This window comes from Mesorhizobium sp. LNHC229A00 (assembly GCF_000502415.1).
In the GTDB taxonomy this organism is placed as follows: Bacteria; Pseudomonadota; Alphaproteobacteria; order Rhizobiales; family Rhizobiaceae; genus Mesorhizobium.
Genome location: NZ_AYWQ01000002.1, coordinates 342,069 through 457,411 on the forward strand (window position 1 = coordinate 342,069; position 115,343 = coordinate 457,411).

Sequence of the window (115,343 nt, forward strand, 5' to 3'; positions counted from 1 at the left end):
CTTTGCCGCGTCGGCCGGCGAGATCGTCTTCAGCGTCGCGATCCGCTCACCCGTCACCGGGCTGCGCACGACCAGGTCGCCGCCGTCAAGCGCCTCCTTGGCCACGCCCAGTTTCGCCAGAAGCTCGGCCGTTTCCTTCGCTATCGTCATTTCTGTCCCTTTCAGAATCCCGCCGCTCGTAGGGCGCGGCTCAACGCCTTGCCATGCCTTCCGGCGCCGTCACGGCTGGAAGGGGCTGTCATGGCGTGCCATTACCTGTTTCAGGGGGAAATCGCCACCCCGCCATGGTCCAAGCCCGGGCTGCACGATTGAGCCAGGCGACGCTTGAGCAGAACGGGCGTAGGGGCTCAGTTTGCCTTTTTCGCCGGCGTGCGTACGGCGCCGTCCTTGATCAGACGGTCGATATGCATACGGATATGGGCTGCTTCCGCCGCCGTGTTGGCGAGCGCGATGGCGCGGTCGAAGGCAATGCGTGCCTCCTCGCCCCGGTCGAGTTGCATCAACAGCCCGCCCTTGAGGCCGAAGAAATGGAAATAGCCCGAAAGCCTCTGCTCGAGCGGCTCGATCATCGCCAGGGCCGCTTCCGGTCCGCGCACCTTGGCGACCGCGACCGCACGGTTGAGCGTGATGACCGGCGACGGCTGCATCTGCTCGAGCAGGCCGTAGAGCAGGTCGATCTCCACCCAGTCGGTGTCCTCGGCTTTCTCGGCCCGCGCATGGAGCGCTGCGATCGCCGCCTGGACTTGATAGGGACCTGGCTTGCGATGGCGCAGCGCCTTGTCGACGAGCGCCAGCCCTTCGTCGATCATCTTGCGGCTCCACAGGCTTCGATCCTGGTCCTCGAGCAGCACGATCTCGCCGTCATTGTCAAAACGTGCCGGTGCGCGTGCGTGCTGCAGCAGAAGCAGCGCCGTCAGCCCCATGATCTCCGGCTCGGTTTGGAACAGCCGCAGCAGCAGCCGGGCAAGCCGGATCGCTTCCTCGCACAATGGCGCGCGAGCCGGCGCCTCGCCGCTGTTGGTCGAATAGCCCTCGTTGAAGATAAGGTAGACCATGGACGCGACCGCCGCGAGCCGCTCGGAGCGCTCGATCGCGCCCGGCGTCTCGAACGGGACGCCGGCGTCCGCGATGCGCGCCTTGGCGCGGGTGATGCGCTGCTCCATCGCGCTCTCGCCGACCAGGAAGGCGCGCGCGATCTGCTTGACGGTGAGGCCGGAGACGACGCGCAGCGCCACCGCGATCTGCTGCGTCGCGGGTAAATCAGGGTGACAGCAGATGAACAGCAGCCGCAATATGTCGTCGCGATAATGCGCTCCGTCCAGCCGCTCGGCGATGTCGCTTTCGGCGTCCTCCAGATCGGAAACTTGGTCCTCTTCCGGCATCGGCGCCTGCTTGGCACGCTTGCGCACCGCGTCGATGCCGCTGTTGCGGCCGACGAATATCAACCAGGCCGCCGGATCGCGAGGCGGCCCGTTCTGCGGCCAGTTCTTCAGCGCCTTGAGGCAGGCATCCTGGAAAGCTTCCTCCGCCGTGTCGAGATCGCGGAAATAGCGCAGCAGCGCGCCCATCGCCTGTGGGCGGGCAGCGCTGATCGCGGAGCTTATCCAGGCGAGTTCGGTCATGCCGGAACCCTGGTCGGATTGAACACCGATACCGGGCGGATTTCGTAGGAACCGCCGCTTGGGTTGACCTCGGAGAGTTCGCGGGCGAATTCGACGGCCTCGTCGAGGTCGGCGCAATCGAGCGTGTAGAAACCGAGGAACTGTTCCTTGGTCTCGGCGAACGGCCCGTCGATGACCAGCGATTCACCTTTCACTTTCCGCAGCGTCGTTGCCGCCGTCGTCGGCAAAAGCCGCGCCACGGGCCCAAGCCGGCCGGCGTTGGCATACTTCTCCTGAACGCCGAGCAGGTCGGCCATGACCTTGTCGTCCTGTTCCTTGCTCCAGGAACAGACGACGTCTTCGCAGGCGTAGCAGAGGATGGCATAGAGCATGGGCGGTCCTTTCTGTATCAAAGGACGAAACAGTAGGGCCGATCCCGACATGGCGTCGATAAAAAAATCGAGACGTCGCGGATTCAGCGGCCGCTGATTGCCGCCGATCGGTCCTCCTGCGTTTTCAACCACCTCAACACGAGCGCTTCCTCTTCATCAAGGCCTTCGATGGACCGCTTGCGCTTGTTGGCTTCCGCCATTTCGGCAAGCAGTCGTCCTTCGCTCCATGCCTCGAAGACCCGCGGATGGATATAGCATTTGCGGCAGACCGCGCGCGTATTGCCCAGCCGTTCGGCCACCTTGTCGATGAGGTTGTTCATCACCCGTTTTTGCTGTGCCTGGCTCTCAGGCAGTTCCGTCTGCGCAAACAGGGACGCGGCGTGGATGGTGCCGCCCCATGTGCGGAAGTGCTTCGAACTGAACGCGTCGCCGACCGCTTGGCGGATATAGTGGTTCACGTCATCGGAGCGGACAGGGCGTCTGTTACCGTCCTCGTCGAGATACTGGAACAGTTTTTGGCCGGGCAGGTCCTGCGCGCTCCGAACAATCCCCGCGATCCGGCGGTCAACCAGCTTCAATCTCCATTCCTTGCCGGACTTGCCCTTGAAGGCGAAGCGCAGGCTCGATCCCTTGATGTCGACATGCCGGTCCCGCAATGTCGTCAGGCCGAAGCTCTTGTTGTCGCGAGCATAGGCTGCATTGCCGACGCGGATCATCGTGTTGTCGAGCAGCCAGACCACCGCGGCGGCGACGCGTTCGAGCGGCAGGCCGTGACGGCGCAGGTCGCTGTCGATCCTGCGCCGAAGGTCCGGCAGGCTTTCGGCGAAAGCCACCAAGCTCGAATATTTGGCGCCGTCGCGCTCCTCGGCCCATTGCGGATGATAGCGATACTGCTTGCGCCCCCGCTGATCCCTTCCGGTCGCCTGGATATGCCCGTTCGGATCGGGCGAAATCCAGACATCGGTCCAGGCCGGCGGAATGACGATCGCCGCGATGCGCGCTCTGTCGGCACCGGAGACCGCTTTCCCGTCCGCTAGCTTGTAAGCGAATCCCTTGCCTGCCTTCAGCCGACGGATGCCGGGCTCGGCATCGCTGACATAGGTCAGCGCGGCACCCCTGGCGGAAATCTGTGCTCCATTCTTGGCTACGCTATCAGCATCGGCCAATCGGCTGCGCGACGATCCGGTTCTCTGCAGCATGTAAGCTCCACACGAAATATGCGTAGATAAGCTGCGGGTTGACCGCCGGTTCCACACCCGTCTGGAAAGAAGGCAATCCCCGTGGCAGCGGTCAGGCCTACAATGCGCGCTGCATCTGTGTCGGCGGAAGGGATAGCCGGCGGCGCGCCGCGAGCTTGAATTTGTAGCGCAGGCATCGCCAAGCTTCCGAGCGCCGCTTCGGCGCCGCCGAGGCTATTGCGAGAAAGCGCGCGGCCATGTCCAGGTCGCCCCGCGCATAATGGACACGGGCGATCTTGAGCGCGACGAGGCCCTCCCTGGCTTTCAGTGCCGAAATCGGGATGCCGCAATCGGTGAGCGTACGCAGCTCCCGGCGCCAGTCCAGGAAGCGCCGCACCGGGTCGACCGTGAAGCGATCGTCCGAGCGCTCCGCTGAAACTTCGTAGATCATGACGGGGCGGTGAACCATGACCAGCGACGCCTTGCTCATCAGCCGCGCCCAGAACAGCGTGTCCTCATCGAAGGCGAGCCCGACGGGGAACCGGGTCTCGCCGATGAGACGCCGGGAAGCCAGCACGCTGCCCACCGCCACCGAGCGTATATCCCCTTTCACGTAGGCCGAGGCGTTGGTGAGGCAGGCCGCGGTATAGCCGTTTGGCACCTTGATCTGCCGGTCCTGGCCGTTCACCCTGCGCCGGAAGGCGCCGACGATCATGTCGGCCTTGGGCTGGGTTTCCGCCTGCGACAGCAAGGAGCTTAAGCCGCCCTGCAGGTGCAGGTCGTCGGCGTCGATCAGGTAGACCCACGGATGGGCTGCCTCGTCGAGCGCCAGGTTGCGGGCGCCGCCGGCGTCGCGGCAACTGGCGGGCAGCACGCGCAAAGGCAGGGATGATTGCGCCGCGGCCTGCCGCGCCGCATCGGCCGTGCCATCGGTCGATTGGTCGTCGACCAGCAGGACCTCGCCGATAAACCCGGCCTCTCCGCCAAGCGACGCCAGCGTTTTAGCGATCGTTGCCGCCGCATTGTAGGCGGGTATGACGACGCTGACGGTTTTCAATGACAAACCTCATGCCTGTGCGGCAGCCTAGACTATTCTCCGTTAAGACGAATACAGACTAAGGACTTACAGGAAAAGTGTGAAACGGCTTTTCCCGCCGGAATTGCGCGCAATCAAAGACTTGGATCGGCTCGCCTTTTCCGTGAACCGGTGAACTGCTCTACTGGCCGTATCGATCTTTGAGAAGTCTGCCCCATCCTTGTGGGAACTCGCAGCGCCGGGCAAGTTAATGCGCCCCGTTTCACGCTTTTTCGAGCACGACCGGGATGACGTCGACAGCCTGGTCGCCGACCTGTCCGCCAGTCGTCTTCAGCACGCCGACGATGGGCGCCACATCCGAATAGTCGCGCCCGCAACCAACGGTGATATGGTCGTTGGAGGCCCGCATGCCATTGGTCGGATCGAACTCCTGCCAGCCGGCATCACGCCCGCACCAGACCTTGACCCAGGCATGCATGGCATCCGCGCCTTCGAGCCGGGGCTTGCCTTTGGGCGGAATGGTGCGCAGGAAGCCGCTGACATAGCCGGCCGGAATGCCGAGCCCGCGTAAGCCGGCGATCATGATGTGCGAGAAATCCTGACAGACGCCCCGCTTCAGCTGGAAGGCGTCGCTGGCCCGGGTCCGCACCGTGGTCGCCTCGTCATCGTATGTGAAATCGCGATGGATGCGATTGCACAGGTTCATCGCCGTCCCCGCGGCCGAGATTCCGATGCTGTCTTGCGCGAATGCGGTGATCGCCGCATCGATGCCCGCATGGCTGCTGGCGGCCAGGAAATGGTGCGGCGAGGCAGGCGCAAGCGACCGCACGGCGGCCAGATCCTGTCGAAGGCGGCCGAGATCCGGCGACACGTCGAGCCCCGGCTCGGGCCGCGCCACCGACACACGCGCGCTCATCCTGATGTCGAGCGTGTCATGGGCGTCGCGAAAAGCGATCGAAGTGACATTGTTGCCGAAGAAATCGGAAAAATCCGACCTTTCGTTGGGTGCGGGTGAAAAAGAAAGCGAAGCGGCGATGACACGCTGCACACCGTCAATGGTCGACGGCAGCACGCGCACCTGATGGCGTCCGCCACCAGCCGCGGCAGCATAGTCGTAGTGGAGCAGAAGCCTGATGTCGTACAGCATGGCCATCTCTTTCTAGCCGAAATAGGCTTTGGCGAGGCTGCTGTAGAGCCCGCCTATTTCGCCCGCGAGATCGTTCAACGCCTTCACCGTCATGTCTGCCGGCTCCTTGATGGCGATGGACGTGTTGAGCTGCAGGATTTCCTTGGCTGCCGCCGACATGTGCCCCTCGCCGCCGGTCGCCGGCAATAGCCCTATCTCGGCTTTCAGCCGTTCCAATTGGAACAGGATGGAGCGTGGATTGAGTGGATCGAGCGCCAGGAGGTCGATCACCGTGCGCCGGCCGGCCTGCACCGGATATTGCCGTCGATGGGTCATGACGCTGTCGCCGATCTCCAGCATCATGTCCAGCGCCCCGTCCGGCGCCTTGCTGCTGGTCAGTCGGGCCAGCGTGCTGGCGATCTGGATGCCGCGCTCCAGCCGCCGGCCGATCTCGAGGAACCGCCAGCCAGCGAAGCGGTACATGTTCTCATGCAAAAGGCCTGAGAATCCGGCCAGCTTGCGCAGGATCACGGTCATCGCCCGCGTCGCATCGTCGCCGGGCGCCACGGTGGTGGCGAACTGATGGATCGTTTTTGACAAATCCTTGAGCGCCAGCCAGCCATCCGGCGAGAAACGATCGCGGATCTGGCCGGCGCTGTAGACCGCGCTGTCGAGCGTGCCGATCAGCCCTGGCGGGATTGCCGTTTCGACATCGATGCCGAACGGTTCGAGATAATCCCTGATATCGGCCAGCAGCGGCATGTCCGGATCGGACGTTTCGGCGAGCCGCACGTGATAGGCGCGCAGGATACGCACCGTGTCTTCCGAGCGTTCGATGTAGCGGCCGAGCCAGGTCAGGTTTTCCGCCGCGCGGCTGGGCAGGCTGCCGGGCATGGTACGGTTGAAGCTGTCGCTCTCCTGCGGCAGCAGCGTCTCGCGCTCCACGGGTCTGTCGCTGACCACCCAGACATCAGCCGCCTGGCCGCCGCGCTGCATGGCGATCGCCGTTGGGTCGAGCGACAGGCCAACGCGCGCAAACCCGCCCGGCATCACCGTCCAGCCCTCGGGCGTACGCGCCAGGTAGACGCGAAGGCTCGCCGGCCGCGGTTCCAGCCAGCCGCCGACATAGACCGGCGTCGTCGAAAGCGTCACCGCCTCCTGGCCGACGAAGGCCTTGCCGTCGCGTTCGATGCGCGCCACCAGTTCCGCCCGCTCACCGACCGAGAGAGCCGAGCCGAGCTTCGTCTGTCCGTCATCTTCGAAGGCAAGTCTTGTCGACAGCGCCGGGCCGACCACCATGCGGTCGATATTGGCGAGCACGTGGGCGCGCTCCGTCTCCTGTCCGCACCACCATGTCGCCACACTGGGCAAAAGCAGCTCCTCGCCCCACAATTCGCGCGCGATCTTGGGCAGAAAGGCGAGCAGCGCGCGCGTCTCCATCAGGCCCGAGCCCAGCGCATTGACGGTGGACACCGTGCCTTGGCGGATCGCCTCGACCAGGCCCGGCGTACCGATCTGCGAATCCGGGCGCAGCTCGAGCGGATCGGCGAACGCGGCATCGAGCCGCCGCCACAGCACGCTGATCGGCATCAGACCGGACACCGTCCGCACCATCAGCTTGCCGCCGGAAACGGTCAGGTCCTCGCCTTCGAGCAGCATGATGCCGAGGTAGCGGGCGATATAGGCGTGTTCGTAATAGGTCTCGTTGAGTGGCCCCGGGGTCAGGATGGCGACGCGCCCGTCGCTCTCCTTTGCCATGCCGATCAGCGCATCGCGAAAGCGTCGGAAGAAGCCGGCGAGCCGGTGCACATGCATCTCGCCATAGATGTCGGACAAAGCGCGCGTGGTGGCGACCCGGTTTTCCAGCGCGAAGCCGGCGCCCGAAGGCGCCTGGGTGCGGTCGCCCAGCACCCACCAGCGGCCGTCCGGACCGCGGCCGAGTTCGAAGGCGCAGAAGTGCAGGAAATGCCCTCCGGCCGGCCTGGTGCCGACCAGGGGCCGCAAATATTCAGGGCTCGCCGCGATCAGTCCTGCTGGCAGGATGCCTTTTTCGACCAGCCGGTTCGGCCCGTGGATATCGGCAACAATTTCCTCGAACAGTTCGGCGCGCTGCACCAAGCCGGCGCTGACCGCCTGCCACTCGCTGTCCTCGATGAGCACGGGGATATGCGCCAGCGGCCATTCCCGCTCGTTGGCGCCCGCCTTGTCGTAGACGCGGTAGTAGACACCCGCATCGCGCAGATACTGGTCGGCGCGGGCGAAGCGCTGGCCGAGCTTCTCGGCCCCGAGTTCGTCCAGCGCTTCGACAAAATGCTTCCAGACCGGACGGGGATTACCTGACGCGTCGACCATCTCGTCGACGACGCCGTCGATCGGCTGGTAGTGCTCCAGCAGGCTACGGGCCTGCGGCTTGCCGCGCACCCTTTTGTGATTCCCCTTTGCCATGTCAGATCACAGTCTTGGTGGACGCCTGAGGTCAAGGGTCATCGGGAAATCTTCCGCCGGCTGTTCCTCGCGCAACACATAGCCGGAGGGTGTGTGGCCGCGCGGTTCGAAGCGGGCGAGCCGCCGTGCCTCCGCCTCGTTGCCGTTGACCGGGAAAGTGTCGTAGCTGCGCCCCCCGGGATGCGCGACATGGTAGACGCAGCCGCCGACCGCCCGGCCGGACCAGCGGTCATAGATATCGAACACCAGCGGCGTGTTGACCGGAAGGGCCGGATGCAGGCCCGAGGCCGGCTGCCAGGCCTTGAAGCGCACGCCAGCCACCGCGACCTCTCTGTTGTCGGTAACCCTCATCGGCACGATACGACCGTTGCAGACGATCGCATGGCGCTCCGGATTGAGGCCTTCGGTCCTGACCTGCAGCCGTTCGACCGAGGAATCGACGAAGCGCACGGTGCCGCCGATCGCGCCCTGCTCGCCCATCACGTGCCACGGTTCCAGTGCCTGCCGCAGTTCCAGTTTGATGCCGGCATGCTGCACCTCGCCGCAGAAGGGAAAGCGGAACTCGAGCTGGGCATCGAACCATTCGGGCCGGAATTCGAACCCATTGAGCTTGAGGTCGTCGAGCACGTCGAGAAAGTCCGCCCAGACATAATGCGGCAGCATGAAGCGGTCATGGAGCGAGGTGCCCCAACGCGCGAAGCGCCCGTCGAGCGGAGTTTTCCACGCGCGGGCAATGATGGCCCGCACCAGCAATTGCTGCGCCAGGGACATGCGCGCATTGGGCGGCATCTCGAATCCGCGGAATTCGACAAGGCCAAGCCGGCCGGTTGGACCATCCGGGGAAAACAGCTTGTCGATGCAGATTTCCGAGCGATGCGTATTGCCGGTGACATCGGTCAACAGGTTGCGGAACAACCGGTCGACCAGCCACGGCAAGGGTGCGGCACCTTGTTCGGGATGCGGCACCTGCGCCATCGCGATTTCGAGCTCGTAGAGCGAATCGTGCCGCGCCTCGTCGAAGCGCGGCGCCTGGCTGGTCGGGCCGATGAACAGGCCGGAGAACAGATAGGACAGCGAGGGATGCCGCTGCCATTGCAGCACCAGGCTCTTCAGCAGGTCGGGCCGGCGCAGGAACGGGCTGTCATTGGGCGTCGCGCCGCCGACGACGACATGGTTGCCGCCTCCGGTACCGGTGTGGCGGCCGTCGATCATGAACTTGTCGGCGCCAAGCCGCGTCTGCCGCGCTTCCTCGTAGATTGCCGTTGTGGTGGCCACGCAATCTCGCCAGTTGGAAGCTGGGTGGATGTTGACCTCGATGACGCCGGGATCGGGTGCCACGCGGATGACGTTGAGGCGCGGGTCATGCGGCGGACCGTAGCCCTCGATGTGCACGGGAACGCCAATCGCCTTTGCCGCGTTCTCGGCGGCGGCGACGAGTTCGAGATAATCCTCGAGCGCCTCGACCGGCGGCATGAACACGCACAGCCGCCCGTCGCGCGGTTCGACCGAAAGTGCCGTGCGCACCGCGCCACCAATCTCGGTGATCTCCTGCTCGACGCGATCCTGCTGGCCGCTCGTCGCCGTGAACGAAGCTGCGTGCTGGCGGCGGGCCATTTCGTCGGCGCCTTCGAGTTCCGCCGGAGCGGCCGCTGGCAAGATCGCTTCGCGCACGGGCAGCGGGTCACGCGGCAGTGACGGATCGACGGGCACGATGTAGGGGAACTGCGCCGGCGGCACATAGGGCAGCGTGCCCAGCGGCAGGCGATAGCCGACCGGTGAATCGCCGGGCACCAGGAACAGACGGCCGCGCCGCGTCGTCCATTTTTCCGAACGCCAGCGCGGATCCGACGCCTGGCTGTTCCAGCGCTGCACCGGCAGCACATAGCCGGACGGCTTGGTCAGCCCGCGCTCGAACACTCTCGCCATGCGGCTGCGTTCCTCCGGATCTTCGAGCTTCGAATTGGCCGGGTCGACATTCTCGGGCAGCTTGCCTTCCTTGAGCAGCCATTCGGCTGGATCCTCATAGGCTTCGCTGACCATGGACGTGTCGATGCCGAGTTCGCCGGCGATCGCCGTCAGCAGGCTTTCGGCTTGTTTCGGCCCGATATCAGCCGAACTATCTTCCCGCGCGATCAGCGACGGGTCGCTCCACACCGGCTCTCCGTCGGCGCGCCAAAAGAGCGAAAACGTCCAGCGTGGCAGGCTTTCACCGGGATACCATTTGCCTTGGCCGTAGTGGAGGAAACCACCTGGCGCGAAACGTTCGCNTTCCCGCGCGATCAGCGACGGGTCGCTCCACACCGGCTCTCCGTCGGCGCGCCAAAAGAGCGAAAACGTCCAGCGCGGCAGGCTTTCACCGGGATACCATTTGCCTTGGCCGTAGTGGAGGAAACCACCTGGCGCGAAACGTTCGCGCAGTTTTCTGATCAGCGCGTCGGCCTTTTCGCGCTTGGTTGGCCCAACGGCGGCGGTGTTCCATTCGGCGGCCTCGAAATCGTCTATCGAGACGAAGGTCGGCTCGCCCCCCATGGTCAGCCGCACATCCCCGGCCGCGAGCGCGGCATCGACCTTGTTGCCGAGCGCGTCGAGCGCCTGCCAGCTCTCGTCGGAGAAAGGCTTGGTGATGCGCGGATGCTCGGCGATGCGGTCGACCCGCATCTCGAAGCCGAACTCGACATTGGCGAAGCTCCCCATGCCGGAAATAGGTGCGGCATTGCGGAAATGCGGTGTGGCGGCCAGCGGCACATGGCTTTCGCCGGTGAGCAGGCCCGAGGTCGGGTCGAAGCCGATCCAGCCGGCACCAGGAAGATAGACCTCGCACCAGGCATGCAGGTCGGTGAAATCGACCGCTGTGCCGGCCGGCCCATCCAGCGCGACAAGGTCGGGCCTGAGCTGGATCAGATAGCCCGAGACGAAGCGCGCGGCGATGCCGAGATTGCGCAGGATCTGCACCAAGAGCCAGCTCGAATCGCGGCACGAGCCCTTGGCGGCCGCCAGCGTTTCCTCCGGCGAGAACACGCCGGTCTCCATGCGCACGATATAGGCGATCTCGCGCTGCAAGCGCGCATTGAGATCGACGAGGAAATTGACCGTGTTGGGCGCGCTGCGGTCGACGGTTTTCAGAAACGCCTGGAGCAGCGGCCCGGCCGGCTCCGGCGTCCGGTAGATAGTGAGATCGTCGCGGATCTCCTCGGGATAGTCGAACGGGAACGCCTCGGCCGACGGTTCGACAAAGAAGTCGAACGGATTGTAGACGGTCATGTCGGCGACGAGGTCGACCTCGATCTTCAGCTCCGTCACCGGCTCGGGAAAGACGAAACGGGCGAGGAAGTTGCCGTAAGGATCCTGCTGCAGATTGACGAAGTGGTTCGCCGGCTCCACCTTCAGCGAATGGCTCAACACCTTGGTGCGGGAATGCGGTGCAGGCTGCAGCCTGATGATTTGGGGGCCGAGAACCACCGGCCGGTCGTATTTATAGTGGGTCAGGTGGTAGACGGCTGCCAGAATTGCCATGGGGCCCCGGAGTTCGGCGTTTCATCAGCCGAACCCTGACACATCTGGCCGCCATTCTCCAAGCGGATGTTGCGGTGCACCTAAATTAAAGAACCCTTTGCCGCCTTAAAGTCACTCAAAAGAACGCCTGTATTCCGGTCTGCGCCCGCCCCAGGATCAGCGCGTGTACGTCATGCGTGCCTTCGTAGGTGTTGACGGTCTCCAGATTCTGCGCGTGGCGCATGACGTGATAGCCAATCTGGATGCCGTTGCCGCCATGCATGTCGCGGGCCTGGCGGGCGATGTCGAGCGCCTTGCCGCAATTGTTGCGCTTGACGATCGAGATCATTTCCGGCGCCATCTTGCCTTCATCGAGCAGGCGCCCGACGCGCAACGAAGCCTGTAACCCCAGAGCGATCTCGGTCTGCATGTCGGCGAGCTTCTTCTGGTAGAGCTGGGTGCCGGCCAGCGGCTTGCCGAACTGCTTGCGGTCAAGGCCATACTGTCGAGCGCGATGCCAGCAGTCTTCCGCTGCTCCCATGGAACCCCAGGAGATGCCGTAGCGGGCTCGGTTGAGGCAACCGAACGGTCCGCCGAGGCCCTTGGCGTTGGGCAACAGCGCGTCCTCGCCGACCTCGACGCCTTCCATCACCACCTCGCCGGTGATCGACGCCCGCAGCGACAGCTTGCCGCCGATCTTCGGCGCCGACAGCCCTCTCATGCCTTTCTCCAGCACGAAACCGCGGATCTCGTCCTTGCCGTTCTCGCCCTTCAACTTCGCCCATACGACGAACACGTCGGCGACCGGCGCATTGGAAATCCACATCTTGGAGCCGGAGAGCTTGTAGCCGCTGGCGGTCTTTTCGGCGCGGGTCTTCATGCCGCCGGGGTCGGAGCCGGCATCCGGCTCGGTCAGCCCGAAGCAGCCGATCCACTCGCCGCTGGCGAGCTTGGGCAGATACTTCCTGCGCTGTTCGTCCGAGCCATAGGCGTAGATCGGGTACATCACCAGCGACGACTGCACCGACATCATCGAGCGATAGCCGGAATCGACGCGTTCGACTTCCCGCGCCACCAGCCCGTAGGTGACATAGCTGGCGGCGAGGCCACCGAACTCCTCCGGAATGTTGATCCCGAGCAGGCCGGCCTCGCCCATCTCGCGGAAGATCGCCGTGTCGAAGGTCTCGTTGAGATAGGCTTCCTCGATACGCGGCGCGAGCTTGTCGGCGGCAAAGGCGGCAGCGCCATCGCGCACCATGCGCTCGTCCTGCGAAAGCTGGTCCTCGATCAGGAACGGGTCTTCCCACACGAATGCATTCTTGTCGGCCATGGCTTCTCGATCCTTGAGACAGGTGAAGCCCGGCTTATCGGCTCGTGGCCTGAAAAAATCAAACGAAATTGCTTCACCGATCAATGAGCGTTAGGAATGGATCATGAGTGTCCAGCGCCGCCTTTTGCCCAACATCAGCGCCCTTGCCGCCTTCGAGGCCGTGGCGCGACTTGGCTCCTTCACCGCCGCCGCCCGGGAATTGGACCTGACCCAAGGTGCGGTCAGCCGCCAGATCAGGCTTTTGGAAGATCAGTTCGACCGGCCGCTGTTCGAACGCGACAGTCGCAATGTAAGGCTCTCCACGGCAGGTGAAATCTACGCCGAAGCGGTACGCTCGGCGCTTGGCCAGTTGCGTGACGCAGCTCTTGGATTGATGAGCAACCGGCATAGTGGCATCCTGAATCTTGCCATTCTGCCGACTTTCGGCACACGTTGGCTGATGCCGATGATCCCCGATTTCGTCGAGAACAATCCCGACATCACCATCAATTTCGTCACCCGCGTCGGGCGCTTCGACTTCGCCCGCGAACGGTTGGATGCCGCCATCCACTACGGCCTGCCGGACTGGCCGGACGCCGACTCGACACTTCTGGTGCACGAGACGGTGGCGCCGGTGGTGTCACCCGACTTCCTCGCCGGCCGCACCATCGCCACGCCGGCCGATATCGGCCGTTTGCCGCTGCTGCACATGACGACGCGCCCAGGCGCCTGGAGCGAATGGTTCGAGCATCAAGGCCTGAGCGCGCCGACCGGGCCTGGCATGCAGTTCGAGCATTTCGGCACCGCCGCCCAGGCTTGCATGACCGGGCTCGGCGTGGCGCTCTTGCCGCAGATCCTCATCGAGGGCGAACTGCAGCGCGGCCAGCTTGTGCTCGCGCCCGGCCAGCCGATGCAGAGCCGCAGCGCCTATTACCTCGTTATTCCCCACGACAAGCGCGGCTATCCGCCGGTTGCCAGTTTCCGGGACTGGCTGCTAGGCCAGCGTGAGAAGGAGCCAGCTGTTCTGGCTTGGTAGCTACTTTCGCTTCAGCGCGTCCGCCAGCGCTGCGCCGAACGCACCTTGCTGTGCCGGCCGCTCCGGCTGGCGTTGCGGTGTAGGCCCGCGTGGCGCCGGCCTACCGCCGCCATTGTCGCGCGGCCCGCCCTTCGATGCGCCGCCTTCGCCACCGTCCCTGCGCATGGAGAGCGCGATGCGCTTGCGCTTGATGTCGACATCGACGACGCGCACCTTGACCACGTCGCCGGCCTTGACCACCTCATGCGCGTCCTTGATGAAGCGGTCGGCGAGCTGTGAGACATGCACCAGCCCGTCCTGGTGCACGCCTATATCGACGAAGGCGCCGAAAGCGGCGACATTGGTGACGGTGCCTTCCAGCAGCATGCCTGGCTTCAAATCCTTGATCTCGTCGATGCCATCGGCGAAGGTCGCCGTCTTGAAGCCGGGACGCGGGTCGCGGCCGGGCTTCTCCAGCTCCGCCAGAATGTCGCGCACCGTCGGCAAGCCGAAACGCTCGTCGACGAAGACGCGCGGGTCGAGCGCCTTGAGCGCGGCACTGTCGCCCAAAAGCGAACGCACGTCGCGGCCGCAGGCGGCGACGATCTTCTTGGCCACGCCATAGGCCTCCGGATGCACCGACGAGGCATCGAGCGGCTCGCTGCCATTGGCGATGCGCAGGAAACCGGCGGACTGCTCGAACGCGCGCGGTCCAAGCCGTGCCACCTTCAGCAGGTCCTTGCGGCTGGCGAACGGGCCGGTCGAATCGCGATGGGCGACGATGGCGTCGGCGAGCGACGCGCCGAGGCCTGAAACCCGCGCCAGCAGCGGCGCCGAGGCGGTGTTGAGGTCGACGCCGACCGCGTTGACGGCGTCCTCCACGACAGCCTCCAGTGAGCGACCAAGCCGATACTGATCGACATCGTGCTGATATTGTCCGACGCCAATGGATTTCGGTTCGATCTTGACCAGTTCGGCCAGCGGATCCTGCAGCCGTCGCGCGATGGACACCGCGCCGCGCAGCGACACGTCGAGGCCGGGAAACTCGGCGGCAGCCGTTGCCGAGGCCGAATAGACCGACGCTCCCGCCTCGCTGACGATCACCTTGAGCGGCTTCGGGCCGCCGTCCGAAGGCATGTCGGACAGCATGTCGGCGACCAGCTTCTCCGTCTCGCGGCTCCCGGTGCCGTTGCCGATCGAGATCAGCTCGACCTTGTGCTGGCGAATAAGCGCCGCAAGTTCGGCCTGCGTGCCACGCACATCGTTCCTCGGCGGAAACGGATAGACCGTCGTCGTCGCCAGCAGCTTGCCGGTGCCATCGACCACCGCCACCTTGACGCCGGTGCGGATGCCGGGATCGAGCCCCATCGTCGGCCGCGAGCCGGCGGGAGCCGCCAGCAGCAAATCCTTGAGGTTACGGGCAAAGACATGGATCGCTTCTTCCTCGGCCCGCTCGCGCAGGTCGCGCATCAGGTCGAGCGTCAGGTGCAGCGACAGTTTGATGCGCCAGGTCCAGCCTGCCACTTCCATCAGGCAGCGGTCACCGGGCAGGCTGGCAGCGATGGCGTAGGCGTTGGCGATCATCCGCTCGACCGGCTTCACCGACGATGTGTCGTCGGCATCCACCTCGATGTCGAGCGACAGCACCTCCTCGTTGCGGCCGCGCAGCATGGCGAGCGCCCGGTGGCTCGGCACGGTCGCCCAACGTTCGACATGGTCGAAATAGTCGGAGAATTTCGCGCCGGCTTCCTGCTTGCCCTCGACCACCCTGGCGCGCAGGAAGGCGCGCTCCTTCATGTAGCTGCGCAGCTTGCCGACCAGGTCGGCGTTCTCGGCGAATTGCTCCGACAGGATGTCGCGCGCGCCCTCGAGCGCCGCCTTCGCATCGCCTACCTCTGCGGTAACATAGGCGAGCGCGACGTCCGCGGGCACCAGCGAACGGTTGTTGAGAATGGCTTCGGCCAGCGGCCCCAATCCACGCTCGCGGGCGATCTCGGCCTTGGTACGGCGCTTCGGCTTGTAGGGCAGGTATATGTCCTCGAGTTCCGCCTTGGTCGCGGCGCCCGCGATCTTGGTTTCAAGCTCTTCGGTCAGTTTGCCCTGCTCGCGGATCGAGCCCAGGATGGTGTCGCGGCGCGCGTCGAGTTCGCGCAGATACACAAGACGCTCGGCAAGGTCGCGCAATTGCGTATCATCCAGCCCGCCGGTCACTTCCTTGCGGTAGCGTGCCACGAACGGCACCGTCGCACCCTCATCGAGCAGTCCGATCGCCGCGGCCGCCTGTTCCGGCCGCGCCTTGATTTCGGCCGCGATAATGGTTGCGATGCGCTTGATGTCGGATGCCATGTCGTTCCCACTCTCGTCGAAAAGAGCGGCGACCATAAGCGCAGACATCAGGTCCGCCAACCGCCGCGTTTTCAACGGCGGCGGAGGTCCACAGGAAAGCGCCTCGATTTGGGCGCTCAGGCACGGCGCAAGGTGTGTTGAGATTCAGGTCAGGCCAAGCTGAGAACGATGGCTTTCGGGGTCGCTCTCTTGCGACGAGCGCAGCGGACATTCCGTCCTTGAGCGCCGGAAGCGCGGAAAGTCGCCGTTCGCAGGCCGGCATCACCTGAATATCAGCACGCCTTAGACCATCCGGCTCAGCGCCTCGAGGAACGCAACGATCTCGATATCCAGCGGATCGTCGACCGGTTCCGGCTGCGACGACATCTTGGCGATCACCACTTCGGTGCTAGGATCGACATAAAGCCACTGGCCATGGATGCCGATGCCGCAATAGGCGCCGTTCTCGTGTCCTGTCTGGTACCATTTGTTGCGGTAGCGCCCGTTGGGAAACAGCGAAACCATCGTGCCCCGCCGCCAGGCCTCATTACTGCCGCCGGTGCTGGTGGTGTCGCGCACCCAGGCCTCGGGCACGATGCGGTGGCCATTGGCCGTGCCGCCCTGCCGCAGCATCTCGCCGATGCGAGCCAGGTCACGCGGCGTCACCGAAATGCCGCCGGCGGCGCGCGCCGTACCTTCCATGTCGACCCCGACAGAGGCCTCGCTGACGGCGCCAAGCGGCAACCATAGCTTCTCGCGCATGAGGTCGGTGAAGCGCTGGCCCGAGGCGCGCTCGAGCAGCAGCCCGAGCAGGTCGGAATTGGGCGAACGGTAGCGGAAGGTCTGGCCATGCGGCTCGGCAAGCCGCTGCAGGGTCAGGATGAATTCACGCAGGCTTTCGGTGCCGCCGCCGGGATTCCACAGCGTCGCGCGGCGATATCGGGCGAAGGCGCTTTCCGGATCGAGATAGGCCTCCTCGAAGTCGAGGCTGACGCTCATGTCGAGCACATGCCGAACGCTTGCATCGCCATAGGCCGAGCCGGCTGCTTCAGGGATATAGTCCGTCACCGGCGCTTCCGGATCGAACACCCCCTCGCCTTCCAGTATGCCGGCGATGATCGCGGTCACCGATTTGCTGATCGAGAAGATGATGTGGCGCGCGCCAAACTCCATATGCGGCGCGAACCAGTCGCCAGTGATCTTGCCGCCCTTCATCACCGTCACTGCGTCGGTACTGGAACGCAGGAGGAATTCAGCCACCGTCTCCGGTGCGGTCGCGACCGTGACCTTTTCCCCGAGCAAGCCGTCCATGTCCCGCTGACGGGCTTCCGCGGCGCCGGGCGCTGCCGCCACACGGGCGGTCGGCACCAGTTCGCCGAGATTCTGGAACGACCACCGATTGAACGGGCTCACACGCCAATTGCTAAGCAGCACCTCGTTGCGGCGGAATCCGTATCGGGTCTCGAACGCGGTCTTGCCGGTCATGGCGTTTCCTCCCAGTCCATTGGTCTTGAAGCTCAGGCAAGCGCCGCGGCGATGGCGTGCACGGCCTTCAGCGTTGCCCTGGAATAGGCCATGTTGCTGAAATCCGGCCAGGTCGACAGCTTCACCACGACCATTCCTGTGTTCCAGTCGATGTGGATCAACTGTCCGAACACGCCACGGCACATCAGTGCCCGCGAGCTGGGATTCTCGATCCAGAACTGGTTGCGATAGCTGCCCTCGGGCAGGCTGGCGGAGAAATCCGGACCATGCTTGCCGGTACGCGTCGCCTCGATCCAGTCCGCCGGCACGATGCCGCCGCCATTGTCGAGGATCAGCTGGCCAAAGCGGGCGTAGTCGCGCAGCGTCGCGTTGAAGCCGCCATCGGCTAGCGCATAGCCGGCGCTGTCGACGGTGAAGCAGGCGCTTTCGTCGGCCCCGAGCTTTTGCCAGAGTTCCTCCGAAACCAGCTGCGCCAGCCGCTTGCCCGTCACCCGTTCCATGATGAAGGCGAGCACGTCCGTCTCGATCGATCGATATTCGAACGCGGCTCCATGGGGGCGAACCGTGTCCTTCAAGCCCAGGATCAGTTCGAACATGTGCGATGGCCAGCGGAAATCCGGATCGCTGCCCGGTGGCACCGGCTTCCAGCCGGTGGCGACATCGACCTGGCCGATGTCGGAATAGCGGTCGGTGTATTCCTCCGAGAACCGCACGCCGGTGGTCATATCAAGCACATGCTGGACGCTGGCGCCGGCCCAGCCGGTCGCGCTCAGTTCCGGCAGGTAGTCTGTCACCGGCTTCACCGGATCAATCAGGCCGCGCCCGGCCAATATGCCGAACACCGAGCCGGTGACCGACTTGGCCATCGACTGCGACAGATGCAGCGTGCGCTCGTCCATGCCGTTGAACTAGCGCTCATAGACTATCCTGCCGTCCTTGAGCACCAGGAAGCCGTCCGTATAGGTCTCGTCGAGCAGACCGGCGAGTGTCGAAGGCCTGCCCTCGCTGTCCTCGACCGCCAGCCCGTCGAGATCGACCTCGGCGCGTTCGAGACGGTGGCGATGGCCAGCGCCGCGCCAGACTTCGGCGGTCGGCAGAATTTCCCGTATGTGCTGGAAAGCCCAGCGGTTCCAAGGCGGCCTGTCCCAGTCGAGCCTCGGCGGCAGCATGGCGGGCGGCGAGCCTTGCATGATCGGCGGCCGCGGATCGCTGTTGCGATAGGACGTCATGGAACCCTCCCCGTAGGCGCAAAGAAGGGAGGCCGAAGCCTCCCTTCCGCTGGAGTTTAGACCGAACCTATTTGCGCAAATTGGTCCAGATCTTGTTGTAAATTTCCACCACATCTGGCGGACAGGGCGGAACGAATTCCGCTGCCGGCGCGCCTGCCGGCGGATTTAGTTCCGGCGAATTGGCGAAATCCGGCTGCAGGAACTTGTGGCTGCCGGCAATGCCGTTGTCGTAACCGGCGAATTCCGAGATCAGCGCGGCGTTTTCCGGAGCCATGATAAAGTCCTGGAACAGCTTGGCATTGTCGAGGTTCTTGGCGCCCTTCAGCACCGCGACATTGTCCATCCAGCCCTCGATGCCTTCCTTGGGATAGGCGTATTTGATGGCCGGGATTTTCTGCCGCGAGCGATAGGTCGCGCCATTCCACTGCTCCGTCACGATCACGTCGCCGGAGGTGATCTTTGTGATGGTGTCGTAGCTGAAGGTCTTCCATGACGGCTTGGCGGCCGTCAGGATGTCGTTGACCTTCTTCAGATTAGCCTTGTCGGCACCGCAGCGCGGCACGCCGGCATAACGCTCGGCCGCATGCATGACGGTGTTGACATCGTCGAGCATATTGATCTGGCCCTTCAGTTCCGCCGGCGGGTCGAAGAGGATGGCCAGCGTGTCGATGTTGCCCTTGAACTTGTCTGTGTTGACCGCGAACGCCGTGGTGCCAAACTGCCAAGGCGCGGTGTAGTGGCGGCCGCTGTCCCAATAGATGTCGAGAAAACGCGGATCGATGTTCTTGCCGTTCGGCATCGCGTTGGGCTCTGTCTTTTCGAGCAGGCCTTCGTCGACCATGATCTTCACCGTGTAATCAGACGGCACCACGATGTCGTAACCGGAATTGCCGGCGCGCACCTTCGACAGCATGGTTTCGTTGGAATCATAGTCGTCCAGCGTAACCTTGATGTTGTACTGCTTCTCGAACTTTTCGATCAGCTTGGGATTGGTGTAGTCACCCCAGTTGTAGATATGCAGCTCGCCGTCGGCGAGCGCGGGCACCGCCCACAACAGCACGGCCGTCGAAACGGCAGCCATCAGTTTCCTAGACATTTTTTGTTCTCCTTTGCCTTCCCATTGATTCACTTGGCGCGTCGGCGCGCGATCAGGAACGATACCGAGACGAACAGGATCGAGACCAGCAGCAGGATGGTGGAGATGGCATTGATCTCCGGCGTCATCGGCCGCCTGATCTGGTTCCAGATGTAGAGAGGCAGGGTCGTCTGGCCGGGGCCGGCGACGAGCTGCGTGATGGTGAAATCGTCGAAGGAGACGATGAACGCGAGTGCCGCACCCGACATGATGCCGGGAACAAGCAACGGCAGCGTTATGCGCCGGAACGCGTGCCACGGCGTGGCGTAGAGATCGGCGGCGGCGTATTCGAGCGTCAGATCCATGTCCTCGAGACGCGCCCGGATCGGCATGTAGGCGAAGGGAATGCAGAACACACTATGGGCGAGGATCAGATTGCCGATGCCGAAATTCAGACCGAAGGCCCCGGCGATCAAGGCGAAGAAGGACAAGGTCGCCACTGCCGTGATGATCTCGGGAACCATCAGCGGCAGGTTGATGACCATGAAGGCGGCCGGCAGGCCACGCCACGGCTTCACCCGGGTCATGCCGATCGCCGCCAGCGTGGCGCAGATCGTCGAAACGATCGTTGCGCTCACCGAGATGATCAGCGTGTTCTCGGCGGCGTTGTGGAATTCCTCATTGAGCAGTGCGGTGCCGTACCAGCTCAGGCCGACGCCCTCCCAATGGGTGACGAGCGAACCCGTGTTGAACGAAAAAATCATCAGGATCAGGATCGGGACGTAAAGCACGGCAACGCAGATGATGGCGATCGTGCGGAACCCGGGCTGGTCCTTGATATCGACGTTGCGGGGATCAGCCATGCTGGATCTTCCCCGACGTGGTGCGAACATAGAAGTAGAGGGCGACCAGCACCGCGGCCATCAGGATCAGCGCTTGGGCGCAGCCGAGCGGCCAGTTGCGCCCGGAACCGAATTGCTGCGCGATGAGATCGCCGATCATCAGATGGATGCCGCCGCCAAGGATAAGCGGCGTCACATAGGCCCCGAGCGCGGGGATGAAGACGAGCAGACAGCCGGCGATGATGCCGGGCAGCGACAGCGGAATAATCACCCGCCAAAGAACTTGCCGGCGCGTCGCGTAGAGGTCATTGGCCGCCTCGACCAGCCGGAAATCCAGTTTTTCCAAGCTGGCATAGAGCGGCAGGATCATGAACGGCAGGAACGAGTAGAGCAGGCCGAGCTGGATAGCGAAGTTGGTGTAAAGCATGGTGATCGGCTTATCGATCACGCCAAGCCCGATCAGCAGGTTGTTGATGAGACCTTCGTCGCGGATGATGAACATGATGGCCAGCGTGCGCACCAGAAGGTTCGACCAGAACGGGATAGTGATCAGCAGCACCCACCAGTTGCGCTGCGCCGGCGTGCGCGTGGCCATGAAGTAGGCGGTCGGAAAACCCAGCAGCAGGCAGATGACCGTCGTCACCACGGCGAACAGAAACGAGCGCAGATAGATGATCAGGAAATCCGGCGTGAACTGCAGCGTGTCGTCGAAAATATCCTGCTGAAACAAGAAGTTAAGATAGGCGTCCGTCGAAAACTTCCATTGCACGCCGCCATAGGGCGCGGCCTGGAGAAACGAATAGACAAGGATGATCAGCAGCGGCAGCACGCCGAAAATCCCGATTACGATCAGCGCCGGCAAGGAAAGCAGGCGGTTGCGCCTGGCGCTTGCCTTCTCGGCCTTGGCCTCGAACAACGCGGCTTGGGAAAGCGCCATCGTCATCAATCCCTTAGTATCCGCGCGCCGTCGTCCTCGAACACGATGCCTACCTTGGCGCCCGTCTCGAATGTCACTGCGCCGGACCGGCTGTTCTGGTAACGCACGATGAAGTTGTCACCGCCATCGAGCTTGACGTGGTAGTGCGTGTCGGTTCCGAAATAGACGACATTCGCCAAGGTTCCTGAGACCGTGCTCTTGGACACATCGGCGATCAGATCCGCATGCTCGGGCCGCACCACGACCGTGACTGCGTCAGAGGGATCGAAGTTCTCCGGGAACCCTGCCGCCACGGTTGCGCCGGAGGCGAGCTTCACGGTGGCGACGCCCGATTTCTTCGACACCACGGTACCCTCGAGGAAATTGGTCTCGCCGATGAAGTCGGCGACAAAGCGTTCAGCCGGTCGGTCGTAGATGTCGCGCGGCGCGCCGACCTGCAGGATCTTGCCCGACGACATCACGGCGATACGGTCCGACATGGTCAGCGCTTCTTCCTGGTCGTGGGTGACGAAGATGAAGGTGATCCCGGTCTCGTGCTGCAGCCTCTTCAGCTCGATCTGCATTTCCTTGCGCAACTTGTAATCGAGCGCGGAGAGCGGCTCGTCGAGCAAGAGCACCTTCGGCTGTGGTGCGAGCGCCCGCGCCAGCGCCACGCGCTGTTGCTGCCCGCCGGAGATCTGACTGGTGCGGCGATTGCTCAGCGCTTCCATCTTGACCAGTTTCAGCATCTGGGCGACGCGCGCCGCAATCTCCGCCTTCGGCTTGCCCAGCATTTCCAGGCCGAAGCCGATATTGTCGGCCACCGTCATGTGGGGAAACAGCGCATAAGACTGGAAGACAGTGTTGACTGGCCGCTTGAACGGCGGCAGCGGCGCGATGTCCTGTCCGTAGAGCAGGATTTCGCCGGCACTCGGAAAATCAAAGCCGGCTATTAGCCGCAACAACGTCGTTTTTCCGCAGCCGGATGGTCCCAGCAGTGTGAAGAACTCATTCTCGCGGATCGATACCGAGACCTTGTCGAGGGCAGCGACCTGCCCCTCACCCGATCCGAAAATTTTGCTGACGTTAACTACTTCAATCGCATTCCGATCCGGTTTGTCCGGCACGATTACGCCTCACTGTTGACCCCGCTCTTGCTGGCGGAGTTTGTCCCCTGTTGGATGTGACCACACGGCCGGTAGGTTGGCAAGCCCGGCATTGAATCACAGTTCAGTTAGCAATCTTGGGCTTAGCAAGCCCCATGCCACAGTCAGGCTTGGTAGGTGATTTTGCCGCCACAGATGGTCGTCACCGGCCGCACCGTATGTAACGCTTCCGGGGCAGTCCTCTCGATATCGGCCGACAAAACGACCAGATCCGCCAGATAACCCGGCTTCAGCACGCCTTTGCGGTGTTCCATGAATTCGCTGTAGGCGCCCTCGACCGTATAGCCGGCAAGCGCTTCATGCAGCGAGAAACTCTGGTCCGCCACGCCCTCTGCCCAAGGTTTGCGCATCACCGCCGCTTGGATGCCCAGGATCGGGTCAACTGGCGAGACCGGCCAGTCGGAAGCGAACACGACGCGGGCGCCAGCATCCTTCAGTGTGCGCCAGGCATAGCTAAGCGGCCACCTTTCGCGACCGATGCGCGAAATCGTCGGCTCCAGCGGAAAATTCAAGGCGCCGGGCGGATGCGGCGGTTGCATCGAAGCGATGACGCCAAGTTCGGCGAACCGCGGTACATCCGTCGGGGTGATGACCTCGATATGCTCGACGCGGTGACGGCTGTCCCGCTTGCCGTTGTTCTCCTGCGCCGCCTGATAGCCGTCGAGCACCGCGCGGACTGCGCCGTCGCCGATAGAATGGACGGCGATCTGCAGGCCTCGGCGATCGGCCTCCACTGCCACCTCGACGAAGTGCTCGGGCGTGAACAATGGCTCGCCGCGCCAGCCGGGACGGTCGGCGTAGTCGTCGACCATCACGGCAGTCCAAGAATCGAGCACGCCGTCATAAAACACCTTGACCATGCCCGAGGACAGCCATTCGGAGTTATAGGTCGCGGCCATACCCGACGCTTTTTCAAGCATGGCCAGTGCCATGAAGTTCTTGAAATGGAACGGGATTTTGGTACGGCAAATGAGCCGCCCTTCCGCCTCCAGGCCGGCAAGCAGTTCAAGCTGGTAGAGGTTGCCATCCATGTTCTGGATCGACGTAATGCCATGCCTGGCGCACCATTCGAGACCGCGATGCATCAGATCGCGGTCGGCAGCCAATTCCTCGGCCGAAGGATAAGGCTCCGGCTCCATGCCAGTCAGGCCAAGCCGCGTGCGGTTCTGGCCAAAGAATTCCAGAATCGGACCGAATGCCTCACCTTCGCGCAATTCGCCCGAGGCCAGTCCGTCGGCGCCCATGACGATTTCGTTGCCCGGCCCCAATTGGCGGCCATGCAGAAGCCCGGCCTGCTCCAGCGCCTTGGTGTTCGCCCACATCGTATGATGGTCGGAAGCCGACATGACGAAGGGGCGGTCGAGAATGATGCGGTCGAGATGATGCCGCGTAACCGGCTCGGAAAGGACCGCATAGTCGACGCCAGCGCCGATCAGAAGCTTGGCATTGGGCCGCGCCGCGGCAAAGAACTGGATAGCATCCCGCAAGGCATCGAAGCCATGCACGCCAGCCAGATGCAGATTGTCGAGTTCAGCCGCGCCGCCGAACAGATGCATATGGGCTTCGATGAAACCGGGGATCACCGAACCGCCCTCGGCGTCGATGACCTTTGTACCCGTTCCCTTGAGCTCTTCGATTGCAGCACGGCTGCCAATGGCGATGATGGCGCCGTCCTTGACGGCAACGGCCTCGGCGGCGGGATTGTCGCCGTCCATGGTCAACACACGACCATTGATGACAATCAGGTCCGCATCATCCCCCGCATCCGTGACCGACATCGCAACTCCGCGCTTTTGACGACTGAAATGAGACTGGGCAAAACTCCGCGTCCAACGACCCGCCGCTACGGAGCGGCGCTATCGGACAATGAATGGCGCCAAGTACGCTGTCTTCGAAATTTCCCTTGTTATCCCTTGGGACAGCGTGGATAAAGAATGCGACTGATTATTCGCGTTTGTCAACATGCCGGATTTAGAATGTATTGTGGACAGCACGCCCCGCTTGTGTTGGGACCAGGCGGGGAACGAGGACATCAAGCAGTGAAGCGCAGTCTCGATCGCAAAACCAAAATAGCGCTCGAACCGCGCAAGCAACCGCGGCAGCAGCGGTCGAGCAAGGTGGTCGACCGCATTCTCGACGCGGCGCTGACCTTGACGCGCGAGCAAGGAACCAAGGCGCCGACGACGCTCGCCATAGCGCAGCGCGCCGGCCTGTCCGTCGGTTCGGTCTACCAGTACTTCCCCAACAAGGAGGCCATTCTTCTGGATCTCGCCCGGCGCTGGCTGTCATCCTTTCCCGAGGTGATCGCGAGGCGCATCAAGGTCGCGCCGCCTACCAACCGCGAAGAGTTTCGGCGGGAAGTGCGCAAGCTCTTCATCGACACGTCCAGGATCTATCTCGACAACGCCACCCTGATGCCGGTGATCGAGGCGATATCCGGCAATGCCGATCTCAGGCCTATCCAGGACGCATATGACGAGGAGATCGTCGCCCTCTATGCCGCATGGCTGCGGCATGTGAACCCGGCCCTCGAAGACAAGATCGCCAAGCGGCTTGGCCTGGTGATGATGGAAGTCGGGCACGCCTGCCGGCTTGTCGGGATGAAAAGAGATCGCAGGACGTACGACCTCATCGAGGACGATGTCGAAACCATGTGGCTCGCTTTGGTGAGCCCCTACCTCAACCTTGACTGACCAGTTTCAATGAGATTCCGGACGGAAACCGCTTTCTGGAANGCGATGCCCTTCACCTGGCCGACGCGCGGCCTGCGCGGCGACGTGCCGCCCAAGCGCATCGACGCCCTGCTCGGCTATTATTCCTTCGACGGCGGCGCCACCTTCGTCGAGGGCACCTGGGCCGCGATCAAATCGTCCTTTGACGTCGCGCTGACCGCCGCCGGCCTCGTCAAGGACGGCGAGAGGTCGGCCTTCGCGCTTTGCCGTCCGCCCGGCCACCATGCCGGGGCCGGCTTCATGGGCGGCTATTGCTACATCAACAACGCGGCGGTCGCCGCGCAATGGTTCCGCGACCAGGGCGCAAAACGTGTCTCGATCCTCGACGTCGACTATCACCACGGCAACGGCACGCAGGAGATCTTCTATGACCGCGCCGACGTACAGGTTCTCAACTTGCACGGCGATCCGATGGTCGAGTACCCGTTCTTCCTCGGCCATGCCGATGAGCGTGGCGCGGGTGCTGGCGAAGGTTTCAACATCAACTATCCCATGCCCTTCGGCACCGGTTGGGATGCCTGGAATGTGTCGCTGGAGGACGCCTGCGCCAGGCTCGCCGCCTACGCTCCCGACATCGTTGTCGTCTCGCTCGGCGTCGACACTTTCGAAAAGGACCCGATCAGCCAGTTCAAGCTGAAAAGCCCGGATTATCCGAAGATCGGCCAGCGCATCGCCAAGCTCGGCCTGCCGACGCTGTTCGTCCAGGAAGGCGGCTATGCCGTCGAGGAGATCGGTATCAATGCCGTCGCCGTGCTGACCGGGTTCGAGGATCGGTAGAGGGTCGTCCAGAAAGCGACTGCGGGGAGGACGGACAAAGGAAGGGTAGCGGCAGCCGCCCGTTTTTGGACCCAGAGGCGCCGCGTAAGCCCATCGCAAGAATTATGACCGGCCTGCGCGGCTCGATTTCCGGGCCCCGGAAATGCAAGGAAATTGGCCGCTGAGTCGCAGTCCGAGTCCACCGGATTCGATTTTGTCAAATCGCGTTTGATGTCGGATTCATCTGCGGGTAGATTAGACCCGAATCAGCCGGTCCTCGGGGGCACGGCGACCACCCAAAGTCTCACGTTCCGGAATTTTTCCGGCGCCAGACGCGGATGTCTCGCGTTCCCTGAATGGATTCCGTCTGGTTGGGCGCGGCCCCGCGCCTCGTGTGTGTCTCGTAAAAGTAACGCGTTTTCGGGTTCGGCGGCTGGCACTCCAGCAGCCGGGCATCAGAATTGATTCCGACCAAAAGCAGCAGATGAGCAGTCCCGCCGCGCCTCTTCAATCCGACACATTGGGCTCGCGCCTGACGTCGCGCGGTGATCTCACCTCCTTCTTCATGGAGCTAACCGCCGAGATCGGCGCCGACAGCTACATGCTGGTCGCCATCGTCCATGATCAGGACCGCAACGATGCGCGTATCGTCTCTTCGAACTGGATCTTCGACGCCATCGAGTTGATCGGCAAGCGGCTGATCGCCGGCCTTGCCCAGGGCCCGCTCACCGCCGCACCCGGTATCCGTCCGACGCCGCTGGTGGCGGCCCAGGCGCCGAATTCCGGTGGACTGGTCTCGGGCGAAGAGGCTCGGCTCCTCGACGTGCTCGGCCATGCCGAGGTCTATTCACTGCGGCTGAATGTCGGCCGTCAGCGCCTCTTCGCCTTGTTCTCGGCGGCGGCCGCCGGCCGGATCGACCAGCCGGCGCTGATGAAGGCGCAGCTGAAATGCTGCTACGCGCTTTCGCACATCCCGCAGTTGATCGCCGCCGCGGCGATGCAGGATCCGCTGTCGGACCGCGAGCGCGAATGCCTGTTCTGGGTCTCGGAAGGCAAGACCACCGACGAGGTGGCGGTGATCCTTGGCGTCTCGTCCAACACGGTCAACAGCTACATCACCCACGCCATCCAGAAATTCGCGGCCTCGAACCGTGCGATGGCCATCGCCACGGCGATCAGGAGTGGCATCATTTGAAACACGCCGACATCAAGGACGCCGCGGAGGCCCTTTTCAACGAGCAGCGCAGCCCGTTCGGTGCCTTCTCGCTGGGATCCGAAACACATCACGCCGTCACCATTCCCGATGCGGTGCGCCGCTGCCGCTGGATCTCAGTCGACATCAATGCCTCCGCCTTCGGCCTGTTCTTCGTCAGCCCGTCGCCGGAGCGAGCGCGGCTGGTCCCGTGCTTTGATTCAGATTATCCCGGCGTCGCGGTGGCGACCAAATTCATTTCAGGCGCCAATGGCGAGGACATCGTTCGCCATAGCCGGATTTCGACCGAGCCGCGCTGGTGGACGGATGACGGCGTGGCGGCCATGGCCGACATGTTCGGCAGTCTCGCCTGGACCGGACAGATGGCGCCGCTGACACCCGGGTCGAGCGGCATTGCCTTCCCCGTCCATGCCGATCGCGGTCAGTGCGGTCTTGTCGTCTTCCTGGGATCGGAGATCGCGCTGCCGCAGGATGCGCTCTACGAAATTCACGCCCGCTGCTTCTCGCTGTTCGCCGCCGTCGCGCGGATGCGTCCGGGCGACGTCGGCAGAATGCGCTCGATCTCCAAGCGCGAGCTCGAATGCCTGAAGCTGACCGCCAACGGCAACACCAGCGAGGAGATCGCGCGGCTCCTGAAACTGTCGGTGCACACCGCCAACCAGTACCTCACCCAGTCGACCCAAAAGCTCAATGCGGTCAACCGCAACCAAGCGGTCGCCAAGGCGTTGCGGCTGGGGCTTATCGAGTAGCCGCTCCCGGCTGAAGGAAGCGCTTTAGAACGCCAGCGGTTCGACCTTGCGGATGCGGGCCTGTTCGATCACCGCCTCCAGCAGCGCCGTATTGTGCCCGGGGTCTTCGCCCGGCTTTTCGAACGACACGTAATTGACCAGGACCGTGCTGCCGGTCTCGCTCAGCGTCAGCTGGAAATAGACGGTCACGCCGGGCGGCCTGAGTTCCAGATCGAGCACGATGCGCGGGCTGCCGCTCCAGTCGACATGCGCCTCGCCGCCATGACCGAGCCTAAGCGTACCCGGCATGAAGAACAGCTCCGCCGCTGAATCGACCAGATCCGACAGGCAGGCGAAATGCTCCAGCCGGATGAAGGCGATATAGTCGGCGACGTCGATCAGTCTGAGCTCCACCACCACCTGTTCGATGGCGCTGGCGACGATGATCTCGCGGGATTTTGCGTGCGGTTGCCGGTTCATGAAATCTGTCTGCGCTCAGCCTTTTTCGAGTAGACGATCCGCACCAGTTCGGCGACGGCCTGGTAGAATTGTGACGGGATCACATTATCGACCGAAACTTGCTTGTACATGGAGCGGGCGAGCGCCACGTCCTCGAAGATCGGGATGTTATGCTCCTTGGCGATTTCGCGGATTTTCAGTGCCACCAGATCCTGCCCCTTCGCTACGACCAGCGGCGCCGAATCTTCGTCGCGCACATATTTCAGCGCGATCGAGAAATGGGTCGGGTTGGCGATAACAAGCGTCGCGCGCGGCACCGCCGTCATCATCCGCTTGCGCGCGCGGTCGCGCGCCAACGAACGCAGCCGCGACTTGACGATCGGGTCGCCCTCCGACTGCTTGAACTCGTCCTTGACCTCCTGCTTGCTCATGCGCAGGTCCTGCTTCCAGTGAAAGCGCGACCAGACGATGTCGATCGCCGCGATCAGTCCCATGACGAAGACGATCGCCACCAGTATGTCGACGGCGATGCCGCGGATGACGAGGCCAAACGTGACGGGATTGGTGATCATCCCGGCAAGCAGCTTGCGGTGGTCCTCCGACAGCGTGAAGATGAGCACGGTGGTGGCAAAACCGACTTTTGCCAGCGACTTCAAAAACTCGACCCAGCCCTGGGCGCCGAACATCCGGTTCCAGCCCTTGACGATCGAGATGCGTGACATTTGCGGCCTGATCCGCTCGCCGACGAATTGCGGCATGTTCTGCAGCACCGAGGCGCCGATGCCGGCAACCGTCAGCAGCACCAGCAGGCTGAGTAAGGCGCGGCCCACCTCCAGCATGACAAGTTTGTAGAGGGCGATGACATCGGTCTCGGTGTCCATCGGCCATGCCTCGGGTTTCTCGAGGAACATCGACAGGAACATGCCGAGCTCGACAATCGCGTCCTTGGCATAAAAGACCGTGAACACCAGTATGGCGACGAAGGAGGCGAGGATCGCGGTTTCCCTCGAATGGGGCAGCTTGCCCTGTTCGATGGTGTCGCGGATTTTCTTTTCGGTCGCCTCTTCGGTTTTCGAATCCTTGTCGACGGCGTCGGACATGCCTTAGGCGGCGTTCTGCGTCGAGGGAAGTTCGAAAGCCCCTTCGCGCGACAGGCGGATGGTGGTCGTCACGATCGTCTTGCGCGCGGCCATGATGTCGGCGGCCGGGACACCCTCCGAGCCTTGCCCGAGTTCGGCCTCGATCATGCGCCGCGAGCGCGCGCCGATCGCCGACAGCACCGCCTCGGCCAGTGCCGCCGACGTGCCGCGCAGCGCCAGCGTGACAAGCTCGGTCGACAGCCCGTCGAACAAAAGCACGCGCGCCTTCTGGGTGAGCAGCGGCAGGTCGTCGAAAGCGAACAGCCTGGCACGGACACCGTCGAGGTCGGGCGTGCCGGCGGCTTCGAGATCCTGCATGACCTCCTCAAGCAGGGGCTTTTCCAGCTCGTTGAGCACGCTGGCGACGCGCGCCTGCCCGGCCGAAGTGTCCTTGGTCGAGGTATCCGACAGCACGCTGGCGCGCAGCCGGTTCTCGACGATCCTGGTGGCGGCGGCCGGAACATTGGCCATCGTCACCATGCGCTTGATGATCTCGCCGCGCATCGGCTTCGTCAGCGTCAAAAGCACACTCGCCGCCGCCTGCGGCGCCAGTTTCGACAGCACCATGGCCGCCGTCTGCGGGTGTTCGCCCGCCAGGAAGGCGCCCAGCCGCGAGGGTTCCAGCTTTTCGAGATCGGGCCAGATCGGCGGCGGCCCTTCAGGCGCGACTTCGACTTTCTTGTCGCCCATGATGGCGCTCATCTCTTCGGGCGAGAGAGACTCGTTGAGAATGGTGTCCATCCTGTCGGCGGAATCGAGCAGGCCCGCGCCCTCGGTGAACTCGGCCTCGAATTCGGCGACGATGCGCTCGAGATCGCTCTGCGGTATGGTCCTGAGCAGCCGCGCGCCCTCGATGAGCGCCTTCAGCTCTTCCTGCTTGAAGAATTTCAACAGGCGGCTGGCGGACGGTTTGCCCATCGCCACCAATATGGCTGCCGCCTTCTGCGCCCGCGTCAGGGTCGTCAGCGGCGTCGTCATGCCTTTCGCCTCCGCTGCCACCGGCGAGCTCCGCGATCCATGTCTAGGCGCCTTTCGTGCCGGCGATGATTTCGGTCAGCCTGATGCCAAAGCGCGAAGGGTCGCTTTCGAGCACCGTGATCTCGCCGCGCGCGATTTTGCGGCCGTTCACCACGACATCGACCGGCTCGCCGATGCGGCGATTGAGCGCGACCGTCGACCCCTTTTGCAGCGCCATCAGATCGGCAACCGCCATCTCGGTGCTGCCGAGGATGATCTGGACATCGACGGGGATGTTCATGATGACGCTCGAATTGGCTCCCGCGGCGGCCCGGAACGCGGCATCGGGGCGCTGCTCTTCTTCGTGCAGGACCCCGCGCAATTCCTCGATGGCGCGATCGAGCTGCTCGTCGGGCTGGTCGAGCTCTGCTTCTACCTTGGTCTTGGCCATGCGTCGTCTCCAAAAGCTCAGGCGCGCCCGGCACCAGCCGGCATGAGCCCATCGATGAAATCCTGCCCGGCATCGAAGGGATGCCTGATTCGGACGGTGTAATTCTGCCCCAGTTTGCCGAACTCGCATACGAACAGCGTCTGGCCGCGTGCGCCGAGGCGAGCCCGCGATTGTGCCGTCTCTTCGAAGTCGATGACCTGGCCCACTTCGAGGTTGGCGAGGTCGCCCAGCGTCAGCCGCGCCAGCGGCATGGTGGCTTCGAGCGCTACGGTCGAGCGCATCACCTCTTCCGAAAAGCGTGCCCGCCAACTGGTTCCATGATCGTCCTCGCTGATGCTGGCCGTGGCATCGCGGCCTGCCAGAACGATGCGCTGCGGCATCGTCACGGTGATCGAACCGCTGTCGACCGGCGTCGAGATGCCAAGGACGATGCGGATCGCGGCACCGTCGCGCAACACGTGCCGCCTGGCCTCGATCCCCGACATGGCGCGCGGTGCGGGCAGCCGCAGTTCGAGCGAGCGCCGCCCCGATCCATTCAGCGCCTGCGCCACTTCCTGGAGCACCATGGTCGAGACGTCGGCCTCGATCGACGACAGTTCGCGCTCGATCGGCGACACCGGCATATCCGGGTCGCCGCCGAACAGGGTGGAGACCATGATCGCGATTGCGGGAGCATCCATGACGAGTGTCATCGCGTCCGAGGACGCCGGCGAGCCGACGACGGTCATCGCGAAATTGTCACCGGCGCGCGAGCGCGCCTCCGGGACGCGGCTGACCTCGACGGCCTTGAGGTCGACAATCACGGGAATGCCGAGCTCGCCCGAGAGCCCCTTCTGCAGCAGCGGCACGGCGCGTTCGGCCATGGCACGGCCGGCGGCGACGACCTGATCGGTCTCACCGCTGTCGCCGACCAGACGCTCGATGATCAACGAACGCGCCTGCGAGGGGCTGCCCGGACTCGTCATGACAGTTTTGGCACCGATCTGTCGCGCATCGCTCAGGCGGCCTTCTTCTCGGCGCTGCCGGTGTTCATGGTGCTCTGTTCGACGGCGTCGATGGTCGGCCGTTCATAGGAGGAGATGGTCTTACGGCCGAACTCGATCGCCACCTGCGGCAGCGCGCCGTTCATGTAGGCGAGCAGCGTCTGCTTGACGATGATGTAGAGGCGGTTCTTCTTCTCGCGCACCGTCTTGATCTTGGTGGCGACAGGTCCGACCACCGCATAGGACAGGAAGATGCCGAGAAAGGTGCCGACCAGCGCTGCGCCGATCAGGCCGCCGAGGATTTCCGGCGACTGGTCAAGCGCGCCCATCGCCTTGACCACGCCGAGCACGGCGGCGACGATGCCGAGCGCCGGCAGGCCGTCGCCGACCGCGACCAGCGCGTGATAGGCCTTCATCTTGTCGGATTTGATGGTCTGGATTTCCTCGTCCATCAGCGCCTCGATCTCGTGTGAGCGGGCATTGCCGATGATGATGATGCGGCAGTAGTCGCAGATGAAATTCATCAAATCGTGATTCTTGAGCACGGTAGGAAAGGCCTGGAAGATCGCCGACTCCTCCGGATTGTCGATATGCGCCTCGACCTCGCTGCGCGACTTGGAGCGCAACTCGCGCATCAGGCTGTGCAGCACGCCGAGCGTTTCCAGATAGTCCTGCTCCTTCGGAACCGCCTGTTTGAAGGCCTCCAGAATGCCCTTGCCGGTATCCTTGACCGTCTTCATCGGATTGGCGACCAGGAAGGTGCCGAGTGCGGCGCCGCAGATGACCACGGCTTCCCATGGCTGCACCAGCACGTGCAGATGCCCGCCCATGGCCATGAAGCCGCCTAGGACGCAGCCAAGCGTCACCACAAGTCCAATCAGAATGCCCACGACCGGTCCTTCCGCATTTCACGTCCGACAAGGGATAGTCCCCGTGCCTTGTGTGAGGCTTGAATTCGAGCCGCCATGGAACGAAAGTTGGCGATTCAGTTTCGCGCAAGGAAGTGAGCTTATTGTGCTGGCATAGCTTCGGCCGGAGGCGCGTCCTTGCTCAGTACCTATACCAGCTACCAGTTGATCACCAAAGACATCAACAAGTCGATCGACCGCATCGAGCAACAGCCGACGGTCGACCGCGATACCCGATATTATCTCGCCAACATCACCAAGGTGAAATCGATCGACGATTTCGTCAAAAATGATCGGCTGTTCAAATACGCCATGAAGGCCTACGGCCTGGAGAACATGGACTACGCCAAGGCGTTCATGGTGAAGGCGCTCAAGGAAGGCGTCTCAGATCCCGACAGTTTTGCCAACAAACTGACCGACAAGCGCTACGCCGCGTTCGTCAGCGCCTTCAATTTCGCCGCCAACGGCCCCAATGCGACGATCTACAACAAGGCGCAGCAGTTGGTGACCAAGAACTATGCCACGCAGGCGCAGATCGCCGGCCTCGACCCGAATTCGGACTATGTGAAGGGCGAGACGACATATTATCTCGCCAACATTACCAAGGTGAAATCCGTTGACGACCTGATCTCGAACAGCCGGCTCTACACCTACGCGCTGGCAGCGTTCGGTCTCGATTCGGCGACGGAGAACAAGGATCTCATCAAGCAGGTCTTGCAAGGTGGCGTGCGCGACCCCAACAGCGTCGCCAACAAGCAGACGGATCCGGCTTACGCGGCACTGGCCTCAGCCTTTAACTTCGAGCAGTACGGCGAGAACGCCACCACCATCAATCCGGCGCAGCAGCCGACCGTCGACAAATACATGCGCCAGACGCTGGAAGAGGATGCCGGCCAGACCAATGAGGGCGTGCGGCTGGCGCTCTACTTCCAGCGCAAGGCGCCCGACATCACCAGTTGGTACGACGTACTCGCCGACACGGCGCTTGCCAGCGTGGTGCGTACCGCGCTTGGGCTCCCCGATTCCTTCGCCACCGCCGACATCGACAAGCAGGCGCAGTTGTTTGGGCAGAAGCTCGACATCTCGGATTTCAGGGACCCGGTCAAACTGAACAAGTTCCTGACCCGCTTCACCAGCATGTACGAGATCAACAACCCGACATCGACGGCCGTGACATCGGTCAGTGTGCTGTTCGCGCAACCCGTCACATCGGGCATCTCCACCGACCTGATGATGGCCATGCAGAGACTGAAGTTCTGATCATGCGAGACAGTCTCTACGTCGCCCTCTCCGCGCAGATAGCCCTCGAGCGCCGGCTCGACACGATCGCCGACAACGTCGCTAACGCCAGCACCGTCGGCTTTCGCGCCACCGGCGTGAAGTTCGAGGACGTGGTGTCTGGCGCAGGGCAGAAGTCGGTTTCGTTCGCCTCCTCCGGCAAGACCTTTCTGTCGGGGGCTCACGGCGCCATGACGGAGACCGGCAGCCCGTTCGATTTCGCCATCCAGGGCGACGCCTGGTTCGCCATCGACACGCCAGTGGGCACCGTCATGACCCGCGACGGCCGTTTCTCGATGAACGAGAATGGCGAGCTGATGTCGGTCGAGGGCCATCCCGTTCTCGACGCCGGCGGGGCGCCGATCCAGCTCGATCCCCGCAACGGTCCGCCCAAGGCCGGTGCCGACGGCTCGCTGCGCCAGAACGAACAGCTCGTCGGCTCGATCGGCCTCTACAATTTCGACCCGGGCGAGAATTTCGTGCGCTACGGCAATTCCGGCATTGTGCCCGCACGCACGCCCGAACCGGTCACCGACCGCTCCGACATCGGCGTCGCCCAGGGTTTCCTCGAGGAATCCAACGTCAATCCCGTGCTGGAAATGACCCGGCTGATCATGGTCCAGCGCGCCTTCGAGAACACTGCCGCGCTGATGCGGCAGACCGATTCCTCCGCCGAGGAGGCGATAAAGACGCTCGGCTCGAAGTCGTAGCATGTCGTCAGAGCAGCCAGCCCTCCGCGCACCCGAAAGACAGCTCCAGCCGGCGCCGCTGGATCGGCTTGCCGCTTTGGAACGAATTATAAGGCGCTTTGGCGACAGCGACGGGCTGGTCAAGCGCGGCGGGCTCGTCACCGAAGTCACTTCAACGCATTACAAGGTGCGCGGCCTTTCCGATTTCACCAGGCTGGGTGACATCGTCGAGCAGCGCGGCCAGTCCGGCTCGCGCCGCGGCGAGATCGTCAAGATCAGCCGTGACGAGGTTGTGATCGCCCCCTTCGAACGCAGCGCCGACGCCGGCATCGGCGATGCCGTGTTCCGGAGGGGTCCGCTCGCGGTGGCGCCGCATGCCTCATGGCGCGGCCGCGCCATCGACGCGCTCACCCGGGCAATCGACGGTGGCCCGCCCTTGGTCAGGGGTGACGACATGTCGGCTATCGCCGCGACACCCGGCGCCATGGCGCGGCAGCGCGTCGGAACCGCCTTCATGACCGGCGTCAAGGTCATCGACATCTTCACGCCGCTCTGCTTCGGCCAGCGCATGGGGGTCTTCGCCGGATCGGGCGTCGGCAAGTCGACACTGCTTGCCATGCTCGCCGGCGCCGACGCGTTCGACACCGTCGTCGTGTCGCTGATCGGCGAACGCGGCCGCGAGGTCCGCGAATTCCTCGAGGATACGATCGGCGACAGCATGGCCAAGACAGTGGCCGTCGTCGCCACCAGCGACGAGAGCGCCATGATGCGCCGGCGCGCGCCCGACACCGCCATGCGCGTCGCCGAGCATTTTCGCGACCAGGGCCACCGTGTGCTGCTGGTGCTTGATTCGATCACCCGCTTCGCTCACGCCCTGCGCGAGGTGGCGACGGGAACAGGGGAGCCGCCGGTTGCCCGCGGCTATCCCGCCTCGGTCTTCACCGAACTGCCCAAGTTGCTCGAGCGCGCCGGGCCTGGAACCGAAGGCCCAGGATTGGAAGGCAAGGGATCGATCACGGCCATCATTTCCGTGCTGGTCGACGGCGATGATCACAACGATCCGGTCGCCGATTCGGTGCGCGGCATCCTCGACGGCCATGTCGTGCTCGACCGCGCGATCGCCGAACAGGGCCGCTATCCGCCCGTCAATCCGCTGTCGTCCATCTCGCGACTGGCCGGCAAGGCCTGGAGCGTCGAGCAGCGAGCCCTAGTGACGCGGCTGAAGTCGATGATATCCCGCTTCGAGGACACGCGCGACATCCGGCTGCTCGGCGCCTATCAGGGCGGCGTCGACGCTGAGCTCGACATGGCCGTGCGCCAGGTGCCCGTCATCTATGAGGCGCTGACGCAATCGCCCAGGGACCGTCCGTCCGCCGATCCGTTCTCCGATCTTGCCCGCCATCTCAAGGGAAAGCAGAATGCCGAACCAGGAGACTGAACGCCAATACACCGAGCGCCTCCTGAACGAGATGATCGCCGAAGCGAACGCCGCGGAGCAGGCTCGAGCGGAGGAGGCCAGGGTCGCCAGGGCAAACGCCGCCGGCGCCATGGCTGCCCGGACCGCGCTTGTTCTGGCCAGGGCCGTGAAGCCGGCTCTCCCCAGATCCGAGCCTTTTCCGGCCCGGACCGCCAAGCCCCGTATGAATTCCCTTCCCCGCGAGGCTGCCGATTTGGCGCAAGCCAGTCGTGAATCGCTGATCGACGGCCTGTTTGCCGCCGGCGAATGGCCGCAGCCGCCAAAGCCGCAATTCCCCAGACTGGGCAAGAAGAAGGCGGACCGTCGCAGCGACATCGTCATCGCCGCGCTCGGCATCGCGCTCGGCCTGACCTGCGCCCTGTTTCCCTGGTACATCTTCTTTAACCAGGACCAGTTCGGCGTGCAGGCGATCAAGTTCGGCGGCACCGGCACCAATTCGGGACGTGCGGGGGGTGGCGTGGTCGCCGAGCGCAGCGCGCCGCTGACCGACAGGGACGTTCCCAATGCCGATGTTGATCTGCTTGCCACCGGCACGGTGCAAGACGATTCCAAAACGCAGCCGCCCGGCGAGCAGCCCTTCCCCGCCGATATCGGGAAGTTCCGCATGGTCCATGTCGCCAATGGCCGCGCCATGATCGAGGACGACACCGGCCTGTGGATGGTCCAGCGCGGTTCGACGCTGCCGGATTCCAGCAAGGTATCGGCGATCGAGCAGCGCAACGGCAAATGGGTCATGCTCACCAGCGCCAACCATGTGATCGAGCTGTCCAGATAAGCCGCCACGACCGATCGCAAGGTCCGCGCAAGACTGGCGTCCTAGTCTTTGGGCATATGCCCGGAGATTCCCATGGAGCCTGTTTCCCTTTTCGATCTTGCCGCCAAGCAAGCGCAGTGGCTGTCCGTGCGTCAGTCGGCGGTCGCCGGCAACATCGCCAATGCCAACACGCCGGGCTACACGGCAAACGATGTCGAGCCGTTCGAGAAGGTGCTCGACCGCACCGCGGTGTCGCTCCAGATCACCGAGCCCGGCCATCTTGGCACCGCGGCGACCAATGCCGGCTTCTCCATCAAGCCGCAGGAAGACGACGGGGTGGTCATGCCCTCCAAGAACACGGTCGTGCTTGAAGACCAGCTTCTCAAGGCCGGCGAGGTGCGCCGCTCCTTCGAACTCAACACGGCCATCGTCAAGGCATTCCACTCAATGATGATGATGGCGGTGAAGAGCTGACCATGGACGCACTGACCGCAGCCCTCAAAGTCGCAGCATCAGGCCTTGGCGCTCAGTCCGAGCGCCTGCGCGTGGTTTCGGAAAACCTCGCCAACGCCCAGTCGACAGGCACGACGCCGGGCGCCGACCCGTATCGCCGCAAGACCATCAGCTTCGTCTCCGAACTCGACCGGGCCTCCGGCAGCTCGACGGTGGAGGTGAATTCGATCGACCGCGACCCCAGCAATTTTCCCGTCGAATTCCAGCCGGGTAACGAGGCCGCCGACGACAAGGGCTACGTCAAGATGCCCAATGTGAACGTGCTGATCGAGATGGCCGACATGACCGAGGCCAACCGCTCCTACGAGGCCAACCTGCAAGTCGTGAAGCAGGCGCGTGATCTCATTTCAATGACCATCGACCTGATGAGGAATCAATGATCGTCAACGGCATAGGCGCGCTTAACCTGAAGCCTGGGCTGGGCGATACAGCCACCGATCTGCTGCAGGGTGGCGTTGCGCCGGCGGCATCGGGCAACCTTGGCACCTCCTTCGCCGAAGCGGTGAGCCAGGCTGCCTCCAAGACCGTCAGCACCATGCAGAATGCCGAGCAGGTGTCGACGCAGGCGCTCAAGGGCGAGGCCGACACCCGCCAGGTGGTCGATGCCGTGATGAGCGCCCAGCAGGCGCTGCAGACCGCCGTCGCCATCCGCGACAAGGTGGTCTCGGCCTATCTCGAAGTCAGTCGCATGGGCATCTGAGGAGCAGGCCATGAAAGCACTCGCCATCGCCGCCACCGGCATGAATGCCCAGCAGACCAATCTGGAGGTCATCGCCAACAACATCGCCAACATCAACACCACGGGCTACAAGCGCGCGCGCGCCGAATTCTCCGACCTGCTCTACCAGGTCGACCGTACGCAAGGCGTCCCCAACCGCTCCAACGCCTCGCTGGTGCCGGAAGGCGTGTCGATCGGTCTCGGTGTCAAGACGACCGCCGTGCGCAACGTCCACACCCAGGGCGAACTGACCAGCACCGGCAACAGTTTCGACATGGCGCTGACCGGCAGGGGCTGGTTCCAGATCGAGGGCGCCGATGGCGGCACGCTCTACAGCCGCGCCGGCGCCTTCAACACCAACGCCACCGGCCAGTTGGTGACGGTGGACGGCGCCAGTGTCATTCCGGCCATCACCGTACCGACCAATGCGGTCGAGGTGATCGTCAACAAGACCGGCCAGGTCTTTGCCCGCATCGACGGCCAGACCAACCTGCAGACTCTCGGCCAGCTTCAGATCGCCAACTTCGCCAACGAGGCAGGCCTGGCACCGCTCGGCGACAATTTGTTCCAGGAAACGACAGCCTCCGGCCCTGCCAATGTCGGCGTGCCCGGCGATCCCGGCTTCGCCACCATCCAGCAAGGCTATCTCGAGGCTTCCAACGTCGACCCGGTCAAGGAGATCACCGAGCTGATCTCGGCGCAGCGCGCCTATGAGATGAATTCCAAGGTGATCCAGGCCGCCGACGACATGGCCTCCGTCGTCTCCAAGAACATCAGGTAACGGATGATGGCCATGCCGATCTCCTGCTCCGCATTCCGCCGCTCCGCGCTGTTCCTTGCGCTGGTGGCCGGCGGCATGCCGGCTTTCGCCCAGGACTCGGCCAACCAGATCGCCAGCAACCAACCTGCTGGCGAGGTCGTGCTGATCCCCAACCGGGTCATTTATCCCGGCGAGACTATCGAACTCGCCGCCCTGAAGCAGGTCACTCTGATCCCCGGCAAGCACAAGCCCGATGCTGTTGCGACCCGTTCCGAGGAACTGCAGGGCAAGATCGCCAAGCGCACGCTGCTTCCCGGCCGCTACATTCCTTCAGCCGCGGTTCGTGAGGCCTGGCTGGTCGAGCAGGGTGCCGCCGTGCAGGTCTACTTCGTCGCCGGCGGGCTGACGATCACGGCCACCGCCGTGACCTTGCAGCCGGGCTCGGCGGGCGATTTCATCAAGGTCCGCAACAGCGACAGCGGCAAGATACTCTCCGGCACGGTGATGGCCGACGGCACCATCCAGGTCGGCGCTTCATGATGCGCCCTTTTGCCCTCCTGCTCGCGGCGGCCCTTGGCCTGCAGCCGGCGCTGGCCGATGGCTTGACGCCCAAGGCCAAGCGCGAACTCGCCGCCAGGAATGGCGGTGTCTACGACGATCCGGAATATGATCCCGCCACCACCACGCGGATGTTCCGCGTATCGCCCGGGCCGAGTTCACTGCCGCCAGGCCAGGTCGCCTCGCGCATCAAGGACATCGCGCAGCTGCAGAGCTCGCGCGACAACCAGCTCGTCGGCTACGGCCTCGTCATCGGGCTGGCCGGATCCGGCGACAGCCTGCGCAATTCGCCATTCACCGAACAGTCGATCCGCGCCATGCTCGAAAATCTCGGCATCGCCACCGAAGGCGGCAGCGCACGCGCAAAGAACGTCGCCGCCGTCATCGTCACCGCCAATATGCCGCCCTATGTGCAGTCCGGCGCCCGCATCGACATCGACGTCTCCTCGATGGGCGACGCCACCTCGCTTGCCGGCGGCACGCTGATCATGACGCCGCTGAAGGCGGCGGACGGCGAGATTTACGCGGTCGGCCAGGGCGCGGTGATCGTCTCCGGCTTCACTGCCCAGGGCCAGGCCCAGCAATTGACGCAAGGCGTACCGACCGCCGGCCGGGTGCCGAACGGGGCCATAGTCGAGCGGCAGGTGAAGGCTGAGTTCGATGACCAGTCGACGCTGACGCTGCAATTGCGCAATCCCGATTTTTCGACCGCCATCCGCATCGCAGACGCGATCAACGACTACACCGCCCAGCGCTTTGGCATGCGCGTGGCCGCGGAGCGCGATTCCCGCACCGTGCAGATCAGGCGGCCGAAGAGCGTTTCGGCGGCCCGCTTCTATGCCGAGATCGAGAATCTGGTGGTCGAGTCCGACACGCCGGCCCGCGTCGTCATCGACGAGCGCACCGGTACCATCGTCATCGGCAACGACGTCAAGATCTCACGTGTCGCCATCAGCCACGGCACACTGACGGTGCGCATTACGGAAGCGCCGCGCGTCGTGCAGCCCGAACCCTTCTCGAAGGGCGAAACCGCCGTCGAACCGTTCACAGCCATCGATGCCAGCCGGCCCAACGCCCGCGTCGCCGTGCTCGACGGGCCCGACCTGCAAACTCTCGTTTCCGGCCTCAACCGTCTCGGCGTCAAGCCGGACGGCATCATTGCCATCCTGCAAGGCATCAAGTCGGCCGGCGCCTTGCAAGCCGATCTGGTTCTCCAATAGCGATGCCGATGATCATCTCCATCTCATCCCATCAAGGACGCCCTCCCCGCGCAATCGTGTTCGCCGCCGCGGTCATCGCGGCCATGTCCGTTTCGAGCAGCGGCGCACGCGGCGAGGATGTCGTTCGTCAGATCCTGCCCGGAGCGCAGCCCGGGATCGCACCGCAGCAACTGACACGAGAAAAGGCGCCGGACCAGAGCGAGATCGAGCGCTTCTGTTCCAACATCGCCGATGCCGCGCGCGACCGCCGCTACGCCTTGCAGGCGGAGGAGTTGAAGCAGCTGCAGGCAGGCATCGACGAGCGCATGAAGGCGCTGGACGCAAAAAAAGCCGAATACGAAACCTGGTTAAAGCGGCGCGAGGTGTTTCTGGCCCGGGCCGAGGACGGCGTCGTCAAGATCTATGCCGGCATGAAGCCCGATGCGGCGGCCGAACGCCTGGCGATCGTCAATGCGGACCTCGCCGCGGCTATCCTGATGAAGCTCGATTCACGCAAGGCGGGTGTCATCCTTAACGAAATGGACCAGAAGGCGGCGGCGACGCTCACCGGCATCATGGCCAGCGCAGCCCGAAGGGTAGATCCGTCATGATCCGCAGAATGCTCATCCTGTGCGCGGCCGCGGCCTTGTCCGGCTGCGCAACCAACTTAAAGGAAATCGGTAGGGAACCATCGCTGTCGCCGGTCGGTTCGGGCATCGCCGGCGACGGGGCAGCACCCTACAGCTATCCCCAGCCGCCCGCCGCTCCGGTCAAGAAGTTCTCTTTGTGGGACGACCGCCAGAGCCGGCTTTTCACCGATCCCAGGGCGCTGCGCGAAGGCGACATCCTGACCGTCAGGATCAAGCTCAACGACAAGGCCAACTTCAAGAACCAGAACGACCGGAGCCGCACCGCCGCACGTAAGCTGGGCTATGACGTCACGCTCGGATGGGAAGGCAACAGCACCAGCGGCAAGGGCGACGCCGGCTTGAGTTCCAGCACCGAAACCAACGCCGACGGCGAAGTCAAGCGCTCCGAAAACCTGGAGCTCAACGTCGCCGCCGTCGTTACCGAGGTCCTGCCCAACGGAAATCTGATGATCAGGGGGTCCCAGGAGGTGCGCGTCAACTACGAGCTCAGGGTGCTCACCATCGCCGGCATGGTGCGCCCGTCGGACATCGGCGCGGAAAACACCATCTCCTATGAACGCATCGCCGAGGCGCGCATCTCTTATGGCGGCCGTGGCCGCGTCAGCGAGGTCCAGCAGCCGGCCTATGGCCAGCAGGTTCTCGACCAGGTTCTTCCGTTCTAGGCATTGGAGAGCGTAGCGCCATGGCCAATGTCGATCAGGTTCAGCCTCGCAAGGCTCCTTCTCTTGCCGTGCAGGGCGCCATGCTGCTCGTGGTGACGGCCGCCGCCATCGGCATGGGCTGGATGTCGGGCGGCTATCTCAAGGGCGTCGGCGCACCCTCGTCGGTGCCAGGCGCGCCTGAGAACGAGGGCAAGCCACCCCAGCCCGAAGCCGCGCAACAAGCAGGCGCGGGGCCGACGGTCGTCGCGCTGGCGCCGATCACCACCAACATCGCCTCACCCGCGGACACTTGGATCAGGATGGAAGTCTCCGTGGTCTACGACGCTCCGCAGCCGCCGGCGATGGCGGAGGACGTCCAGCAGGATCTTCTGGCCTTCGTGCGTACCCTCAAGATGCACCAGATCGAGGGCGCCAGCGGCTACCAGCACCTGAAGGCCGATCTCGACGAACGCGCCTCGATCCGCAGTCAGGGACACGTCAAACAGGTTCTCGTCAGGACATTGCTGCTCGAATGAGAAAATTCCTTCTTGCCGCGGCACTGATCGGTGCCGCCACCTCCGTCGCGGCGGCCCAGCAACTGGACCTTGGCGGCATCGGCAAGGCCGATGGCGCCACCGTCGGCTACATCATCCAGATGTTCGGCCTGCTTACCGTGCTGTCGGTGGCGCCGGGGCTGCTGATCATGGTGACCAGCTTCACCCGCTTCGTCATCGCCTTCTCGATCCTGCGTGCCGGCATCGGCCTGCAATCGACGCCGGCGAACCTCATCCTCATTTCGCTGTCGCTGTTCATGACCTTCTATGTCATGGCGCCGACCTTCGATCAGGCGTGGAACACCGGCGTCAAGCCGTTGATGGACAATCAGATCAGCCAGACAGAGGCCTTCGAGAAGATTTCCGATCCGTTCCGCACCTTCATGCTGCACAATGTGCGCGACAAGGATTTCGACCTTTTCGCCGACCTCGCCCGCGAACGCGGCCAGACCGTTGCAAAAGAGACGGTCGACCTGCGCATCCTGGTGCCTGCCTTCATGATCTCCGAAATCCGGCGCGGCTTTGAGATCGGCTTCCTGATCGTGCTGCCATTCCTGGTCATAGACCTGATCGTGGCCACCATCACCATGGCGATGGGCATGATGATGCTGCCGCCCACGGTTGTGTCGTTGCCGTTCAAGATCCTGTTCTTTGTCCTGATCGACGGCTGGAACCTGCTCGTCGGCAGCCTGGTGCGCTCTTTCACCTGACCTTCCCGCGTCAGCCGCCCCGTCCTATGTTTTCTCGGAATATTTTCGATTAACCGTGCGGTTTAGTCGTTTGGTAGGGACTTGCCGCCATAGTCCTCGCAGATGGCGGGTGATTGGAAATAACGATCATTGGCATGATGCCGCTCCGTCATACCGGGAAAGCCGGTATGCAAAAAAACACCGTGTAAAAACAAGGTACGAGTAGCCATGTCCAGTATCATGACGAACACTGCCGCGTTGACGGCGCTGCAGAGCCTTAACGCCACCCAGAACAACCTCGCAACCACCCAGGCCCGCATCTCGACGGGCTATCGCGTTTCCCAGGCTTCGGACAACGCTGCTTACTGGTCGATCGCGACCACCATGCGCTCCGACAATCAGGCCATGTCCACCGTTTCGGACTCGCTCGGCCTCGGCGCCTCGAAGGTCGACACCGCGTACACCGGCATGAGCAGCGCGATCACAACCATCAACACGATCCAGCAGAAGCTGACCGCGTCCTATGGTCAGACCGACGCCTCCAAGGAAAAGACACAGGTCGAAATCAAGGCCCTGCAGGATCAGTTGAAGGCCTACGCCGATGGCGCCACCTTCTCCGGCACCAACATGCTTTCGGTGTCCACCGCTTCAGGCACGGCGGCCGACGTGAAGGTCGTTTCGGCCTTCAACCGCAGCGCCACAGGCGCGGTTTCGATCTCGACGATCGACGTCAACGTGGAAAGCATCAAGCTCTATGACGCCGGCGCAGCGCCGACAGCCAAGGGCATCCTCGACACAGCCCGTCTTGGCACCACTGGCGCTGCAACCACCACAGCACAGGCCCCGACCATTGGCGGCGCTATCGTTGCCGGCGATACCTATTCGGTCGCCAGCCTGGCCATCTTCTCGGGCACTACGGCCGCCAGCGACGCTCAAATCTCGCAGATGATGACGGTTGTCGACGCCGCGCTCAAGGACATGACGACCGCCGCCACCAAGCTCGGCGCCGCCAAGAGCTCGATCGACCTGCAGAAGACCTTCACCTCGAGCCTGATGGACTCCATCGATCGCGGCGTCGGCCAGCTCGTCGATGCCGACATGAACAAGGAATCGACCCGCCTCCAGGCCCTGCAGGTCCAGCAGCAGCTCGGCGTCCAGGCGCTGTCGATCGCCAACGGCTCGTCGCAGTCGATCCTGTCGCTCTTCCGCGGCTGATCCCTTTCGACCGATCAAACTAGGCAAACGGGCCGCGCCAAAAGCGCGGCCCGTTTTGCGTTTGCTCCAGCTCCGCGCAACCCCCGTTTCTTAACCCTCGAAGGCCGGCTTTTAACAGGCCGTTAACCATAACGCGCTAGTCATGGTTAACCAATGACTTACAACGGATTGCCGAATCGGCCCGATCGGGTGACGGTAATCCACGAGCGGGTCGAGCGGCTCGCGAGGGCAACGCCGGTTTGAGAAAGACCGGTCTGGAAAAGGAGCGAGTTTCTTGGCGAGCATCATGACGAACGCCGCGGCGTTGACCGCACTTCAGAGCCTTAACGCCACCAACAAGTCGCTCGAGCAAACGCAGGCCCGAATCTCGACGGGCTACAGGGTCTCCGAGGCTTCCGACAACGCCGCCTACTGGTCGATCGCCACGACGATGCGCTCCGACAACCAGGCGCTGTCGACAGTCCAGGACGCGCTCGGCCTCGGCGCCTCGAAAGTCGACACTGCGTATACCGGCATGAACAATGCGCTGGATACGATCGGCAAGATCAAGACCAAGTTGCTTTCGACCATTGGCCAGACGGGTGCCGCCAAGGCAAAGACGCAGACTGAAATCACCGCGCTCCAGGCGCAGATGAAGTCCTTTGCCGATGCCGCCACCTTTTCGGGCTCGAATTATCTGTCGGTGACATCTACGCAGGTCGCCGCCCCCAATGATGGCGTCCAGGCAGACGCCAAGATCGTGTCGTCCTTCAATCGCTCATCGTCGGGCGCCATCTCGCTCGGGACGATCGACATCGATGTCGAGAGCACCAAGCTGTTCGATTCCGGTCTCTCCACCGCCGTCAAGAACCAGGGCACGCTTGACCGCCAGACCTCGGTCTACTCCACGGCGGCGGCCCAGGACCTGTATGATACCGCTTATGCGGCCGCAATCGCCGGCGGCGGCACGGACATTGCCGCCAACACCGCCGGCCAGACCGCGGCCGGGGCGGTGGTTCCCAGGATCGACAATGTTTCCGCCTACAATCTCGACATCACCGCGGCCGGCGTGACCGACGACATCATCACCCAGATGGTCGGCAAGATCGACAAGGTCATGAGCCAGTTGACCGACTCCGCCACCATCCTCGGCGCGGCCAAGAGCTCCATCGACCTGCAGAAGACCTTCACGCAGAGCCTGATGGACTCAATCGATCGCGGCGTCGGCCAGCTGGTCGATGCCGACATGAACAAGGAATCGACCCGCCTCCAGGCGCTGCAGGTTCAGCAGCAGCTCGGCATCCAGTCGCTGTCGATCGCCAACAGCTCCTCGCAGTCGATCCTGTCGCTGTTCAAGAACGGCTAACCTCGGCGTAGCTGACGCATACTCCGAAATTCACGGGCCGCGCCGCAAGCGCGGCCCGATTTCATTTTCGCACAAGCTTCGGGGGCTAGTGTTCCGGCGGACAGTCATGCTGGGAGTCGCTCAATCGTGCCGGAACAGATCCAGAGCATCATCTCGAATCTCCGCGGCTTTGGCGTCAGGCGCCTGGCCATGCTGGCGGGCATCGCCGTCCTGGTGATGGGCGTCATCGGCATCGCCTCGGTCTACCTCAACCGCCCGGCCTACGACACGCTCTATGTCGGGCTCGATCGCTCCGACGTGAACCAGATCGGCCTGGTGCTGGGCGAGGCCGGCATCGGCTTCGACGTCGGCGCCGACGGAACCTCTGTGCTGGTTCCGGCCGGCACCACGGCGCAGGCGCGCATGCTGCTTGCCGAAAAGGGCCTGCCGACCAGCGCCAATGCCGGCTACGAACTGTTCGACAATGTCGGCGCGATGGGCCTCACCTCCTTCATGCAGCAGATCACCCGGGTGCGCGCGCTCGAAGGCGAGATCGCCCGCACCATCCAGTCGATATCGGGTATCAAGGCGGCGCGCGTCCACATCGTCATGTCCGAGCGCGCCAATTTTCGTCGCGACGAACAGCAGCCCTCGGCCTCGGTCGTCATCCGCTACGCCGGCATCGACGCGGAGAAGAGCGCCATGTCGATCCGCCATCTCGTCGCCGCCGCTGTCCCTGGCCTGTCGGCCGACAAGGTGACGGTGCTCGATTCCAACGGCAATCTGCTGGCCGCGGGCGATGACCCATCCAACACCAGTGCCGCTCGCACGCTCGGCGTCGAGCAGACCGTGGAAGCGCAGATCGGCGACAACATCCGCCGCGCGCTTACGCCCTATCTCGGTCCCGACAATTTCCGCGCCAGCGTCAAAGCCGATGTCAACACCGACACCCGCCAGACCGAAGAGACGATCTTCGATCCGGAGTCCCGCGTCGAGCGCTCGGTGCAGTCGGTGCGCGCCAACGAGAACAGCAACCAGAAACAGGCCTCGACCCCGGCCAGCGTCGAGCAGAACCTGCCGGAGACCCAAGCGACCAGCACCGAGGGTCCGCAGACCTCCTCGGCCAACGACCGCAAGGAGGAGATCACCAACTACGAGATCAACTCCAAGAAGATCGCCACCGTCTCCAATGGCTACAGCGTCACCAAGATGTCGATCGCCGTCGTCGTCAACCAGGATCGGCTGAAGACGATCCTGGGCAAGGATGCGACACCGGACCAGATCGCCAAGCGCGTCGCCGAAATCCAGAAGATGGTCAGCTCCGCCACCGGCTTCGACGACAAGCGCGGCGACGTCATCGACGTCTCGGCCGTCGAGTTCATCGACGGGCTGGACGGCGAGGCGGTGCCACAGGCGGGAATGCTCGATTCCATCGGCCAGCATGCCGGCACGCTGATCAATGCCGGCGCCTTCATCGTGGTGGTGTTCCTGGTCGCCTTCTTCGGCTTGCGGCCGATGGCGGCCGCGCTGATGGCAAAGGCGACGCCCGCTATAGCAGGCCCCAATTTCGATGAAGTCCAGCGCTCCCTGCCCACCCCGGAGGCGGCCGCTTCCGCCGATGCGGGTGCCGCCATTGGCGCTCTGCCCGGCACGCGTGCCGGCGCCACCCCGCTCGACGATCTGCGCCAGAAGATCAGGCCGGCTCCGCAGGAGCGGCTTGCCCGCATGGTCGACATCAACGAGGAACGCACCGCGCAGATCCTGCGCAAATGGGCGGCCCAGGAAGTCGCGGCGTAGACCATGCCCTCCGCAGCCCTCTTTGATCTTCTCCCGGATTTCGGCACGCGCGCGCAACGCGCCAGTCAGCCGCAGGCCACCGCCGAGCACAAGCCCGAGGCGGCAGCAGCAACGGCCGATATCGGCACGCTGATCGCCGAAGCCGTTGCCCAGGCGGAGGCGGCGCTCGGCGAACGGCTTGCCGCGGCCCATGAAACGGCGCTGCAAGTGGAACGCCAGGCAAATGCCGACGAAGCGAAGGCCTTTCTCGACAGCTTCGGCGGCGATGTCGGCAAGGCGGTCTCGTCGCGCATCGACGCCATGGAGGCGCGCGTGACGGATCTTGTCGGCGCCACTGTCGCCCGCATCATCGGCGGCGTTGTCAGCGACGATCTGCGGGAGCGCTCGCTCGAAGCGCTCGCCGGCGCGATCCGCGAAGCCGTTGGCGATGGCGAAGCGGTGCGCATTGCCGTTCGCGGGCCGCTCTCGCTGTTCGAAACGTTGAAGGCGTCGCTTGGCTCCCGCGCCGCAAATCTCGACTTCATCGAGGCGCCCGGCTTCGACCTGATGGTCACCATCGACGAGGCCGTGTTCGAAACGCGCATGGCCGAATGGTCGGTAACCCTGTCCGAGGTCCTGTCATGAGCGTCGCCGAAGCCGATCATGGCAGGCACGAGATCATCATCGTGCGGCGCGGCCATGACGACCACGACGAAGGTCATCATGGGGGCGTCTGGAAGATCGCCTTCGCCGACTTCATGACCGCGATGATGTGCTTCTTTCTGGTCATGTGGCTGATCAATGCCGCCAACGAACAGACCAAGACGGCCGTCGCCAGCTATTTCAATCCCGTCAAGCTGGTCGACCGCGAGTCTAGCCGCAAGGGCCTTAAGGATCTCGGCAATGGACCGCGCGCGGCCGGGCCGACGGCCGACGACCCGCAGGAAGCGACCACCAAGGCTGGACAGGACGGCACCGGCGCCGCGGGCTCGTCCAATCGCAAACAGGACAAGCAGGAGCCACAGCAGTCGCAACAGTCCGACGAGCATCTTTTCGCCGACCCCTATGCGGTGCTTTCGGAGATCGCCACGGATACCGGCGTCATGCAGAATGTCAGCCAGAAGGGCGATGGCGGCGCGCAGAATTCCGGCCCCGCGACGGGCGCCTCGGGCGGCGCGTCCTACCGCGATCCTTTCGAGCCGGACTTCTGGTCGCAGCAGGTCGCCGCGCCCGGCGCCGAGGCGAGTGCCCAGCGCCCCAGGGTCGAGGGCGATCCGCTCAAGCCCGGCGACAAGGCTGCCGAGACACAGATCGCCAAGGTCAAGGCCGTGCCGCCGGCGCCGCCGGTCAAGGATGCACCACTGGAGCCCCTGGCCAGGGATGGCAATGACACCGCGCCGAAAATGGTCACGACTGGTGATGCCAAGATCGGTGATGCCAAGGCGGGCAGCGCTAAAGCTACGGACAACAAGGCGGATGTGGCTAAGGCGGACACGGCCGCAGCGAAGCAGGAGGCCGCAAAATCCAAGGCGGACAAGGCTCCGACCGCCGCCGCGCTGAAGGCCGCCGCGGACGTTAAGCAGCTGCTGGCCGACGCCTTCAAGCCCGGCGACAAGCTGCATGACGGCGTCTCGGTGGAAGCCACCGACAAGGGTGTCGTCATCTCCATCACCGATCAGCTCGACTTCGGCATGTTCGAGGTCGGCTCTGCGGTGCCGAGCCGCGAACTGGTGCTGGCGATGGAAAAGATCGGCCGCATCGTCAACAGCCAGAAAGGCACCATCAGCATCAACGGTCACACCGATGCGCGTCCCTTCCGCGGTGCCAGCTACGACAATTGGCGGCTGTCGACGGCGCGCGCGCACTCGGCCTACTACATGCTCGTGCGTGGCGGCGTCGATGAACGCCGCATCACCGAGGTTGCCGGCTTCGCTGATCGCCAGCCCAAGGATGCCGCTGATCCAATGTCGGCGGCCAACCGCCGCATCGAAATCCTGATGGCGACCGGCGGATGAAACGGGCGGCGCTCACCAGCCGCATGATGGCGCTGCTGCTGCTGCTAGCCACGGCTAGTCCGTCCGCGGGCCTCGCCCAGGATGCGCTGCAGCCTTATCAGCTGGTCCGCTCGTTGCAGCTCGTTCAGGACCGCATCGCCGCCGGCGATCACGCCGCGATGCCGATGCAGGCCAAGCTGCTCGAAATGACCGATGCGCGGTTACGCGCGGCGGACGCCGAGGATTTCAAGGATGCCAAGAATTTTCGCGCGCTGCTGGTCTACGGCATGAGCGGCGGCAATCCGGTGACCGTCGAGGCGGCCGTATCGCGTGCCGCCTCCGATCCGCAGAACCTTGCCATAGCCAAAGGGGTAATCGACTATCTGAACGGCCGGCCAGGCGAAGCGATCGAAGCTCTGAGGCCGATCGACCCGATGACCCTGCCAGGCGATCTCGGCGCATTCCTCGCTTTGGTCAAAGGGTCACTGCTTGCCACGGATCAGCCGGCGGCCGCACTCACGCTGCTCGATGAGGCCAAGCTGCTCAGCCCCGGCACTCTGGTCGAGGAAGCGGCTTTGCGGCGATCGGTCGGCATTGCCGTGACGCAGGGCGACGCGGCGCGGTTCGCGCTTGCCTCCACCCAATATGTCGAGCGCTACCTCTATTCGCCTTACGCCAGCCAGTTCGCCGACTCCTTCGTCTCCGGCGTCATCGCACTGCATATGTCGATCAGCCAGGACAAGCTGGCCGACATCACCTCGATGATGGACCCCGAGCGCGAGAAGGTGATCTATCTGCGTATCGCGCGCCGCGCCGCGATTGACGGCATGAGTGACTTGTCGGCCTTCGCCTCGGCGCGGGCCGAACAGGGTCGCGACGGCAACACCAACCAGGGCGATCCGCGCGCCCTGCTTTATTCCAGCCTGTCCACGGTGACCTCCGATACCATCGAGGACGTGCGCACCAAATTTGGCAAGATCGACCGCGGCAAATTATCGGACGGCGACCGGGCTTTGCTCGATGCGGCCCAGGCCATCGCCGGCGAAGTGGTGGCGCCGCCTGCTTCCCTTCCGGTCGCCAATCCGGCGCCCGCGTCGGTCGTACCATCGCCAGAACCCGAAATTGCGGCCGCATCGACCACGGATGCCGCCGGATTGCCACCCGTCGAGGGTGCCGTGTCCGAGAAGCCGGCCATGGCGCTCCAGGCGGCGGCGCCCGCTGCGCCGAACGTATCCGCGCCGGCAACCGACGCGGCAACCGTCCTGCCGGCATCGGCCGCGGCGGTCGCGGCCAGCGCCGACACGACAGACCCGACCGACGCCGCCATGACGAAAACCCGTCGACAGCTAGACCTGATCGACCAGATGCTTGGAGCCGCCCCGAAATGACCCCCAGCCTCGGCCCGGCCCTGCCAGGATTTACCACCGCGCGTACGGCCGAGCAGCCGGCCGCGTCCGGAAAGAAGGACGACACCGGGTTCGGAGAGATGGTACACGGCGGCGCAAGCCCTGCCCATTCGGAGAAGCAGCCACCGGCCGAGCCAGGCTCCCGCGATCCGCGGTGGAGCAAGCTTGCCGCAAAGGCAGGCGAGGACGAGCCCAGGCCGGCCAGCAAGGCAAGGACCACGCCGAGCGGATCGTCTGCCGCGAAATCCATGAAGGACGGCAAGGACGCCGGGACGGACAAGGATGCCTATGCCGACGCGCCGGCTGCCGAACCGGGCGCGACGCCGCTCGACGAGCATCTAGCGCTGCTGATGGCGTTTCATGCCCTGCGCCATTTCTCGACATCGGCCAAAACGGCCGACCAGAGCGCGGCCGGAACGGGACAGGACGCCACGGTCGTTGGACAGCTTCCGCCGAAGGCTTATCGGCAGAAATCCGCCGCCGGGCGTGACGGTCTCGAGCCCATGGCCAAGCCCGAGCGGGTATCACTGGTCGACGTACCGCTGACGAAACTCGACGGCCGGCTCATTCGCGATGCCGCCGGCTCGCCGAAACATGACAGTACGATCGCGGCCGGCCCCTTGCCCGAGGTGCCTGCGGAAGTGCCGGGCGTGGAGACGAAACAGGCGGCGCCGCAGCTGAAATCGATCGCCGATCTCCAGTCCTCGTTGCGGTCCGAGCCGGGAAAACAGCAGTCGGCGGCGGCACGCATCGACGTTGTTTCCGAACGCAGCTTCCCCGCGCCGCCGCAGGCACCGATAAGCCAGGCAGCCCTCAACGTGATCGGCGCCATTTCAGCCGATGGCGGTCCGAACCAGGCGCTTTCCACCGCTTCCGCGACAGCTCAGCTGACGGGCTCTGTTGCCGTTCCGACACATGTGTTGAAGATCGAACTTCACCCGGCCGAACTGGGCATGGTCACTGCCCACCTTCGGCTCTCCGGAGAACAACTGTCGATTGAGTTGAAACCCGAAACACACGATGCCTATCGCCGGCTTTCCAGTGACGGCGAGGCGATCCTTAAGTCGCTGCGCGGGCTGGGCTTCGAGGTCGACAAGGTCACCATCCTGCAACCTTCGGTCGCAATTCCCTCCACAACCCGCACGGATGCAACCGCCTCGGTGAGCGCTGCACCCGGCCGCGATCCGTCATCCTTCCAGCCCGGAAATTCCAGCGGCGGCAACAGTGGAGCCGGCGGCCAGCAGCCAGGTCAGCAATCCGCAAGGGGTAATCATGATGAAGCGCAAGCACACGGCCGCGCCGCTTCGCCTTCTCGCGAGCGCGCTGGCGGCGATGTTTTTATCTAGCCTAGCGAGCAGCGCAGGCGCCGCCACCAATCCTTGCGAACCCGAGATCCTGCGTGCCGCCGACCGCTATGGCGTGCCTGCCGGCATCCTCTATGCGGTCGGGTTGACGGAAACCGGAAACAAAGGCAGCCTTCAACCCAACGCATTGAATATAGAAGGAAAAGCAGTCTTCCCGAGAAGCCGGGACGAAGCTCTTGCAGCCTTCGCGGACGCCCAGCGCGAGGGCAAGACGCTGATCGATCTCGGCTGCATGCAGATCAACCATCACTATCATGCCTCGCATTTCCGAAGCGTCAAGGACATGCTCGACCCGCGCCAGAACGTCGACTACGCGGCACGCTTCCTGGCCAGCCTCCATGCCCGCCATGAGACCTGGTCCATGGCCGTCGCCCGCTATCATGCCGGACCCGACAACGACCCGGCGCAGAAGGTCTATGTCTGCAGGGTGATCGCCAACATGGTGGCCACCGGCTTTGGCAAATGGACGACGAACGCTCGCGCCTTCTGCAACCCGTAAGCGCATTCTCCACTTCTAATACATCAGTCCCGCGGCTGCGGAGCGGTCGATTCGACTTGGCCGGGACTTGGACCGCAAGCATATCTGGCTGCACGCTAATGCAACCGACACGTTCCAGACTCCCAAGAAACTAGTTACAAGAAATGACGGTTGTTCAGGATTCCCGCCAGCGGATACGCCTTTCTCCACGGGGCAAATGTGCTGATTCGGAGGCGGGGCCGATGATCGTTATCGTTGACGAGCGAGAGCTCGTGACAGAGGGCTACAATTCACTTTTCGACCGCGAGGGGATCGCCTGCGCCGGTTTCGCGCCGGGCGAGTTCGGCGAGTGGGTCAACTCGGCCGCCGACACCGATCTGCGATCGGTGCGGGCCTTCCTGATCGGCGACTGTCGCGACGGCGCGATCTCGCCGCGCCAGATCCGCGACCGCACCGGAGCTCCGGTCATTGCGCTCAGTGAGCAGCATTCGCTTGAAAACACGCTNCCAGATCCGCGACCGCACCGGAGCTCCGGTCATTGCGCTCAGTGAGCAGCATTCGCTTGAAAACACGCTGCGGTTGTTCGAGAGCGGCGTCGACGACGTCATCCGCAAGCCGGTGCACATCCGCGAAATCCTGGCCCGCATCACCGCCATTCGCCGCCGCGCCAGCGAGGACGTCGCCTATACCGAGATCGGCGCCATGCGCATCTTCATGGACGGCCGCGATCCAGAGATCGACGGTCAGCCGCTGCCCTTGCCGCGCCGCGAGCGCCGTATCCTGGAATATCTAGCGAGCAACCGTGGCCGCCGCGTCACCAAGACCCAGGTGTTCAACGCCATNTACGGCATCTTCGACGAGGAGGTCGAAGAGAACGTGGTGGAAAGCCACATCAGCAAGTTGCGTAAGAAACTGCGCGAGAAGCTGGGCACCGACCCGATCGATTCCAAGCGCTTCCTCGGCTACCGGCTCGTGTTCTGATGCGGCACCGCGCCAGCCTCGCGCAAGACAGGACGCGTAGCCTCGAAGCCAGTGGCATGGATATTGCGGAGACATCTCGATGAGCCTCTACGGAATGATGCGGACCGGCGTTTCGGGCATGAACGCCCAGGCGAACCGCCTGTCGACGACAGCCGACAACATCGCCAACTCCGATACCACCGGCTACAAGCGGTCCTCGGCCGAATTTTCGACATTGATCATGCCGTCGACCGGTGGCGCCTATAATTCCGGCGGCGTCACCACCACGATCCGCCAGGCGGTCAGCGATCCAGGCGTGCTTCAATACACGACCTCGGTCTCCGACCTTGCCGTCAGCGGCGATGGTTTCTTCGTCGTCCAGGATCCAAGCGGCACGCCTTTCCTGACCCGCGCCGGCGCCTTCGTTCCCGACGCACAGGGCCGGTTGGTCAATGCCGCCGGTTTCCAGCTGATGGCCTACAGCTACGCCAATGGGGCGCCGGCGGCCACGGTGAACGGCTTCGAAGGTCTCGAGCCGGTTGTCATCGCCGACCAGGGACTGACCGCGACTCCGAGCACCCAAGGCAATTTCAGCGGCAATCTGCCGGCAGGCGCGACACCCGTCGCTGCCGGCAACCTGCCCAGCACGAACTCGGCGGGAGCGCAGTATACTTCGAAATCCTCGATGGTCGCCTATGACAATCTCGGCAACAAGAAGTTGCTCGACGTCTATTTCACCAACACCGGGGCCGGCACCTGGGAGGTGGCGGTCTTCGACCAGTCGAAGGCGACAGCCGGAACTGGCTTCCCCTACGCTGCCGGCGGCGCCTTGGGCACGGCCAACCTAGCCTTCGATACCACCACCGGCAAGCTCACCGGCACCCCGACCGGCATTTCATTCACCGTCCCGGGCGGCGCCAGCCTTGCCCTCGACTTGTCGAAGCTGACCCAGCTCGGCACCGGCTTCACCGTCACCGACGCCCAGGTGAACGGCAACGCGCCGAGCACCATCGACAAGGTGCAGATCAGCAAGGACGGCACCATCTACGCCCAGTACAAGGACGGCACCTCCAAGCCGCTCTACAAAATTCCGCTGGCCGACGTGCAGAGCCCCGACCAACTCAAGGCGCTGCCTGGCAATGTCTACGCGCAAGGTACCGACTCCGGTGCGGTCCGTGTCGGCTTTGCCAACGAAGGCAAGGCCGGTTCGATCATCTCGGGCGCGCTCGAGAATTCCAACGTCGATATCGCGGAGGAATTGACCGACATGATCGCGGCCCAGCGCAGCTACACCGCCAATTCCAAAGTCTTCCAGACCGGTTCCGACCTGATGGACGTCCTTGTCAACCTGAAGAGATAAACCGGGCTTCGCCCGTGAAAGACCAGCATGTCGCTTTCCTCCGCACTGAGCATCGCCCAATCGGCGCTTCTGGCCACCTCGCGGCAGACAAGCGTCGTCACGCGCAACGTGGCGGACGCCGATAATCCGAACTATTCGCGCCGCATCGCGCTGGTCACCAGCACGACGCCCGGCGCGCGTTCGGTTGATGTCCAGCGTGCGACGAACGATCTGCTGTTTCGCCAGAACCTCGGCGCTCTGTCCGCCTACGCCGGCCAGAGCGCGCTTTACAACGGCATGGATCAGCTCGACGTATCGGTGAATGGCGTCGACAATGCCTCCTCGCCTTCGACAGCGATCGGCAATCTGCAGCAGGCGCTGCAGCTATACGCCACCTCGCCGTCCAACCAGAATCTTGGCTCGAGCGTGATCGACGCGGCCAAACAGGTCGTGCGGTCCCTGAATGAAGGCTCCAAGGCCATTCAGGACTTTCGTACCCAAACCGACGGCCAGATCGATACCGCCGTCAAGGATCTCAATTCGCTGCTCAACCAGTTCCAGGATGCCAACATCGCGGTCATGTCCGGAACCCGTTCCGGCACCGACGTTTCCGATGCGCTCGACCAACGCGACGCATTGTTGAAGAAGATCGCCAATTACATTCCGGTGTCGACCTTCACGCGTGGCGACAACGACATGGTCATCACCACGGGTGACGGCACGACATTGTTCGAGACGATCCCACGCACCGTCAGCTTCGCTCCGTCTTCGGGCTATGCCGCGGGTGCGGCCGGCAACACGGTCTATATCGACAACGTACCGGTCTCGGCGGGCAGCGGCGGCAACACCACAGCCAGCGGCACGATTGCCGGCCTGCTGCAATTGCGCGACGGCGTCGCCTCGACCATGCAGAGCCAGCTCGACGAAACCGCGCGTGGCCTGATCACCGCCTTTGCCGAAACGGCGCCGTCGATGCCCAACGCGGCGGGCCTGTTCACCTGGTCGGGCGCACCGGCGGTGCCAGCCGCGGGCACGCTCGTCGACGGCCTTGCTGGAACGATCAAGATCAATGCCGCGATGGATCCCAGCACCGGCGGCAACCCGACATTGCTGCGCGATGGGGGCGCCAACGGCGCCGCCTACGTCGCCAACACCACTGGAGGGGCTTCATACTCCAACCTCCTGGTCGCCTATGGCGACCAGCTCGACAAACCGATGACGTTCGATCCCTCGGCCGGGATTTCGGCAACCTCCAGCGTCGCCGACTACGCCGCCAATTCGATCGGGTGGTTGCAGGGCGTTCGTCAGCAGGCTTCGACCGCCGCCGACGCCAAGGAAGCCCTGGCTCAGCGCAGTGCCGATGCCTTGTCCAACGCAACCGGCGTCAATGTCGATCAGGAAATGTCGTTGATGCTCGATCTCGAGCACACCTATCAGGCATCCGCCCGGATGATGAAGACCATCGACGACATGATGACGGCGCTGTTGAGCGCGGTGGGATAAGCCATGACCTTTGTCTCCTCTGCTGCCCTTACGAATGCCATGCGCTATCAGCAGATGCGCATGCAGGCCGATCTCGTCAAAGCCACGAAAGAGTCCTCGACCGGCAAGGTCGCCGATGTCGGTCTGGCACTTGGTGGGCGTACCGCCCAATCCGTTACCTTTTCGCGCGACCTCGACCGGCTCAACGTCATTGTCGATTCCAACGGACTGGTGGCCGCCCGGCTCTCATCCACCCAGACCTCGCTCGGCCAACTCTCCAACGTCGCGCAGACTTTCCTGTCCAGCCTGACCACCGCGTCGTCGGGCGACAACTCCGACAGCCTGACCCAATCGACCGGCCAGACAACGATCCAGCAGCTTACGTCGATCCTCAACACCAGCGTCAACGGCGAATATCTGTTCGCTGGCACCAACACCGACGTCAAGCCGATCAACGATTTCACGGCCGCCGGCTCTCCCGCCAAGGCTGCCTTCGACGCCTCCTTCCTCGCCAAATTCGGCTTCACGCCCAATGACCCGGCCGCGGCCAACATCACCGCGGCCCAGATGGACGATTTCATCACCAACGATGTCACGCCGCAGTTCCTCGGCGCGGGCTGGCAGACCAACATGTCGAATGCCACCGACCCGCAGATCGTTAGCCGCATCGCGCTCAACGAAACCACCGAGACCTCGACCGGCGCCAACAGCGACGGCATCAGGAAGCTCGCCATGGCGGCGGCCTTGGTCTCCAGCCTGATGGCCACCGGCATCAGCCAGGCGGCGAAAGACATCATCATCGACCACTCGCAGAAATTGGTCGGCGAGGCGCTGAGCGGCATCGCGCAGGTCCAATCCCAGACCGGCATCGTGCAGAAGCGCGTCTCCGATGCCAGCGACCGCATGAAGACGCAGATCGACCTGTTCGAACGGCACATTCTGGATCTCGAGGCAGTCGATCCGGCGGAAGCGGCGACCCGCGTCGCCAATCTGACGCAGCATATCGAGACCTCTTTCGCCCTGACGGCGCGCCTGCAGCAGCTCAGCCTGTTGAATTACCTGACCTGACACCTCCAGCGGAACGGTAGAGCCACCGATGTACCAATTCTCCTACGCCGACGTTCAGAGCACCTCCGTCACGGACGCAAAGGACCGCGAGCGGGACCTCCTGACCCGCTCGATCGACATGCTGTCGGCCGCCGCCGCGGCCGGCCAGCATTCGATGGAGGCAGTGGAGGCGCTGCATTTCACCAATCGCGTCTGGACCACCTTCGTCGAGGATCTCGGCTCCAGCGAAAATGCGCTCCCCAAGGAGTTGCGCGCCAACCTGATCTCCATCGGCCTGTGGCTGCTGCGCGAGGCCGAGGACATCCGCCAGGGCCGCACCGACAATTTCGAGGGGCTGATCGAAGTATCCCAGATCATCCGCGACGGCATTCAATGACCAACACGTTGAAGTTATCGCTGAAGCCCAATGAGAAGATCTACATCAACGGCGCGGTCATCCGCGTCGACCGCAAGGTCACCATCGAGCTGATGAACGACGTGCAGTTCCTGCTCGAGAGCCATGTGATCCAAGCAGACGACGCGTCGACGCCGTTGCGGCAGCTTTATTTCATCGTGCAGGTCATGCTGATAAACCCGACTGGTGCCGACGAAGCGCGCGAGATGTTCCGACGCTCGCTGCCACTGCTCATTGCAAGTTTCGAAGACGCCGAGATCGGCAGCGCGCTGAAACAGGTCGATCGCATGGTCGGCGAGGATCACATTTACGAGGCCTTGAAGGCGATCCGTTCGCTTTATCCTCTGGAACGCCGCGCGCTTGGCGGCAATGACGATGTTTCGGGCGCCGCGCGCCCGCTGGCCGTGGGAGCACGATACTGATGACCGTGGACATGACGACGACGGTGCCGGTTGGCGCCAACCAGACCACCACGTCGACCTCGAAGACGGCGGTCGACTATCAGTCCTTCCTGAAGCTTCTGATCGCGGAGATGAAGAACCAGGATCCGACCAAGCCCATGGATTCGACGGCGTATGTCGCCCAGCTCGCCACCTTCTCCCAGGTCGAGCAATCGGTGCAGGCCAACACCAAGCTCGACCAGATCATGCAGTCCTCGGCGCTGTCGCAGGCCGACGCTCTCATAGGCCGCAACATCACCTCGGCCGATGGCAAGACAACGGGCACCGTGGCGTCGGTGACGCTTGGCAGCAACGGACTGATCGCAGTGCTGCAGGATGGCACCACGGTCCCCGTCGGCGCGGGCGTGTCGATCAAGCCGGCGAGCTAGGCCAACCGCCGACATGAACGAGGCCGACGCACTCGACATCGTCCAGTATGCGGTGTGGACGGTGCTGACCGCATCCGCTCCGGTGGTGCTGGTCGCCATGGCGGTCGGCATTGGCATCGCTTTGATCCAGGCGTTGACACAGATCCAGGAAATCACCTTGACCTTCGTGCCCAAGATCGTCGCCATCATGCTGGTGGTGGCGCTTACGGGTCCCTTCATCGGTGGCCAGATATCGGCCTTCACCAATGTCATCTTCGAGCGAATCCAGAACGGTTTCTGAGCGATTTCCAGCAAGGGTGCTCGACCCTTCCGTCTATATTGCGCCGGATGGCGCACGGCTTGCGGGCGGCCGCGTTGCAGCTAGAGTGCCGTTCCATGATCCGGCGATTTGTCGGCCTGACATAGCGGTATTGTCTCGATGAGGTCTCGCGCACCCTTGAACCAGCCCGGCACTCCATGTGCGGCATAGCCGGCGTCTGGCGCAAACGCGATCCGATCGGCGGCGGCGACATTGCCGACGTCGCCCGCATGATGCAGGCGCTGGTCCATCGCGGGCCAGACGACCACGCCAGTTGGAACGACCGCCGGCTGGCGCTCGGTCACCGCCGGCTCTCGATCATCGATCTGTCGGCGCAGGCACGCGAGCCGATGCTCACCGCCTGTGGCCAGGGCGTGCTGGTCTACAATGGCGAGGTCTACAACTATCGCTCGCTGCGGGACACGCTGCGGGCTGAAGGCAGGCGGTTCCGGACAGCCTCTGATACCGAGGTGGTTCTCGAAGCGCTGCACCATTGGGGGCCGGACCAAGCCATCCCGATGTTCGACGGCATGTTCGCCATCGCCTATTTCGACGCCCGTGCCGACGCCCTGTGGCTCGCGCGCGACCGTCTCGGCATCAAGCCGATGTCGGTTGCCGAAATGGGTGAGCGGATCCTGTTCGCCTCCGAGGATAAGGCGATCCTGGCCTGCGATGGCGTCGCCCGAACCATCGATGCGCGCGAAATCACGTTGCGCCTCGCTTGGCAAAGCCGTGATTCCTGTTCCAGCCTGTTTCAGGGCATAGAGCGGCTGCCGCCGGCAGCTCTATGGAAGATCAGCGATGCGGGCGTCGAGAAGCGCTGTTTCTGGCATGTCCTCGACGTGCTCGATGCCGCCCGTATCGTTGGCGATACCGCCACCGACGCGGAGCACATGGCAACGCTGGAAGCGTTGATCGAAGATAGTGTCGGGCTCCATTGCATCGCTGACACCAGCCTCGCCGCTGCCTGCAGCGGCGGCGTCGATTCCGGCCTCGTCACCACGCTGGCCAAACGGTTCAGGCCGGAGATGACGGCCTATGTCGTCGACCCCCGCCTTGGCCACAGCGAGGCGGATGACGCGCAGCGTACCGCCAGCCACGCCCATGTACCGCTGAACAGGGTGCCGGTCGATAAGGACCGGTTCCTCGACCTGTGGCCGAAGACCATCTGGCATCTGGAAAGCGACGGCTGGCATGCAAGCCATGTCTGCCTGCTCGCGCTGGCCGAGCAATGCCGGGCCGACGGCTTCAAGGTGCTGCTGACCGGCGAAGGCGCCGACGAACTCTTTGGCGGCTACGACTGGCAGGAAGCCAGCCTGAAATTGTGGCGGCCATGGTCCTGGCCGGGTCGGCTGTTTCGGTCCAGGAACAAGCTCGCCCGCAGATTCGAGCGCCAGCGCCATGCCCCCTTCCGGACCGCGATCGGCTTTGCCCATGGCTGGGACCGCAACGCCGTGCTCAGGGCGCTTTCGCCGGAATTGAATTTCCTTCAGGCAAGGATCTTCGACCGGCTGGAGCCGGTGACGCCGCTTGGCGACCGCGCCTTCCTGGGATGCTGCCTTCACGACATGTATTCGCATCTGCAGGATCTGCTGAACCGGCATGACCGTCTCAGCATGGCGGCCTCGGTGGAACTCAGGGTGCCATTCCTCGAGAACCGGCTGATCGACTTCGCGATCCATCTGCCTCGGCGCCACAAATACCGCCAGAAGCAGGGAAAGTGGCTTTTGAAGAGGGTGGCGGAAAAACACATTCCGGTTCAGAATGTAAAGGCCAGGAAGAACGGTTTTCAGGTATCCGCGAACTTTACCACCGGCACCGAAACCCTGTTGAATGGTGGCTTTCTGCGCGATGCGATGAAGTGGCCGGCATCTTCGGTCGCGGATCTGGTCGACCTGGCCAGGCGCGACCAGCCGTCGAGGCTTCGGCTGGTGGGAATGGAGCTTTTCCTTCGTCTCCATGCCGGCGGCCAGTCCGCCGGCCAACTGAGCGAAGCGTTGCATGCGGCCGTGGCCGAGGCGCGTTGAAACGGCAGGCTGGATGCCAAAGGCGCGCCGTGGCCCTTCGCTCTCCCCTTGTTGGACCATGAGCTTCTCAGCAACGCATTCGCCCTTTGCGCCGCGATGCCATAGTTTCGGCAAATCATGCGGGGAAACGGATCCCCGCAAGGATCAGCGCGCCGTGGCAGGAACCCATCCATGACTGACGAGAAGCCCGATAGCGAAAGCGTCTCGGCGCTGGCGCCGTTCCGGCATGGCATCTTCCGGGCCGTATGGGGCGCGAGCCTCGTCTCCAATTTCGGCGGCTTGATCCAGGGCGTCGGCGCCGCCTGGATGATGACCACCATCGCCACCTCGCCCTACCAGGTCGCGCTGGTCCAGGCCTCGACCACCTTGCCCATCATGCTGTTCGCGCTTGTCGCCGGCGCCATCGCCGACAGCTTCGACCGCCGCAAGGTGATGCTGGTCGCGCAGACCTTCATGCTGGTCGTTTCGGTGCTTTTGACCGCGTTCACCTATCTGGACCTGATCACGCCGTGGACGCTGCTGGCCTTTACCTTCCTGATCGATAGCGGCACTGCGCTCAACAGTCCGTCATGGCAGGCCTCCGTCGGCGACATCGTTCCGCGCAACAAGGTGCCTGCCGCCGTGGCGCTGAATTCCATGGGCTTCAACCTGACACGTAGCGTCGGCCCGGCAATCGGTGGCATCATCGTCGCGGCCGCCGGCGCGGCCGCGGCCTTCGCGGCGAACGCGGTGAGCTATGTCGGACTTATCGTCGTGCTGGCACGCTGGAAGCCGGATCTACCGGCCTCGACCTTGCCGCGCGAGTCGTTGGGGGCGGCCATGGGCGCCGGCCTGCGCTACGTCGCCATGTCGCCCAATATCGGCAAGGTGCTGGTCAGGGGCGCCGCTTTTGGGTTCAGCGCCGGCGCGGTGCTAGCGCTGCTGCCGCTGGTGGCGCGCGACGTCGTCAAGGGCGATGCGCTGACCTACGGCATCATGCTGGGCGCCTTCGGCATCGGCGCCGTCGGCGGGGCGCTGATCAGCGTGCGGCTGCGCCAACTGCTCTCCAGCGAGACGATGGTGCGCTGTGCCTTCGCCGGCTTTGCGGCCTGCGCATTCAACGCCGCCGTCAGCCAGCATGCCTGGCAGACCTCGCTCGGCCTGCTGGTCGGCGGTGCCTGCTGGGTGATCGCGCTCTCGCATTTCAATGTCACCGTGCAGATGGCGACACCGCGCTGGGTGGTCGGCAGGGTTCTGTCGGTCTACCAGACCGCAACCTTCGGCGGCATAGCACTGGGCAGCTGGATCTGGGGTGTCGTCGCCGACGCGCATGGCGCCGAGACGNCCGCAACCTTCGGCGGCATAGCACTGGGCAGCTGGATCTGGGGTGTCGTCGCCGACGCGCATGGCGCCGAGACGGCGCTGATCGCCGCGGCCATCGCCATGCTGGCTGGCGGCGCCATCGGCCTCGTGCTGCCGCTGCCGCAACAGCAGGTGCTCAACCTCGACCCGCTCAATCGCTTCAAGGAGCCGCACCTGGCACTCGACCTGAAGCCGCGCAGCGGTCCGATCGCCATTATGATCGAATACATCATCAGGCATGAGGACGAGGCGGAATTCCTCGCCACAATGGCCGAGCGCGGCCGCATCCGCCGCCGCGACGGCGCCCGCAACTGGACACTGGCTCGCGATCTCGAAAATCCGTCGATCTGGATCGAGCACTACCACACGCCGACCTGGCTCGAATATGTCAGGCATAACGGTCGCATCACCCATGCCGACGCCATGGTCGGGGAACGCTTGCGGGCGCTGCACTCGGGCGACGAGCCGCCGCTCGTGCGCCGCGTCATCGAGCGTCCGACGACCGCCGGCACCGCGTTGGTGATGGCCAAGGGGCCGATTGAGCACTGACGAATTCGAAGGTTCGCGGCGCCTACCCCTCGCCCGACAGGTCCCGGCGCGCCTTCTCGAGCTCTTCCGCATAGCGCCGCATCAAATGGCCCTCGGTCAAAAGCCCGAGCACGATGTGGTCGGCGAAGTCCTCGACCACGGCCAGTTCCTCCGCGCCGGCGCGCTGGAAGGTCTCGGCGGCGGCCTGCACGTTCATGCTGGGCACCAGGACGGCATCCTTGTACTGGGCAAGGTCGCGCACCAGCGCCTCGCCCCCGGAAGGATCGCTGTGCAGTTCGGCCACGATCAGCACGCCGACATATTCATCCCCTGGGTCGACCGCGATCACGCGCTGGGCCGAACCCAACGGGAATTCCTTGCGGAAGGCGGCCAGCGTCGTCGATGCATCGATGGTCCTGATGTCCTCGCGCATCATCGAGCCGACGGTCAGGCTGCGCATCCAGCCGACATCNTGGGCGCTGCGGATCGTCTCGCCGCGCAGGTGGAACCGCCAGGTCGAGAACGAATAGCCGAAGGTCTCGCGCACCAGGATCGCCGCCATGATCGAGGCGGCAAGCACCACGCCGGTGAGCGTCAGGTCGCGGGTCGATTCCAGCGCCAGGAAAGTCATGGTCAGCGGCCCGCCGACGACACCGACGGCAAGCGACGTCATGCCGACGACGGCGGCGACGGAGGGGTCGATACCGGTCGCCGGCGACACGAGCGCCATGACACCGGCGAACGCCTTGCCGAGCAGCGCGCCAAGGAACAGCGAGGCGAAGAACAGTCCGCCGCGAAAGCCCGAACCCAGTGAGATCGCCGACGCCGCCAGCTTAAGCGCGAAGACGCTCGCCACCACCGCCAGCCCGTAATTCATGGCGAATTCGCGATGCAGCGCGCCGTGGCCGCTGGACAGGACCTGCGGCGTGACCAGGCCGAGGAGGCCGACCAGGACACCGCCGACGACGGGACGGAGCGAGGCATCGACCGACAGCCTGTTGAACCCGCGCTCGATCAACGTCACCAGTTGCATGATGGCGATCGAGGCAGCACCGCCAAGCAGGCCGAGCAACAGGAAGGGCACATATTGGCTGGCAGTGAGTTGCGGCAACCCTGAAAGCTCGAGCGGAAAGGGCACGCCGCCGAACACTTCCGCCGTCAGCGACGCCGAAATCGCGGCCGTCATGACGGGCGCGACATTGGCGACGGAGTAGATGCCGATGACCAGCTCGAAGCCGTAGAAGGCGCCCGTCAGCGGCGCATCGAAGGCGGCCGAGATGGCGCCGGCCGCACCGCAGCCGACGAGGATGCGCACATCGTTGCGGCGCAACCGGAAGGCGCGCGCCAGTCGTGAGGCGACGCCTGAACCGACCTGTGTGTAGCCCGCCTCCAGGCCGACCGAAGCGCCGAAGCCGCTGGAAATCATCGTCTGGACGACGATGATGAAGGTGTCGGTCAGCGACATGCGCCCGCCATAGAGGGCGTTGGCCTCGATCGGATCGACCGGCGTGCGGAATTTCCGGAGCCTCAGCCAGATCACCGATATTCCGAGCAGGATGCCGCCGATCGCCGGGGTCAGCGCCTGTATCGGATTGGCAAGCGAGAACATGCCCGACAGCCGCCCGCCGGGCTGGACGCCGAACAGCAGCCCGTGCAGGTCCTGTACGATCTGGCTCATCGCGGTGACCAGAATGCCAGCCATGACGCCGACAACGCCCGCCAGCATGACGACGGCGATGCCGCGCGCCTCCAGCAGAGGGACTGACCTCAAAAGCACCGCGCGCAGCCGGCGGGCGTAGACTTGGGGTTGGTTTCTGGAAAGCACCGGGACGGCTCGCCGATATCAAGGCAAAAGAAGACCCGCCTGATACGCCGGGCGGCACGTCGTGACAACCACAATGCCGACATCAAGGCGCCATTATGGCCGCGAACCGCCAGATCCGGCCTTCCCGCCTTGGGCCGACGGGGCTGCCCGCCAGTTGCGAACTCACCATGCCCTTTCGGCACAATGCGTACACCGAGCTGGAGCCGGCGAGGACCTAGCCGCCGGACCGCTCAGGTCGGCATGGCTTCGCCGGTCTCGTAGAGCACGAGATTGCGCTCGCCGATGCCAAGCCCCGGCCAGCTCGCGCGCCAGTCGGCAAGATGCGGAGAGCGGAAATGCGCATCCAGTGCCGGTCTGGCACGCCACACCTCGGTGATCCTGATCAAGCCGGGATCAAGCACATCCTGCGCATAGGAATATTCAAGGCAGCCGTCCTCGGCGCGGCTGGCGCGAACCATGCGCTCCATCGCCGGCCTTGCCTCGTCAAGCCTGTCGGGCGGCAGGCGGATCGTACCGATGATCAGCAGCATGAAGTGTCCTTCGCGAGAGAGTCGATCCCGTCACTCTCCCACCCTCGCGCAAGCTTGGCCAGCTACCCTCGCCGGGCTGTCGCATGCTCGGCAGCCCTGTGGTTCGAGGACGAGAATGGCGATCAGCGAAAGCATCCAGCCCGGCGCGGTGGCCAAGAACGGCCGCGACGTCTTCTTCGCGCTCGGCATCGTCGTCATCCTGGCCGTGCTGTTCCTGCCGATCCCGGCCTTTCTCATCGACATCGGGCTTGCCTTCTCGATTGCGCTTTCGGTGCTGATCCTGATGGTGGCGCTGTGGATCCAGCGGCCGCTCGATTTCTCGTCCTTCCCGACCGTGCTGCTCATTGCCACCATGCTGCGCCTGTCGCTCAACATCGCCACCACGCGCATGATCCTGTCGCACGGCAATGAGGGCACGCACGCCGCCGGCTATGTCATCGCCGGCTTCTCCAAGCTGGTGATGGCCAGCGATTTCGTTATCGGCCTGATCGTTTTCATGATCCTGATCGTGGTGAACTTCATCGTCATCACCAAGGGCGCCACCCGTATCGCCGAGGTCGGCGCGCGCTTCACCCTCGATGCCATCCCCGGCAAGCAGATGTCGATCGACGCCGACCTCTCCGCCGGCATGATCGACGACAAGACGGCACAGCTGCGCCGCCGCGAACTGGAAGAGGAATCCTCCTTCTTCGGCTCGATGGACGGCGCCTCGAAATTCGTCCGCGGCGACGCCATCGCCGGCCTCATTATCACCGCCATCAACATCGTTGGCGGCATCGCCATCGGCTACATCAGGCACGGCATGGGCATGGGCGAGGCCGCCGACGTGTTCATCAAGCTGTCGGTGGGCGACGGTCTCGTCACCCAGATCCCGGCGCTCATCGTCTCGCTCGCCGCCGGCCTGCTGGTCTCCAAGGGCGGCACGCGCGGCTCGACCAACCAGGCCGTGTTCGGCCAGCTCGGCGCCCACCCGCGCGCGCTCTACGTGGCGGCCGCACTGCTGGTGCTGCTCGGCCTGATGCCCGGCCTGCCACTGTTCCCGTTCTTCGCGCTTGCCGCCGGCATGGCCGGCCTCGGCTACGTCATACCAATGCGCCATAACCGGGCCATCGCCGAGGCCGAGGCGGTGAAGAGCCAGGAAAAAGCGAGCAAGGCCGAGGAAGAGAAGAACTCGGTCAAGGCCTCGCTCGCCACCGCCGAGATCGAACTGCTGATCGGCAAGCAGCTTTCCACGCGGCTCCTGGTCTCGCATCAGGAACTGGTCTTCCGCATGTCCAAGATGCGCAAGAAATTCGCCCAGCAGTATGGCTTCGTCGTGCCTGAAGTCCGCGTCGCCGACGACTTCGCCATCCCGCCGAAAAGCTATCAGATCAAGGTGCACGGCACCGTGGTCGCCGAATATTCGATGCGCGTCGGCGAGATAATGGTGCTGCTCGGCAACCGCGACATACCCGAAATCCCCGGCGAGGAAATTCGCGAGCCCGCCTTCGGCATGCGCGCCTACTCCGTCATGGAAACCTTCGCCGAGGATCTGAAGCGCGAGAACTTCACCTTCGCCGACAACATGTCGGTGCTGCTCACCCATCTCTCGGAAGTCATCCGCAACAATCTGCCGCAGCTCCTGTCCTACAAGGACATGAAGGCGCTGCTCGAACGTCAAGATCAGGAATACCGCAAGCTCGCCGACGAGATCTGCACCACCCACATCTCCTATCCCGGCCTGCAGGCGGTGCTCAAGCTGCTGCTTGCCGAACGCGTCTCTATCCGCAACCTGCATCTCATCATCGAGGCCATCGCCGAGATCGCGCCGCATGTGCGCCGCACCGAGCAGATCGTCGAGCATGTGCGCATCCGTATGGCCCAGCAGATCTGCGGCGACCTCTCCGAAGGTGGNTGCCGAACGCGTCTCTATCCGCAACCTGCATCTCATCATCGAGGCCATCGCCGAGATCGCGCCGCATGTGCGCCGTACCGAGCAGATCGTCGAGCATGTGCGCATCCGTATGGCCCAGCAGATCTGCGGCGACCTCTCCGAAGGTGGCGTGCTCAAGGTGCTGCGCCTCGGCAACCGCTGGGATCTCGCCTTCCACCAGAGCCTCAAGCGCGACGCCAAGGGCGAGGTGCGCGAATTCGACATCGATCCGCGCCAGTTGGAGGAATTCGGCCAGGACGCCACCAAGGCGATCAAGAAACACCTCGAAGCCGGCGAGCGTTTTGTCCTCGTCACCGCGCCCGACGCCCGCCCCTATGTGCGCATGATCATCGAGCGCCTGTTCACCACGCTGCCGGTGCTCTCCCATGTCGAAATCGCGAAGGGCGTCGAGATCAGGGTGCTCGGGACCATATCGTGAGCATTCTCTCGCAGGCCGCCGTCATCGCGGCGTTCCTCGCCTTCTGCCGCATCGGTGCCTGTTTCATGCTGATGCCGGGCCTGTCCAGCGCCCGCGTCCCGGTGCAGGTCAGGCTGTTCGTCGCGGTCGCCGCCACAGGCGGCCTGCTCGCCTTCCTGTGGGACAAGATCTTTCCCTTCGTCGATCCGCGTCCGCAGATCCTGGTGCCGATGATCGTCTCGGAGTTGCTGGTCGGCGGACTGATCGGCGCCATGACCAGGCTCTACATGGAGGCGCTTCGCTTCATGGGCTCGGCCATCGCCATGCTGATCGGCTATGGCGGCTCCGGCGGACCGGCGATCGAGGAACCGGAGCCGCAGGCGGCCCTTGCCGCCATAATTTCATTCTCGGCGCTGCTGATGCTGTTCGTCTTCGACTTCGATCACGAGATCGTCCGCGCCCTGGTGGCGTCCTACACGGTCGCGCCAGTCAACGTCTTCTTCAACCCCCAGGCAGCGCTGGTCGACATCACCGACACCGTGTCGGACACGTTCTTCCTGGTCATCCGCCTCGGCAGCCCGTTCGTCGCCTATGCCATTCTCGTCAATCTGACGATCGGCTTCGTCAACAAGCTGACGCCGCAGATCCCGATCTATTTCATCTCGCAGCCCTTCGTCATCGCCGGCGGCATGCTGATCTTCTATTTCGCCGTCGGCACCATGCTGTCGCTGTTCGTCGACGGCTTCGTCGACCTCACGCTGGCGAGGTGACATGAGCACGCGTAAGGATCGTCTGAGGAAACTGATCAAGGTGCAGGAACAGCTGAAAGCCCTGCACGAGACCCGCCACGCCACCTTCGTCGCCGAGGCAAGCGCCGCCGAGACCGAAGCCCGCGAATTGATCGGCCATTTCGACCAGGACAATTCCCTCTCCAGCCTGTTTCCCGATCTCTATCATCGCCGCATCGCCCAGGCCGTCGTGCGCCAGGAGGAAAGCCTGGAAAGCGCCAGGAAGGAAGCCGGTCTGATCGCCGCGGCAAGCGCGCGCACCAACATGGTCGAGCGCGCCTACAAGGACCTGCGCAACCGTCACGAACGCGAGGCATCAGACCGTGAGCGGCTGGACCTGATCGCGCAGAAGCGACATCCCGAAGCAGGTGAATAGGCCTCCCACTCCCCGCAAGCCTGCCACAAGCTTGTTGAGGCATGGTCCTGGCTAAGGAAACCCGGCAAAAGGCGGACCTTCTTGGCGATTTCTCCACCCAGCGACATCGTGATGGATGTCGCCCGAGCTGCCGATCCGATGGATATCGAGGCTGCCCGCGCCGCGCTGACCAAGCGCGCCGGCAGCGTCGCCGGCACGTTTTCGGTCGACACCGCGGCTTCGGTCGATGCCGGCTCGGTCCTGTCGCGCGCGACGGCGGACAAGGCCGCCGCGACAGCCGACCCGGCCAAGAAGTTCAAGAAGTTCGAGGCGATGGTCCTGCAGACCTTCATCCAGAACATGCTGCCCAAGGACACCGAGGGCGTCTATGGCACGGGTCTAGCTGGCGACATGTGGAAATCGCAGCTCGCCGAGCGCGTCGCCGACGTCATGGCTGACCGCGGCGGCATCGGCATCGCCAAGTCGCTGCTCGCCGACCATTACATGGACGGCAAGCGCAAGGTTCCGATCGGCCCGGTCTCGAATGGGCCGGAAAAAACCGAGATCGATCAGCAGACCCGTCTGTCCACTTCGCTCGTCCAGGAGTTGCAGCGCAAGGCCGCCAAGTCGATGACCGGCGACGAGACAACCAAAAAAACAGACATCAAGATCTAGGACTGGGAAACACATGGCCGACTCTTCGGAATTCACCGCCAAGCTGCCGGCGCGCACCACCGCGTCGGACGCACCGACTCCTTTCGCGCGGCCCGGAAACCTTGCCGCCATCATCGGCCGCATCGAGGAGGTGGTCGAGGAAGAGACCGCCGGCATCCGCAGCGATACAAGTTATGACCTCAAGGCGTCGAACGCCCGCAAGAGCCGCTATCTCTACGAGCTGACCCGTGCCATGAAGGGCGGCAGCGAAGCCGAATTCCTCGAGCAGCACCGCGAGGGCCTGACCCGGCTGCGCCAGAAGCTGGCGAAGAACGAAGCTGCTATCCTGGCGCATCTGAGCGCCGTCAACGAGGTCGCCAGCCTGCTGCGCAGTGCCATCCAGCGCGCCGAGACCGACGGCACCTACTCCGCCGGCGAGTTCGGCAGGATGAAAGGTTAGAGCGCGGCAATGCCGGGCTCGGGTTCAAAATGATCAAGGTCATCGCCATAGCGGTCTGGATCTGCGCCGCCACGCTCGGCGCGGTGTTCTATTCGTTCCAGGCCGCCGGTGAACAGGGCGTCGGTGAGAAGCCCAAGCCGATGTTGGGCGGGCTGGACTACGTGAAGACCGACATCATTTCGGTGCCGCTGATCCACGACTCCAAGATCGACGGCTATTTCCTGGCCAAGCTCGTCTACACCGTGGAGCCGGAGCAGATAAAGAAGCTGTCGATCCCGGCCGAGGCTCTCATTACCGATCAGGTCTACAGCTATCTCTACGCCAACCCCCAGATCGACTTCACCAAGAAGGCGACGCTCGACCTCGATGCCTTTCGCGCCGCGATCCGCGACACGATCAACACGCGTGTCGGCGCAACCCTGGTCCATGAGGTCCTGATCGACCAAGTCAATTTCCTGAGCAAGGATGAGATCCGCGACAACTGGCTGCGCCGGCGGCAGGATGCCAGCACCCCGGCGACCGAGACTCCCAAGCCGGTCAGCGCGCATTGAGCCATCGGCCCAGTACCGGTGGCCCTAGAACGGTCGGCGTTGGGACCAATCCCTGCAATCCGCGTTGACGTAAACGTCAATTCGAAGCTATATGCGGCAGCGATCATGATCGCCAGGGATGCCGCATGGACTTCGGCTGGACCGAAGTGCGTCGCGTGACAGATGCAACAGACAGGGAGAATAGCGTGAGCGTTCAGGATATAGCCGAGAAGATCAAGTCGCGCGTGGCAAGCAGCGGCTTCGACCGTTCCGTGAAGTTCGACACCGGCAGCGACGGCGTCATCGTCATCGACGGCGCGACCGTCTCGACCACGGACGCTCCCGCCGACTGCACCATCAAGCTGTCGCTCGACGATCTGGATTCGCTGATCGCGGGCGACCTGAACCCGACCATGGCGTTCATGACCGGCAAGATAAAGGTCGAAGGCGACATGACCGTCGCCATGGCGCTGAGCCAGTTGATCGGTTGACAGGCACGGTCGCCAGAAGCGACCTCGAGATAAACGAAACGCCGCCTTTTGAGGCGGCGTTTCGTTTGAAAGGCGGTCGCGCTTAAGCCCTCACGCCGCCAGGGTCGACGCCTGTGCCTTGAGCTTGCGGCCGGACGCCTTCAGCGTGCCCTTGGCGCCGTCGAGCACGCCCTCCACCAGTTCCAAGGCCAGCAGACGGTGCCGTTCGTAAGGCCCCGGCATGGCGAGCGCCCCGGTCCTCGCGGCCGAAAAGCCGAAGCGGCCATAGTAAGGCTCGTCTCCGACCAGCAGGATCACAGTGTGGCCGAGGCGCACGGCTTCCGCGATGGCATGCCGCATCAGCGCCGAGCCTATGCCGGCATTCTTGGACGACGGGTCGACGGCGAGCGGGCCAAGCAGCAGCGCTGCCGGACCGCCCTCGCCCAGCGTGACGTCCCATAGCCGCACCGTGCCGGCCACGCCGCCCGAGGCATTGCGTGCGGCGAAGGCAAGCCCCTCCGAGGGCCGGCGGCCGCGGCGCAGCTTCTCCGATGATTTGGTCTTGCGCTTCGGCCCCATGGCGCGATCGAGCTAGGCTTCGCGCGCCGCCACGTCGGCAGCGGTTTCGGCGACCGTGGCGAAGGCCGGCGCATGAGCTACGAATTCGACTGACATTTCCATTTCCGCAATCCCTGGCGAGCGGAGATCTGTTCCACAGGCGAGCCCAAGCGGGCGACAGGCGCCCACCTGGGGTGATCCGAGTGGTTCTTTCGAACCCTCAGATCACGTAGGATCGGAGAGGCTCGAAGCCGTTGAACGCGACCGCCGAGTAGGTGGTCGTGTAGGCGCCGGTGCCTTCGATCAGCACCTCGTCGCCGATGGTCAGCGACAAGGGCAGCGGATAGGGCGTCTTCTCGTACATCACGTCAGCCGAATCGCAGGTCGGGCCGGCGAGCACGCAAGGCGCGGTCTCGCTGCCGTCATGGCGGGTGACGAGGGGATAGCGGATCGCCTCGTCCATGGTCTCGGCCAGACCGCCGAACTTGCCGATGTCGAGGAACACCCAGCGCACATTGTCGTTGTCGGCCTTCTTCGAGATCAGCACGACTTCCGACTTGATGACGCCGGCATTGCCGACCATGCCGCGGCCCGGCTCGATGATCGTCTCGGGAATGGCGTTTCCGAAATGCTTGCGCAGAGCCGAGAAGATCGCCTGGCCATAGGCCTGCGCCGCCGGCACGTCACGCAAATAGCGCGTCGGGAAGCCGCCGCCCATATTGACCATCTTGAGCACGATGCCTTCTTCCGCGAGCGTCGCGAACACCTTCTTGGCGTCGGCCAGAGCACGGTCCCACGCGGTCAGGTCGGTCTGCTGCGAGCCGACATGAAACGACACGCCATGGGCGTCAAGACCGAGGCCCTTGGCATGGCGCAGCACGTCGACAGCCATGTCGGGCACGCAGCCGAACTTGCGCGACAGCGGCCATTCGGCGCCTTCGCCATCGGTCAGCACGCGACAGAACACGCGGGAGCCTGGCGCGGCGCGCGCGATCTTCTCGACTTCCTCGACGCAATCGACCGCGAACAGCTTGATGCCGAGCTGGTAGGCGCGTGCGATGTCACGCTCCTTCTTGATGGTGTTGCCGAAGGAGATGCGGTCCGCCGGCGCACCGGCGTCCATCGCCATCTCGACTTCGGCAACGGAAGCGGTGTCGAAGGACGAGCCCATCGCAGCAAGCAGGCGCAGGATTTCGGGCGCCGGGTTTGCTTTCACCGCATAGTAGATCTTGGAATCGGGCAGAGCCTTCTCGAAGGCGCGGAAATTGTCGCGCACGACGTCAAGGTCGACGACGAGGCAGGGGCCGGACGGACGTCGGGTGGCGAGGAAGTCGAGGATGCGCTGTGTGGCCATCGGGATTCTCCATCGCGCCTTTCGGCGCGCACAAGGGTGCGGGCGCGGGCTGTCGGCCTCGCGAACACGCGGTCAAACAAAGGCGGGACGGAAAATCCATGGAACCAGCCGGTGGAGACCCCGGAACCATGAAACGCCGTCTCGCGGCGATGAACCTTAGCCTTGCCCGGCTTCGGTTCGCTTTGTCTGCCTTGGCTTGGATTGGGAGAACCCCGTTCCGCACTGCCGGCAATGAAGGTGTGCCTCTTCAGTAACCCCGGTCTTTGGACAACCGGCAGAGAACCAGAAAGGCCCGCACCGTCGTTGCTTCAAGGTGTCCTCGGTCTGGCGGTTGGCCGCTAAACCGACTGGAGGGGTTAGCTCCAGTTACCTTACCGATTTCCCTCACCATTCGAGGATCGGCGGACACCCACAGGCACGTGCGACTTTGGGCAAGGGCGATATAAGAGCGAAGCATTTCACAATCAATAAAAATCGTATCGCCGGTTGTAAAATTTCTGGCATCGAACAATGTTGGCGCAACCGTATACGGATATCGAACGATGACAGGCACGCACGGCCCTTTCAACGCCTTTCTCGACCTTCGCCAGATGCCCGTGGCGCACGCCGAGCTTGGGCTCCTGGCCGGCCTGCGGCTGGCGGTCAAGGACATTTACGATGTTGCCGGCTACCGCACCGGTTGCGGCAATTTGCAGAAATTCGCCAATGGCCACGCCGCTTCGCGCACGGCGCCGGCCGTGCAGGCGATTCTCGACGCCGGTGCGCGCTTCATCGGCAAGACGCAGACCGACGAACTCGCCTTCGCTCTGTTCGGCCAGAACGCGCATTTTCCGTTTCCGGTGAACCCCGCGGCTCCCGATCGCGTCACCGGAGGCTCGTCGTCGGGGTCGGCGGCGGCGGTGGCGGGCAGGCTGGCCGACATTGCCACGGGGTCCGACACCGGCGGTTCGATCCGCGCGCCGGCGAGTTTCTGCGGGTTGATCGGGCTGCGCACCACGCATGGCCGCATTTCCCTCGACGGCACCATGCAACTGGCGCCGAGTTTCGACACGTTCGGCTGGTTCGCCGACGACATCGAAACCTATGAGACTGTCGGCAAGCTGCTGCTTGGCCGGGATCCGCACCAGCATTCCCTGGACCGCCCGCTTGCGCTCGGCTGGCTGGACGAGATGGTCGCCCCGCCGGCGGCCGCCGAATATGCCGGAATGAAGGCGCTGGTGGCCACGGTGTTCGGCACGCCGGCGACGCCGACGACGCACTTCAGCTCGTCCCCGGACGAACTCTACTGGTGCTTTCGCCGCCTGCAGGCCAGGGAGGCCTGGGCGGTGCATGGCGAATGGATCACCAGCGGGGAGCGCGAGCTCGGGCCCGGCGTCGAGGAGCGGTTCGGCTTTGGCCGTGCGGTCGACGACCGGACAGCACAGGCCGAGAAGGTGCGCCGGCTGACCTTCCGCGGCGAACTCAGCGCCATGCTCGGCAAGCACGGCTTTCTTGTCCTGCCGACAGTGCCGGGCCCGGCACCCTATGTCGACAGCACACCGGAGCAATTCCAGGCCTACCGCGAACGCGCGCTCCATCTCCTGTGCCTGGGCGGGCTCTCCGGCTTTCCGCAAATCACCTTGCCGATCGGCTCGGTCGCCGGCGCTCCATTCGGTCTCTCGCTGCTTGGCCCTTCCGGCAGCGACATTGCCCTGATACGGCTCGGCCGAAAACTTCTCGACGCAGCACAAAGAGCCTGAACAATGGATACACTGACCCGCATGCGCGCCTTCATCGACGTCGTGGAGGCCGAGGGATTCTCGGCGGCGGCACGCAAGATCGGCCGCTCCAAGGCGCTGCTGTCGAAATACGTGCGCGAGCTGGAGGACGAGCTCGGCGCGCTGCTGCTGAACCGCACCACGCGCCAGTTCTCGATGACCGAGGCCGGTCACACCTACTACCGCCGCGCCTCGGAGATCGTGCGCGAGGTCGACAGCCTGGCCGACGCCGTGCGCGAATCCTCCGGGGACGTGCGTGGCCGCATCAAGCTGTCGGCGCCGCGCACCTTCGCCGACGCGCCGATCGGCCAGTCGCTGATCGACTTCGCCAAGCAGTATCCCGACATCGTGCTCGACATCCAGCTCGACGACCGCTTCGTCGATCTGGTCGAGGAAGGCTTCGACCTCGCGGTGCGCATCTCGCGGCTGGAGAACTCGTCGCTGATCGCCAGGCGGCTGGCGCCGTTTTCGATCAAGCTCTGCGGCTCTCCCGAGCTGATCGCCAAGCACGGCATGCCGACGCGACCGCAGGATCTCGGCCATATGCCCTGCATCGTCGACACCAATGGCCGCGGACTGAACAACTGGCCGTTCAAGGGCGACAATGGCGATCCGGTGAGCATCGCCGTGTCGGGCCCGATCGAGGTTAACAGCCCAATGGCGGCGCGGGCCGCGGCCCTGTCGGGGTTAGGATTTTGCATCCTGCCGGATTTCATCGCCGCGCCCGACCTCAAGAGCGGCCAATTGGTGGCGGTGCTCGACGACCGCATCCTGTCGGGCGGCGGCATCTTCGCCGTCTATCCGCACCGCCGCTATCTGCCGGCGAAGGTGCGCGTTTTCGTCGACTTCCTGGTGCAGTGGTTCAGGACGCGCGAAAGCGCCTGACCTGCCCCAGCCTGGATACCGCACGTTTTGAGCTCTCGTGCAGACGTGGCGCTATCCCAAAGCCTCGCGCACTTTTGGGTGACATGCGCCCGCAGTCCCAATTTCGCCCCCTTTCTGGTAACCTTCGACCACGCTCTCGAAAGCCAAGGGAATCGCGACCGCGAATGCATCTGAAACGGCACGCAATCATGCTGGCTTCGGCCTTGGCCGCGACATTTGCCACCGTTGGGCCGGCCGAGGTGCATCCGCACGTCTTCGCCGAGGCGCGCCTCGACGTGATCCTGTCCCCGGATCACCAAAGTGTGAAAGCGTTGCGTCATCTGTGGCGCTTCGACGATCTGTTTTCGAGTACGGTGATGATGGAGTTCGACAAGAACTCCGACCTGAAGCTTGACGACAAGGAGCTGAAGGATGTCGCCGACACCGTCCATGCCTCGCTGGCCGAGTTCAATTATTTCCAGCTCGTCACGCAGAACGGCAAGGACGTGACGATGGTGCCGCCGCCGCATCTGATGGCCAATTTCGACAACGACCAATTGATCATCCTGTTCGAGTCCGAACCTAAGGTGCCGATCAAGCTGTCCGGCACGATCGACATCGGCGTCTACGATCCGACCTTCTACACGGCCATCGACTTCACCGAGGATTCCAACATTGCCGTCGAGGGCCTGCCGTCGAACTGCACGAGCAAAGTCATCCGGCCGGACCCGGACGAAGCGATCAAGGAAAACCAGAAGACCCTGACGGATGCTTTCTTCAACGATCCGACAGGCACCGACATGAGCAAGATCTTTGCCACCAAACTCGAACTGACCTGTCAGCCAGAAGGATAAATCCGGTGAACCTGATCGGCAACTGTTCGAAACCGTCCCCGCGTTTGGCAGTCGGCCTGTTGGCCCTTACCTTTGCCATGATGCATGTCGCCAGTGCCGCGCACGCCCAGAGTTCGCTCGGCATCGGCGTCAATGACGGCATGGCACCCACCACAGGTCCGTTCGCCCATATCCTGATGTGGATCAATCTCAGGCAGCAGGAATTCTACCGCGCGCTGGCGACAGCCATGAAGGCAATGCGCCAGGACAACAGCAAGATCTGGATACTTATCGGCCTGTCCTTCGCCTATGGCATTTTCCACGCCGCCGGCCCCGGCCACGGCAAGGCGGTGATCTCGTCTTATATGGTGGCCAACGAAGTGGCGCTGAAGCGCGGCATCCTGTTGTCCTTCGTCTCGGCGCTGCTGCAGGGCCTGACGGCGATCCTGGTGATGGCGGTCGCCTATTTCGTCCTGCGCGGCACCGCGATCTCGATGACCGACGCGGCCTGGTTCATGGAGATCATGAGCTTTGTCTTCGTCACCCTGTTCGGCGCCTGGCTGTTGTGGCGCAAGCTCGGCCCGTCCATCCTGCGGCTGTTTGGCAGAGGGCCCGCCTACAGCCTGTCGGCTGCGCACGTCGGTCATCCGCATGCGGGTCACGCGCACGCTGGGCATTCTCACGCGGGTCATTCCCACGCCGGCCATTCGCATGCCGCGCACAGCCATTCGGCGCACGCTCAGCACGGGCATGACGACCATGTCCATGAACATTCGCACGACCATCACGACCACGCCGCGCATGACCACCATCACGACCATGGCGCGCACGATCATGCGCATCATCATGACCATGCGCATCACGGCCACGCCGGCGGCGAGGTCTGCGACACCTGCGGCCACTCGCATGCGCCCGATCCGGCGCTGCTGTCGGGTGATCGGTTCGACTGGCGAACGGCCTGGACGGCGGTGGCCGCCGTCGGCATCCGCCCCTGCTCCGGCGCGCTGATCGTGCTGAGCTTCGCGCTGCTCAACGGGCTCTGGCTCGGTGGCCTGCTGTCGGTGCTGGCGATGTCGATCGGAACCGCCATCACCGTCTCGGCGCTGGCGACGCTTGCCGTGACCGCCAAGAACTGGGCGGTGTATTTCGCCGGCGACGGCCGCATGGGCAACCGCATCCACTCGATCGTCGAGATCGGCGGCGCGGCCTTCGTCTTTCTGTTCGGACTGCTGCTGCTGTCTGCGAGCCTGACGGGCAGCGTTTAGACCCTACCATTCCGTCGGAATGGGATAGGCAACGTGCGCTACCAACTGGGAATGTTGCCGCCCAGTTCATCCTCGATATGCGCGCGGATGATCTCGTCAAAACTCTTTTCGGCACTGAAGCCAAGTTCCCTTGACCGGCGCGCCTCGAAGCGGGTCGGCCAGCCCTTGACGATCGCCCAGATCGTCTCGTCCGGAACTTCTCGGATGAGGCTTGTCGTCTTCGATCCGGCCACCCGTTCCAGCGCCTCGATCTGTTCGCCGACCGTGACGGCGACACCCGGCATCGTCAGATTGCGGCGCGGCCCGACGGCATCGCCGTCAATCTCCGCGCCGTGGATCAGGAAATTCACCGCCGAGCGCGGGCTGGCATGGGTATGCACGACCGAGCGCGGCACCGGCAGGATCGCCTCCTGCCCGCTCAACGGCTCGCGGATGATGCCGGAGAAGAAGCCGGAGGCCGCCTTGTTGGGCTTGCCGGGCCGCACGCAGATCGTCGGCAGCCGGATGCCGATGCCGTCGAAGAAGCCGCGCCTGGAATAGTCTGCCAGCAGGGCTTCGCTCATCTGCTTCTGCGTGCCGTAGGAGGTCAGCGGCGTCGGATGGAATTCATCGGGAATGACATCCGGGAATGGCGCGCCGAACACCGCGATCGACGAGGTGAAGACGATGCGCGGCGCAAACCCTGCCAGCCGGATGGCGTCGAACAGCGCGCGCGTGCCGTCGAGATTGACGCGGTAACCGAGGTCGAAATTCGCTTCCGCCTCACCCGACACGATACCGGCGAGGTGGAAGACGACATCGGGGCGCGACACAACCAGGCTTTCCGCGGCGCCTGCTTCGGCAAGGTCACCCGTGTGCAGCGCGACGCTGACGCCGTCCATGGCTGGCGCCTGCGGCGGCACGATGTCGTGCAGGTCGAGCGCGGTGATCTTCTCCCCGCGCAGCGTGCCGTCCTTGGCCAGCCGGGCGATGAGCTTGCGGCCGACCATGCCCGCGGCGCCAGTGATCAGAATGCGCATGTCCGATATCCCTTACTTCCGATTTTTGCGCTGGGTGCGCGCGCGCAACCAGAACACCAGGAAAAACGCCAGCACTAAGACGGTGCCGAAGATACCCGCCAGCACGGTCGAATAACTGCCGAGTGCCAACATCACGGTCGGCAAGTAGAAAGCGGCAATGCCGAACAGAAGCATGATCCAAACCGCCGCAATGGCCGCATTGCGCGTGTCACGGTCCATCATGCCGCACCGGAACGGCGGTCGTTCATCGAGCTGAGTTGCAAAGCTGGAGGACTCCTGAGGCAGGTCCGATCAATGGCCATCGATCGGACCTAGTGATAGTGGCCGTGATGCGCGGCCGCATCGTGCTCATGCTCGTGATGATGGTCGTCGCCATCGTCGGCGCACCGGCCGAATTCCGGTTCCACTGTGGCATGGCTGATGCCGTGCTCGCTGGCAAGCCGCTTCTTGATGGCGCTGACCGCCTGATGGGCATCGACGCCCTCGTTGAGGCAGGCATGCAGCGTCGCCATGCTGCTCGACCCGTCGAGCGACCAGATATGCATATGGTGCACCTCGCGCACGCCTTGGACCGTTGCCTGAATGTCCCCCGCGATCAGGTCGCGATCGAGGCTTGGCGGCACGCCTTCGAGCAGGACGTGGGCGGCGGCGCGCATCAGCGACCATGCGGTGGACAGGATCAGCAGCGAGACCAGCACGGACAGGATCGGGTCGATCGGCGTCCAGCCGGTCGCCAGGATGACCAGTGCCGCGACGATCGCGGCTGCCGAGCCGAGCAGATCGCCGAGCACATGCAGGATGGCGCCGCGCATGTTGAGATTGTCTCGATCGCCGCCATGCAGCACCAGGAAGGAGCCGATATTGACCAGCAGGCCGAGGATCGCCACCACCAGCATCGGTCTGCCCAGGACCGGCGCCGGTGTCAGCAGGCGATCCCACGCCTCGTATACGATCCACAGCGCGATGACGAAAATGGCGATGCCATTGGTGTAGGCCACCAGCGTCTTGACGCGGCCGAAGCCGTAGGTGAGTTGGCCGGTTGCCGGCCGGCCCGCCAGATGGAAGGCATACCAGGCCAAGCCGAGCGCAATGGCGTCGGCGAGCATGTGGCCGGCATCGGCCAGCAGCGCCAGCGACCCGGTGAACAGGCCGCCGAGCGCCTCGGCCACCATGAAGCCGGCGGTCAGGCAGGCCGCGATCAGCACGCGCTTCTTGTCCGTCGAGCCATGCACATGGCCGCCGCTGTGATCGTGCCCGCTGTGATCGTGGATATGCGCCAAATGGCAAACTCCCGTTAGGCGCCGAATTCCGCGCGAAAATCCTCGAGCCGGCGGTTCTGCTGGCCATTGGCGTCGAAGTTGGCCGGATCGAGCCAGGCTTCATAAGCCTTGCGCAGAGCTGGCCATTCCTTGTCGATGATCGAATACCACGCGGTGTCGCGGTTTTCACCCTTGACGATGAGATGCTGGCGGAAAATACCCTCGAACTTGAAGCCGAACCGTTCCGCCGCGCGCTTCGACGGCTCGTTGCGGTTGTTGCACTTCCATTCGTAGCGGCGATAGCCGAGTTCGTCGAAGATGTATTTCATGAACAGGAACTGCGCTTCCGTCGCTGCCGGCTTGCGCGAGATGAGCGGTCCCCAGTAGATGTTGCCGATCTCGATGACGCCGTAGGTCGGATCGATGCGCATCAGCGTCTGGCGGCCGGCGACCTTGCCGCTTGCCTTGTCGACAATGGCGAAGAACAGCGGATCCTCGCTCGCCTCCACCTTGTCCAGCCAGGGCTGGAAGGCGGCGCGGGTTTCGGGCGGATAGTCCGGCAGCCAGGCGAAGCGGCCGTCGACGTCGGCCACGGAAGACGCTTCATGGAGGCCGTCGCCATGTGTTGCGGCACTCAATGGCTCGATCCTGACATAGCGGCCCTCCAGAACCTTGCGCTCCGGGCGCGGACGCGGCTGCCAGTCTTTGAGATTTTCCGACACCGAAAACTCCAATCCGTTTGACTTTTGCGGGCGGACGCTCACAAAAACGCTCGCCAACAGTAAGAACCACAGGGACGGGAAAAATGCTCCACACGATTTCGGCCTTCGACCGGCTCGGCGAGGAAAACGCTTTTGCCGTGCTGGCCCGGGCGACGGCGCTGGCGAGCCAGGGCCGCGACATCGTCAACCTCGGCATCGGTCAGCCCGACTTCAAGACGCCGCAACACATCGTCGAGGCGGCGATCAAGGCGCTGCGTGACGGCCACCATGGCTACACGCCGGCCAATGGCTTGCTGGCGACCCGCGAGGCGGTGGTGCGGCGCACGCTGACGACCACCGGCGTCGAGGTATCGCCGGAGGCGGTGATGATCCTGCCCGGCGGCAAGCCAACCATGTTCGCCGCCATCCTGATGTTCGGCGAGCCCGGCGCCGAGATCCTCTATCCAGACCCCGGCTTTCCCATCTACCGCTCGATGATCGAGTTCACCGGTGCAACCCCCATTCCCGTGCCGATGCGCGAGGAGAACGGCTTCGCCTTCTCGGCCGAAGAGACGCTGGGGCTGATCACTCCGAAGACCAGGCTCTTGATCCTCAACTCGCCGGCCAACCCGACCGGCGGCGTCACCCCGCGCACCGAGATCGAGAAGCTGGTCAAGGGGCTTGATAAGCATCCAGACGTCGCCATTCTCTCCGACGAAATCTACGATGTCATGACTTATGATAGCGAGACGCATTGCTCGCTGCTTGGCTTTCCCGAGATCCGCGACCGGCTGATCGTGCTCAACGGCTGGTCCAAGACCTGGGCGATGACCGGCTGGCGCATGGGCTGGTCGATCTGGCCGAACGGCGACAAGGGCGCCCACCTCTACGACAAGGTGCGCAAGCTGGCGGTCAATTGCTGGTCCTGCGTCAACGCGCCAAGCCAGTTCGCCGGCATCGCGGCGATCGACGGCCCGCAGGACGACGTCGACACCATGATGCGCGCCTTCGACAACCGCCGGAAAATCGTGGTCGAAGGCCTGAACGCCCTGCCAAACATCTCCTGCATCACGCCCAAAGGTGCGTTCTATGCCTTCCCCAATGTCTCGAAGACCGGCTGGAAGGCAAAGAAACTCGCCTCCGCTTTGCTCGACGAGGCCGGCGTGGCGCTGATCGGCGGTCCCGATTTCGGCATCCTTGGCGAAGGCTATGTCAGGCTTTCCTACGCCAATTCCGAGGAAAACATCCTGCGCGCGCTGGAACGGATCGGGGCATTCCTGGCCAGATGAGCTTCAGCGTCCGCCGCGCGAGCCGGATAGCCTGCCACCGCATTCCATGACGGTGTCATGAGCCGTCCGGAGGCGCGTAGCCATAGGCTGTGCGGGCGTACCGAAAACGGCTACGAACTCCGGTATCAGGACCAATGAGGGATCTCGGATGTTCTATGCAATCCTTGCCTATCACGTGGAAGATGCGATCGAGGCGCTGACGCCGCGGGAGGATGCGGCGCTGATGGCCGAGTTGCTCAAGATCAACTCCAGGCTTCATGCGGAAGGCACGCTTGGGCCGTCGGCGCGCCTGGGAACCACACGGGATGCCTGCACCTTGCGCGGCCCGGGCGACGGTGTGATCATCGATGGGCCCTTTGCCGAGACCAAGGAACAGTTGCTCGGCCTCTATGTCGTCGATTGCATCACCAGGGACGACGCCATCGAGATCGCCCGCGACCTTCGTCGTGTTAATCCAACCGCCGTTTACGAGATAAGGCCCATTCTGCTCTTCAAGCCCGGCGTGCCGCTGGCGGAAAAATGAGACACGGGCAAAAGCGCCGCCAGCACCCGCTGCTCACCCGCGCCCCACGAACGGCATCTTGGTCGCCATCACGGTCATGAACAGCACGTTGGCGTCGAGCGGCAGGCTGGCCATATGCACGACCGCGTCGGCGACGCGCTGGACATCCATCACCGCTTCGGCTGATATCGAGCCATTGGCCTGCGGCACGCCGACGGTCATCGGCTGCGCCATGTCGGTCAATGCATTGCCGATGTCGATCTGTCCGCAGGCGATGTCATAGGGGCGGCCATCGAGCGCCAGTGTCTTGGTCAGGCCCGTGATGGCGTGCTTGGTCGCCGTATAGGGCACCGAGCCCGGGCGCGGCGCATAGGCCGACACCGAACCATTGTTGATGATGCGGCCGCCCATCGGCTTTTGCTTGCGCATGGCGCCGAACGCCGCGCGCGCGCACAAGAAAGATCCGGTGAGATTGACGCCGACGATATCGTTCCAGACCTCGACCGGGATCTCGTCGATCGGCGTCGACTTGTAGCCCATGCCTGCATTGTTGAAGAGCAGATCGACCCGCCCGAAAGCCTCCGCCACGGTCTCGAACAGATCGTCGACTTCACTGGCCTTGCTGATGTCGCAGGCAACCGCCAACGCCCTGGCCTCGGTCGGTCCGGCCTCGGCGATCGCGGCATCCAGCACCGGCTTGCGGCGCCCGCAGAACACCGTGTTCCAGCCGGCCTTGAGCAATGCCGTGGCTACGCTCTTGCCGATCCCGGTGCCGGCGCCGGTGACGATGGCGGTTCTTTGCTCGGTCATGGCTGATGTCCTCCGGCAGCGCAGTGCGTGCTCGCCTGATCTACAAATTTGGTTCGAGTGGAGAAGGCATCGCAAATGATGGCAGCGATGGCAAGCGCGGCCACCGGGACATGCCCTCGAAAAGTGAAGCCATTTGGTTGGAGGGCAGCCTGCATTGGCCGACAAAAAGGGCGGTCATTGGCGACCGCCCTGATCTGGACCGGGCTTGGGAGGAGGAAAAGCCGATCCGACTGTGTAGAATCATGCGCTTCCTGAGTTAACGAAAGACTAACGCCGGAAGGCTCGCCTGTGCCGATTTGACCTTACCAGCGCGGATTGGGTGAAGTTCCCGCCTTGGCCGGCACCTTGGCCACGGAAACCGTCGCCTCGACATGGTCGACCAGCGCGTCCGGCAGGCCAAGTCGTCCGGCGAGCAGGTCGAGATAGCCGCGCTCGGCGCGCGAGTCGGGGTCGATGGTGAGGCGCGACGCCGTGTAGAGTTCGAGCTTCTGCGCATCGGTATGAGCACCCGCCACCAGGGCGTCGAGGTCGAGTGGGCTCTCCAACTCCGCCATCAGGAATTTTTCCGCATCGGTGCCGATCCCGGCGAGGCTGAGCTTGTCGGCGATGCTCCGGCGTTCTTCGTCGTCGACATGGCCGTCGGCCTTAGCCGCCGAGATCATCGCCCGCACCAGGGTCAGCGTGAACTCGTCCTCGCCTTGCGGCGCCTGCGAGGGGTGGAAGGCGGTGTCCTTGGGCGGCGGCAGCAATTCCGGCTCGCTGGCGGCGGGCGCCTGTTCCGGTGCGTTGCCGGCCTTGTAGTTCTGGTAGGCCTTGTAGGCGAGACCGCCGATGGCGGCCAAGCCGCCGAGCTTCACCGCGGCACCCGTCACCTGCCGGCCGGCGCCGGTCCCAAGCAGCACGGCGGCCAGCGCGCCGGCGGCCAGCGGATTGTCCTTGGCCATCTGCACCGCCTGGCCGGCCTTGTCGCGGACCGTGCCGCTGGCACCGGGAACTTGCGAGCCGAGCAGATCGTCGAGAAGCTTCTTGGGATCGAACATCAACGCCTCCAGGATTTGCCCGGCCGAACGGGCAGGTTGCGAACGCCGAAGAGGTAGGTCCCGAGGGTTGCCATTGCAATGACAGAGCCCCGGTTTGCTGGGCTCCGGTGCCCTCGATCAGGACCCGATGTGCGGTCCCCTACCCCGGGCTTGCGCGAGCTCGACCTGTCGCTGCCGCTCCGCGTAGCGCTTTCGGTCTTCGTCCGAGCGGGCTTCGAAGCAGTGCCGGCAGGAAACCCCGACGGCATATTTCGGCGACACCAGGTCGCTCTCCATCAGTGGATGGCGGCATGCGCGGCAGAGCTCCCCGTTGCCCACCGCGAGGGCGTGCGACACCGAAACCCGCTCGTCGAAGACGAAGCACTCGCCTTGCCACAGGCTCTGCTCCGCTGGAACCTCCTCAAGGTATTTGAGGATGCCCCCCTTGAGGTGGAACACGTCCTCGAAGCCGAGCGACTTCACATAGGCGGTCGCCTTTTCGCAGCGAATGCCGCCGGTGCAGAACATCGCAACCTTGCGTCCTTCGAGATCCGCCCGATGCGCTTCGACCCAGGCCGGGAATTCGCGAAAGCTCGCCGTCGCCGGGTCGACGGCGCCCTTGAAGCTGCCGATAGAGACCTCATAGGCATTGCGCGTATCGATGACGATCGTGTCGGCTTGCGAGATCAGCGCATTCCAGTCGCCCGCCTCCACATAGGTGCCGGCACTTGCCGCCGGGTCGATGGTCTCGACGCCCATGGTGACGATCTCGCGCTTCAGCCGCACCTTCATGCGATGGAATGGCATGGCCGCGGCACTGCTGTACTTGACCTCGAGACCTGACAGGCCGTCGATCGCTTCGATCTGTTCGATCAGCGCGGCGATCGCCTCGTCGCTGCCGGCGACGGTGCCGTTGATGCCCTCATGCGCCAGGAGCAGCGTGCCCTTGATGCCGCGCCCGCAGCAGAAGGCAGCAAGCGGCGCGCGCAACGCCTCGAAAGCATCGAGCCGGGCAAAACGGTAGAGTGCGGCGACGCGGACTGGCTGGGATGGCGCGGACAGTGTTGTCATTGCCAGAGCAACTAGACGCTAGTAGAAGCCGATTCAAGTGAAACGGGTTCGATCCGTCTGTCATGGCCATGTCGAGAACCTTTAAGCTGAGCGGCAACGCGTGACATCGCGCCGCGACCGGTTCCGTGGACATGGCAATACCGGTCTGCTAATCGGTTGAAATCCCATCGATACGCCGCCGACAAGGAGAGACCGAATGTCCAGCAAGACCGAGAACCTCCTGTCGCTCCTCAATGGCCAGCCGGTCATCCCGGTGTTGAAGATCGCCAACGTTGCCGATGCGGTGCCGCTGGCCCGTGCCCTGGCGCGTGGTGGTTTGCCGGCGATCGAGATCACGCTGAGGACCGCGGATGCGCTCGAAGCGATCCGTCGCGTGGCGGGCGAAGTCGGCGAAGCCATTGTCGGCGCCGGCACTATTCTGGATGCCAGCCAGTTCGACGAAGCGGCCGCGGCCGGTTCGCGCTTCATCGTCAGCCCCGGCATCACCCGCGAGCTTCTGGCTGCCGCCGCCGACAGCGAGGTTCCGCTGCTGCCCGGCGCCATCACGCCCGGCGAGATCATGGCCGCGCGCGAAGCCGGCCTGCGCTTCCTGAAATTCTTCCCGGCCGAACAGTCCGGCGGCATCGCTTCGCTCAAGGCTTTTGCCTCGCCGCTGGCGGACGTCAAATTCTGCCCGACCGGCGGCATCACCAGCAAGAACGCGGCCGATTATCTCAGCCTGTCCAATGTCATCTGCGTCGGCGGCTCGTGGGTGGCGCCCGACGACATGGTCAAGGCCGGCAAGTGGGACGAGATCGAAGCGCTCGCACGCGCTGCCAGCGAGCTCGGGAAATAGCGTCTTTCCGGACGGCATGAAAAAACCCGGCCGACCAGCGTCGACCGGGTTTTTTTGACTGGCTAATCCAAATTGCGATCAGTTGCAGACCTTCACCGTCTCCTTGCGATGGTGCCGCCAGTGCGTCACCACCTCAGCGCGGCAATGCTTCTTCATCATGTGCATATGATTGTCGGTCTTGACGACAACGGTCTCCGCCTGTGACGGAGCGATCGCGGCCGATGCTGCCGCCAGCGCCACAACTGCTGCCAGTAGAATCTTTTTCATGAGTATCGTCGGGTTGGAGCGTACCCGCACCAAACCGGAAATGAGTGAGCCGTTCCCGCTTCACGAGAAGTTCGGCCGCGCGTGATCCTCAGGGATCGGAAACCGCCTGTATCGCACTCTGGGTTAGCAAAAGGCCGCGCGGGTCGCCCGGCGCGGCCTCAGCATGTTGCGGCCTGCTCGTTACTTCGTCTGGAAGCGGGCGACGGACAGGAATTTGACGGCGTTGCCGGTAAAGCGATTGGCGTCGGCGACCTGATTGTCCTGCTGGAAGCCGGCCGTATAGACCTCGCTCGGCGGCGTATGCACGATGTTGTAGGCGTAACCCGGCGCGGTCGTCGCACTCGAAACGGTGGCGACGTTCTCGCCGCTGGTCAGTGCCCAGCGGGCGGCCTGCGGCGCCGCGGCAACCACCACGGCCCTGGGGCCGGGCTTCTGATCGCGGGCGGTGGCCCTGGCTTCCTTGCGGGTCGTCTTCACACCGGCGCCGATGGCGGCGGCCGGATCCGAACCGGCCGGCCGGCCGGCAACAGCCTGGCGCGGCGATGCCGCATCGATACCAGACGGATCGTTGAAGGCCGAACGCGGTTCTACGGATAGCGAGGCTAGCTGATATTCGTCGGCGGCGCCGACCTTGGCATTGGCATTGGCCTCGTCGAGCACGGCCTTGACGGCATCCGGCTTGGCCGGCTCGGGACGCGCCGTCGGCACCACGGAGAACGCATCCGTCGCGGTCTTGCCTTGGTCAGCCGTTTCGGCCAGCGCCATCAGCACATCCTTGCTGGGCGGCGGCGCGAGATCCGCCGGCAGCGTGCGTTCGGGACGCCATGTCGGCAAGGGGATGTTGTTGACGGCGACCTGCGCCGGATCGGCGGCCGCGGCCGCTGCTAGCACTGCCGGATCGGCCTTGCCGAAAGGCATGTTCGCCGGCGCCTGCGCGGTCGCCACGGCCTGTTCCGTGGTGGCCGTCGCATCCGCCGTGGCGAAGGGAACGTTTTCAGGCGTCTGTGCGCCGACATCGGCCTTCGGCCGCGGCGCGAAATCGGGCAGCGGGATTTCCTTGGCCGGCAGCGCCGCGATGATTGTCTCCGGCGTGTCCTTCTCCGGTTCCGGAGCCTGCTCGTCGGCAATCCGCGGAATATCGGCGCGCTGGGCATTCTCGGGGGCCACGATGGCGATGCCAGGCAGGTTGCCGCTCTTGGCTGTCACGGCCGGCTTCAGATTTCTAGCCTTGGGCGCAGGTGCGGCCGAAGCGGTCTCGACGTCGGCGCTGTCGTCGGCCTCGTCGTCGCCGCCGCCGCCGAAGAAGGCAGCGAGGAACCCGCCGGATTTCTTGCCGCTGCCGCCGGCGCTGGCCACTTCGATATTCGGTGTGCCCGAACCCTTGCGCGACTTGTAGGAGGCCAGCGCCTGTTCATAGCCGGGCAGCGGCCGACCATCGCTCGGCACATGCAGCGTCTTGCCATTGGGGAACAGGCTGACCAGTTCCTGGCGGCTGATGCCGGGCCAGTGGCGCACATTGCCGACATCCATGTGGACGAATGGCGAACCGGAGGTCGGGTAATAGCCGACGCCACCGCCCTGCATCTTGAGGCCGATGTTGCGCAATTTCCTCAGCGGTACGCCGGGAATGTAGAAATCCATCGCCTTGCCAAGCATATGCTGGCTCTTTTCGGCGACACCGCGGCTGCGGCTGCGCAGCATCGAATTGGTCGACGGCGAACGGTAGCCGCAGACGACCTGGATATAATCGGTGGCGCCGCTTTGCCGATACGCCTCCCAGACCAGGTCCAGCAGACGCGGGTCCATCTTGGTCGGCTCGTTGCGACGCCAGTCGCGCAGAATGATGTTGATCTTCCTCAGGCCTTCGGGAACGTAGCGACCATTGCGCTTGTAGACGATCTCCGCCTTCTCATGCGTGTGGAGATGGTAGAGCTTCAGCGAACGAACTTCGGCCTGGGCGCCCGTAGCGGCCGCTGCAACAAGACCAAATGCGACAATCACCGCCGCCAACCATCTCGGCCAGACGCTCAAATGATAGTGCCGCCCGTTTGTGAGTCGTTCGATTCTATTCAAATCAAAAGGCCTTGCAGGCTGCCGTTTGTCCCCGGATTTCCCCAAACGGACGTGTCATTTTCACATCCGAATATCGATCCTAATGGTTAATCATCGCTTATTGAAGCCAAAATGCGGTAAGACCATGGCGATATCCCGTCAAAAATTGTCCGCAAGGTATGTTGGTAAACCGCTGGTTTACATTAAGATTCCGGCTTTGGTCGAACACGATCTGTTACCGCCGGCCTCAATGCGTGAACAATACCCCGTCGAGCGCCGCCATTATCCGGCGACGGCGCTCTGTCAGACCAGATAATGGCGAAGGAAGCTGGCCCCGGCCTTGCGGTTCAGGAAGCGAGCCTGTCTACGCGGCCGGTTTCCGGGTCGATGCCGTATTCCTTGAGCTTGCGGTAGAGCGTCGAGCGACCGATGCCGAGCCGGCGGGCGACCTCGCTCATCTGGCCATTGTAATGGTCAATGGCGAGCTTGATCATTTCAAGTTCGACATCGGCCAGGGCACGCACATTGCCACGCTCGTCGAGCGCCCGCAGCATGCCGAATCGGGACTGGACCCCGGCCGGCAGCACAGCCGCCGGAGCCATCCGGTCGGGCACAACGTCCTCGTCGCGCGGCTCCAGCGACGGCGGCGGCGCAGCGCTGCTTGCTGCCAACGTGTCGTCCCGGTCGAGATTGACGGTGCCTTCCACCTGCGCCCGGATCTGCGGGAAATCATCGGCGGTCAACACATCGCCTTCGCACAGCACCGAGGCGCGGAAGACGGCGTTTTCGAGCTGCCGGATGTTGCCGGGCCAGTCATAAGCCTGCAGCACCGCAAGTGCTGCCGCCGAAATGCCTTTCAGCCGATGGCGCGGGTCGGCCGGCGCCACCTTCTCCATGAAATGCGTGACCAGATGGGGAATGTCGTCGCGGCGGTCGCGCAGCGGCGGCACGAAGATCGGGTAGACGTTCAGCCGGTAGAACAGATCCTCGCGGAATTTGCCGTCCTTGACCTGTTGCAGGAGGTTGCGGTGCGTCGCCGAGATGAGCCGGATGTCGACCTTGACGGTCGAGCGGCCGCCGACCGGATCGACCTCGCCTTCCTGGACTGCGCGCAGCAGCTTGACCTGAACGTCGAGCGGCAGGTCGCCGATCTCGTCGAGGAACAGCGTGCCGGAATGCGCCTCGACGAATTTGCCGGTGTGCTTGTCGGTGGCGCCGGTGAACGAGCCTTTCTCATGGCCGAACAGGATGGATTCCACCAGATTGTCGGGAATGGCGCCGCAATTGACGGTGACGAAGGGTTTCGAGCGGCGGTCGCCGCTGCCCTGGATGGCACGCGCCACCAATTCCTTGCCGACGCCGGACTCGCCCTCGATCAGGATCGGGATGTGAGAGGCCGCCGCTTTCTGGCCGAGACGTATCACCCGGTCCATGGCCGGACTGTGGGTGATCATGTCCCTGAAGGTCAGCAGCCCGCCGCGTTTGCGCGACGTGCGCTTGACCTCGCCCTCTACCGCCTCGACCTTGAGCGCATTGGAGATCGAGGCCTGTAGCCTGTCGGGCGAAGCCGGCTTGACGACGAAATCGAAAGCGCCGTGGCGCATCGCCGAAACCACGGTTTCGATGCCGCCCTGCGCGGTCTGCACGATGACCGGCGTACTGATGTCGCGCTCGCGCATCGCCTTCAGCACGCCGATGCCGTCGAGACCGGGCATGACAAGGTCGAGGATCACGACCGAGACATCGCGGGCGCCAGGCCCGTCGAGAACTTCGAGGCCGGCGGTACCGCCATCCACAACGATCGCGGTATGGCCGAACCGCGTCACCGCGGCCTCGAGCAGCCGGCGCTGCACGGGATCGTCATCGACTATGAGTATGGAACCTGTCATGACTGTCTTGCTTCGCCCGCGCCCGAAAACCCCATGGATCATCTTGGCACAGGGTTCTAAATAAGGTTTCAAAAAACCCGGTGAACGAATTCCTTAGGATTTGACGGGCTTCTCTATTCCCGTTGAGTCCGGCTCCGTGATTGCGGCCACGTGATTCAACCCAGGCCACTTGATTCAAAGAAGGTATCTCGATGCGCATGATGTTTGATCGGCGGATTGCAGCGCCAGCGTCCGGTCAGGGCGCTGCCGGGCTTGGTGATCTGCCGGAATGGAACCTCGCCGACCTTTATGCCGGCATGGACGCGACGGAACTGAAGCGTGACATTGCCAAGGCGGCCGCCGACGCCGTCGCATTCGAGGCCCGCTGGAAAGGCACGCTCGCCGCCGAGGCCGGGCGCGGCAGTACCGGCAGGCTGGGGGAGGCACTGGCCGCGTACGAGGCACTTGAGGAACTGATCGGCCGTATCGTCTCGTATGCCGGCCTCGTTTATGCCGGCAACACCGCCGATCCGCAGCGCGCCAAGCTCTATGGCGACATCCAGGAGAAGATGACCGACGCCAGCGCGCATCTGTTGTTCTTCGCGCTTGAGCTGAACCTGATCGACGATGCGGCGATCGAGGGCGCGCTGGCCGCCGATCCCGCCTTCGGGCATTACCGCCCGTGGGTGCTCGATCTCAGGATGGACAAGCCCTATCAGCTCGAGGACCGCGTCGAGCAGCTTTTCCACGAGAAATCGATAACCGGGCGCGGCGCCTGGAACCGCCTCTTCGACGAGACGATGACCGATCTCCGCTTCGATATCGACGGCGAGGAACTGACGCTGGAGCCGGCCCTNCGCCTCTTCGACGAGACGATGACCGATCTCCGCTTCGATATCGACGGCGAGGAACTGACGCTGGAGCCGGCCCTCAATCGCCTGCAGGATGCCGACGGCGAGGTCCGCCGCCGCGCCTCGGAGGCGTTGGCCACGACCTTCCGCAAGAACCTGCGCACCTTCACGCTGATCACCAACACGCTTGCCAAGGACAAGGAAATTTCGGACCGCTGGCGCGGCTTCGAGGACATTGCCGATTCACGCCACCTCGCCAACCGTGTCGAACGCGGCGTGGTCGATGCGCTCGCCACCGCCGTGCGCGAGGCCTATCCGCGCCTGTCGCACCGCTATTATGCGATGAAGGCGCGCTGGCTCGGCATGGAAGTGATGAACCACTGGGACCGCAACGCGCCCTTGCCGGAGACGCCGCAAGCGGTGATCGGCTGGGATGAGGCCAGGAACACGGTTCTGTCGGCCTATCACCGCTTCTCGCCCGAGATGGCCGAGATCGCGCGCACCTTCTTCGACCGCAACTGGATCGACGCGCCGGTGCGTCCGGGCAAGTCGCCGGGCGCCTTCGCACATCCGACCGTACCCTCGGCTCACCCCTATGTGCTGCTCAACTACATGGGCAAGCCGCGCGACGTGATGACGTTGGCGCATGAACTAGGACACGGCGTGCATCAGGTGCTGGCCGCCGGCCAGGGCGCGCTGATGGCCTCGACGCCGCTGACGCTGGCGGAGACGGCATCCGTCTTCGGCGAGATGCTGACCTTCCGCTCGCTGCTCGAGCAGACCACCGACCGGCGCGAGCGCAAAGCCATGCTCGCCCAGAAGGTCGAGGACATGATCAACACGGTGGTGCGCCAGGTCGCCTTCTATGAATTCGAGCGCAAGGTGCATGCCGAGCGTCGCAACGGCGAATTGACATCAGACAGGCTGGGCGAGTTCTGGCTGGAGGTACAGGCCGAAAGCCTGGGGCCCGCGATCAAGTTGCGCGAGGGCTACGAGGTGTTCTGGACCTACATTCCGCACTTCATCCACTCGCCCTTCTACGTCTATGCCTATGCGTTCGGCGACTGCCTGGTGAACTCGCTCTACGCCGTCTACCAGAATGCCGAACGCGGCTTTCAGGACAAATATTTCGAGATGCTGCGTGCCGGCGGCACCAAGCATCATTCGCAGCTTCTGGCACCCTTCGGCCTCGACGCCACCGATCCGGCCTTCTGGCAGATCGGGCTCGGCGTGATCGGCGGCCTGATCGACGAGCTGGAAACGCTCGACGACTGAGACGCCTCTCGCCAGCAAGAACAGTTAGCCGGAATGCATGTTTGGGCCGCGCTATTCTTGCCCTAAATATTTGTTCTTGAAGAACTCTACATCGACATTTTCCCATAGCTTTCCGCAAGCTCTATGATAGCTTTCCCTTTAAGCTAAGCCGGAGCGCATGCGGATCGGCGAGGGAATCTCAGCCCGGCCGTGGCGCTCAGGCGAACGCGACAACGGCCGTTGGCCATGGGCAGGCAAAGCCGATCGCCGACAGCTTGACCGAAGCCGGCTGTTCCGCGAACCGCGGAACCATCATCGAGTAGTCCTGCGCCGAAGGCCATGACCCACGGCAGACGGATCTGACTGGAGAGAGACAATGGGCACTTTTTTCTACGTGGTCCTGGCGTTGTTGGTAGGCGTGTTGGTCGGCTGGTTCATCTGGGGACGCCTGCGCGGTGAGCTCGACAGTCTTCGCGGCGACCTCGATCGCACCCGCAGCGAGCGCGACAAGTTGCGCGCCGACAGCGACCGCCTGACCGGCGAACTCGGTGCATGCGGCAAGACCCGCTCCGACCTCGAGCGTCAGCTGCGCGAGGCGCAGGCCTCGTCGGGCGCCGGCGGAGCAAAGGCGTCAAGTCAGCCACCGGCGGCCTTGATGTCGACGCCGGCCGCGGCCAAATCCGCTCCGGCGGCGGCCAAGGCTGCTCCTGCCAAACCAGTTGCAAAGGCCGCGCCGGCGAAAGCCGCCGCCGCCAAACCCGCCGCGAGCAAACCCGCGGCCGCCACTGCTTCGGCGGCCAAGAGTTCGGCAGCCGCCAAGAAGGCCGCACCGCCGGCGGCCAAGCCGGCGTCGGGCAACCCTGATAATCTGCGCCGGCTGATCGGCATCGGCCCAGTCAACGAAAAGCTGCTCAAGGCGCAAGGCGTCACCACATACGCCCAGATCGCCGGCTGGACATCAGCCGACATCAAGCGGATCGAGGACGTGATGAACTTCGACGGCCGCATCGCGCGCGAACGCTGGATCGAGCAGGCCAAGCTGCTCGCCGCTGGCAACGAGGCCGAATTCGCCAAGCAGTTTCCGACGGCCGGAACCGCCAGCAATACCTGAACGAAGGATACAGAGGCCTTGTGACCGGCGGCGCCAAGGGCGCCGCCGCTTTCTTTTGCCGGCAAGGTTCGATCCGGCAAAGGTCGGCTTTGAGGGACAGGGTGCCGTTCCCTCGATTGCGCGCGTCCGGCCCCCCATATAGAGCGATCGTCGGCTCCATCGATCCCGGTTCCCATGTCCCTGCCCGCCGCAATTTTCCGCAACGACGAAAGCGCGCGCCAGCTCGTTTTCGAGCGGCCCGCCGATGTCATCGTCGCGCATGAGGCCAAGGACTTCCCGGCGGCGCTGCAAGCGGCGCAGGCCGCGCACGATGCCGGCAAATGGCTGGCCGGCTATTTCTCCTACGAGGCCGGTTACCTGCTGGAACCGAAACTCGTTCCCTTGCTGCCGGGCCGGCGCCGGGCCCCGCTGGTCTGCCTCGGGGTCTTCGATGCTCCTGAGGAAGAAGCGGTGCCGCCGCCAAGCACGCCGACCAACGGCCCGATCTTCGACGCAAGGGCGACGTGGTCGTTCGAGGACTACGAGAAGCGGTTCTCGCGGTTGCATCGGCACATCAGGCAAGGCGATTGCTACCAGGGCAACCTGACCTTTCCGGTGCACGCGCAATGGTCCGGCGATCCGCTCGCCGCCTTCGACGCCCTGACCGAGCGTCAGCCGGTGAAATATGGCGCCCTGATCGCGCTGGGCGATCCGATCGTCCTGTCGCGCTCGCCCGAACTGTTCTTCGAGATCGATGCGGCGGGGATGATCGAGACGCATCCGATGAAGGGTACCGCACCGCGCGGCGCAACCAGGGACCAGGACGAGCGGCAGAAGAATTTCCTGCGCAATGACGAGAAGAACCAGGCCGAGAACCGGATGATCGTCGACCTCCTGCGCAACGACATATCGCTGATCAGCGAGGTCGGCACGCTGGAGGTGCCGGAACTGTTCCGCATCGAGACCTACCCGACCGTGCACCAGATGGTGAGCGACGTCAGGGCCAAGCTGCTGCCCGGCCTCTCGATACGACAGGTGTTCGCGGCGCTGTTTCCCTGCGGCTCGATCACCGGCGCGCCGAAGATCCGCGCCATGGAGATCCTGCACGATCTCGAGGCCACGTCGCGCGATGTCTATTGCGGCGCCATTGGCTGGATCGCACCCGGCGGCACGATGCGCTTTTCCGTGGCGATCCGCACCATCTCGCTCTTTGCCAGCGGCGAGGCCGTCTACAATGTCGGCGGCGGCATCGTCTTCGATTCGGTCGCGGAAGAGGAGTACCAGGAATGTCTGCTCAAAGCCCGCTTCGCGACGGGGACACCGCCGGTTTCGAGCTGATCGAGACCATCCGCTGGGAGCCCGCCTCGGGCTTCCTGCGCCTCGATCGCCATCTTGCACGCCTTTATGGCTCGGCGGCGGAACTGGGCTTCAGCTATGATCCGCAAAGGGTTGGCGAGGTCCTGAGCAACGCGGTCGATCGATCGCCCGTCGCCATGCGCACGCGGCTCGCCCTGTCGCGCAATGGCCAGGCCAACGCCTCGGCGCAGCCCTATGAACCGCTTGCCGCCGACAAGATATGGGCGCTGCGGCTGGCGCGGACGAGGCTCGGTTCGAGCAACATGCTGCTGCGCCACAAGACCAGCCGGCGGCAGCTCTACACCCATGCCCGCTCCGAATACCTCGTCACCCAGGCCGATGAGGTGCTGCTGGCCAATGAGCGCGGCGAGATCTGCGAAGGCACGATCACCAATGTCTTCGCCGATTTCGGCGACGGGGTGCTGGCAACACCCCGGCTCGACTGCGGCCTGCTGCCTGGCGTACTGCGCGGCGCGCTTCTGGATGAAGGCCGCGCCAGTGAAGCAATCTACAGCTTGAATGACCTGAAATCCGCCAAGGCGCTGTTCGTCGGCAATTCGCTGCGCGGGCTGATCCCGGCAAGACTGATCTGAGGCATGACGTCCCTACCCGCCCACACGCCGTATGACGGCTCGTCGAAACTCTTCACCATCGGGCTGAAGCCGCTCGACCCCGCGGACTGGATCGAGGTAGACGGCCATTTGCTGCCCTACCTCGCCGAAAAGCGCCGGCTCTATGCCGAAATCCCCGAACGAGTCTTTGTCGAGCAGGACGGTACGCGCGACGCCCAGCAGGAAGTGCTCGAATTGCTCGGCGCTTACCTGCCGGAAAGATTTCCCGACACCCACCGGCGCAGCGATGCAGGCGTTGCGGTCGTGGGTGCGACGAGCCGTCCCACGATCCCCTCCAGCCTCGCCGGCGCCCCCCTCGTCGCGGCCTCGCTGCTGGTCCAGGAAGACCTGATCCTCATGCGGCGGGGCGAAGACGGCTGGCGGCTCGCCGCGGGTTCGCTGTGCTTTCCCTCGTCCTGGTCGCTTGTCGAAAAATTCGGCAAGCCGCTGCAGCAGATCCACGAGCCGGTGCCGGGCTTCGGCCCAGGCACAAGGCCGGCCGATGTGATCAACCGGATGTTCGATGGCCTGCAGGGCCAGGCTGTCGAACGTTACAATTGGTCGATCCAATCAGGCGATGCACTCTACCATCCGCTGTCCAATATCGAGCGCATCGACCGGGCCACCAGCCGGCCGACGCGTTTCCTCGACAGTGACGTGAAGACGCACGCCTTCATCCGGGTCGAGCGTCAGACGCTGCGCAAACTGCCCGCCTCACGCGACATCCTGTTCACCATCCGCATCCATCTTGACCCGCTCGCCGTGCTGGCGCGGCACCCGGACCGGGCGACGCTGGCAGCGTCCTTTGCCGCGCAGCTCGAAGCGCTCGATGTCGCCCAGCTCGACTACAAGGGCCTGACATCGGATCGCGATCGGCTGATCGCTGTCCTTAACCACATGGCCAAGCACGCGTAGTCGCTGGTTGGCGCTTTTCGCTGGTTTGTGACAATGATCTGTGATGTAGCGCATGGCCGTTGGGCGAAAATGCCCGGCTTTTGCACGCAGTTGTCCAGCTTTTGCAGGCGGTTGCCCAGCTTTTGGACGGAGTTGAAGGAGTGCCCGATAAAATGGCGAATGAAAACTGGCCCGTTTACGGTGAGATCACCGGCCCCGTGGTGATGATCGGCTTCGGCTCGATCGGACGCGGAACGCTGCCGCTCATCGAGCGCCATTTCAAGTTCGACAAGTCGCGCATGACAGTCCTCGACCCCCGCGATGCCGATCGCAAGCTGCTCGACGAGCGTGGCATCGCCTTCGTCCAGGAAGCGGTGACCGAGAAGAACTACAAGAAGCTTTTGACCCCGCTTCTGACCAATGGCGGCGGCCAGGGCTTTTGCGTCAACCTGTCGGTCGATACCGGCTCGGTGGACCTGATGCGGCTCTGCCGCAAGCTCGGAGTGCTCTATATCGACACCGTCGTCGAGCCTTGGCTTGGCTTCTATTTCGACGCCAAGGCCGATAATGCCAGCCGCACCAACTATGCGTTGCGCGAGGCGCTGATCAAGGAAAAGCACGACAAGCCGGGTGGCGCCACCGCGATATCGACCTGCGGCGCCAATCCCGGCATGGTGTCGTGGTTCGTGAAGCAGGCGCTGGTCAACCTCGCTACCGATCTTGGCATGGAATTCTCCGAGCCCGCGCAGGACGACCGCGAGGGCTGGGCCAAGCTGATGAAGAAGGCCGGCGTCAAGGGCATCCACATCGCCGAGCGCGACACCCAGCGCACCAAGAAGCCCAAGCCGATGGATGTGTTCTGGAACACCTGGTCGGTCGAGGGCTTCATCTCCGAGGGGTTGCAGCCAGCCGAGCTCGGCTGGGGCACGCATGAGACCTGGATGCCCAAGAACGGCAAGAAGCACAAGCATGGCTCCAAGGCCGCGATCTACCTGGAGCAGCCCGGCGCCAACACCCGCGTGCGCTCCTGGTGCCCGACGCCGGGACCGCAATATGGCCTGCTGGTGACGCACAACGAGGCGATCTCGATCGCCGATTTCTTCACCGTGCGCTCCAAGAAGGGCAAGGTTCAATACCGCCCGACCTGCCACTACGCCTACCATCCCTGCAACGATGCGATGCTGTCGCTGGACGAGATGTTCGGTGCGGCCGGCAAGCCGCAACCGGTGCACCACGTGCTCGACGAGAACGAACTGGTCGACGGTGTCGACGAACTCGGCGTCCTGCTCTACGGCCATGACAAGAATGCCTACTGGTACGGTTCGCAGCTGTCGCTCGCCGAAGCGCGCAAGCTGGCCCCCTACCAGAACGCCACCGGCATGCAGGTCACCTCGGCTGTCCTGGCCGGCATGGTCTGGGCACTGGAAAATCCCGCCGCCGGCATCGTCGAGGCCGACGAGATGGATTACAAACGCTGCCTGGACGTGCAGTCGCCCTATCTCGGACCGGTCAAGGGCTATTATACCGACTGGACGCCGCTCGACAGACGCCCGGGCCTCTTCCCGGAGGACCTCGACCGAAGCGACCCGTGGCAATTCCGCAACATCCTCGTCCGATAGCAGCACCCGGACCATGCGCCATTGCCTTGCAATCGCCCGGAAATCGGGCGATTGAAGGGAGGCGGCCTGGGGTGGCGATGTGCGTCCGTTGAACGCTTAAGGCATACCCCGGCACTTTGGACGTTCGCGTCAATTCCCAGAAATCGGCCCGATTTGTGGGACGGCGCGTTTGGAGAGGATTTCATATGACGATTGCGCGCAAAGTTCTTTCGACGGGCCTGGCGGGCGCCCTTGCCTCGATGCTTGCTGCCTGTGCCACCAGCGGCCCAGATACGCCGCCCATGGCCGCCGCCCCGAAAGGGGTCGAAGGTTCCTGGATCGATGCCAAGGGCACTGGCCTGTCGACCTTCACCGGCGGCACCTTTACGACCGTCGCCACCGACACGGGACAGAAGCTTGCCGATGGCAGCTATACGATGACCGGCGCCACTTCGGTGCAGATCAACGGCACCTCACTGATCCGCCAAACCCCGGTAAGCTTCAATTGCCTGATGGTGTCGACCAGCCAGCTCAACTGCACCAGCTCCGCCGGCCAGAATTTCGTGCTGACGCGGCGCACCTGAACTCGGCGAACATTCCAGTCACAAAGGACGGCGGCCCCTCGGTCGCCGTTCTTTTTTGTGCCGGCAATAGCCCGGGTTTCGCGCCTGGAGATACCGCCGCATTTCCGCTTGCGTCGGCCCGAACGCGATGGGAACATGATCGAAACGCTGGCTGTAATACCAGTCGAGCAAGGGCGCCAGACGCCTCTGATCAGCCTACCGGGAGACGAAGATGAAGAAGCTTGCCGCCATTGCCGCCCTTTCCGCGTCGACGCTTGGCCTGTCGGCCGGCGCATCCTTTGCCGACTACACACTGAACGTCCTGCACATCAATGACTGGCACAGCCGCATCGAAGGCAACAACAAATACGAATCGACCTGCTCGGCCGAGGAGGAGACCAAGGGCGAATGCATCGGCGGCGCCGGCCGGCTGATCACCGTCATTGCCCAGGAACGCAAGAAGCTGGAGGGCCAGAACGTGTTGCTGCTCAGCGCCGGCGACAATTTCCAGGGTTCGCTGTTCTACACGACATACAAGGGCAAGGTCGAAGGCGAGTTCCTCAATGACATGAAGTTCGACGCCATGGCACTCGGCAACCATGAATTCGACGACGGCGAGGCGGCGCTGGCGCCGTTTCTCGACATGATCAAGTTCCCGGTGCTCGGCGCCAACGTCAAGGCCAACGCGCAGTCCAAGCTCGGCGACCGCGTCAAGCCGTCGATCGTCGTCGAGGTCGGTGGACAGAAGATCGGCATCATCGGCGCCGTCACCAACGACACGCCCGAACTCGCCTCCCCTGGCCCCAACATCCAAATCGAGGACGACGTCAAGTCGATCACGGCCGAGGTCGAGAAACTCAAGGGAGAAGGCGTCAACAAGATCATCGCCGTGACACATATCGGGTACAACAGGGAGCGCGACGTCATTGCCAAGATCCCTGGCATCGACATCGTGGTCGGCGGCCACAGCCACACGCTTCTGTCCAATACCGATCCGAAGGCGGCTGGCCCCTACCCGACCATGGTCGACAACCCCGGCGGCTACAAGGTGCCGGTGGTGCAGGCGGCGTCCTATTCGAAATATCTCGGCGAGTTCAAGGTGGTGTTCGACGACAATGGGGTCGTCAAATCGGCAAGCGGCGACCCGATCTATCTCGACAAATCGATCACGCCGGACCCAGCCGCGCTCGCCCGCATCAAGGAGCTTGGCGCGCCGATCNGATCGAGGCCTTGAAGAACAAGGAAGTGGCCGAGACCACCGACGTCATCGACGGCAGCCGCGAAAGCTGCCGCGCCAAGGAATGTGCGATGGGCAACCTCGTCTCCGACGCCATCCTCGACCGGGTCAAGGGACAGGGCGTCGAGGTCGTCATTTCCAACGGTGGCGGCCTGCGCGCCTCCATCGACAAGGGCACCGTCACCATGGGCGAGGTGCTGACCGTGCTGCCGTTCCAGAACACGCTGGCGACCTTCCAGATTTCTGGCAAGGACCTGGTCGCCGGCCTCGAAGGCGGCCTCAGCCAGATCGAGGACGGCGCCGGCCGCTTCCCGCAGGTGGCGGGCCTCAAATACTCCTTCGACAGATCGGTCGCGCCCAATGCCGGCCGCGTCAAGTCGGTGGAGGTGATGGAGAACGGCGTCTGGACGCCGATCAATCCGAACAAGGATTATCTGGTCGCCACCAACAACTATGTCCGCCAGGGCGGCGACGGCTACAAGGTCTTCGCCGAAAAGGCCAAGAACGCCTATGATTACGGCCCTGGCCTCGAACAGGTCGTGGCCGACTATCTCGGCGCGCACCGGCCCTATACGCCGAAGCTCGATGGCCGCATCACCGAGATCGCCGCGACGACAGCGGCAGCTCCCCCCGCCGAACCAACCAAGCCTGCCGAACCAGCAAAGCCCGCGCAGACCGCAGCGCCGGCGCCGGCCCCGGCTGCTAAACCGGCTGCACCGGCCATGCCGGAATTGCCTGCCAACTCAGGCGATATCGCCAACACGCCGCCGGCCATATCGACGGAAAACGCGCCTGCACCACCGGCTCCGCCGGCACCTGACGAACCGGCGAAGCCTGCCAAGACCGCTCCCGCGCCGGCCACTCCTGCCCCGGCGACGCCCGCGCCCGCCGAGCCGGCAAAGCCCGCTGAAGCCGCGCCAGCTACCGGCGGCCATGTCGTCGTGACTGGCGATACGTACTGGGCTCTGGCGAAGAAGGCCTATGGCGATGCGACCAAGTGGAAGCTCATTTATGAGGCGAACAAGGGGCAAAAACCGCATCGGCTTATGCCGGGCGCGACACTGAACATCCCGGCGAAGTAATTTCGCCAGTTCCGCCACATCGCCCGCCCGGGGGAACCGGACGGGTTTATAATTCTATGGCCTAATGCATGTCGCCCGGACGTGTCCTCCGGGACCACGATATGCACAAATCAGAAGCTTACGGCAGGCCGGGCGAATCCTATCCGCCGCGACATGCTGCAAGGTGCGGCCAGACGCGGCATTGAAAGCTCCTGCAGGATGGTTAGGTTCACGTCTCGGAGACCAATATGCCGCTTTCCACTATTGTCGATCCCAAAGCCGCGAAAGCCCCTGGTCCACGGCCGGTCGGGCATCCGCCAGTCACGACCGGCAAGGTAGGGGTCATGCTGGTCAATCTTGGAACACCAGACGGCACCGAGTTCAGGCCGATGTGGCGTTATCTCAGGGAGTTCCTGTCCGATCCACGCGTTATCGAGCTCAACAAGGCGATCTGGTATCCGATCCTCTATGGGCTCGTGCTGACCACGCGACCGAAGAAGTCGGGCGCCAACTACGCCAGGATCTGGAATCGGGAGAAGAACGAGTCGCCTTTGCGAACCTATACCCGCGCACAAGGCGAAAAACTGGCCGAGGCACTACGCGATCTGCCCAACGTGGTCGTCGACTGGGCGATGCGCTACGGCAACCCTTCGACGTCGAGCGTCGCCGAAAGGCTGGTCGCGCAAGGCTGCGACCGCATCCTTTCGTTCCCGCTCTATCCGCAATATTCGGCGACGACGACCGCCACCGCAAACGACCAGCTGTTTCGCGCCTTGATGAAGATGCGGGCAGCACCTGCCGTCCGCGGCGTGCCGCCCTATTATGATGAACCTGTCTACATCGAGGCGCTGGCCAATTCGATCGAACGGCACCTGGCGACCCTGGATTTCCAGCCGGAGGTGATCATCGCCTCCTATCACGGCATTCCAAAACCCTATTTCGAGAAGGGCGATCCCTATCATTGCCATTGCCTGAAGACGACGCGGCTGCTGCGCGACAGGCTCGGCTGGGACGAAAGAAAACTGATCACCACCTTCCAATCACGCTTCGGGGCGCAAGAATGGCTGCAGCCCTACACCGACAAGACCGTGGAGAAACTGGCCAAGGACGGTGTCAAGTCGATCGCCATCGTCAATCCGGGGTTTTCCGTCGACTGCATCGAAACACTGGATGAGATTGGCCGCGAAGCGGCCGAGACCTTCCACCACGCCGGCGGCAAGAACTTCGCCCACATACCATGCCTCAACGACAGCCCGGAAGGCATGGCGGTGATCGAAGCGATGGTACGGCGCGAACTGTCTGGCTGGGCCTGACACCGGAACAACACCAGCTCCGGAGCGTTGAGCAGCGCCTCCGGGGAATCCGATGCTCCGCAAACTTGACCTCAGCACTGGCCGGCCCGTCTGGTCCGCCTATCGGGCGCCCGCGGTGCCGACTGGCAGTTTGACCCGGGACGTCAAGACCGATGTGCTGATCGTCGGCATGGGCATCAGCGGCGCCATGATGGCCGAGGCGCTGACAGCCGACGCTCACGCGGTGATCTGCATCGACCGGCGTGGGCCGCTGAAAGGATCGACGGCGGCAACCACCGCGCTTGTGCAATTCGAGATCGACCAGCCGCTTTCAACGCTCTCGGGGATGATCGGCAAGAGCCAGGCACGGCAGGCCTGGCGACGCTCGCGGCTGGCCGTTTCCAATCTTGCCGCCCGCATCGCCGAACTCGGTATCAACTGCGGCATGAGCCGCACCCAATCGCTCTATCTGGCTGGCACCGTGCTCGGCCCATCGGAACTCCGGGAGGAAGCCGAGGCGCGGCAGATGGCCGGCATCGGCGCGACCTATCTTACATCGGCGCCACTGGCGGAAGCATTCGGCATCGACCGCGGTGGCGCCATCCTGAGCCATGGCAACATCGCGCTCGACCCGCGCAAGCTGACGGCAGGGCTGCTGCTCAAGGCGCTGGAGCGCCAGGCACGCTTTTACGCTCCCGTAGAAGCGACGGCGATCGAGGGCAGCGCCGATGAGGTGGTCGTGGCAACCACGNATCCTGAGCCATGGCAACATCGCGCTCGACCCGCGCAAGCTGACGGCAGGGCTGCTGCTCAAGGCGCTGGAGCGCAAGGCACGCTTTTACGCTCCCGTAGAAGCGACGGCGATCGAGGGCAGCGCCGATGAGGTGGTCGTGGCAACCACGGGCGGGCCCACCATCACGGCACGGCATGTTGTCCTGGCCACCGGTTACGAGCTGATCGACATCGTGCCGGCGGCCGCTCACCGGGTCATCTCGACATGGGCGATTGCGACATGTCCACAACCACGGAAGCTCTGGCCGGGCGCGGCGTTCATCTGGGAGGCGTCGGATCCCTACCTCTATGTCAGGGCAACCGCCGATGGCCGGGTCATCTGCGGCGGCGAGGACGAGGAATTCCTCGACGAGACGCGGCGCGATAAACTGATCGCCGACAAGAGCGCCTGCATTGCCGCAAAACTCGACCTGATGTTTCCGCACCTCGACGTCAGGCCCGAATTTGCCTGGACCGGCTCCTTCGGCACCACGACCACCGGCCTTCCCTACATCGGCGCTCTTCCCAGGCACCCGCGCATCCACGCCGTGATGGGTTATGGCGGCAACGGCATCACCTTCTCGCGGATCGCCGCCGAGATCGTCTCGGCTTCGATCGACGGGCTTGAAGACACGGATGCAAGCATGTTTGCCTTCAACCGCTGAGTGCATACCCACAAACAATCCCTCATCACCTGATTGTAACGCTCCTGAAACACACTTAAGTCTTTGGTGAAGCCGGTTGCGCGGGAATGGCTCGCGCGGCCTGCTTCTGAGGGAGGGCCAGATGGATTTCAGTGGTTTCGATATTGCGGTCGTTGTTCTGGTGGCGCTTGTCGTACTGGTGCTGTTCAAGGGCATCAAGACAATCCCACAAGGATACAACTATACCGTCGAACGCTTTGGTCGTTACACCAAGACACTGAGCCCCGGCCTGAACCTCATCTTTCCGTTCGTCGATCGCATCGGCGCCAAGATGAACATGATGGAACAGGTGCTCGACGTTCCGAGCCAGGAGATCATCACCCGCGACAATGCCATTGTCGGTGTCGACGGCATCGCTTTCTACCAGATCCTCAATGCGGCACAGGCCGCCTATCAGGTTGCCGGCCTGCAGAACGCCATCCTCAACCTGACGATGACCAACATCCGTACCGTCATGGGTTCGATGGACCTCGATGAGCTGTTGTCGAACCGCGACGCCATCAACGAGCGCTTGCTGCGCGTCGTCGACGAGGCCGCGCATCCGTGGGGCATCAAGATCACCCGCGTCGAGATCAAGGACATCAACCCGCCCGCCAACCTGATCGAATCGATGGGCCGCCAGATGACCGCCGAGCGCAACAAGCGCGCGCAGATCCTGGCCGCCGAAGGCCTCAAGCAGTCGCAGATCCTCGAAGCCGAGGGCCGCAAGGAAGCCGCCTTCCGCGACGCCGAGGCGCGCGAACGCTCCGCCGAGGCGGAAGCCCGCGCCACCCAGGTGGTGTCGGAAGCGATCTCCAAGGGCGACGTCCAGGCACTGAACTACTTCGTCGCCCAGAAATATACCGAAGCGCTGGGCAAGATCGGCACCGCCACCAACAGCAAGATCGTGCTGATGCCCTTCGAGGCGTCGTCGCTGATCGGCTCACTCGGCGGTATCGGCGAAATCGCCAAGGAAGTCTTTCGCAGCGAAGGCACGACCGGCGCGCAAAGGCAGGCAGCACGTCCGCCTGTCGTCAGGCCCTCCGACAACTGAGATAGGCCACTCTCATGATCGACCGCATCGTTTCTGAACTCGGGCCGTGGAACTGGATGGTTCTGGGCTTCGTGCTCCTGGTGGTAGAGGTCATCGCACCGGGTTTCTTCATGCTTTGGATCGGGATCGCCGCTCTGATCGTCGGCGCGGTGTCGCTGCTGATCTGGGATGTCGCTATCTGGACATGGCAGGTCCAGGTGTTGCTATTCCTCGTGCTGTCGCTGNCGCTGCTGATCTGGGATGTCGCTATCTGGACATGGCAGGTCCAGGTGTTGCTATTCCTCGTGCTGTCGCTGCTTTCAGCCTTTGTCGGCAAGAAACTCATGGGCGGACACGACCAGCCAACCGATCAGCCGCTGCTCAATCGCCGTGGCGCCCAGATGGTCGGCAGGATGGCGACGCTCGCCGAACCGATCCGCGACGGCCGTGGCCGCATCAAGCTAGGCGACACGCTGTGGCGTGTCTCCGGCCCCGATCTGCCCGCCGGCACTCAGGTGCGTGTGACAAGCGCTGCGGACACGGACCTGGAACTGACGGTGGAACAGGTCCGAGCCTCCTGATGGCGCAAGCGCACAAGGCGTTGAGATTCAGGTCAGGCCGAGGCTAGAATGATGCATTTCGGGGTCGCTCTTGCGACGAGCGGGCGGACATTGAGTCCCTGAGCACCGGGCTACGCCGGCCGAAGCCTTCGCTACCACGATCCTTCATGAGTGCTTCGGCCCGCGCAGGCCGGAAGCGCAGAAAGCCTTCGTTCGCAGGTCGGCCCCACCTGAAGATCAATACCTTAGGCAGCGCCGATGCGCAGCAGGTCGTGAAAATGCACCACGCCCAGCGGCATGTTGTTCCTGGTCACCACCAGCGCACCGACATTGTACTCGTTGAGCAGCGCGATCGCAGTGCCTGCAAGCGTCTGCGGGTCGACGGTCTTGGGTGTGCGGGTCATCACCTCGTCGACGATGACGTCGGCCAGGTTGCGGTGCAGGTTACGCGCGACATCGCCGTCGGTGATGATCCCGGCCAGTTCGCCTTTAGCGTCGACGATCAGCACGCAGCCGACCTTCTTCTGCGACAGTGTCATCACCGCTTCCGGCATCTTGGTGCCGAGCGAAGCCAGCGGCATCTGCTCGCCGACACGCATGATCTCGGAGACCATGGTCAGGTTGGCGCCGAGCTGGCCGCCGGGATGGAAGGTGCGGAAATGGTCCGGCGTGAAGCCGCGCGCCTCGAGCAGCGCTATCGCCAGTGCATCGCCGATGACCAGTTGCAGCAGCGTCGACGTCGTCGGCGCCAGGCCATGCGGGCAGGCTTCCGGGGTGCGCGGCAAAAGCAGCACGACGTCGGCCGCGCGCGCCAGCGCCGAGGTTTCGCCGGAGGTGATGGCAATGAGCGGAATGGAGAAGCGCCTGGAATAGGCGACGATGCCCATCATCTCCTTGCTCTCGCCCGACCACGAGATCGCGATGATGGCGTCGTCCCTGGCGATCATGCCGAGATCGCCATGATTGGCCTCGACGGGATGGACGAAGAAGGCCGGCGTGCCGGTCGAGGCCAGCGTCGCGGCGATCTTCGAACCGATATGGCCGCTTTTGCCGACACCGGTGACGATGAGCCGGCCCTCGATCTTCGAGATCATCTCGACGGCCTGGGCAAAGGGTGCCGCCAGTCCGTTCTCAAGCGCCTCGGCAAGGGCCGCAATCCCCGCCTGTTCGGTTGTTACCGTTCTCAGAGCCGATTCGATCGACGCTTGCCTGTCCAGAGGCTTCTTATCGAGAGANCTGTTCGGTTGTTACCGTTCTCAGAGCCGATTCGATCGACGCTTGCCTGTCCAGAGGCTTCTTATCGAGAGAGCTCGCATGCATGGATGATGCGATTAGCGCTTTGCCGCCCGCCTGTCCAACGGAAATGGCCTCTGCATGACGGCCGGATGTGCGCGGTCGTCGGGGACGACGACAAGGATCAAAATAGAAGGCAGGATGCGGACCCGCATTGTCGCCCGCGGAAATACGCGTTTGGAGCCAGTGGCGCGCGCGGCCTCAACCCTCCGTTAACCATCCCCATTTACGGTTCGGTAAGTATGGCGCGCGTGCGCCGCGCAAGCAGTGGTGGCGATGTCCGGGGTCCAGCCAGAAAAATTGAGAGGGCGACAGGGCAACGCGATCTGCGCCTTGCTGCTGGCGACCAGCGTCCTTGCCTTGCTGCGCCCTGCGCCACTCCATGCCCAGGAAACGGAACTGCGCGGAGAAGTGTCGGAATCGGCGATCCTGTCCGACCAGCAGCGCAAGGCGAGAAACCTGGTTCTTGCCCAGCAAGCGGCGGCCAACGCTGCCGCGCAGGACAATGCGCCGGCGCGAACGTATCTGCCGGCCAGCGCCGGCGCCGTTCCTGACGACGCGGACGCCGCGAACTCGACCACCAGCGTCTTCGACCCGCCCCAGGCCAGCGACGACGCCTCCGCCGACGCACCCACGCCACCCAAGCCACGCCGCGCTTCGGCCGCCAGGCAGAATGCGGCCGACAAGGCAAAGGACAAGGTCGCCGACAGAAAGAAGAAGAAAAAGAGCACCACGGCGGCTACGGACCCAACCACCACCGCCACGACGGCCGCGACGGACGACACCGGCGATAACGCGGCGGATCAGGAAGCGGCCAATCGCCGTGCACTCACCATCGACAGTGTGGACAAGCAGAAACTCGACGCTGGCGCCGAGCGCACGGCTGCAATCGAGGGCCTGAACAAGAAACCCGAGGACGATCCGTTCGCNGCCACCGGCGTCAAATGGGGCTCCTTCATCATCCGGCCGACCATCGAACAGGGGCTGACGGCGACGACGAACGGCGATTCGAGCAGTGTGGGCACATCGGCTCTGCTGTCCGAGACGGCGCTGCGCTTTACCGCCGCTTCCGACTGGCGTGAAAACTCCGCGACCATCGACGGCTACGGAATTTTCCGTGAAACCGTGTCGGGCTACCCGGTTCACGATGCCCAAGGCCGCATCGAAGGCCAGCTCGATGTCGACCTCGACCATGAATTGCGCGCCATCGCCAAGCTCGGCTACGAAGCCGTGCCGGAATCCGCGTCCTCGCCCGATGCCATCGCCGGCGTCAGTACCCAGCCGCTGCGGCAGACCATCGACGGCAGCATCGGCGTCGAAAAGGCCGTCGGCAAGATGCAGTACACGTTGACCGGGGCGGTCTCGCACGACTTCTACGGTGACGCCAAGCTCTCTGACGGCACTTCGCTGTCGCAGAAAGATCAGGACAACACGCTCTACACTGCAACCTTGCGCACCGGCTACGAGATTTCCCCGGCGCTCACGCCCTTCACCGAGATCGAGGTCGGCCGCCGGGCGTACGACCAGCGCATCGACAATGAAGGCTTCGAGCGCTCCTCGACGCGTCTTGGCGCCCGCGCCGGCCTTCAACTCGAACTGGGTGAGAAGCTGTCGGGCGAATTCTCGGCCGGTTGGCTCAGGGAGGCGATCGACGATAACAGCCTGGAAGCGATTTCGGGGGCCACTCTCAATGCCGACCTCAAATGGTCGCCGCAGCGCGGCACCACTATCGGCTTGACCGGCAAGACCACCGTCGAGACCACGACCACATCGGGCGAAAGCGGCGATATCCTCTACTCCGGACGCTTGACGGGCGAGCGCGTGATCCGATCCGATCTTACCGCGAATGCGGCCTTGGGCCTGGATTGGCGCGANCACCACTATCGGCTTGACCGGCAAGACCACCGTCGAGACCACGACCACATCGGGCGAAAGCGGCGACATCCTCTACTCCGGACGCTTGACGGGCGAGCGCGTGATCCGATCCGATCTTACCGCGAATGCGGCCTTGGGCCTGGATTGGCGCGACTATGTCGGCATTGACGGCCACGACAGGATCTTGAGCGCCGAGGCCGGGCTGACCTGGTGGCTGAACCGCTATGCGGGCCTCACCAGCCGGGTAAGGACCGAAAAGCTGACCAGCAATCTGCCCGGCCGCGACTACACCGCCAACAGCATCTTCGTCGGGGTGAAAGTGCAGCGTTGAAGGCGTGCGCCAAGGCATGTCGAGGTTCAGGTCAGGCCGAGTCGAGAATGGCTGATACCGAGAACCGGAGCGGAGCGTACTTTGAGTACGTGAGCACAGTTGTACTGCGACGCAGTAGAACTGGGAATCGTACGAGCGGCCATTCGCAGGCCGGCATCACCTGAATATCGGCATACTCTAAAAGGCTGCCCCGCGCCGTTCTGATGGCTTCATCTCGTCGAGCAGCGTGCGGATGACGCCGGCCATGCTCTGGTTCATGTCGCTGCGCCACAGCGCGAAAGCGACATTGGCCTCGACGAAACCTTCCGGCGAACCGCAATCAAAGGTGCGGCCCTTATAATGGTAGCCGTAGAAGGCCTGCTGCTTCTCCAGCTTCAGCATCGCGTCGGTGAGCTGGATCTCGTTCCCGGCGCCCTTTTCCTGGCCTTCCAGAATTCCAAAGATCTCGGGCTGCAGGATGTAGCGGCCGTTGATGTATAGATTGGACGGCGCGGTACCCGACTTCGGCTTCTCGACCATTTCGGTGATGCGGAAGCCGTGATGCGTGTCTTCGCCGCGTCCGACGATGCCGTATTTATGAGCCTCCGCCGGGTCGCATTCCTGCACGGCGATGATGTTGTTGCCGGTCTCCTCGTAGAGCTCGACCATCGCCTTCGTGCAGCTCTTTTCCGACTGCATGATCATGTCGGGCAATAACAGGGCGAACGGCTCGTCGCCGACCAGTTCGCGCGCGCACCAGACCGCATGGCCAAGACCCATCGGCACCTGCTGGCGGGTGAAGCTGGTCTGTCCCGGTGCCGGCTGCAGCCGCTGCAGCCGGGCAAGCTGCTCGTCCTTGCCGCGCTGTGCCAGCGTGTCATAGAGTTCGAACTGGATATCGAAATGGTCCTCGATGACCGCCTTGTTGCGGCCCGTGACGAAGATGAAATGCTCGATGCCAGCCTCGCGCGCCTCATCGACGACATACTGGATGACTGGCCTGTCGACGACGGTCAGCATCTCCTTGGGAACAGCCTTGGTGGCCGGGAGAAACCGCGTACCGAGACCGGCGACCGGGAAAACTGCCTTGCGAACTCTCTTCATACTTTCAATTATCCGTTTGCTGGCCAGCTCCGCAATCCCCGTCCCCCGACATTTTCGCGCCGGGATTGAAGATTAGTGGGGCGGCTGAGGGAAACTCCCACCGGTTAAAGCATCGAGGTGTCTTTTCGTTCCAGNCGACGCCTATGGTAAACTAATTCCTAACCCGGTTCGGCGATGAATGGTCTTTCCTAGGACAGAGAAGGAGGAAAAGATGTCCGTTCGCAATGCCGCAAAACGTTTCGCCAGCGTCATGACGGCGGCCAGCCTTTCGCTCGCTTTGCTTGTCCCCACCGGGCCGGCCTTCGCCGACGCCGGTTTCCGGCAATGGGTCGCGGGCTTCCGTGCCACCGCCGTGGCGGGTGGCGTTTCCGGCGCCGTCTACGACCAGGCTTTCCGGGGCATCAACGAGCCCGATCCGGTGGTACTGGAGAAGGCCCGCACCCAGCCCGAATTCACCGCGCCTGCCTGGGATTATTTCGACAACCGCGTCCATGACCAGTCCGTCGCCGTCGGACGGCAGATGGCGAAGAAATGGAAGCCTTGGCTGGACAAGATCGAGGCAAGATTCGGCGTCGACCGCTACGTTCTCCTGGCCATCTGGTCGATGGAATCGAACTATGGCGAAATTCTCAAGCGCGACGACATCATGCGCAACGTCATCCGTTCGCTGGCGACTTTGGGTTATGGCGACGCGAAACGGTCGAAATACGCCCGCACCCAGCTGGTCGCGGCGCTGAAGATCCTGCAAACCGGCGATATCGACGAGAGCCACCTGATGGGCTCCTGGGCGGGCGCCATGGGCCAGACCCAGTTCATCCCGACCAGTTACCAGCATTATGCCGTCGACATGGACGGCAATGGCAAGCGCGACATCTGGAATTCCGTCCCCGATGCGCTGGCGACATCAGCCAATTTGCTCAAGAAGAATGGCTGGCAGGCCGGCAAGACCTGGGGCTACGAAGTCACCTTGCCGGCCGGCAAACTTCCCGCCGGGTCGAAGACGCTGGCGCAATGGCAGGCGCTCGGCGTGGGCCGCGCCAGCGGCAAGCCGTTCAAGAACCTCACCGACAAGGCGACGCTGAAAGTGCCGGACGGTCGTGGCGGGCCGGCCTTCCTGATGGTCAGGAATTTTTCGGTCATCAAGGCCTACAACAATGCCGACAAATACGCGCTCGCCGTCGGTCTGCTTGCCGATGAGATCGCCGGCGGCAGCGGCCTGGTCCAGGATTGGAACCGGCCTTTTACCAAGCTCAGCTTCGAGGAACGGCAGGAGTTGCAGAAGCGGCTTTCCCAGCACGGCCTTTATGACGGCAAATTCGACGGCAAGATCGGCGACGGCTCGAAGACCGCCATCATGGCTTATCAGGCCAAGGTTGGCTTGACCCAGGATGGCTATCCGAGCTTGGAAGTGCTGAAATGGCTCAGGCAGAAATAGAGCCTGACGAAGTTGAGTAGGGAGGGAGCGATTGGTTTGGCATACGCGCGTCGGGACGTTTGTTCGTCGCATGCCGGTGCTGATCCTGGCCATCGCCGTGCTCGCCATTGCCGTGGCCGGAGCCGTCCATGCCCCAGCCATGGCGCAAGAACAGCCGCAGCAGAGCCGGGGCTGGTCTTTGCGCGACCTTCTGTTTCCGCGCCGCGGCGAGCGGGTCGAGGCGCCGCAGGACATCCAGAAGGCGAAACCTAAGCCGAAGAAGAAACCTCGTGCGCCTCGCCTTACCGAGGAGCCGGCAGCGCCCGTGGTCGAAAAAGCGCCGGACGCCCGCACAGTCCTGGTGGTCGGCGACTTCATGGCGGCTGGCCTCGCCGAGGGGCTGGACGAAGCCTTCGCCGAGAATACCGGCGTCAGGATCGTTGTCCGCAGCAATGGCTCGTCAGGCTTCGTGCGCGATGATTTCTACAACTGGCCCGAACAGATCAAATCGCTGATCGACACCGAAAAACCCGCCGCGGTGGTCGTCATGCTGGGTTCGAACGACCGCCAGCAAATGAAGGTCGGCGACGTGCGCGAACAGCCCCGCTCCGAAAACTGGATCAAGGAATACGAGCGCCGCACCGATGAGCTCGGCAAGGCAATCGCCACCGCCAAGGTGCCTTTCCTGTGGGTCGGCATGCCGGCCTTCCGGGTGCCGAAGATGACCTCCGACATGCTGGCCTTCAACGACATCTACCACAAGGCGGCCGAAAGCCACGGCGGCGAATTCGTCGATGTCTGGGACGGCTTCGTCGACGAGAACGGCGCCTTCGTCACCTCTGGCCCCGACATGAACGGCCAGCCGGTGCGACTGCGCGCCGATGACGGCATCAACGTGTCCAAAGCCGGCAAGCGCAAGCTCGCCTTCTATACCGAAAAGCCACTGCTTAAGATCCTTGGACTGGCCGCGCCGGGAAGCGTGGCACCGACGACGGCGCCGGCGGGCGCACCGGTCGAGACCCCCGCTCCGGCGGCAGCGCCTATCGTCATCGATCGCACCCAACCCATGCTGCTCAGCGATCCCGCGCTCGACGGCGGCACAGAATTGCTCGGCGCCGCCCCGCCGCCGAAGGCCAATCCGGCTCTTCCTGGCGAAAGGCTGGTGATCGAGGGCAAGGCGCCGGAGGCTTCCCCAGGTCGCGCCGACGACTTTTCCCAGCCGCCCAAGGCAAGTCCGGCGACGGCGGCAGCGTCCGACACCACCACGGCGATCAGCCCTTAGCGCGGCAGGACGGTCGTCCCCATCAGCGCCTCGTCTATCGAGCGTGCCGCCTGGCGACCTTCGCGGATCGCCCAGACGACCAGCGACTGGCCGCGGCGAACGTCGCCCGCCGCGTAGAGCCGGTCGACGCTCGTACTGTAGTCGCGGTCATTGGCTTCGACATTCCTGGAACGGCGGCTGTCGGTGGTGATCTTCATTTCACCCTCGAGTTCCGCCGCAACGCCCGCCACCGCCGGGCCGGCAAAGCCGATGGCGATAAAGGCGAGATCCGCGCGGATGACGAATTCGGTGCCGGCGATCGGCTTGCGCTTGTCGTCGACCTCGCAGCACTTCACGCCCGTAAGCTGGCCTTCCTCGCCAATGAATTCGAGCGTCGCCACCTGGAATTCGCGTTCGGCGCCCTCGGCCTGCGAGGACGAGGTGCGCATCTTGGTCGCCCAGTAGGGCCAGACGGAGAGCTTGTCTTCCTTCTCGGGCGGCTGCGGACGGATGTCGAGCTGGGTGACGCGCACCGCGCCCTGGCGGAAGGCGGTGCCGACGCAGTCGGACGCGGTGTCGCCGCCACCGACGACGACGACATGCTGGCCACCGGCGATGATTGGATGCGACGGCCATGCCACCGACTGGATCGGCTCGCCGCCGACGCGGCGGTTCTGCTGCACCAGATAGGGCATCGCGTCATGCACGCCGCCAAGATCGTCGCCGGGAATGCCGGCAGCGCGCGGCGTTTCCGAACCGCCGCAATAGAGCACGGCGTCATATTCGGCGAGGAGTTCAGCCACGGGCTTGTCGACGCCGACATTGACGCCGCAATGGAAGGTGACGCCCTCGCCCTGCATCTGTTCGATGCGCCGGTCGATATATTGCTTCTCGATTTTAAAGTCGGGAATGCCGTAGCGCATCAACCCGCCGGGGCGGCTCTCGCGCTCATAGACGTGGACGTCGTGACCGGCGCGGCCAAGCTGCTGGGCGGCCGCCATGCCGGCCGGGCCGGAGCCGATGATGGCGACCCGCTTGCCGGTCTTCTTCTCCGGCGGATAGGGCCTGATATGGCCGGTCTCGTAAGCCTTGTCCGCGATCGCCTGCTCCACCGTCTTGATGGCGACCGGAATGTCCTCGAGGTTCAGCGTGCAGGCTTCCTCGCAAGGCGCGGGGCAGATGCGGCCGGTGAACTCCGGGAAATTGTTGGTCGAGTGCAAGTTGCGGATCGCGTTGTCCCAGTCCCTGTTGTAGACGAGGTCGTTCCAGTCGGGGATCTGGTTATGGATCGGGCAGCCCGTTGGCCCATGGCAGAACGGAATGCCGCAATCCATGCAGCGCGCGGCCTGTTTCTCGACCTCCTTGTCCGACATCGGCAGCGTGAATTCACGGAAATGCCGGATGCGGTCGGAGGCCGGCTGGTACTTGTGCACCTGCCGGTCGATTTCGAGAAAGCCTGTTACCTTGCCCATAGTCCAGTTCCTGCTGTCCAGATGGTGCGGTTTTCGCCGCACCCGTTAACCTCTTGAGGCAGCCGTGGCAACCTTGAGCCCGAGGTCAAACAGTCGATGAAGGGGGCCGGGAAGCCTGGGCTCCCCGGCAATTCTCAAATCTATTCGGCCGCGACGCCCATGCGCATGCGTTCCATCTCGATCAGCGCGCGGCGGTATTCGACCGGCATGATCTTGCGGAATTTCGGCCGGAAAATCGTCCAGTCGTCGAGTATCTCGCGGCCGCGCACCGAACCCGTGTAGTGCACGTGGTTCGAGATCAGCTGGTAGAGCCGTTCTTCGTCATGACTGGTCATATCGCCGGACACGTCGACGCGGCCCTTGTGGTCGAGATCGCCGCCATGGTGCAGCAGCTTTTCCATCAGATCATCTTCTTCCGGGACTGGCTCCAACTCGACCATGGCCATGTTGCAGCGCTCGGCGAAATCACCTGCTTCGTCCAGCACATAGGCGACACCGCCCGACATGCCGGCGGCAAAGTTGCGGCCGGTTTTGCCAATGACGACGACGACGCCGCCCGTCATGTATTCGCAGCCATGGTCGCCGACGCCCTCGACGACGGCGGCCACGCCCGAATTGCGCACCGCGAAGCGCTCGCCGGCAACGCCGGCGAAATAGGCCTCGCCCTCGGTCGCGCCATAGAGCACCGTATTGCCGACGATGATGGAGTCGGCCGCGACGATCCTTGCCTCTTCCGGTGGCCGGATGACGATGCGCCCGCCCGACAGGCCCTTGCCGACATAGTCATTGGCGGCGCCGACGAGTTCGAACGAGATGCCACGTGCCAGGAAGGCGGCGAAGGACTGGCCGGCCGTGCCGGTGAGTTTTACCTGGATCGTGTCCTCGCGCAGGCCCTTGTGCTTGAAGCGCTTGGCGACCTCGCCCGACAGCATGGCGCCCGTCGAACGGTCGACATTGCGGATGTCGACCTCGATCTTGACCGGTTGCTTGGTCTCCAGCGCGGGCTTGGCCAGTTCGATCAGCTTGCGGTCGAGCACCTCGTCGATCGGATGCTTCTGCCGTTCGGTCCAATGCACCGCGTCATGCGGCGCATCGGGCTTGTAGAACATCTTCGAGAAATCGAGGCCGCGCGCCTTCCAGTGCTGGATCACGTCGCGCTTTTCCAGAAGGTCGGCGTCGCCGATGATCTGGTCGATATGCGTGAAGCCCATTTCGGCGAGCAGCGCCCGCACCT

101 protein-coding genes and 10 pseudogenes (2 of these 111 cut by a window edge) are annotated in these 115,343 nt (G+C 63.8%); 70 read left to right on the plus strand and 41 right to left on the minus strand.

Annotated features, from left to right (window positions below; all coding sequences use genetic code 11):
- From X742_RS164780 to X742_RS164740, 9 genes are all read right to left on the minus strand, one after another.
- Positions 1-150: the start of an aldehyde dehydrogenase family protein gene (locus X742_RS164780; protein ID WP_023770416.1), read on the minus strand. The gene continues 1,365 nt to the left of window position 1, outside the view; 150 of the gene's 1,515 nt are visible here — the first part of the coding sequence; the start codon lies at positions 148-150; its stop codon lies off the left edge, out of view.
- Between the two features lie 197 nt (positions 151-347).
- A complete protein-coding gene (locus X742_RS164775) occupies positions 348-1,622 on the minus strand; it encodes an RNA polymerase sigma factor (protein ID WP_023770417.1) in 1,275 nt (424 codons plus the stop codon).
- Positions 1,619-1,993, minus strand: coding sequence for a YciI family protein (locus X742_RS164770; RefSeq protein WP_023770418.1), 375 nt, complete (start codon positions 1,991-1,993; stop codon positions 1,619-1,621). The genes X742_RS164775 and X742_RS164770 overlap by 4 nt, the downstream gene beginning before the upstream one ends.
- An 83-nt stretch (positions 1,994-2,076) precedes the next feature.
- Positions 2,077-3,192, minus strand: coding sequence for a DNA topoisomerase IB (locus X742_RS164765; RefSeq protein ID WP_023770419.1), 1,116 nt, complete (start codon positions 3,190-3,192; stop codon positions 2,077-2,079).
- 97 nt (positions 3,193-3,289) lie between these two features.
- Positions 3,290-4,228 (minus strand): glycosyltransferase family A protein, encoded by a 939-nt coding sequence (locus X742_RS164760; protein ID WP_023770420.1) that lies wholly within the window; start codon positions 4,226-4,228, stop codon positions 3,290-3,292.
- Positions 4,229-4,469: 241 nt separating this feature from the next.
- Positions 4,470-5,354 (minus strand): transglutaminase family protein, encoded by an 885-nt coding sequence (locus X742_RS164755; protein ID WP_023770421.1) that lies wholly within the window; start codon positions 5,352-5,354, stop codon positions 4,470-4,472.
- Between the two features lie 12 nt (positions 5,355-5,366).
- Positions 5,367-7,778: a circularly permuted type 2 ATP-grasp protein gene (locus X742_RS164750; RefSeq protein ID WP_023770422.1), complete on the minus strand. Its 2,412-nt coding sequence runs from the start codon at positions 7,776-7,778 to the stop codon at positions 5,367-5,369.
- Positions 7,779-7,784: 6 nt separating this feature from the next.
- Positions 7,785-11,291, minus strand: a complete 3,507-nt coding sequence (locus X742_RS164745; RefSeq protein ID WP_023770423.1) for a transglutaminase family protein — start codon at positions 11,289-11,291, stop codon at positions 7,785-7,787.
- Between the two features lie 115 nt (positions 11,292-11,406).
- On the minus strand, positions 11,407-12,600 hold the full coding sequence (locus X742_RS164740; protein ID WP_031247668.1) for an acyl-CoA dehydrogenase: 1,194 nt from the start codon (positions 12,598-12,600) through the stop codon (positions 11,407-11,409).
- Positions 12,601-12,703: 103 nt separating this feature from the next.
- On the opposite strand from X742_RS164740, the gene X742_RS164735 reads away from it, so the two are divergent.
- On the plus strand, positions 12,704-13,615 hold the full coding sequence (locus X742_RS164735) for a LysR family transcriptional regulator (RefSeq protein WP_023770425.1): 912 nt from the start codon (positions 12,704-12,706) through the stop codon (positions 13,613-13,615).
- Here the strand turns inward: X742_RS164735 and X742_RS164730 are convergent, their stop codons facing one another.
- The 8 genes and pseudogenes from X742_RS164730 to X742_RS164700 all read right to left on the minus strand — a co-directional run bounded on the left by X742_RS164730 (position 13,616) and on the right by X742_RS164700 (position 24,410).
- Entirely contained in the window at positions 13,616-15,940 is a 2,325-nt protein-coding gene (locus tag X742_RS164730) for a Tex family protein (RefSeq protein WP_023770426.1), read from the minus strand. It lies immediately after the preceding gene.
- A gap of 282 nt (positions 15,941-16,222) precedes the next feature.
- Positions 16,223-17,404, minus strand: a complete 1,182-nt coding sequence (locus X742_RS164725) for a serine hydrolase (RefSeq protein WP_023770427.1) — start codon at positions 17,402-17,404, stop codon at positions 16,223-16,225.
- 32 nt (positions 17,405-17,436) lie between these two features.
- Positions 17,437-18,633, minus strand: a pseudogene (locus X742_RS01000000169630) (serine hydrolase).
- A gap of 67 nt (positions 18,634-18,700) precedes the next feature.
- On the minus strand, positions 18,701-19,729 hold the full coding sequence (locus X742_RS164720; protein WP_023770428.1) for an extracellular solute-binding protein: 1,029 nt from the start codon (positions 19,727-19,729) through the stop codon (positions 18,701-18,703).
- A 29-nt stretch (positions 19,730-19,758) separates the two neighbouring features.
- Positions 19,759-20,571, minus strand: coding sequence for an ABC transporter permease (locus X742_RS164715; protein WP_023770429.1), 813 nt, complete (start codon positions 20,569-20,571; stop codon positions 19,759-19,761).
- Positions 20,564-21,493, minus strand: coding sequence for an ABC transporter permease (locus X742_RS164710; protein ID WP_023770430.1), 930 nt, complete (start codon positions 21,491-21,493; stop codon positions 20,564-20,566). Before X742_RS164710 ends, X742_RS164715 begins: the two co-directional genes overlap by 8 nt.
- A complete protein-coding gene (locus X742_RS164705) occupies positions 21,493-22,593 on the minus strand; it encodes an ABC transporter ATP-binding protein (protein WP_023770431.1) in 1,101 nt (366 codons plus the stop codon). The genes X742_RS164710 and X742_RS164705 overlap by 1 nt, the downstream gene beginning before the upstream one ends.
- Before the next feature lie 143 nt (positions 22,594-22,736).
- Positions 22,737-24,410, minus strand: a complete 1,674-nt coding sequence (locus X742_RS164700; RefSeq protein ID WP_023770432.1) for an amidohydrolase — start codon at positions 24,408-24,410, stop codon at positions 22,737-22,739.
- 261 nt (positions 24,411-24,671) lie between these two features.
- Here X742_RS164700 and X742_RS164695 point away from each other — a divergent pair, with 261 nt between their 5' ends.
- The 4 genes and pseudogenes from X742_RS164695 to X742_RS164680 all read left to right on the plus strand — a co-directional run bounded on the left by X742_RS164695 (position 24,672) and on the right by X742_RS164680 (position 28,082).
- The gene (locus X742_RS164695) at positions 24,672-25,325 is read left to right on the plus strand and encodes a TetR/AcrR family transcriptional regulator (protein WP_023770433.1); all 654 of its coding nucleotides are present in this window, start codon (positions 24,672-24,674) and stop codon (positions 25,323-25,325) included.
- Between the two features lie 42 nt (positions 25,326-25,367).
- Positions 25,368-26,141, plus strand: a pseudogene (locus X742_RS164690) (acetylpolyamine amidohydrolase); the annotation flags it as partial.
- Between the two features lie 463 nt (positions 26,142-26,604).
- On the plus strand, positions 26,605-27,315 hold the full coding sequence (locus X742_RS164685) for a helix-turn-helix transcriptional regulator (RefSeq protein WP_023770435.1): 711 nt from the start codon (positions 26,605-26,607) through the stop codon (positions 27,313-27,315).
- A complete protein-coding gene (locus X742_RS164680) occupies positions 27,312-28,082 on the plus strand; it encodes a helix-turn-helix transcriptional regulator (protein ID WP_023770436.1) in 771 nt (256 codons plus the stop codon). Before X742_RS164685 ends, X742_RS164680 begins: the two co-directional genes overlap by 4 nt.
- Positions 28,083-28,106: 24 nt before the next feature.
- On the opposite strand, the gene X742_RS164675 is transcribed toward X742_RS164680, so the two are convergent.
- Genes X742_RS164675 through motA form a run of 6 tightly spaced genes read right to left on the minus strand, consistent with a single transcriptional unit; the run spans position 28,107 to position 32,940 of the window.
- Positions 28,107-28,541, minus strand: a complete 435-nt coding sequence (locus X742_RS164675) for a hypothetical protein (RefSeq protein WP_015315925.1) — start codon at positions 28,539-28,541, stop codon at positions 28,107-28,109.
- Positions 28,538-29,620 carry a flagellar biosynthesis protein FlhB gene (flhB, locus tag X742_RS164670; RefSeq protein WP_023770437.1) on the minus strand — a complete coding sequence of 361 codons (1,083 nt, stop codon included), beginning with the start codon at positions 29,618-29,620 and terminating at the stop codon, positions 28,538-28,540. Before flhB ends, X742_RS164675 begins: the two co-directional genes overlap by 4 nt.
- Before the next feature lie 3 nt (positions 29,621-29,623).
- Positions 29,624-30,637, minus strand: a complete 1,014-nt coding sequence (locus tag X742_RS164665) for a flagellar motor switch protein FliG (protein WP_023770438.1) — start codon at positions 30,635-30,637, stop codon at positions 29,624-29,626.
- 43 nt (positions 30,638-30,680) lie between these two features.
- On the minus strand, positions 30,681-31,067 hold the full coding sequence (gene fliN / locus X742_RS164660) for a flagellar motor switch protein FliN (protein ID WP_015315922.1): 387 nt from the start codon (positions 31,065-31,067) through the stop codon (positions 30,681-30,683).
- 17 nt (positions 31,068-31,084) lie between these two features.
- The gene (locus X742_RS164655) at positions 31,085-32,032 is read right to left on the minus strand and encodes a FliM/FliN family flagellar motor switch protein (RefSeq protein ID WP_023770439.1); all 948 of its coding nucleotides are present in this window, start codon (positions 32,030-32,032) and stop codon (positions 31,085-31,087) included.
- 32 nt (positions 32,033-32,064) lie between these two features.
- Positions 32,065-32,940, minus strand: coding sequence for a flagellar motor stator protein MotA (gene motA, locus X742_RS164650; RefSeq protein ID WP_015315920.1), 876 nt, complete (start codon positions 32,938-32,940; stop codon positions 32,065-32,067).
- Positions 32,941-33,096: 156 nt separating this feature from the next.
- Between motA and X742_RS164645 the strand changes: the two genes are divergently transcribed.
- The 32 genes and pseudogenes from X742_RS164645 to X742_RS164495 all read left to right on the plus strand — a co-directional run bounded on the left by X742_RS164645 (position 33,097) and on the right by X742_RS164495 (position 63,282).
- Positions 33,097-34,218 (plus strand): DUF1217 domain-containing protein, encoded by a 1,122-nt coding sequence (locus tag X742_RS164645; protein WP_023770440.1) that lies wholly within the window; start codon positions 33,097-33,099, stop codon positions 34,216-34,218.
- 2 nt (positions 34,219-34,220) lie between these two features.
- Positions 34,221-34,946 (plus strand): flagellar basal-body rod protein FlgF, encoded by a 726-nt coding sequence (flgF, locus tag X742_RS164640; RefSeq protein ID WP_023770441.1) that lies wholly within the window; start codon positions 34,221-34,223, stop codon positions 34,944-34,946.
- 1 nt (position 34,947) lies between these two features.
- Positions 34,948-36,363 (plus strand): flagellar protein export ATPase FliI, encoded by a 1,416-nt coding sequence (gene fliI / locus X742_RS164635; protein WP_023770442.1) that lies wholly within the window; start codon positions 34,948-34,950, stop codon positions 36,361-36,363.
- Positions 36,344-37,177: a hypothetical protein gene (locus X742_RS164630; RefSeq protein WP_023770443.1), complete on the plus strand. Its 834-nt coding sequence runs from the start codon at positions 36,344-36,346 to the stop codon at positions 37,175-37,177. The genes fliI and X742_RS164630 overlap by 20 nt, the downstream gene beginning before the upstream one ends.
- Positions 37,178-37,249: 72 nt before the next feature.
- Positions 37,250-37,630, plus strand: a complete 381-nt coding sequence (flgB, locus tag X742_RS164625; RefSeq protein ID WP_015315915.1) for a flagellar basal body rod protein FlgB — start codon at positions 37,250-37,252, stop codon at positions 37,628-37,630.
- A 2-nt stretch (positions 37,631-37,632) separates the two neighbouring features.
- A complete protein-coding gene (flgC, locus tag X742_RS164620; protein ID WP_015315914.1) occupies positions 37,633-38,049 on the plus strand; it encodes a flagellar basal body rod protein FlgC in 417 nt (138 codons plus the stop codon).
- Positions 38,046-38,369, plus strand: a complete 324-nt coding sequence (locus tag X742_RS164615) for a flagellar hook-basal body complex protein FliE (RefSeq protein WP_023770444.1) — start codon at positions 38,046-38,048, stop codon at positions 38,367-38,369. The genes flgC and X742_RS164615 overlap by 4 nt, the downstream gene beginning before the upstream one ends.
- A 10-nt stretch (positions 38,370-38,379) precedes the next feature.
- A complete protein-coding gene (gene flgG / locus X742_RS164610) occupies positions 38,380-39,168 on the plus strand; it encodes a flagellar basal-body rod protein FlgG (RefSeq protein ID WP_023770445.1) in 789 nt (262 codons plus the stop codon).
- A 6-nt stretch (positions 39,169-39,174) separates the two neighbouring features.
- Positions 39,175-39,687 carry a flagellar basal body P-ring formation chaperone FlgA gene (gene flgA, locus X742_RS164605; protein WP_023770446.1) on the plus strand — a complete coding sequence of 171 codons (513 nt, stop codon included), beginning with the start codon at positions 39,175-39,177 and terminating at the stop codon, positions 39,685-39,687.
- On the plus strand, positions 39,684-40,925 hold the full coding sequence (locus X742_RS164600; protein ID WP_023770447.1) for a flagellar basal body P-ring protein FlgI: 1,242 nt from the start codon (positions 39,684-39,686) through the stop codon (positions 40,923-40,925). Before flgA ends, X742_RS164600 begins: the two co-directional genes overlap by 4 nt.
- A gap of 2 nt (positions 40,926-40,927) precedes the next feature.
- The gene (locus X742_RS164595; protein WP_031240056.1) at positions 40,928-41,515 is read left to right on the plus strand and encodes a MotE family protein; all 588 of its coding nucleotides are present in this window, start codon (positions 40,928-40,930) and stop codon (positions 41,513-41,515) included.
- Positions 41,512-42,216, plus strand: coding sequence for a flagellar basal body L-ring protein FlgH (flgH, locus tag X742_RS164590; RefSeq protein ID WP_023770449.1), 705 nt, complete (start codon positions 41,512-41,514; stop codon positions 42,214-42,216). The genes X742_RS164595 and flgH overlap by 4 nt, the downstream gene beginning before the upstream one ends.
- 20 nt (positions 42,217-42,236) lie before the next feature.
- Positions 42,237-42,731 carry a flagellar basal body-associated FliL family protein gene (locus X742_RS164585; RefSeq protein ID WP_023770450.1) on the plus strand — a complete coding sequence of 165 codons (495 nt, stop codon included), beginning with the start codon at positions 42,237-42,239 and terminating at the stop codon, positions 42,729-42,731.
- Complete coding sequence (gene fliP, locus X742_RS164580; protein WP_023770451.1) at positions 42,728-43,459, plus strand: flagellar type III secretion system pore protein FliP; 732 nt, start codon at positions 42,728-42,730, stop codon at positions 43,457-43,459. Before X742_RS164585 ends, fliP begins: the two co-directional genes overlap by 4 nt.
- A 207-nt stretch (positions 43,460-43,666) precedes the next feature.
- On the plus strand, positions 43,667-44,653 hold the full coding sequence (locus X742_RS164575; protein ID WP_023770452.1) for a flagellin: 987 nt from the start codon (positions 43,667-43,669) through the stop codon (positions 44,651-44,653).
- Positions 44,654-44,927: 274 nt separating this feature from the next.
- On the plus strand, positions 44,928-45,998 hold the full coding sequence (locus tag X742_RS164570; protein WP_023770453.1) for a flagellin: 1,071 nt from the start codon (positions 44,928-44,930) through the stop codon (positions 45,996-45,998).
- Between the two features lie 126 nt (positions 45,999-46,124).
- The gene (fliF, locus tag X742_RS164565; RefSeq protein ID WP_023770454.1) at positions 46,125-47,774 is read left to right on the plus strand and encodes a flagellar basal-body MS-ring/collar protein FliF; all 1,650 of its coding nucleotides are present in this window, start codon (positions 46,125-46,127) and stop codon (positions 47,772-47,774) included.
- Positions 47,775-47,777: 3 nt separating this feature from the next.
- Positions 47,778-48,398, plus strand: coding sequence for a hypothetical protein (locus X742_RS164560; RefSeq protein ID WP_023770455.1), 621 nt, complete (start codon positions 47,778-47,780; stop codon positions 48,396-48,398).
- Positions 48,395-49,768, plus strand: a complete 1,374-nt coding sequence (locus tag X742_RS164555; protein WP_023770456.1) for a MotB family protein — start codon at positions 48,395-48,397, stop codon at positions 49,766-49,768. The genes X742_RS164560 and X742_RS164555 overlap by 4 nt, the downstream gene beginning before the upstream one ends.
- On the plus strand, positions 49,765-51,135 hold the full coding sequence (locus X742_RS164550; RefSeq protein WP_023770457.1) for a chemotaxis protein: 1,371 nt from the start codon (positions 49,765-49,767) through the stop codon (positions 51,133-51,135). The genes X742_RS164555 and X742_RS164550 overlap by 4 nt, the downstream gene beginning before the upstream one ends.
- The gene (locus tag X742_RS164545; RefSeq protein ID WP_023770458.1) at positions 51,132-52,499 is read left to right on the plus strand and encodes a flagellar hook-length control protein FliK; all 1,368 of its coding nucleotides are present in this window, start codon (positions 51,132-51,134) and stop codon (positions 52,497-52,499) included. Before X742_RS164550 ends, X742_RS164545 begins: the two co-directional genes overlap by 4 nt.
- A complete protein-coding gene (locus tag X742_RS164540; RefSeq protein WP_031240052.1) occupies positions 52,486-53,016 on the plus strand; it encodes a transglycosylase SLT domain-containing protein in 531 nt (176 codons plus the stop codon). Before X742_RS164545 ends, X742_RS164540 begins: the two co-directional genes overlap by 14 nt.
- A 221-nt stretch (positions 53,017-53,237) precedes the next feature.
- A pseudogene (locus X742_RS01000000169635) lies at positions 53,238-53,976 on the plus strand (response regulator transcription factor).
- A 79-nt stretch (positions 53,977-54,055) separates the two neighbouring features.
- On the plus strand, positions 54,056-55,315 hold the full coding sequence (locus X742_RS164535) for a flagellar hook protein FlgE (protein WP_023770460.1): 1,260 nt from the start codon (positions 54,056-54,058) through the stop codon (positions 55,313-55,315).
- 27 nt (positions 55,316-55,342) lie between these two features.
- Complete coding sequence (gene flgK / locus X742_RS164530; RefSeq protein ID WP_023770461.1) at positions 55,343-56,797, plus strand: flagellar hook-associated protein FlgK; 1,455 nt, start codon at positions 55,343-55,345, stop codon at positions 56,795-56,797.
- A gap of 3 nt (positions 56,798-56,800) precedes the next feature.
- The gene (locus X742_RS164525) at positions 56,801-57,844 is read left to right on the plus strand and encodes a flagellar hook-associated family protein (RefSeq protein ID WP_023770462.1); all 1,044 of its coding nucleotides are present in this window, start codon (positions 56,801-56,803) and stop codon (positions 57,842-57,844) included.
- A 28-nt stretch (positions 57,845-57,872) separates the two neighbouring features.
- On the plus strand, positions 57,873-58,220 hold the full coding sequence (flaF, locus tag X742_RS164520; protein WP_023770463.1) for a flagellar biosynthesis regulator FlaF: 348 nt from the start codon (positions 57,873-57,875) through the stop codon (positions 58,218-58,220).
- A complete protein-coding gene (gene flbT, locus X742_RS164515; protein ID WP_023770464.1) occupies positions 58,217-58,660 on the plus strand; it encodes a flagellar biosynthesis repressor FlbT in 444 nt (147 codons plus the stop codon). The genes flaF and flbT overlap by 4 nt, the downstream gene beginning before the upstream one ends.
- Positions 58,660-59,067 (plus strand): flagellar hook assembly protein FlgD, encoded by a 408-nt coding sequence (flgD, locus tag X742_RS164510; RefSeq protein WP_023770465.1) that lies wholly within the window; start codon positions 58,660-58,662, stop codon positions 59,065-59,067. Before flbT ends, flgD begins: the two co-directional genes overlap by 1 nt.
- A gap of 13 nt (positions 59,068-59,080) precedes the next feature.
- Positions 59,081-59,347, plus strand: a complete 267-nt coding sequence (gene fliQ / locus X742_RS164505; RefSeq protein ID WP_023770466.1) for a flagellar biosynthesis protein FliQ — start codon at positions 59,081-59,083, stop codon at positions 59,345-59,347.
- A 176-nt stretch (positions 59,348-59,523) separates the two neighbouring features.
- Entirely contained in the window at positions 59,524-61,392 is a 1,869-nt protein-coding gene (gene asnB, locus X742_RS164500) for an asparagine synthase (glutamine-hydrolyzing) (RefSeq protein WP_023770467.1), read from the plus strand.
- A 171-nt stretch (positions 61,393-61,563) separates the two neighbouring features.
- Positions 61,564-63,282: an MFS transporter gene (locus X742_RS164495; RefSeq protein WP_023770468.1), complete on the plus strand. Its 1,719-nt coding sequence runs from the start codon at positions 61,564-61,566 to the stop codon at positions 63,280-63,282.
- A 22-nt stretch (positions 63,283-63,304) separates the two neighbouring features.
- Here X742_RS164495 and X742_RS164490 read toward each other — a convergent pair whose 3' ends face one another.
- Together X742_RS164490 and X742_RS164485 are read right to left on the minus strand one after the other, a co-directional pair.
- Positions 63,305-65,086 carry a chloride channel protein gene (locus X742_RS164490; protein ID WP_023770469.1) on the minus strand — a complete coding sequence of 594 codons (1,782 nt, stop codon included), beginning with the start codon at positions 65,084-65,086 and terminating at the stop codon, positions 63,305-63,307.
- Between the two features lie 230 nt (positions 65,087-65,316).
- The gene (locus tag X742_RS164485; RefSeq protein ID WP_023770470.1) at positions 65,317-65,616 is read right to left on the minus strand and encodes a putative quinol monooxygenase; all 300 of its coding nucleotides are present in this window, start codon (positions 65,614-65,616) and stop codon (positions 65,317-65,319) included.
- A 115-nt stretch (positions 65,617-65,731) separates the two neighbouring features.
- Here X742_RS164485 and flhA point away from each other — a divergent pair.
- The 8 genes and pseudogenes from flhA to X742_RS164460 form a co-directional block, all read left to right on the plus strand.
- A pseudogene (gene flhA, locus X742_RS1000000174720) lies at positions 65,732-67,507 on the plus strand (flagellar biosynthesis protein FlhA); the annotation flags it as partial.
- Positions 67,508-67,511: 4 nt separating this feature from the next.
- Positions 67,512-67,967: pseudogene (locus X742_RS1000000176445) on the plus strand (FHIPEP family type III secretion protein); the annotation flags it as partial.
- A 71-nt stretch (positions 67,968-68,038) separates the two neighbouring features.
- Positions 68,039-68,716 (plus strand): flagellar biosynthetic protein FliR, encoded by a 678-nt coding sequence (gene fliR / locus X742_RS1000000175465; RefSeq protein ID WP_280800180.1) that lies wholly within the window; start codon positions 68,039-68,041, stop codon positions 68,714-68,716.
- Position 68,717: 1 nt separating this feature from the next.
- Complete coding sequence (locus X742_RS164480; RefSeq protein ID WP_023770472.1) at positions 68,718-69,110, plus strand: hypothetical protein; 393 nt, start codon at positions 68,718-68,720, stop codon at positions 69,108-69,110.
- Positions 69,111-69,191: 81 nt separating this feature from the next.
- Entirely contained in the window at positions 69,192-69,764 is a 573-nt protein-coding gene (locus X742_RS164475) for a rod-binding protein (protein ID WP_023770473.1), read from the plus strand.
- A gap of 13 nt (positions 69,765-69,777) precedes the next feature.
- Positions 69,778-70,203, plus strand: coding sequence for a hypothetical protein (locus X742_RS164470; RefSeq protein ID WP_015315880.1), 426 nt, complete (start codon positions 69,778-69,780; stop codon positions 70,201-70,203).
- A gap of 29 nt (positions 70,204-70,232) precedes the next feature.
- Entirely contained in the window at positions 70,233-70,754 is a 522-nt protein-coding gene (locus X742_RS164465; RefSeq protein ID WP_023770474.1) for a hypothetical protein, read from the plus strand.
- Between the two features lie 185 nt (positions 70,755-70,939).
- Entirely contained in the window at positions 70,940-71,224 is a 285-nt protein-coding gene (locus tag X742_RS164460; protein WP_015315878.1) for an SCP2 sterol-binding domain-containing protein, read from the plus strand.
- Positions 71,225-71,314: 90 nt separating this feature from the next.
- Here the strand turns inward: X742_RS164460 and X742_RS01000000169640 are convergent.
- Both X742_RS01000000169640 and odc2 read right to left on the minus strand, forming a co-directional pair.
- Positions 71,315-71,884: pseudogene (locus tag X742_RS01000000169640) on the minus strand (N-acetyltransferase).
- A gap of 97 nt (positions 71,885-71,981) precedes the next feature.
- Complete coding sequence (odc2, locus tag X742_RS164455) at positions 71,982-73,115, minus strand: ornithine/lysine decarboxylase (protein ID WP_023770475.1); 1,134 nt, start codon at positions 73,113-73,115, stop codon at positions 71,982-71,984.
- A gap of 542 nt (positions 73,116-73,657) precedes the next feature.
- Between odc2 and X742_RS164450 the strand changes: the two genes are divergently transcribed.
- The 4 genes from X742_RS164450 (at position 73,658) to X742_RS164435 (ending at position 77,834) form a co-directional block, all read left to right on the plus strand.
- Positions 73,658-74,854: an amidase gene (locus X742_RS164450; protein ID WP_023770476.1), complete on the plus strand. Its 1,197-nt coding sequence runs from the start codon at positions 73,658-73,660 to the stop codon at positions 74,852-74,854.
- A 3-nt stretch (positions 74,855-74,857) separates the two neighbouring features.
- Positions 74,858-75,757: a LysR family transcriptional regulator gene (locus tag X742_RS164445; RefSeq protein ID WP_015315874.1), complete on the plus strand. Its 900-nt coding sequence runs from the start codon at positions 74,858-74,860 to the stop codon at positions 75,755-75,757.
- A 164-nt stretch (positions 75,758-75,921) separates the two neighbouring features.
- Positions 75,922-76,590 carry a DUF1007 family protein gene (locus X742_RS164440; protein WP_023770477.1) on the plus strand — a complete coding sequence of 223 codons (669 nt, stop codon included), beginning with the start codon at positions 75,922-75,924 and terminating at the stop codon, positions 76,588-76,590.
- Between the two features lie 14 nt (positions 76,591-76,604).
- On the plus strand, positions 76,605-77,834 hold the full coding sequence (locus X742_RS164435; protein WP_084569486.1) for a nickel/cobalt transporter: 1,230 nt from the start codon (positions 76,605-76,607) through the stop codon (positions 77,832-77,834).
- A 38-nt stretch (positions 77,835-77,872) separates the two neighbouring features.
- Here X742_RS164435 and denD read toward each other — a convergent pair whose 3' ends face one another.
- The 4 genes from denD to X742_RS164415 form a co-directional block, all read right to left on the minus strand.
- Complete coding sequence (gene denD, locus X742_RS164430) at positions 77,873-78,853, minus strand: D-erythronate dehydrogenase (protein WP_023770479.1); 981 nt, start codon at positions 78,851-78,853, stop codon at positions 77,873-77,875.
- Between the two features lie 12 nt (positions 78,854-78,865).
- Complete coding sequence (locus tag X742_RS164425; protein ID WP_023770480.1) at positions 78,866-79,075, minus strand: hypothetical protein; 210 nt, start codon at positions 79,073-79,075, stop codon at positions 78,866-78,868.
- Positions 79,076-79,164: 89 nt separating this feature from the next.
- Positions 79,165-80,133 (minus strand): cation diffusion facilitator family transporter, encoded by a 969-nt coding sequence (locus tag X742_RS164420; protein WP_023770481.1) that lies wholly within the window; start codon positions 80,131-80,133, stop codon positions 79,165-79,167.
- A 14-nt stretch (positions 80,134-80,147) separates the two neighbouring features.
- Entirely contained in the window at positions 80,148-80,834 is a 687-nt protein-coding gene (locus X742_RS164415) for a GNAT family protein (protein WP_023770482.1), read from the minus strand.
- Between the two features lie 83 nt (positions 80,835-80,917).
- Here X742_RS164415 and X742_RS164410 point away from each other — a divergent pair, with 83 nt between their 5' ends.
- The gene (locus tag X742_RS164410; RefSeq protein ID WP_023770483.1) at positions 80,918-82,102 is read left to right on the plus strand and encodes a pyridoxal phosphate-dependent aminotransferase; all 1,185 of its coding nucleotides are present in this window, start codon (positions 80,918-80,920) and stop codon (positions 82,100-82,102) included.
- Between the two features lie 148 nt (positions 82,103-82,250).
- Positions 82,251-82,625 carry a YciI family protein gene (locus X742_RS164405; RefSeq protein ID WP_023770484.1) on the plus strand — a complete coding sequence of 125 codons (375 nt, stop codon included), beginning with the start codon at positions 82,251-82,253 and terminating at the stop codon, positions 82,623-82,625.
- Between the two features lie 33 nt (positions 82,626-82,658).
- Here the strand turns inward: X742_RS164405 and X742_RS164400 are convergent, their stop codons facing one another.
- Positions 82,659-83,414, minus strand: coding sequence for an SDR family oxidoreductase (locus tag X742_RS164400; RefSeq protein WP_023770485.1), 756 nt, complete (start codon positions 83,412-83,414; stop codon positions 82,659-82,661).
- A gap of 5 nt (positions 83,415-83,419) precedes the next feature.
- Here X742_RS164400 and X742_RS1000000174725 point away from each other — a divergent pair, with 5 nt between their 5' ends.
- Positions 83,420-83,674, plus strand: coding sequence for a hypothetical protein (locus X742_RS1000000174725; RefSeq protein WP_023770486.1), 255 nt, complete (start codon positions 83,420-83,422; stop codon positions 83,672-83,674).
- A gap of 42 nt (positions 83,675-83,716) precedes the next feature.
- Here the strand turns inward: X742_RS1000000174725 and X742_RS164390 are convergent, their stop codons facing one another.
- Positions 83,717-84,454, minus strand: a complete 738-nt coding sequence (locus X742_RS164390) for a tellurite resistance TerB family protein (RefSeq protein WP_023770487.1) — start codon at positions 84,452-84,454, stop codon at positions 83,717-83,719.
- Positions 84,455-84,571: 117 nt separating this feature from the next.
- Positions 84,572-85,504: a rhodanese-related sulfurtransferase gene (locus tag X742_RS164385; RefSeq protein WP_023770488.1), complete on the minus strand. Its 933-nt coding sequence runs from the start codon at positions 85,502-85,504 to the stop codon at positions 84,572-84,574.
- Between the two features lie 196 nt (positions 85,505-85,700).
- Between X742_RS164385 and X742_RS164380 the strand changes: the two genes are divergently transcribed.
- The gene (locus X742_RS164380; protein ID WP_023770489.1) at positions 85,701-86,339 is read left to right on the plus strand and encodes a 2-dehydro-3-deoxy-phosphogluconate aldolase; all 639 of its coding nucleotides are present in this window, start codon (positions 85,701-85,703) and stop codon (positions 86,337-86,339) included.
- Positions 86,340-86,417: 78 nt separating this feature from the next.
- Here X742_RS164380 and X742_RS164375 read toward each other — a convergent pair whose 3' ends face one another.
- The 3 genes from X742_RS164375 to X742_RS164365 all read right to left on the minus strand — a co-directional run bounded on the left by X742_RS164375 (position 86,418) and on the right by X742_RS164365 (position 90,547).
- Positions 86,418-86,606 carry a hypothetical protein gene (locus tag X742_RS164375; RefSeq protein ID WP_023770490.1) on the minus strand — a complete coding sequence of 63 codons (189 nt, stop codon included), beginning with the start codon at positions 86,604-86,606 and terminating at the stop codon, positions 86,418-86,420.
- A gap of 180 nt (positions 86,607-86,786) precedes the next feature.
- Positions 86,787-88,607, minus strand: coding sequence for a DUF882 domain-containing protein (locus X742_RS164370; RefSeq protein ID WP_245275484.1), 1,821 nt, complete (start codon positions 88,605-88,607; stop codon positions 86,787-86,789).
- A 398-nt stretch (positions 88,608-89,005) separates the two neighbouring features.
- Positions 89,006-90,547, minus strand: a complete 1,542-nt coding sequence (locus tag X742_RS164365) for a sigma-54 dependent transcriptional regulator (RefSeq protein WP_023770492.1) — start codon at positions 90,545-90,547, stop codon at positions 89,006-89,008.
- A 191-nt stretch (positions 90,548-90,738) separates the two neighbouring features.
- On the opposite strand from X742_RS164365, the gene X742_RS164360 reads away from it, so the two are divergent.
- The 13 genes and pseudogenes from X742_RS164360 (at position 90,739) to X742_RS164315 (ending at position 105,401) form a co-directional block, all read left to right on the plus strand.
- Positions 90,739-92,652, plus strand: coding sequence for a M3 family oligoendopeptidase (locus X742_RS164360; RefSeq protein WP_023770493.1), 1,914 nt, complete (start codon positions 90,739-90,741; stop codon positions 92,650-92,652).
- 355 nt (positions 92,653-93,007) lie between these two features.
- The gene (locus tag X742_RS164355) at positions 93,008-93,742 is read left to right on the plus strand and encodes an NADH dehydrogenase (RefSeq protein WP_023770495.1); all 735 of its coding nucleotides are present in this window, start codon (positions 93,008-93,010) and stop codon (positions 93,740-93,742) included.
- A gap of 174 nt (positions 93,743-93,916) precedes the next feature.
- Entirely contained in the window at positions 93,917-95,059 is a 1,143-nt protein-coding gene (locus tag X742_RS164350; protein WP_023770496.1) for an aminodeoxychorismate synthase component I, read from the plus strand.
- Positions 95,008-95,670 (plus strand): aminotransferase class IV family protein, encoded by a 663-nt coding sequence (locus X742_RS164345; RefSeq protein ID WP_031247674.1) that lies wholly within the window; start codon positions 95,008-95,010, stop codon positions 95,668-95,670. The genes X742_RS164350 and X742_RS164345 overlap by 52 nt, the downstream gene beginning before the upstream one ends.
- Positions 95,671-95,673: 3 nt before the next feature.
- Positions 95,674-96,603 carry a DUF3445 domain-containing protein gene (locus tag X742_RS164340; RefSeq protein ID WP_023770498.1) on the plus strand — a complete coding sequence of 310 codons (930 nt, stop codon included), beginning with the start codon at positions 95,674-95,676 and terminating at the stop codon, positions 96,601-96,603.
- Positions 96,604-96,755: 152 nt separating this feature from the next.
- On the plus strand, positions 96,756-98,201 hold the full coding sequence (locus X742_RS164335) for a homospermidine synthase (protein ID WP_023770499.1): 1,446 nt from the start codon (positions 96,756-96,758) through the stop codon (positions 98,199-98,201).
- 185 nt (positions 98,202-98,386) lie between these two features.
- Positions 98,387-98,764: a hypothetical protein gene (locus X742_RS164330; protein ID WP_023770500.1), complete on the plus strand. Its 378-nt coding sequence runs from the start codon at positions 98,387-98,389 to the stop codon at positions 98,762-98,764.
- A 211-nt stretch (positions 98,765-98,975) separates the two neighbouring features.
- Positions 98,976-101,062: pseudogene (locus tag X742_RS01000000169645) on the plus strand (5'-nucleotidase C-terminal domain-containing protein).
- Between the two features lie 227 nt (positions 101,063-101,289).
- On the plus strand, positions 101,290-102,354 hold the full coding sequence (gene hemH / locus X742_RS164325) for a ferrochelatase (protein WP_023770501.1): 1,065 nt from the start codon (positions 101,290-101,292) through the stop codon (positions 102,352-102,354).
- Positions 102,355-102,406: 52 nt separating this feature from the next.
- Positions 102,407-103,081 (plus strand): annotated as a pseudogene (locus X742_RS0135955) (FAD-dependent oxidoreductase); the annotation flags it as partial.
- A 4-nt stretch (positions 103,082-103,085) separates the two neighbouring features.
- Positions 103,086-103,769: pseudogene (locus X742_RS0135960) on the plus strand (FAD-binding oxidoreductase); the annotation flags it as partial.
- Positions 103,770-103,890: 121 nt separating this feature from the next.
- Entirely contained in the window at positions 103,891-104,841 is a 951-nt protein-coding gene (locus tag X742_RS164320; RefSeq protein WP_015315843.1) for an SPFH domain-containing protein, read from the plus strand.
- Between the two features lie 14 nt (positions 104,842-104,855).
- Complete coding sequence (locus X742_RS164315) at positions 104,856-105,401, plus strand: NfeD family protein (protein WP_023770502.1); 546 nt, start codon at positions 104,856-104,858, stop codon at positions 105,399-105,401.
- Positions 105,402-105,625: 224 nt separating this feature from the next.
- Here X742_RS164315 and X742_RS164310 read toward each other — a convergent pair whose 3' ends face one another.
- Positions 105,626-106,597, minus strand: a complete 972-nt coding sequence (locus tag X742_RS164310) for a KpsF/GutQ family sugar-phosphate isomerase (protein ID WP_031247677.1) — start codon at positions 106,595-106,597, stop codon at positions 105,626-105,628.
- A gap of 352 nt (positions 106,598-106,949) precedes the next feature.
- Here X742_RS164310 and X742_RS0135965 point away from each other — a divergent pair, with 352 nt between their 5' ends.
- Positions 106,950-108,716 (plus strand): outer membrane beta-barrel protein, encoded by a 1,767-nt coding sequence (locus X742_RS0135965; RefSeq protein WP_245275486.1) that lies wholly within the window; start codon positions 106,950-106,952, stop codon positions 108,714-108,716.
- Positions 108,604-108,879: pseudogene (locus tag X742_RS1000000172090) on the plus strand (outer membrane beta-barrel protein); the annotation flags it as partial. The gene X742_RS0135965 and the pseudogene X742_RS1000000172090, both read left to right, overlap by 113 nt.
- A gap of 177 nt (positions 108,880-109,056) precedes the next feature.
- Here the strand turns inward: X742_RS1000000172090 and galU are convergent.
- Positions 109,057-109,971 (minus strand): UTP--glucose-1-phosphate uridylyltransferase GalU, encoded by a 915-nt coding sequence (gene galU, locus X742_RS164305; protein WP_031240044.1) that lies wholly within the window; start codon positions 109,969-109,971, stop codon positions 109,057-109,059.
- A 202-nt stretch (positions 109,972-110,173) separates the two neighbouring features.
- Here galU and X742_RS164300 point away from each other — a divergent pair, with 202 nt between their 5' ends.
- Both X742_RS164300 and X742_RS164295 read left to right on the plus strand, forming a co-directional pair.
- Entirely contained in the window at positions 110,174-111,397 is a 1,224-nt protein-coding gene (locus tag X742_RS164300; RefSeq protein WP_023770506.1) for a lytic murein transglycosylase, read from the plus strand.
- A gap of 70 nt (positions 111,398-111,467) precedes the next feature.
- Positions 111,468-112,658 (plus strand): DUF459 domain-containing protein, encoded by a 1,191-nt coding sequence (locus X742_RS164295; RefSeq protein ID WP_084569478.1) that lies wholly within the window; start codon positions 111,468-111,470, stop codon positions 112,656-112,658.
- On the opposite strand, the gene X742_RS164290 is transcribed toward X742_RS164295, so the two are convergent.
- Positions 112,655-114,109: a glutamate synthase subunit beta gene (locus X742_RS164290; protein ID WP_023770508.1), complete on the minus strand. Its 1,455-nt coding sequence runs from the start codon at positions 114,107-114,109 to the stop codon at positions 112,655-112,657. The genes X742_RS164295 and X742_RS164290 overlap by 4 nt on opposite strands.
- Positions 114,110-114,249: 140 nt before the next feature.
- On the minus strand, positions 114,250-115,343 hold the final stretch of the coding sequence (gene gltB, locus X742_RS164285; protein ID WP_023770509.1) for a glutamate synthase large subunit. It continues 3,640 nt past the right edge of the window; the window shows 1,094 of its 4,734 coding nt (coding positions 3,641-4,734); its start codon lies off the right edge, out of view — the gene reads right to left on this strand; the stop codon is at positions 114,250-114,252.

What these genes read in the sequence shown, in the direction of transcription:
- fliN (WP_015315922.1), bottom strand. Translation starts at nt 31,067, where the DNA reads ATGGCCAAGACCAAGGTAGAAGCAGAGCTCGACCAGCCCGACGAGCAG.
- X742_RS164740 (WP_031247668.1), bottom strand. Translation starts at nt 12,600, where the DNA reads ATGGCCGACAAGAATGCATTCGTGTGGGAAGACCCGTTCCTGATCGAG.
- X742_RS164715 (WP_023770429.1), bottom strand. Translation starts at nt 20,571, where the DNA reads ATGGCTGATCCCCGCAACGTCGATATCAAGGACCAGCCCGGGTTCCGC.
- X742_RS164655 (WP_023770439.1), bottom strand. Translation starts at nt 32,032, where the DNA reads ATGACGAGTCCGGGCAGCCCCTCGCAGGCGCGTTCGTTGATCATCGAG.
- X742_RS164770 (WP_023770418.1), bottom strand. Translation starts at nt 1,993, where the DNA reads ATGCTCTATGCCATCCTCTGCTACGCCTGCGAAGACGTCGTCTGTTCC.
- flgB (WP_015315915.1), top strand. Translation starts at nt 37,250, where the DNA reads ATGGAGCCTGTTTCCCTTTTCGATCTTGCCGCCAAGCAAGCGCAGTGG.
- X742_RS164720 (WP_023770428.1), bottom strand. Translation starts at nt 19,729, where the DNA reads ATGTCTAGGAAACTGATGGCTGCCGTTTCGACGGCCGTGCTGTTGTGG.
- X742_RS164300 (WP_023770506.1), top strand. Translation starts at nt 110,174, where the DNA reads ATGTCCGTTCGCAATGCCGCAAAACGTTTCGCCAGCGTCATGACGGCG.
- flaF (WP_023770463.1), top strand. Translation starts at nt 57,873, where the DNA reads ATGTACCAATTCTCCTACGCCGACGTTCAGAGCACCTCCGTCACGGAC.
- asnB (WP_023770467.1), top strand. Translation starts at nt 59,524, where the DNA reads ATGTGCGGCATAGCCGGCGTCTGGCGCAAACGCGATCCGATCGGCGGC.
- X742_RS164390 (WP_023770487.1), bottom strand. Translation starts at nt 84,454, where the DNA reads ATGTTCGATCCCAAGAAGCTTCTCGACGATCTGCTCGGCTCGCAAGTT.
- X742_RS164340 (WP_023770498.1), top strand. Translation starts at nt 95,674, where the DNA reads ATGACGTCCCTACCCGCCCACACGCCGTATGACGGCTCGTCGAAACTC.
- X742_RS164665 (WP_023770438.1), bottom strand. Translation starts at nt 30,637, where the DNA reads ATGACGACGCCGCTGACGACCCTGACGCGGGCGCAGAAGGCGGCAGCC.
- X742_RS164750 (WP_023770422.1), bottom strand. Translation starts at nt 7,778, where the DNA reads ATGGCAAAGGGGAATCACAAAAGGGTGCGCGGCAAGCCGCAGGCCCGT.
- X742_RS164595 (WP_031240056.1), top strand. Translation starts at nt 40,928, where the DNA reads ATGCCGATGATCATCTCCATCTCATCCCATCAAGGACGCCCTCCCCGC.
- X742_RS164550 (WP_023770457.1), top strand. Translation starts at nt 49,765, where the DNA reads ATGAAACGGGCGGCGCTCACCAGCCGCATGATGGCGCTGCTGCTGCTG.
- X742_RS164575 (WP_023770452.1), top strand. Translation starts at nt 43,667, where the DNA reads ATGTCCAGTATCATGACGAACACTGCCGCGTTGACGGCGCTGCAGAGC.
- X742_RS164385 (WP_023770488.1), bottom strand. Translation starts at nt 85,504, where the DNA reads ATGACAACACTGTCCGCGCCATCCCAGCCAGTCCGCGTCGCCGCACTC.
- fliR (WP_280800180.1), top strand. Translation starts at nt 68,039, where the DNA reads ATGCCGGGCCTGTCCAGCGCCCGCGTCCCGGTGCAGGTCAGGCTGTTC.
- X742_RS164730 (WP_023770426.1), bottom strand. Translation starts at nt 15,940, where the DNA reads ATGGCATCCGACATCAAGCGCATCGCAACCATTATCGCGGCCGAAATC.
- X742_RS164330 (WP_023770500.1), top strand. Translation starts at nt 98,387, where the DNA reads ATGACGATTGCGCGCAAAGTTCTTTCGACGGGCCTGGCGGGCGCCCTT.
- X742_RS164355 (WP_023770495.1), top strand. Translation starts at nt 93,008, where the DNA reads ATGGGCACTTTTTTCTACGTGGTCCTGGCGTTGTTGGTAGGCGTGTTG.
- X742_RS164775 (WP_023770417.1), bottom strand. Translation starts at nt 1,622, where the DNA reads ATGACCGAACTCGCCTGGATAAGCTCCGCGATCAGCGCTGCCCGCCCA.
- X742_RS164525 (WP_023770462.1), top strand. Translation starts at nt 56,801, where the DNA reads ATGACCTTTGTCTCCTCTGCTGCCCTTACGAATGCCATGCGCTATCAG.
- X742_RS164345 (WP_031247674.1), top strand. Translation starts at nt 95,008, where the DNA reads ATGTCTGCTCAAAGCCCGCTTCGCGACGGGGACACCGCCGGTTTCGAG.
- X742_RS164365 (WP_023770492.1), bottom strand. Translation starts at nt 90,547, where the DNA reads ATGACAGGTTCCATACTCATAGTCGATGACGATCCCGTGCAGCGCCGG.
- flgA (WP_023770446.1), top strand. Translation starts at nt 39,175, where the DNA reads ATGGCCATGCCGATCTCCTGCTCCGCATTCCGCCGCTCCGCGCTGTTC.
- fliI (WP_023770442.1), top strand. Translation starts at nt 34,948, where the DNA reads ATGTCGTCAGAGCAGCCAGCCCTCCGCGCACCCGAAAGACAGCTCCAG.
- flgD (WP_023770465.1), top strand. Translation starts at nt 58,660, where the DNA reads ATGACCGTGGACATGACGACGACGGTGCCGGTTGGCGCCAACCAGACC.
- X742_RS164535 (WP_023770460.1), top strand. Translation starts at nt 54,056, where the DNA reads ATGAGCCTCTACGGAATGATGCGGACCGGCGTTTCGGGCATGAACGCC.
- X742_RS164725 (WP_023770427.1), bottom strand. Translation starts at nt 17,404, where the DNA reads ATGACCGGCAAGACCGCGTTCGAGACCCGATACGGATTCCGCCGCAAC.
- flbT (WP_023770464.1), top strand. Translation starts at nt 58,217, where the DNA reads ATGACCAACACGTTGAAGTTATCGCTGAAGCCCAATGAGAAGATCTAC.
- X742_RS164555 (WP_023770456.1), top strand. Translation starts at nt 48,395, where the DNA reads ATGAGCGTCGCCGAAGCCGATCATGGCAGGCACGAGATCATCATCGTG.
- fliP (WP_023770451.1), top strand. Translation starts at nt 42,728, where the DNA reads ATGAGAAAATTCCTTCTTGCCGCGGCACTGATCGGTGCCGCCACCTCC.
- hemH (WP_023770501.1), top strand. Translation starts at nt 101,290, where the DNA reads ATGCCGCTTTCCACTATTGTCGATCCCAAAGCCGCGAAAGCCCCTGGT.
- X742_RS164470 (WP_015315880.1), top strand. Translation starts at nt 69,778, where the DNA reads ATGGCCGACTCTTCGGAATTCACCGCCAAGCTGCCGGCGCGCACCACC.
- odc2 (WP_023770475.1), bottom strand. Translation starts at nt 73,115, where the DNA reads ATGGCCACACAGCGCATCCTCGACTTCCTCGCCACCCGACGTCCGTCC.
- X742_RS164320 (WP_015315843.1), top strand. Translation starts at nt 103,891, where the DNA reads ATGGATTTCAGTGGTTTCGATATTGCGGTCGTTGTTCTGGTGGCGCTT.
- X742_RS164440 (WP_023770477.1), top strand. Translation starts at nt 75,922, where the DNA reads ATGCATCTGAAACGGCACGCAATCATGCTGGCTTCGGCCTTGGCCGCG.
- X742_RS164735 (WP_023770425.1), top strand. Translation starts at nt 12,704, where the DNA reads ATGAGTGTCCAGCGCCGCCTTTTGCCCAACATCAGCGCCCTTGCCGCC.
- X742_RS164335 (WP_023770499.1), top strand. Translation starts at nt 96,756, where the DNA reads ATGGCGAATGAAAACTGGCCCGTTTACGGTGAGATCACCGGCCCCGTG.
- X742_RS164615 (WP_023770444.1), top strand. Translation starts at nt 38,046, where the DNA reads ATGATCGTCAACGGCATAGGCGCGCTTAACCTGAAGCCTGGGCTGGGC.
- fliQ (WP_023770466.1), top strand. Translation starts at nt 59,081, where the DNA reads ATGAACGAGGCCGACGCACTCGACATCGTCCAGTATGCGGTGTGGACG.
- flgH (WP_023770449.1), top strand. Translation starts at nt 41,512, where the DNA reads ATGATCCGCAGAATGCTCATCCTGTGCGCGGCCGCGGCCTTGTCCGGC.
- X742_RS164710 (WP_023770430.1), bottom strand. Translation starts at nt 21,493, where the DNA reads ATGACGATGGCGCTTTCCCAAGCCGCGTTGTTCGAGGCCAAGGCCGAG.
- flgG (WP_023770445.1), top strand. Translation starts at nt 38,380, where the DNA reads ATGAAAGCACTCGCCATCGCCGCCACCGGCATGAATGCCCAGCAGACC.
- X742_RS164350 (WP_023770496.1), top strand. Translation starts at nt 93,917, where the DNA reads ATGTCCCTGCCCGCCGCAATTTTCCGCAACGACGAAAGCGCGCGCCAG.
- flgK (WP_023770461.1), top strand. Translation starts at nt 55,343, where the DNA reads ATGTCGCTTTCCTCCGCACTGAGCATCGCCCAATCGGCGCTTCTGGCC.
- X742_RS164410 (WP_023770483.1), top strand. Translation starts at nt 80,918, where the DNA reads ATGCTCCACACGATTTCGGCCTTCGACCGGCTCGGCGAGGAAAACGCT.
- X742_RS1000000174725 (WP_023770486.1), top strand. Translation starts at nt 83,420, where the DNA reads ATGTCCTCCGGCAGCGCAGTGCGTGCTCGCCTGATCTACAAATTTGGT.
- X742_RS164685 (WP_023770435.1), top strand. Translation starts at nt 26,605, where the DNA reads ATGAGCAGTCCCGCCGCGCCTCTTCAATCCGACACATTGGGCTCGCGC.
- X742_RS164560 (WP_023770455.1), top strand. Translation starts at nt 47,778, where the DNA reads ATGCCCTCCGCAGCCCTCTTTGATCTTCTCCCGGATTTCGGCACGCGC.
- X742_RS164485 (WP_023770470.1), bottom strand. Translation starts at nt 65,616, where the DNA reads ATGCTGCTGATCATCGGTACGATCCGCCTGCCGCCCGACAGGCTTGAC.
- X742_RS164290 (WP_023770508.1), bottom strand. Translation starts at nt 114,109, where the DNA reads ATGGGCAAGGTAACAGGCTTTCTCGAAATCGACCGGCAGGTGCACAAG.
- flgC (WP_015315914.1), top strand. Translation starts at nt 37,633, where the DNA reads ATGGACGCACTGACCGCAGCCCTCAAAGTCGCAGCATCAGGCCTTGGC.
- X742_RS164380 (WP_023770489.1), top strand. Translation starts at nt 85,701, where the DNA reads ATGTCCAGCAAGACCGAGAACCTCCTGTCGCTCCTCAATGGCCAGCCG.
- X742_RS164600 (WP_023770447.1), top strand. Translation starts at nt 39,684, where the DNA reads ATGATGCGCCCTTTTGCCCTCCTGCTCGCGGCGGCCCTTGGCCTGCAG.
- X742_RS164700 (WP_023770432.1), bottom strand. Translation starts at nt 24,410, where the DNA reads ATGTCGGTCACGGATGCGGGGGATGATGCGGACCTGATTGTCATCAAT.
- denD (WP_023770479.1), bottom strand. Translation starts at nt 78,853, where the DNA reads ATGCGCATTCTGATCACTGGCGCCGCGGGCATGGTCGGCCGCAAGCTC.
- X742_RS164425 (WP_023770480.1), bottom strand. Translation starts at nt 79,075, where the DNA reads ATGATGGACCGTGACACGCGCAATGCGGCCATTGCGGCGGTTTGGATC.
- flgF (WP_023770441.1), top strand. Translation starts at nt 34,221, where the DNA reads ATGCGAGACAGTCTCTACGTCGCCCTCTCCGCGCAGATAGCCCTCGAG.
- X742_RS164585 (WP_023770450.1), top strand. Translation starts at nt 42,237, where the DNA reads ATGGCCAATGTCGATCAGGTTCAGCCTCGCAAGGCTCCTTCTCTTGCC.
- X742_RS164765 (WP_023770419.1), bottom strand. Translation starts at nt 3,192, where the DNA reads ATGCTGCAGAGAACCGGATCGTCGCGCAGCCGATTGGCCGATGCTGAT.
- X742_RS164630 (WP_023770443.1), top strand. Translation starts at nt 36,344, where the DNA reads ATGCCGAACCAGGAGACTGAACGCCAATACACCGAGCGCCTCCTGAAC.
- X742_RS164545 (WP_023770458.1), top strand. Translation starts at nt 51,132, where the DNA reads ATGACCCCCAGCCTCGGCCCGGCCCTGCCAGGATTTACCACCGCGCGT.
- X742_RS164295 (WP_084569478.1), top strand. Translation starts at nt 111,468, where the DNA reads ATGCCGGTGCTGATCCTGGCCATCGCCGTGCTCGCCATTGCCGTGGCC.
- X742_RS164450 (WP_023770476.1), top strand. Translation starts at nt 73,658, where the DNA reads ATGACAGGCACGCACGGCCCTTTCAACGCCTTTCTCGACCTTCGCCAG.
- X742_RS164405 (WP_023770484.1), top strand. Translation starts at nt 82,251, where the DNA reads ATGTTCTATGCAATCCTTGCCTATCACGTGGAAGATGCGATCGAGGCG.
- X742_RS164675 (WP_015315925.1), bottom strand. Translation starts at nt 28,541, where the DNA reads ATGAACCGGCAACCGCACGCAAAATCCCGCGAGATCATCGTCGCCAGC.
- X742_RS164375 (WP_023770490.1), bottom strand. Translation starts at nt 86,606, where the DNA reads ATGAAAAAGATTCTACTGGCAGCAGTTGTGGCGCTGGCGGCAGCATCG.
- X742_RS164400 (WP_023770485.1), bottom strand. Translation starts at nt 83,414, where the DNA reads ATGACCGAGCAAAGAACCGCCATCGTCACCGGCGCCGGCACCGGGATC.
- X742_RS164540 (WP_031240052.1), top strand. Translation starts at nt 52,486, where the DNA reads ATGTTTTTATCTAGCCTAGCGAGCAGCGCAGGCGCCGCCACCAATCCT.
- X742_RS164755 (WP_023770421.1), bottom strand. Translation starts at nt 5,354, where the DNA reads ATGCTGTACGACATCAGGCTTCTGCTCCACTACGACTATGCTGCCGCG.
- X742_RS164465 (WP_023770474.1), top strand. Translation starts at nt 70,233, where the DNA reads ATGATCAAGGTCATCGCCATAGCGGTCTGGATCTGCGCCGCCACGCTC.
- X742_RS164445 (WP_015315874.1), top strand. Translation starts at nt 74,858, where the DNA reads ATGGATACACTGACCCGCATGCGCGCCTTCATCGACGTCGTGGAGGCC.
- X742_RS164480 (WP_023770472.1), top strand. Translation starts at nt 68,718, where the DNA reads ATGAGCACGCGTAAGGATCGTCTGAGGAAACTGATCAAGGTGCAGGAA.
- flhB (WP_023770437.1), bottom strand. Translation starts at nt 29,620, where the DNA reads ATGTCCGACGCCGTCGACAAGGATTCGAAAACCGAAGAGGCGACCGAA.